Source organism: Lentzea sp. NPDC004789, from assembly GCF_053601075.1.
Map to the genome: position 1 here is coordinate 1 of NZ_JBSGBE010000017.1, position 113121 is coordinate 113121.

Consider the following 113121-nt stretch of genomic DNA (forward strand, 5'->3'; position numbering starts at 1 on the left):
CCACCGGCCGGGCTATCGTCCCCGGCTCCGCCGGTTCGCCGGCCACTGTCTGGGGCCCCCGGGGTGGCTCCGCGACAACGAGTGGGGTCGGCCGGGCCTCTCGTGGGACCCGGCCGACCCCGCGAACTTCGAGGACGAGGACTAACCGCGCAGCACGGACTCGACCTGCGCCAGCTCGTCGGCCGACAGCGGCCCGAACGCCAGCGCGCCCGCGTTCTCCTCGACCTGCTCCACCGTCCGGACGCCCGGGATCGGAACGAGCCGGGGAGAACGCGCCCAGAACCACGCCAGCGCGCCCTGCACCAGCGTCCGGCCGCCTGAGGTCAGCACGTCGCGGACCGCCTCACGGGCCTCGAAGTACTCCGGCGACGGCTTCCCGTCGACGAAGAACCGCAGCCAGGACGGGTTCGTGACGCGCACGTCGTCCGCGGGCAGCACGTCGAACGTCTCCCGCGCGAGCAACCCCATCGCGAGCGGACGGCGGCACAGCACCGTGAAGTCGCCCGCGTACATCTCGGGGTGGTCGAACAGCAGGTTGATGTCGGCCTGCGCCGCGATCCCGTGCTCGCCCTCGCAGAAGAACCGCGCCCGCTCGACGTCGTCCGTGCTCCAGCCGTACGAGCGGATCTTCCCGGCCGCGACCAGCGCCTCGCACTCGTCGCGCAGCAACGCCGCCTCCTCGAACCCGAGGTCGCCGATGTGCAGCTGGTACAGGTCGATCCGGTCGGTGCCCAGTCGCCGCAACGACCCCTCGACGGCGCGGCGCAGGTACTCGACCGATCCCTCGTTCCCGGTCATCCGGCGGGTGGCCGCGTCGAACCCGCAGCCCCACTTGGTCGCGATGACCACCTCGTCACGCACGGACGCAAACGCTTGCCCCACCAGCGTCTCCGCGTGCCCGCAGCCGTAGACGTCCGCCGTGTCGAACAGCGTCACGCCCAGCTCGAACGCCCGCTGCAGGGCCTTCACCGACTGGCCGTCGTCCGCCGGTCCCCACCCGACGGGCGCGCCGTCGGGGCCGGAGAACGGGCCGCCCATGGCCCACGTGCCGAAACCCATCTTGCCCAGATCCGTCATGGGCACCAGCGAACAACCTGGAGCGCGCTCCAGGTCAACCAGCCGCTTCCAGGAAAAAAGAAATTGCTCGCGTCAGCGACCATCAACGCATGCCACTGGAAAACATCGTCGCCTTCGTCGCGGCCTCGTTCCTCATCGCACTGTCGCCAGGACCCGGTACGGCCATGGTCCTGCGACAGTCGGTGCACGGGCGAAAAGCCGCGCTGGCGACGGTGTTCGGCATGGAGGTCGGCGTCGCGTGCTGGGCCGTCGCCGCCGCGCTGGGCCTGAGCGTGCTGCTCACGGCGTCCGAGATCGCCTACCACGGGCTGCGGATCGCCGGCGCGGTCTTCCTGATCTACCTGGGCGTGAAGGCGCTGCTCAGCAAGACCAAGACGGAAAAAGCGCCGCCGCCCGCGAGCCACGCGTTCCGCAGCGGGCTGATCGTGAACCTGGCCAACCCGAAGCTCGGCGTGTTCGCGATCTCGTTCCTACCGCAGTTCGTGCCTGCCGGGGAGGCCGGCCAGGGGGTTCTGCTCTTCCTCGCCATCGGGTGGGTCCTGATCGACACCGTCTGGTACCTGATCATCGTGTCGATCCTGCACACCATCCGCGGCTGGCTGAGCCGCCCGCGGGTTCGCCCGGCGCTCGAGAAGCTGTCGGGCGGCGTGCTGCTGGCGCTCGGAATCCGGCTGGTACTCGACCCGCGTTGAGATCGGGTTGCCCCGGCGCCAGAACAGCTCGGGCAGTCCGGCCAGCTCACCGAGGGTGTGACAGGCGGCCATGGACGCGTAGCCACCGGCCAGCACGTGCGCGCGAATTCGGTCGAGACGGCCGAACTCGATCACCTCACCGGCGATGAGGAACGGCAGCACCAGCTGCCAGGCCTGCACCACCGCGGGCCGGCGCCGGTGGGGTGCGCGCAGGGCCGCGCGGGCGACTCGTAAAAGGTGCTCGTTCGCGCTCATCGTGTACGGGTGCGCCGAGTGGTCCCAGTTCCACCGGCGTTCCTCCGTGACGGCGCACCGCACGCACTCGACCGGCCCGGTGCCCAGTTCGGCACCGCAGCGGGAGCACGCCAGCAGCGTCATCGCCCAGTCCACGCAGGTCCACGGGTACTCGCCGACGTCGGAGGAGACCACCAGCTCGGCCAGTTCCCGGTCGGCGAGCTGCGACGACGTCCGCAGGGCCTCCCAGTCCGCCAGCCAGAACTGGTCGAGCAGCTCGGCGCAGAAACCGCAGTCGGGGTAGCCGCGACCTGCGAGTTCTCCGCAGGAAGGGCATGCCGAGACCACGGCGGGACGCTGACCGCGACGCGCGCCGGGCGGGAACGGCTGGTGATCAGCCACGGGGAAGAGATTAGGGGTAAAGGGCAGCCTTGGCAGCTGCGGCGCGCGCTGACTATGGTCGGGTCTCGACAACTCAACACAACGCGGGAGCTCGCGCCTGAGCGGGCTGAGAGGGTGACTGGCAGTGCTGCCGGTGTCACCGACCGCCTGAACCTGACCGGGTAATGCCGGCGTAGGGAGGAATGTCGTGACGGCACTTGACGACCGTTCGGTCAAGCCCAGTGTGACCACCGGCCCGATCTCGGGCTCGCGCAAGGTGTACCGCGAGGTGTCCCCGGACATCCGCGTGCCCTACCGCAGGGTGGAGCTGACCAACGGCGAGCATGTCGATCTCTACGACACTTCCGGTCCGTATACCGACGACAACGCGACCATCGACGTCCACAGTGGACTTCCCGACCTCAGGTCGGGGTGGCTCGCCGCACGGGAACCGATCAACGGAGCTGTCAGTCAGCTCGCGTACGCGAAGGCCGGGATCATCACCCCGGAGATGCGCTTCATCGCGGCGCGGGAGAACCTCGACGCGGAGCTCGTGCGCGAGGAGGTGGCCATCGGGCGTGCGGTGATTCCGTTGAACCGCAAGCACCCCGAGGCCGAACCGATGATCATCGGCAAGAAGTTCCTCGTGAAGATCAACGCCAACATCGGCAACTCCGCCGTGTCGTCGTCGATCGAGGACGAGGTCGAGAAGATGGTGTGGGCGACCCGCTGGGGTGCCGACACGATCATGGACCTGTCCACCGGCAAGCGGATTCACGAGACGCGCGAGTGGATCCTGCGCAACTCGCCCGTGCCCGTCGGCACGGTGCCGATCTACCAGGCGCTGGAGAAGGTCAACGGCGACCCGGCGGCGCTGTCGTGGGAGGTCTACCGCGACACCGTGATCGAGCAGTGCGAGCAGGGCGTCGACTACATGACCGTGCACGCGGGCGTGCTGCTGCGGTACGTGCCGCTGACGGCCAAGCGCGTCACCGGCATCGTCTCGCGCGGTGGGTCGATCATGGCCGCGTGGTGCCTCGCGCACCACAAGGAGAGCTTCCTCTACACCCACTTCGAGGAGCTCTGCGACATCCTGCGCACCTACGACGTGACGTTCTCGCTGGGTGACGGGCTGCGGCCGGGTTCCATCGCGGACGCCAACGACGAAGCGCAGTTCGCGGAGCTGCGGACCCTGGGCGAGCTCACGCACATCGCCCGCGCCAAGGATGTCCAGGTCATGATCGAGGGCCCCGGCCACGTGCCGATGCACAAGATCGCCGAGAACGTCCGGCTGGAAGAGGAGTGGTGCGGCGAGGCGCCGTTCTACACGCTCGGCCCGCTGGCCACGGACATCGCGCCGGCGTACGACCACATCACCTCCGCGATCGGCGCGGCGCAGATCGGCTGGCTCGGCACCGCGATGCTCTGCTACGTCACGCCGAAGGAGCACCTCGGCCTGCCCAACCGGGACGACGTGAAGACCGGCGTGATCACGTACAAGATCGCGGCGCACTCCGCCGACCTCGCCAAGGGTCACCCCGGTGCCCAGGACTGGGACGACGCGCTGTCGAAGGCGCGCTTCGAGTTCCGCTGGGAGGACCAGTTCAACCTGTCGCTCGACCCGGACACCGCGCGTTCGTTCCACGACGAGACGCTCCCGGCGGAACCGGCGAAGACGGCGCACTTCTGCTCGATGTGCGGGCCGAAGTTCTGCTCCATGAAGATCACGCAGGACGTGCGGCGCTACGCCGAGGAACGCGGACTGTCCACAGTGGAGGCCATTGAGGCGGGCATGGCGGAGAAGTCCGACGAGTTCGCCGGCACGGGCAACAAGGTCTACCTCCCGGTCGTGGAGACTTCGTGACCACGACCCCACCGAGGGTGCTCACCATCGCCGGAAGCGATTCCGGCGGTGGTGCGGGCATCCAGGCCGACCTCCGCACGCTCTTCGCGTGCGGAGTGCACGGCTGCGTCGCGCTGACCGCCGTGACGGTGCAGAACTCGCTGGGAGTCACGGGTGTCGCCGAGATCCCCGCGGAAACCGTTGCGGCGCAGATCATCTCGGTGGCCGAGGACATCGGGCTGCAGGCCGCCAAGACCGGCATGCTGGCGTCGGCGGCGATCATCGAGGCCATCACCCCGGCACTGGACCGCGTCGGCATCGGCCGCTCCGGCAAGACCCCGTTCGTCGTCGACCCCGTGTCGGCGTCGATGCACGGCGACCAGCTGCTGGCCGACTCGGCGCTGGAGGGGTTGCGGGGCCTGCTCTTCCCGCGCGCCACGCTGGTGACGCCGAACCTCGACGAGGTGCGGCTGATCACCGGCATCGAGGTGAAGGACCGCGCGGACCAGCGGGTGGCCGCAGAGGCGTTGCACGCCATGGGACCGCAGTGGGTGCTGGTGAAGGGCGGCCACATGTGGGACGACCCGGAGTGCCTCGACCTGCTGTACGACGGCCGTGAGTTCATCGAGCTGCCCGGACCGCGCTACGACGTCAAGCACACGCACGGCAGCGGTGACACGCTCGCGTCCTCGATCAGCTCCGCGCTGGCCAAGGGCGCGACCGTGCCGGAAGCGGTGCGGTTCGGCAAGGACTTCATCGTGAAGTCCGTTGCCGCGGCCTATCCACTGGGTGCGGGGGTCGGTCCGGTCTCACCGCTGTGGCGGCTCGGCGAGTAGCGGGCTAGTCGTCCAGGCACAGGCAGAAGGGGTGCCCTGCGGGGTCGAACAGCACCCGGACGTGGGGCTGTGGCTGGAACTCCGCCACCGTCGCGCCCAGGGACACCGCCTCGGCGACCGCCGATTCCAGGTCACCGACCTGGAAGTCGAGGTGCATCATCGGCCGCTGCCGCCCGTCGACCGGCGGCCAGACCGGCGCCCGATAGCCGTCCGCGCGCTGGAACACGAAGAACGGACCGTCCGGGGAGGCGGCGACGATCGCGGTGTCCGCCTCCTCGTGCCCGACGTGCCAGCCGAGGAGCTCGGCGTAGAACCTCGCCAGGCCACCGGGGTCGGGCGCCTCGATCGTCGTTCCCCACCACATGCCGGTGGTCCGCGACCTCATGCGCTACTTCGACTCCTCGCCGACGAGCGTCTCCAACGCGTCCAGCGCGTTGACCAGAGCCGACACGTGTTCGGGGGTGAGCTGTTCGATCCGGCGCTGCAGCTCGCGCACCCGCGCGGACCGCACGCCGGACACCATCGTCTCGCCCTCGGGTGTGGGGGTGGCGAGCCAGGCGCGGCCGTCCTGCGGGTCGGGCTCTCGCTTCACGTACCCGGCCTCGACCAGCGCGGCGACGATGCGGGACAACGTCGGCGGCGCCACGCCCTCCTTGGTCGCCAGGTCGCCCAGGCGCATGGGGCCGCACCTGGCCAGCGTGGCGAGCGCGGAGACGGCACCGGGGCCGAGTCCGGGGGAACCGGTGCGTCGCAGCAACCGGGCCAGTCGGCCGATCGCCAGGTACAGGCGCGCGGTCGCGTCCTCGACCTCGGCGTCAATGGGGGCCGTCACGGCTTGTCGTCCTCCTCGGCGGAAATCAGGTAATGGTCAATCATCCCCCAACACGTGAGTACCCAAGGTAGCGACTCAGAGACCCGGCGAAGACGCTTGGGCCCAAAAGCGCTGCGGAATTCGTCCCGCGATTCGCGCAAGACGTCCGCCCTCGACCGCACAACGCATGGCGGCGCCCATGCGTTCCGGGTCCTGGGCGCGCGTGACGGCCGTCGCCAGGAGCACCGCTGAGCAGCCGAGTTCCATCGCCAGTGCGGCGTCCGACGCGGTGCCGATGCCCGCGTCGAGCACGACCGGAACGGTGGCGCGCGAGGTGATCAGCTCGATGTTGTGCGGGTTGCGGATGCCCAGACCCGTGCCGATCGGCGAACCGAGAGGCATCACCGTCGCGCAGCCGATGTCCTGCAGCTTCAACGCCAGCACCGGATCGTCGTTGGTGTAGGGCAGGACCACGAAGCCGTCCCGCACCAACCGCTCGGCCGCGTCCAGCAGCTCGACCGGGTCGGGCAGCAGGGTCTGCTCGTCGTAAACCACTTCGAGCTTCACCCAGTTTGTTTCCAACGCCTCGCGCGCGAGCTGCGCGGTGAGCACGGCCTCGGCGGACGTGCGGCAGCCCGCGGTGTTGGGCAGCACCTCGATTCCCAGGCGCCGCAACAACTCCAGCACACCGGTCTGGCCGGCGGCGTCGACCCGGCGCATGGCCACGGTGGTCAGCTCGGTGCCGGAGGCCACCAGGGCCCGCTCCAGCACGGAGAGGTTCGCGGCACCGCCGGTGCCGGTGATGAGCCTGGACCGGAACTCCCGGCCCGCGATGATCAGCGGATCGTCCACGTCAGCCTCCCTGGACCGCGGTCAGCACCTCGACCACGCCGCCGTCCGGCACGATCGTGGAGTCCCACAACGCCCTGGGCACCACGGCACCGTCCAGTGCCACGGCCACCCCCTTCTCGGGTGCCCCCACCAGCGACACCACCGCGGCGACGGACGTGCCGTCGACCAGGTCCCGAGAAGTGCCGTTGACCTGTGCTTTCACGAACTTCCTCCCTGAAGCAGAGCCACCACGAGGCGTGCGGTGTACGGGGCCAGCAGAAGGCCGTTGCGGTGGTGGCCGGTCGCGGCGATGACGCCGGGCTCCAGCCAGCGCACGACCGGGACGTTGTCCGGGCTGCCCGCGCGGAACCCGACCGCGGCCTCGGTGAGCGCGTACTCGGCGATGCCCGGCAGCACGGTTTCCGCGTCCCGCAACAGGTCCCTCACGCCGGCGACCGACACGTCGGTGTCGAACCCGGCCTCGTACTGCGTCGCACCGACGACCAGACCGTCGGCCCGCGGCACCAGGTACACCGGACGCCCGGAGACGAGGGCGCGGATGGTGTGCCGAGGCGGCGGCAACGCGCCAGGCCGGTGGGTCAGCCGCAGGATCTCGCCCTTGACCGGGCGGATCACGTCCGCGAGCGCCGGGTGCAGCCGGCCGCTCCACGCCCCGGCCGCGATCACCTCGACCTGCCCGTCCACATCGGACCGCACTCCGGCCTCCACGCATGCCTTCCACAGCGCGGAAAGCAGCTCGCGGTTGTCGACGGCGAGGTCACCGGCGGCGAAGACACCACCGCGCACCGCGGGTCCCAGCGACGGTTCGAGAGCGCGGATCTCCCGCGAGGTCAGCAACTCCCCCGCGTGCCGCAGGTCGGCGAGGTCACCGGGCTGGGTGCCGACCGCGAGCGTCCCGGCGGTGAACAACGGGACACCGATCGACTCGGCGAAGGAGGGCCACATCGCCAGCGCCTCGACACCCTGCGCCACCACGGCTTCCTCGCCGGGCCAGGCCTCCGTCAACGGCGCGAGCATGCCGCCCGCGACCCTCGACCCGGCATGCGGCGAACCGTGGTCGAACACGGAGACCGAGTACCCGGCGCGTGCGCACGCCAGTGCGACGGACAGGCCGATGACGCCGCCACCCCGGACGGCCACTTGCACACTGCTCAAGGCATTCACGCTCCCTGCGCCGGCATGACCCGGATCAGGTTCGACGGTCGGAGCGAACCACGCTCCCTCTCAGCCCGGTGTTCTCCAGGCTCCCGTGCGGACCGACACCAACATAACGGTTACCGTGCGAGCGTGCCAGGACTCGACGGAAACCTGATCAGGCAACGACTCGCCGACGCGACGCTCTACCTCTGCACGCCGAACCGGCCCGATCTGGCCGAGTTCGCGGACGCGGCCCTCGCGGGCGGCGTCGACATCATCCAGCTGCGGGACAAGTCACTGGAGGCGAAGCAGGAGATCGCGGCACTGGAGATCCTCGCCGAGGCCTGCGACACCCACGGCAAGCTCCTCGCCGTCAACGACCGCGCGGACATCGCGTACGCGGTGCAGGCCGACGTGCTGCACCTCGGCCAGGACGACCTGCCGGTCTCGTGCGCGCGCCACCTCATCGGCGAGCACCCGGTGATCGGCCGCTCCACGCACGACACCGACCAGATGCGGGCCGCGGCGACCCAGCACGGCGTGGACTACTTCTGCACCGGCCCGTGCTGGCCGACGCCGACCAAGCCGGGACGTCCCGCACCGGGCCTCGACCTCGTGCGCGCCACCAAGGGCGTGCGGCGGCCGTGGTTCGCGATCGGCGGCATCGACCTGCAGAACCTCCACGAGGTGAAGGCCGCGGGAGCCACGCGGGTGGTCGTCGTGCGGGCCATCACAGAGGCCGAGGACCCGCGCAAGGCCGCCGAGTTGTTCAAATCTGAACTTTGTAGTTGAAATTTGAACAAGCTGGCGTACGCTTGAAGACGTGAGCGCACCAGTTCTGTACCTGAGCCACGGGGCACCCCCGCTGGCTGACGACGAGACGTGGACCAGAGAGCTCAAGGACTGGTCCGCCACCCTCCCGCGCCCGGAGGCCGTGCTCATGGTCTCCGCGCACTGGGAGGAGGCGCCGACGACCATCGGCGCGACCACGACCGTGCCGCTGGTCTACGACTTCTGGGGCTTCCCGCAGCGGTACTACGAGGTCACGTACGAGGCTCCGGGAGCGCCCGAGCTCGCCGCCGACGTGCGCAAGCTCCTCGGCGGGCACGTCCAGCAGGACGCCGAGCGCGGGCTCGACCACGGCGCCTACGTGCCGTTGAAGGAGATGTTCCCCGAGGCCGACGTCCCGGTGCTGCAGATGTCGCTGCCCACGCTCGACCCGCGGGAGCTGCACGCGATCGGGCGGAAGCTGGCGCCGTTGCGGGACAAGAACGTCCTGATCGTCGGCAGCGGGTTCATGACGCACAACCTCAGCTGCGTGCGCCTCGACCAGGACCCCGCCTACGAGCCGCCGTCGTGGTCGAAGGAGTTCGACGACTGGGCGCACCAGCAGCTGGCCGCCGGTGACGTGGACGCGTTGCTGGACTTCCAGCAGAAGGCGCCCGCGGCGGGCATCGCGCACCCGCGGACCGAGCACTTCGCTCCGCTGTTCGTGGCGCTCGGCGCGGCGAGCGACGAGAAAGCCCGTACCAGCGTTGAAGGCTTCTGGTACGGGCTCTCGAAACGATCCGTGCAGTTCAGCTAGGTCATCCGGTCACGAGGCGCAGGCCGAAGCGCGACAGGATCGGGTTGACCGGCTGGAAGTACGTGGTGCCGCCGGAGGTGCAGTTGCCGGAACCGCCGGACGTGACGCCCTGGGCCTGGCCGAAGCCGGAGCCCGCCACCCACGAACCGCCGGAGTCACCGGGCTCCGCGCAGACGTTGGTGCGGGTGAGGCCGCGCACCGTGCCCTGGGCGTAGTTCACGGTCTGGTTCTTGGCCTGGACGCTGCCGCAGTGCCAGCCGGTGGTCGAGCCGGAACGGCAGATCTGCGCGCCCACCGCCGCCTCGGAGGAGCCCTTCACGATCACGTTGGTGCCGTTGTAGCGGTTGACCCACGGCCGCGGGGTCCAGTTCGCGTTGGTGCGCACCCACGAGTAGTCGTTGCCGGGGAAGACCGAGCCGGCGAACGTGCCGGCCGCGACGCGGTTGTAGCCGGAGACGGCCGTGCCCGTGGTGCCGCAGTGGCCGGCGGTCACGAAGCCGCCCTGGACGGAGAAGCCGAGCGAGCAGCGCCCGCCGCCCATGTAGATCGCGTCACCGCCGCGCAGGTCGTACAGCGGCGTCGGGCTCTCGGTCACCTCGGCGACCTGGACGGCACCGCTGATGGACTTCGCGGTGGCGAGCCATTGGTCCGTCGCCGCGTCACGGGTGTTCTTGTTGACCTCGACCACGACGCTGTTGGACTTCTCGTCCACGCGCCAGCTGGTGACCGACTGAGGGGCGCTCATGAGGTCGAGCACCGACTTGGTGCCGTTGAGCTGGGTGAGCGAGTTCTTGACGACCTGGACGTCGGCGCCGCTCACGGAGAGTCCCGACTTGGTCACCGCGACGGTCAGCTTGCCGCTCGCCCGGTCGATCCACGCTCCGCCGAACGCGTCGCCCAGGGAGGCCTTCGCGCGTTCGGCGATTTCGCTCGAGGTCTGGTCAGAAGCCAACCGGACGCGTGCCTGGTCAGCGTTCAGGCCCAAATCACGCTGGACCGCTTGGAGCAATTCGGCCGGGTAGCTCTCCGTGTCGGAACCGGTTGGGGCGACTGGTGCGGCAGGGGCGCCAAACGCCGGTACGCTGAGAGCAGTCACGACTCCGGTGGCGAGCAGAACGGCACCGGTTACACGGGCCGCACTCGTGCGGTTCATCAGACGTCTCCCTCACTTTCGGGTGCAGGGGAACCCGAGAGATCGGTTGCAGGGACCTCTCTCGGGGGCTCTAGGGGGACGGGTGGTGGGGCGGCGGCAGGGGTCGCCCCACCCCTCTCCAATCCCCAGTTCTCTCGTTCTGTGCGAGGGCGCCGCGCTCAAGTGGTCCCGCCACGAGCCTCATTGCGCCCTCCTCTCGGTCTCTTTCGGACCGATTCCTTCGCCCGTTCGAGTGACGTTATGGGCCTGTTACCTGTTACGCCCAACCTCGACCGTGGACGAAGTGTGTCACAGCTCACGACAGATCAACTGCGGTGCGTAGCAATTGACAGTTAACTATCGCTCAAAGTAGTGACCTGATCACCGAATGGGGTCGACAGTTGACGGCGGTGCCGAGCTGTCGGTCGGCTGTCGGGATCCTGTCGACGTGGTGGTCGGTCCGGTCGTCGTGGTGCTTTCGGCGGGCGACTGACCGGAGGTGCTCGGAGGGGCCGTCACGGTGATCGTTTCGGTCTTCGTCGTCTCGGTGTGGATCTCGGTGTGGACGGTCGGTTTCGTGGTCGTCGGCCCGGTGTCCGCGGATGTCGGTGTGCCGGTGACCAGTTGGACGCTCGTGGCGGTGAGGACGGTCACCACGAAGACGAGCAGCCCGCCCACCGCGATGACCTGCCAACGCTTTTCGCGTTCCATCGACCGTTGATAGAGCACGCCGCCCACTGTGGTCACCACACTCGCGAGAACCGCGCCGATGATGGTGCCGACGACGTTGAGGCGAAGGCTCAGCACGGCCGCGGTGACGGCGGCGAGCACACTCGCGACGAGCTTGACGGGGGTGATCTTCTCCTTCTCAGCCATGACATCTGTGGGACGTCGGGCACAGTTCACCGGTTGTGCGCCGGTGACGTGCATCATCAACACATGCGCCTGGTGACTCTCGATGACATCCACGCGGCGGCTGCCGCGATCGCACCGCATGTCGTCCGCACTCCGTTGCTGCCGTTCGACTCCGGACTGCTGATCAAGCCGGAGTGCCTGCAGCCCATCGGCGCCTTCAAGCAACGCGGTGCGGTGAACGCCTTGTCCCGCATACCTTCCGAGGCGCGCAGCCGTGGTGTCGTGGCGTACTCGAGCGGTAACCACGCGCAAGCAGTCGCCTACGCCGCCAAGCTTCTGGGCATGCCGGCGGCGATCGTCGTACCGGACAACACACCGCAGCTGAAAATCGACGCGACGCGCGCGCACGGCGCCGAGGTGTTCGTGGTCGGCATCACCGAACGCGAGTCGCGCGCCGCCGAACTGGTCGAGGAGCGCGGTGCCACGCTGATCCCGCCGTTCGACCACCCGGACGTGATCGCCGGCCAGGGCACGATCGGCCTGGAGATCTGCGCGGACCTGCCCGACGTGGCCACGATCCTGGTGCCGGTGAGCGGCGGCGGCCTGATCTCCGGCGTCGCGGCGGCCGTGAAGTCCTTGCGCCCCAACGTCCGCGTGATCGGCGTCGAACCCGAGCTGGCCGGCGACGCCGCCGCCTCGTTCGCCGCGGGCACGCAGGTCCACTGGGACGCGCACGACCGCGCCCGCACCATCGCCGACGGCCTGCGCGCCGAGCCGTCCGAGCTGACGTTCGCGCACATCCGCGAGCACGTCGACGACATCGTCACCGTGACCGAGGACGAAATCCGTGCCGCGGTGCGGGAGATCGCCCGCCGAACGCGGGTCGTGTCGGAACCGAGCGGCGCGGTCCCCGTGGCGGCGTACCTGAACCGGCCCCTGCCCGCCGGTCCGGCCGTCGCCGTCGTGTCGGGCGGCAACATCGAGCCCGCGCTGTTCGCCTCCCTGGTCACCGGATGATCTCGCTCGACGACATCCGCGCCGCGGCAACGGTGATCGCACCGCACGTGGTGCGCACACCGCTGCTGCCGTTCGGCCCGTCCCGCTGGCTCAAGCCGGAGTCGCTGCAACCGATCGGCGCCTTCAAGCTCCGCGGAGCGCTGAACGCGTTGGCACGCCTGGAGAACCGCGCGAACGGCGTGGTCGCCTACTCCAGCGGCAACCACGCCCAGGCCGTCGCGTTCGCGGCCCGCCTGCACGGCGTTCCGGCGGCGATCGTGATGCCGTCCAACACCCCGGAGGTGAAGATCGCGGCCACGCGCGCACTCGGAGCCGAGGTCTTCATCGTCGGCATCACCGAACGCGTCGAACGGGCCGAGGCACTGGTCGCCGAACGCGGTGCGGCGCTCATCCCGCCGTTCGACCACCCGGACGTGATCGCCGGGCAGGGCACGATCGGCCTGGAGATCTGCGCCGACCTGCCCGGCCTGGACGCCGTCGTGGTGCCGATGTCCGGTGGTGGGCTGATCTCCGGCGTGGCGACGGCGGTCAAGGCGTTGCGGCCGGACGTGCGGGTGATCGGCGCGGAACCTGCGCTGGCCGCGGACATCGCGGATTCGCTGAAGGCCGGCGAGCTGGTCCGCTGGGACCCGGTGGCGCGCGCTCGGACGGCCGCCGACGCGTTGAGGGACGAGCCGTCGGAGCTGACGTGGGAGCACATCAGCAAGCTCGTGGACGACGTGATCACGGTGTCGGAGGACGAGATCCTGGCCGCGGTGGCCGACCTGGCCCGGCGGGCGCGCCTGGTGGCCGAACCGAGCGGGGCCGTGGCGGTGGCGGCGCAGGCCAAGTTCGGGCGCGGGGTCGCCGTCGTGTCCGGCGGCAACGTCGATCCGGCGCTGCTTTCGCGCGCTCTCGCGCCCTCTGACTGATCACGTGCGTGAGCGCCGCGACCCGGCGCGGCGGCTGCCTCCGGCGGCACCATCGATCCGGTGCTGCTTCCCGTGCTCTCAAGCCCGACTGGTCACGTGCGCCAGCGCCGCGCCCGGCGCGGCACACGGCTGGCCTCCGGGCCCAGCGGAGCGGCGGCTGTCTCCGGCGGCACCATCGATCCGGCGCGGCTCCCCGCACCCTCAGGCCCTCTGGCCGATCACGTGCGTGAGCGCCGCGACCCGGCGGTAGGGATCGGTGGCGCCGGCCCGTTCCTCGCAGTCCAGCAACGCCGTCAGCGCGGGCTCGCCGGGTACCGCGGCATCGGTCGCCGCGGTGTCGGTGAACACCCGCACGCCGTACCAGGCGCGCACCGTCAGCTCGCGGTCGGCCAGCGAGGCGGTCAGGTCGTCGAGGCGGTCGGCGCGCGCCGTCACGCCGATTCGGTTGTCGTAGGACGAGGTGCCGAAGGCCTTGAGCGTCGTGTCCCAGTCGCCGAGCAGGCCCGGCCGCATCGCCAGCGCGTCGCCGTTGCGGACCAGCAACGACAGCACGCCACCCGGTGCGACCAGCCTCGCCAGGTCGTCCAGCAACGGGTCGGGGTCGGCGAAGTACATCAGCACGCCGTGGCACAGCACCACGTCGAAGCTCTCGGCGCCGAACAGCGAGGCCAGGTTCGCGACGTCGTCCTGGACCGTCCGCACCCGCTCCCGGACTTCGTCGGGCTGGCCGCTCAGGGCTTCGCCGAGCTCCGCCAGCAGCGTCGGTGAGGAGTCCACGCCGGTCACGTGGTGTCCGGCCCGCGCCAGCCGGAGCAGCTGCGTGCCCTGCCCGCATCCCACGTCCAGAACGCGCGACGGAGGCGGCGGCAGATGAGTCGTCAGCTGCCGCGACACCAGTTCCTGGCGGACGACCTGCCGCAGCGTGCCCGAGTTCGCCCGCCACTGCGCCTCGCCCGCCGCGAAACCGGTCACCGGCTCGGTTGACCGACCGAGCGGACGTGCGTGGGCGGTCCTTCCACGCCGCAGTGCAGGCAGTCGCCGGGGTGCGGGTTGTCCGGCTGCTCGTGTTCCGTGGCCAGCACTCGGTTGTCGACGCCCAGCGCGAGCAGGCCGCCCGCGATCGCCGCCACCGCGCACAGCACCAGTGCCATCTGCCAGCCCGACGTCATGACCGCCGGGTTCCGGTAGTCCTCGCCCGTCAGGCCGACGGCGGCCGGCAGCACGGCCATGGCCAGCAGGCTGCCGGTGCGGGCCACGGCGTTGTTCACGCCCGACGCGACGCCCGCGTGGTGGTCGGGCGCGGAGGCGAGCACGGTCGCGGTCACCGGGGCCACGACGGCGGCCAGGCCCAGGCCGAACACGAGCACGCCGGGCAGCACGCCGGTCAGGTAGGTCGAGCCGGGTGCGGCGTTGCGGAGCAGCAGCATGCCGAGGCCGATCACGATCGGGCCCGCCACGAGCTGCCAGCGCGGGCCGTGGCGTTGCGCGATCTTGCCCGAGGTCGACGACGCCAGCAGCATGATGATCGTGATCGGCACGCTGGCCAGGCCGGACGCCGTCGGCGAGTAGCCGAGCGAGATCTGCAGCTGCAGCACCAGCAGCACCATCACGCCGCCGAGTGCCGCGTAGACGAGGAATGTCAGAACGTTGGAAAGCAGGAATGTTCGATTGTTGAACAATTCTACGGGGACCAGCGGGTCGGCGGACCGCTTCTGCAGCACGCCGAACGCCACCATGGCGATCAATCCGAGGATTGTCACAACGTAGGATTGTTCAACAATTCCACCTGTCAACAGGGCGAGACCCACCGCTCCCACCAGCGCCGACAGGTAGTTGGGGTGCCCGGCGGACTCGTCACGGGACTCCGGCACCGACCGCAGCGCCAGCCACACGCAGACGGCGGCGACCGGCAGGTTCACCAGGAACGCGAGCCGCCACGACCACGCCTGCACCAGCAGCCCACCGACCAACGGCCCGATGGCGGTGGCGACCCCGGACAGCCCGGACCACGCGCCGATCGCCCGCGACCGGTCCTCCCGGTTGAACGACGACTGCAGGATCGCCAGCGCACCGGGCGTCAGCAACGCCGCACCCACGCCCTGCAGCACGCGCGCAGCCACGAGCACGGGCACCGACCAAGCGGCACCGCACAGCAGCGAGGTCACGCCGAACCACACGACGCCGATCACGTACACGCGACGCCGGCCGAACCGGTCCCCCAGCGACCCGGCGATCAGGATGAGCGACGCGAGGGCGAGCAGGTAGCCGTTCAGGATCCACTGCAGATCGGTGACCGACGCGGTGAACTCCGCGCCGATCCGGGGCAGCGCCACGTTGACGATCGTCCCGTCGAGCATCGCCATGCCCGAGCCGAGGATCGTCGTGGCCAGCACCGCGCGGGCGCGCGGCGTGCCCCAGGCGATCAAGACGGCCGGTTGAGCGTGGCGACGAACTTGTACCGGTCACCGCGGTACACCGAGCGCACCCATTCGATCGGGTTGCCCTCGGTGTCGAACGAGTGCCGGGACAGCAGCAGCATCGGCAGGCCGATGTCGGCGCCGAGCAGCTCAGCCTCCTCGGGCGAGGCCAGCGCGGTCTCGATCGTCTCCTCGGCGTGCCCCATCTCGACGCCGAAGCGCTCGGACAGCACCTGGTAGAGCGAGGCACCGGGCGCCAGGTAGCGGCGCAGCCCGCGGAACCGGCCCAGAGCCAGGTGCGTGGTCTCGATCGCCATCGGCTCGTTGTCGGCGAGGCGCAGGCGGTGCAGGCGCAGCACCTTGGCACCGGGGCGCACGCCGAGCAGCCGCGCGAGCTCTGCCTCCGCGGGCATCTCGGAGGCCTCGATCAGCTTGGACGACGGCACGCGGCCCTGGGCGCGCATGTCCTCTGTGTACGAAGACAGCTGCAACCTCTGGGCGACCTTGGGTTCGGCCGCGAAGGTGCCCTTGCCCTGCACGCGGAGCAGTCGCCCTTCGACCGTCAGCTCGGCAAGGGCCTGGCGAACGGTCGTCCTGGAGACGTCGAACTCCGCGGCCAGCGACCGTTCCGTGGGGATCGGCGAACCGGGCGGCAGCGCCCTCAACAGGTCGAGCAGGTGCCGCTTGAGACCCCAGTACTTCGGCTCGCGCTGCGCACGCGTCCTGGCGTCCACGCCTGATGCAGGCGTCGTCTCCAGCATGGCCTCCTCCTCGCACTCCATGTCACGCACCACAAGGATGCCTTGTCCGTGTCGTTTCGTGCGTTCGAACCCCCGCCAATCGACACGAAATTGATCGGACGACTCCGCAACGCTTTGGCAACGCGCTTGACAGACGCGGTGACGCAGCACACGCTGTTCCGCATTGGTCTACACCACTTGGGCGTTCCGGCCGAGGGGCCGGGCTTGCTGAAAGGGCGCGACTGTGAAGGGCTGGAGAGGACTCGCTGCCGGTGCCGCCGCACTGGCAGTGGCCGTGTCGGGATGTGGCACGAGCACGAACAGCGGTAGCGGCACGGAGACCAAAGAGATCACCGTGTGGCTCATGGACGGCTCCGCGCCGACGACCCTGACCGACGCTCTGAACAAGGAGTTCGAGAGCGCGAACGGCATCAAGGTCAAGTACGAGGTCCAGAAGTGGACCGGCATCCAGGAGAAGCTGACCACCGCGCTGGCCAGCAGCACGCCGCCCGACGTCATCGAGCTCGGCAACACCCAGACGGCGAGCTTCGCCGACCAGGGCACGCTGATGGACCTCACCGCGGACGCGAGCAAGTTCAACGGCGGCGAGTGGCTGGGCGGCCTGAAGGACTCGCTGACGCTGAACGGCAAGCAGTACGGCGTGCCGTTCTACGCGGCGAACCGCACCGTCATCTACCGCACCGACCTGTTCGAGGCCGCGGGCATCGCGAAGCCGCCGACGTCGCGTGCCGAGTGGATCGACGCGATCAACAAGCTCAAGGCCGCGAACGCGTCCAACCCGGACTTCCAGGCCCTGTACCTGCCCGGTCAGTCCTGGTACTTCCTGCTCTCGCTGCTGTGGGACGAGGGCGGCGACGTCGCCAAGCAGGACGGCGGCAAGTGGACCGGCACGCTCGACACGCCGCAGTCCAAGGCGGGCTTCGAGGCCTACAAGGCGCTCTACGACGCGTCGGCCACCAAGAAGGCCCCAGCTGACATCGACGAGGCGAAGCCCCAGCAGATGGAGGTCTTCGGCACGGGCAACGTCGGCATGATGATCGGTCTGCCGTGGGAGCTCGCCGGTGCGGTCAAGGCCAAGCCGGAGCTGAAGGACAAGACCAGCGCGTTCCCGATCCCGTCGAAGAAGGCCGGCTCGACCGCGCCGGTGTTCCTCGGTGGCTCGAACCTCGCCATCCCGGCCGCCAGCAAGAACGCGGACGCCGCCAAGAAGTACCTGGCGCTGCTGTCGTCGAAGAAGTACCAGGACATGCTCGCCGAGGGCGGCGCGGTGCCCGGCACCTCGAAGGACACCTCGAAGCTCGAGTCCAACGCCGTCGGCAAGGCGCTCGCCGCCTCCGCTCCCAACGGCAAGGTCACCCCGACCACGCCGAAGTGGGCGGCCGTCGAGGCGGGCCAGAACCCGCTGAAGGACGCGCTGACCGCGTACCTCTCCGGCGCCAAGCCGCTGGACCAGGCGACGAAGGACGCGAGCGACGCCGTCACCAAGGCCATGGGTTAGCCCAGCCGAGATGACGGCCGTCAAGACGACCGAAACGGCAGCGCCGGCCGGGGGCACCACCCCGCCGGCGCTGCCGCCTGCCGTGACGGGTGACGCGCGCAAGCGTCGTCGCCGGGGCGGCGCCTTCGACCGGGCGCTGCCCTACCTGCTGCTGGCTCCGGCGCTCATCGCGATCCTCTGGCTGATCGGGTTCCCGGTCGTCTCGGTCCTCGTGACGAGCTTCCGCCGGCTCAACCTCGGTGAACTGGTCCGCGGCGAGATCGTGTGGACCGGCATCGACAACTACGTGACGGTGCTGCAGGACGAGCGGTTCTGGACCGTCACGTTGCGCACGGTCGTTTTCACCGTCGCCGTCGTCGGCGTCTCGGTGGGTGCGGGCCTGCTGATCGCGTTGCTGATGCGGACGCTCACACCGTGGGTGCGGATCCTGCTCCAGGTCACGATGCTGTGCGCGTGGGCGATGCCGATCCTCGCGTCCGCCACCGTCTACATCTGGATGTTCGACCAGAACTACGGAATTCTGAACAAAACGCTGGTGCGGCTCGGTTTCACGCAGTTCAGCGGCCACTCCTGGTTCGGCTCCGGCACCTCGACGCTGTCGGTCGTCGGCCTGCTCATCGTGTGGCAGGCGATCCCGTTCCTGGCGTTCTCCCTCTACGCCGGGCTCGTCGGCATCCCGCGCGACCTCTACGAGGCTGCGGGCATCGACGGCGCTTCTGGCCTGCAGACGTTCCGCGCGGTCACCTGGCCGGAGATCAAGTCGCTGCTGATGATGGTGACGTTCCTGTCGACGCTGTGGGACTTCAAGGTCTTCGCCCAGATCTGGGTGTTCAAGGAGGGCGGCCCGAGCGGCGAGAGCACGACGCTCGCCGTGCTGCAGTACCTGGAGGGCATCGCGAAGAGCCACTTCGGGGTGGCGGCCGCGGTCAGCGTGCTGATGATGATCATCCTCGGCCTGATCACGTTCCAGTACCTGCGCCGGTTGCTGCAGACCGAGGAGGGGAAGATCTGATGCTCAAGAAGTCCGCGGCGAACCTCGCGGGTGTCGCTCTCGCGTTGTTCTTCCTCTTCCCGACGTACTGGATGATCACGTCCGCGTTGAAGCCCAAGGGTTCGGCGATCACGTCGGACTACGACCTCGTGCCGTTGTCCGTGACGTTCTCGAACTTCGTCACGGCGTGGACGAAGCCGGGATTCCTGTCCGCCCTGGGCAACAGCCTCATGGTGACGCTGTCCGCGGTGCTCGCCTCGATCATCGTCGGCATCACCGCGGCGGTGGCCATGTCGCGCTTCCGCTTCCGCGGCCGCAAGGGCTTCGTGCTGCTGATGCTCGTCGCGCAGATGGCGCCGTTCGAGGCGTTGCTGATCCCGATGTTCCTGATGATGCGGGATCTTCAGCTCTACGAACACCTGACGTCGCTGGTGCTCGTGTACTTCGCGGTGACGCTGCCGTTCTGCGCGTGGACGTTGCGCGGCTTCGTGAACGGCATCCCGATCGAGCTCGAAGAAGCCGCCATGGTCGACGGGTGCGGCCGCTGGGGCGCGTTCCAGAAGGTGACGCTGCCGTTGCTGGGGCCGGGTCTCGTGGCCACCTCGGTGTTCGCGTTCATCACGGCGTGGAACGAGTTCCTGTTCGCCAAGGTGCTGATCCGCAGCCAGGACAGGGAAACGCTCCCGGTGTGGCTGTCCGGTTTCCAGACCGCGTTCGGCACCGACTGGGGCGGCGCGATGGCCGCCTCGGTGCTCTTCACCGTGCCGGCCCTGGTCTTCTTCCTGATCGTGCAGCGCAAGATGGTCGCCGGTGTCACCGCCGGTGCCGTGAAGGGATGACACGTGGATCAGTTGGCCGCTGCCGTTCTGCTGCCCGGATTTCACGGAACGACCGCCCCCGACTGGTTGCTGCGGCGGGTCGCCGACGGTCTGGGCGGCGTGGTGCTCTTCGGGCGCAACGTCGTCTCCGACGAACAGGTGACCGCGCTGTGCGGTGAACTGCGTTCGGTGCGCCCGGACGTGGTGATCGGCATCGACGAGGAGGGCGGCGACGTCACGCGGCTGGACGCGGGCCGCGGCTCCGAGGTGCCGGGCAACCACGCCCTGGGCGCGGCGAACGACCTCGACCTCACCAGGTCCGTCGCCGCGTCGATCGGCGCGCGGCTGGCCAAGTGCGGGATCTCGTTGAACCTCGCGCCGTCCGCCGACCTCGTGCTGACCCTGGACGACCCGATCATCGGCGTCCGCGCGTTCGGCTCGGATCCGGTGCTGGCCGCCCGGCACGTCGCCGCGTGGGTCGAGGGCCTGCAGGCCGTGGGCGTTGCCGCGTGCGCCAAGCACTTCCCCGGCCACGGAGCGTCCACAGAGGACTCGCACGAGCAGCTGCCGGTGCTGCCGCGCACCGAGGAGCAACTGCGCGCGGTCGAGCTCGTGCCGTTCCGGGCGGCCGTCAACGCGGGCGTCCGCTCGATCATGACCGGCCACCTCGTCGTGCCCGAGTGGGGCAGCGCGCCGGTAACGTTGAACAAGCACGCGATCGACCTGCTGCGCACCGACCTCGGCTTCACGGGTGCGGTGATCACCGACGGCCTGGACATGAAGGCTGTAGGTGGAGACCTGGCCCACGGCGCGGTCCGCGCGCTGGCCGCCGGGGTCGACGCGCTGTGCCTCGGCGGCATCGCGCTGGACGACAACGACCTGCAGTGGCTGATCGACTCGATCGTCGCCGCCGTGAAGTCCGGCGAGCTCTCCGAGGAACGCCTCGCCCAGGCCGCGGCGCGCTCGCTGGCCCTCGGCCTGCCGCCGTCCACAGTGGACGCACACGACGCCGAGATCGGTCTCACAGCCGCTCGACGCGCGGTCGAGGTGCGTGGCAGGGTCGACGTCGGCACCGACCCGGTCGTCGTCGACCTGGTCGTCGACCCGTCGATCGCGGTCGGCGACGTCCCGTGGGGCCTCGGCCCGTACCTGCGCGAGGTGCTCCCCGGCACCGAGGTGATCGCGGCTCGCGACATCGACGCGGACGAAGTTGCGAAAGCCGCAGGCGACCGGACGATTGTGGTTGTGACCCGAGACGCCCACCGCCACACCGGCGCTCGACAACTGGTAACAAACTTAACTAATCTGGGCCTGGACGTGGTGCACGTGGAAACCGGCGTGCCGGGTCCGGACCTGGGCAGCGTCGCCCGCATCGACACCCACGGCGGTTCTCGGGTGAGCCTCCGGGCCGCGGCCGAGCTGATCCTGAAAGGCACCACATGACCACGCCCCAGCCGGGCCAGCACATGGCCGCGGAGATCGCCGCGCAGCCGTCGATCTTCTCCTCGCTGCACGCATCGCGCGCCGCGATCGCCGAAGTGGCGGCCGTGATCCGCGAGCGGGCCCCGCGCTTCGTGCTCTTCGCCGCCCGCGGCTCCAGCGACCACGCCGCGATCTACGCGAAGTACCTGACCGAGATCCTGCTCCAGCTCCCGGCAGGCCTGGTCTCCGCCTCGACCACGACGTTGTACGGCGCCGAGCCCGACCTCCGGGACGTCCTGCTGATCACGGTCTCCCAGTCGGGCGGCTCCCCCGACCTGCTGGAGGTCACCGCCTCCTACCGCAGGCGCGGCGCGCTGACCGTGGCCGTGACCAACACCGCCTCCTCGCCGCTGGACGCGGCCGCAGAGCTCTCGGTGGACGTCGGCGCGGGCGTGGAGCACGCGGTCGCGGCCACCAAGACCTACTCGGCGACGCTGCTGGCGTTGTACCTGCTGATCGACGCAGTGCGCGGCGGCAACGGGGAGGCGGCGGCGTCTCTGGGCGAACTGGCGCAGGTGACGCTGGACGCCAGCGCGCCGACGGTCGAAGAGGCCGTGCGCCGCTATCGGTTCGTGGACCGCGTTCTCACCACGGGCCGCGGCTACTCCTACGCCACGGCCCTGGAAGCGTCCCTGAAGCTCGCCGAGACGTCCTACCTGGCGGCACGGGCGTACAGCGGCGCGGACCTGCTGCACGGCCCCGTCGCGGCCGTGGACGGGGAGACCGCTGTGCTGGCGATCACGTCGCTGGGCAAGGGCGGCGACTCGCTGCGCGACGCGCTCGACGTCGTGCACCAGCGCGGTGCGGACGTCGTCGCGGTCGGTTCGGCGTCGGGGAAGGTGGGGGCGACCCTGTCGATCCCGATCCCGGAGACGGCGGAGGAAGTGGCCCCCGTCCTGGAGATCCTCCCGGTGCAACGGCTCGCCTACGGCCTGGCGCTGGCTCGCGGCGGCGACCCGGACAGCCCGCGCGGCCTGAACAAGGTCACCCGAACGCTCTAACTTCGACGCCACGCGGGGACCTTTCGTACTGCATGAGAGTACGAAAGGTCCCCGCGTGCGTCAGTGGCCAGCGGTGGCGTAACTCGCTGTAATCGGCTGCTGCGGCTGCTCGGCGTCGAAGACGACCCGGCCGTCGACCCAGACCTTCTTCGGGCGCAGGTCGTCGTCCCACCACACGAGGTCCGCGACGGCACCTGGTGCGAGACGGCCGAGACCAGACTCGCCGATCGCCTCTGCGGGCACGATCGTGGCGGAGGCGAGCGCGTCGGCCACGGGAACACCCACGGACACGATGTTGCGCACGGCGCGGTCGAGCGTCAGCGCCGAGCCGGCGATCGTGCCCTCGGGCGAGCGGGGCACGCCGTCCTCGGTGAGCAGCACGTCCGCCCCGCCGAGCTGGTAGCGGCCGGGCGGCATCCCCGCGGCCGCAACGGCATCGGTGACCAGCGCGACCCGTGCACCGGCGGCGTTGAACACCAGACGGCACACGTCCGGCCCCACGTGCGCGAGGTCGGCGATCAGGCCGAGCGTGAAACGTTCGTCCACAAGGGCCACACCCGGCACGCCCGGTTCGCGGTGTCCCAACGGCCGTTGGGCGTTGAACAGGTGTGTGACCATGCGCGCGCCCGCGTCGGCGGCGGCCCGCGTCTGCTCACCGGTCGCGTCGGAGTGCCCGACGGCGACCAGCACCCCGGCCTCCACCAGCCGCCGCACCGCTTCCAGCCCACCGGGCTGCTCAGGCGCCAGCGTCACCATCCGAAGCGCGCGCCGGAGCGTGTCGTCCTCCAGCAGCGCCGAGATCTCGCCCGGCCCCGGCTCGACCATGAACGACGGATCGTGCACCCCTGCCCGTTTGGGCGACAGGAACGGGCCTTCGAGGTGCACGCCGAGCGGCCGCGCCCCCACGCCGTCCGGCAGGGCCGCCGAGGCCGCCAGCACGGCCCGCGCCTGGCGCAGCACCACGTCCACCGGCGCGGTGATCAACGTGGGCAGGAACCGGGTCACCCCGGTGGACGGCAGGGCTTCGGCGACGGAACGCATCCCGTCGGCGTCCACCTCGGCGAAGTCGACGCCGACGGCGCCGTTCACCTGCACGTCGACCAGACCGGGTGTGAGCAGTCCATCGGAGAGGACCTCCGCGCCGGGTGGTGCTTCACCGGTGGTCACCTCGACGATGCGGCCGTCCCTGATCCGCACCGAGGCAGGACCGACGATCGTGCGACCGAGCAAAGCGCGCGGTGCTGCGACAACGGCGTCCAAGATCCCTCCTTGAATGGTCCAGACCATTATGGCGACAACAGGGGTTCGCGTCACGTATCGTTAGTAGATAACCATCTCACATCCCAATCCGTGAATCACGGCCGTTCGTACCGGGATGCGCCGAAGATGACCAACCGTGGCGCATACTGGTCCTCAGACATCCGAGGTCTACGACGAGTTGAGGGTGCCGTGGCAGTCACTGACGATGCGATCCTGCGCGTCAAGGAGATGATCGTTTCGGGCGAGCTGAAGCCCGGCGACCGCCTCCCGCGTGAGGCTGACCTGGCCGAACGCCTCGGCCTGTCGCGCAACTCCCTGCGCGAGGCCGTGAAGGCGCTGTCACTCGTGCGCGTGCTCGACGTCCGCCAGGGCGACGGCACCTACGTCTCGTCCCTGCGCGCCGACGACCTCCTGGGCGCCCTCTCGTTCGTGCTCGACCTGCACCGCGGCGAAGATTCGGTGCTCGAAGTCCTCCAGGTCCGCCGCATCCTCGAACCGGCCGCCGCCGCCATGGCCGCCCAGCGCATCGACCCGGAAGAGGTCGTCAAGCTGCGGGCGCTGTGCGACGCCGCCGAGTCCGCGAAGTCCGTCGAGGAACTGGTCGAACACGACCTGGACTTCCACCGCGCCATCGCCACCTGCTCCGGCAACGCCTACCTGGCGCAGCTGCTGGACACGCTGGCCGGGCCGACCGTGCGGGTGCGGATCTGGCGCGGCATCACGCAGTCCAACGCGGTGGACCGGACGGTGGCGGAGCACCGGGCGATCGTGGACGCGCTGGCCGCGCACCAGCCGGAGCTCGCTCGGAGCTGGTCGACGGTGCACGTGGCCGGCGTGGAGCAGTGGCTTTCGGACCTGGCCTGATCGGTGTCGTACTTCGACATCCGGGGCTACGAACCGCACTGGCTCGCCGGCCTGTCCCAGATCGCCACCGCGCACGGCCCACGGCTTCAGGCGCTGGCAGGACGCCGGCTGCGGCGCACCTGGCTGCTCTGGGACCTCGACGACGACGAGTGGTTCGCCGACGGCCCGGTCCTGCTGGACTTCGACGGTGAGCAGGTCGAGATCAACCACAGGAAGTTCGACGACCTGTCCATCACCTGGAACACCGTCGACCCGGCCGAACAACAGGCCTGGACCTCGGGCGACTGGGGTCACCCGGACGACTGCCCGATTCGCCTCGGCTGGCGGCACGACGCCCGGCCGGAGACAGTCGCGCTGCAAGGCCAACAGCTCCACTCAGCGGAACTGCTCGTCTACGCCGGAGGAGACATGGCCGATGGCATGGTGGCCGTCAGCTTCGCCTTTCCCGGAGGACGAGTGACCATCTCCAACGGCCTCGACGAGAACAGCCTGGAGTTCGGCGAGCCCGTCCACTACCGCCGAAGCTCAGACCTGGCGTAGGCGACTGAGGGCAAAAAGAAACCCGGCCCACGAGGGACCGGGCGGATATGTGTTCAGTCTAGCACGAACTGTGTCCGATCAAGTTTCACCAACCTGGCGGCCGGGTGTAGCGGCCGACCGGATCAGACAGCTGATTGGCCTGGTAGTCGACCGCGGCCAACGTCCGCCACCAGTGATGACCGGTGCCGACACCCGTACCCGCACTCGTCGACAAAGCACCTGCCGTGTAGCCGTTGCCAGGATTGACCACGCCCACCGGAACCCTCTGCCAGGCGTGCTGGACAGGCAGGCGGAGGTCGCTGTCGTTGCTGATCAGCATCACCGCGTCGACCGCCCCGCTCAGCACGTCCACGAGCAGGTGGGCGGCAACGTTGACGTCAGAGCCCTTTTCCTCGAATGTCGCCACCGATGCCATGAACAGCGCTCCGGCCACAGGTTGCCCCTGAGCCTGCACCTTGATCGGCCACTCCGGATGAGCCAGCACCGGACGGCCTCGATTGCCTTCGGTCGCCAACGGTCGCTTGATCACCTTGCTGATGTAGTTGCCGTACTCGATGTAGTCGACGCTTCCAGCCGCGAGCAGTGCCTTCAGGTAGACGTCCTGGTCCTGCGAACCCGACGCGTTGTGGGCCGAACTGATCCTCGCCGTGCAGTAGATGATTCGCTCGATCTGAGCACCAGGCCAGTTCGACGCCTGTTCGGTCAGCAGGGAGCTCGCGAGCGCTCGCACGTCGAGCCAACGCCAACCCGCAGTACCACGGCCGCAGTGCTTTCGTCCGCCGTAGTAAAGGTTGTAGCCATCCACGTAAACGCCAACTCGCATCCGGCGACCATAACGCGAATCCACATTGGACCCAAACGAGTGAACCTCGGTCAGACCTGGCGTAGCTGCTCCAGCACCGCACGCACGGCAGGCTGACCGTCCGCCCGCTTCCGCACCACCGCCGACACCGTCCGGAAAACCTGCTGCGTCAACGGCCGCAACGCCACCCCGGGCCGCCGCGCCACCGAAGGCACCAACGCCACCCCGAGCCCGGCCTCGACGAGCCCGCACATGACCCCGAAGTCGTCGCAGTAGGCCTGCGCCCGAGGCACGAACCCGGCCGCACCACACGCCCGTTGCGTCAGCTCGTGGCACGAGGCATCGGTGCGCGGCATGATCCACGGCCGGTCCGCCAGCACCGACAGGTCCACGGAGTCCTGCTGCACCAACGGATCTGAGAGCGGCAACGCCACGTTCACCGGTTCCACGAACAACTCGAACGACTCGCAGGACTCGGGCAGCGAGCGCGGCATGATGTTGTACGAGTGGATCACCGCGATGTCGATGTCCCCGCGCCGCAACGCGGGCAGCGACGCCTCCGGTTCCATCTCGTGCACGAAAAGGTCCACATCGGACCCGTGCGCCGACCGCAGCACCTGGATCACGCGCGGCAGCAACGCGGCGACGGACACGAACGCGCCGATGCGCACCACGCCGGACACCGAGGTGCGCAAAGACGCCAAGTCGGCCTCGGCCGCCGCCAGCTGGTCCAGAACCAGCTGCGTGTGGGCGGCCAGCACGTGCCCGGCACGGGTCAGCGCCAACCGGCGCCCGTCGCGTTCGACCAGGGCGACCCCGGCTTCGCGCTCCAGAGCCGCGAGCTGCTGGGACACCGCGGGTGAGGTCACGTGCAGGGCCTCCGCGGCGGCGGTGACCGTGCCGTGGACCGAGAGGGCATGGAGCAAACGCAAGCGGCGTACATCCAACACAAAGCTCAGCTTAACGTTCCGGGCAGAACTTCTAACTGGAACTTTCAGAACGCTCAAGCCACTCTGGAGTCATGTTCGGACGAGTGCTGGTAGCGATGGTCACCCCGTTCACCCCCGACGGTGACCTGGACCTCAAGGGTGCGCAGGAGCTGGCGGCGCACCTCGTCGACAAACAACGCGTGGACGGGCTGGTCGTCAACGGCACGACCGGTGAGGCGCCGACCACGACCGACAGCGAAAAAGCCCAGCTCATCAGGGCTGTCACCGAAGCCGTCGGAGACCGCACCAAGGTTCTCGCGGGCGTCGGCACCAACTCCACCCGCCACACCATCGAGCTCTCGAAGCAGGCCGAGGAGAGCGGCGCGGACGGGCTGCTCGTCGTCACGCCGTACTACAGCAAGCCCACGCAGGAAGGCGTCGAGAACCACTTCCGGCAGGTGGCGAACGCGTCCGGCCTCCCCGCGCTGCTCTACGACATCCCCGGCCGCACCGGCACGGCGATCGCCACCGAGACGCTGATGCGGCTCGCCGAGCACCCGCGGATCGTCGGCGTGAAGGACTGCAAGGTCGACCTGCTCGCGACGGCGAAGGTCATCGCCGAGACCGGGCTGGACTTCTACTCCGGCAACGACGAGCTGATCCTGCCGCTGTACTCGATCGGTGGCGTCGGCACGGTCTCCACGGTCGGCCACGTCGTCGGCAGTGAGATCAGGGCGATGCTCGACGCCTACGACCAGGGTGACAACAAGGAAGCCCTGCGCCGCCACCAGGCCATGCTGCCGGTGATCACCGCGATCATGACCCGCGAGCCCGGTGCCGTCGCGGTCAAGGCCGCGCTCAACCTGCTCGGACTGCCGGCGGGACCGGTGCGCGAACCGCTCGCCGAGGCCACGCCCACCCTCATCGCCGAGCTGCAGGCCCTCTTCACCTAGAGCCCGTACACCCGGCGAGCGGTGCCCGCGAAGATCGCGGCCTGCTCGTCGGGTGACAGCTCCGACACCAGCTCCCGAGCGGCGTCGAGCCACTCACCGTAGGAAGCCGCCAGCAGGCAGACGGGCCAGTCCGAGCCGAACATCAGCCGGTCCGGCCCGAACGCGTCCAGCACGACCTCGAAGTACGGCCGCAACGAGGCAACGGTCCACGACTTCCAGTCGGCCTCGGTGACCAGGCCGGACAGCTTGCAGGTCACGTTCTCGTGCGCCGCCAACGACCGGATCAGCTCGGCCCACTCACCCGGACCGGAAGACCCGATCGCGGGCTTCGAGCAGTGGTCCAGCACGAACCGCACGTTCCCCAACGCCGCCACGGTCCGGCGCGCGGCCGGCAGCTGATGCGGCAACGTCAGCAGCTCGTACACCAGGCCGTGCGCCCCCACGGCCGCGAGCCCGCGCCAGACCTCCTTGCGGCACAACCACTCCGGGTCCGGCTCGCCCTGCACCTGGTGCCGGATCCCGCGCAGCCAAGAGCCGTTGGGGCCATCGGTCAACGACGACAGCGCATCGTCCACCGCGGGCGAGGTCAGATCCGTCCAGCCCACCACGGCCGAGACCACGGACGAAGACGCCGCCACAGCCAGGAACGCCGGCGTCTCCTCCGGCACGCACACCGTCTGCACCAGCACGGAGGCGGACACCTCAGGTGCCGCGAGAACGAAGTCGGGCTCCAGGAACGACCGCCGGATCGCACCCATCGGCGGGTCGGTGATCCAGTCCTGGTCGCGCACCGCCAGGTCCCACAGGTGGTGGTGGGCGTCGACGATCACGGCGTCGGCACCTCCGCGCCCAGCAGGCCCGACGACTTCAGCTCGTCCCACAGCTCCGCGGGGATCGGAGTCGAGAAGTACGCGGCGTTGGCGTTCATCTGCTCGGCCGTGCGCGACCCGATCACCACCGACACCACGGCCGGGTGGCCGAGCGCGAACTGGATCGCCACCTCCGGCAACGTCACGCCGTGCCGCTCGCACACCGCGGCGATCGCCCGAGCCCGCTCCACCAGTTCAGAAGGCGCGTCCTCATAGTTGTACTTCGCATCGGCCGCCACGACGGGCTTCGACAGCAGGCCGGAGTTGAACACCCCGCACGCGACCACCGAGACACCGCGCTCGACGCAGGCGGGCAGGAACGAGGCCAGCGAGGGCTGCTCCAGCAACGTGTACCGCCCGGCCAGCATCACCACGTCGATGTCGGTCTCGCGGACGAACCGCTCCGGCATCTCCCACTGGTTCATGCCGACGCCGATGGCACCGACGACACCTTGCGACCGCAGCTCTTCCAACGCCGGATAGGCCTCGGCGAACGCCACGTCCCAATAGTCGTCCGGGTCGTGGATGTAGACGATCTCCACCCGGTCCGTGTCCAGCCGCTCCAAAGAGGACTCCAGCGACCGCTTGACCCCGTCCGCCGAGTAGTCCCGCACCCGCCGGAAGTGCCGCGGCACCGCGAAACCCTCGTCGTCGAGCCCGGAGCCGTCGAACGGTTCCAGCAGCCGCCCGACCTTGGTGGAGATCACGTACTCGTCGCGGGGACGGCCTGCCAGAGCGACGCCCAACCGCCGCTCCGACAGTCCGAGTCCGTAGTGCGGCGCGGTGTCGAAGTACCGGACACCGGTCTGCCACGCCGCCTCGACCGCACCGAAGGCCTCTTCGTCGGAGACCTCCCGGTACAGGTTGCCGATCGGCGCGGCACCGAAGCCCAGGCGAGAAACAGCGACCTTCACGGCAGCTCCCACAAGTCGCACACCAGGTTCACCCGAGCCTGCCACGGAACGCCCACGAGCTCACTCCTGCTTCTGGCCGGTCGCGAACCGGGTCACGATCAGCGCGAGGATGATCACCGCGCCGTACGAGGCCTTGATGTAGAAGCCGGAGACGCCCTGCAGGCGCAGGATCTGCTCGACCAGGCCGAGCATCAGCACGCCGGACAGCGCACCGAACAGCGTGCCCTTGCCTCCCTGCAGCGAGATGCCGCCGATCACCGCGGCCGCGAAGACCTGGAAGATCATGCCCTCGCCCTGCGTCGCGGCGACCGAGCCCAACCGGCCGGTCATCAGGACGCCCGCGACCACGGCCAGCACGCTGCCGATGATCAGCACGAGCCACACCACGCGGTCCACCCGGATGCCCGCGGCCCGCGCGGCCTCGGAGTTGCCGCCGATCGCGTACAGCGAGCGCCCGGCACGCAGGTACTTCAGCACGAAGATGCCCGCCGCGTAGCAGACGATGCAGATCCACACCGCCGCCGGCAGCCCGAGCCACGTCGTCGATCCCAGGTACAGGAACGAGTCCGGCACGTCGATCAGCGACTTGCCCTCGGTGATCGCGAGCTGCAGGCCGCGCAGCATGGTCAGCATGCCCAGGGTCACCATGAACCCGGACAGCCCGACCTTGAGGATCAAGAACCCGTTCAGCCCACCGATCAGCACGCCGATGAGCAGGCACAACGGCAGCGCCGTCCACGCGGGCAGCCCGACGTCCAGCCCGCCGGACGCCGCCGGGATGATCAACGCCACGGCCAGCGCGGGCGCGAGACCGACCGTCGACTCCAGCGACAGGTCCATCTTGCCGACGATCAGGATCATCGCCTGTCCCAGCACCAGCAACGACAGCTCGCTCTGCTGGGTCAGCACCGCGATCAGGTTGCCGGGCGTGAGGAAGATCGGCGACAGGACCGCCCCGATGACCAGCAGGATGATGATCACCGGAACCAGCGCGAGGTCCTGGTACCGCGCGAACTGGAACTTCTGCTTCCCAGGCGGTGTGGGAACCGGGACCGGCGGAGTCATGGCCTTCGTCATTCGGAGCTCATTCCTTCAATGGCCGCGATGAGTTCCTGGTCGCGCCAGCCACGAGAAAACTCGCGCACAACGCAACCGTGGAACATCACCAGAACACGGTCGCAGACCCGCAGGTCGTCCAGCTCGTCCGACACGACGATCGCCGCCCTGCCCCGGCGCGCCTGCGCGTCGACGACCCCGAGCAGCGACTCCTTGGACTTCACGTCGACACCCGCGGTCGGGTTGATCAGCACCAGCACGGACGGGTCGCCGGCGAGTGCCCGCGCCATCACGACCTTCTGCTGGTTGCCGCCGGACAGGTCGGACACCGGTTGGTCCGGCCCGGCGGCCTTCACGTCGTAGGAGGCGATCGCGGTGGACCCCGCCGACCGTTGCGCCGACGGCCACACGAACGAACCCGCGGTGCTCATCGTCGCGTTCTCCGCGATGGACAGGTCGAGCACGAGCCCCTGGTGGTGCCGATCCCTCGGCACACAGCCGATTCCGGCCTTCAAAGCAGCCGGAACGTCACCTCCGCGCACGACCGAGCCGTTCACCGAGATCGTGCCGGTGGACGGCTTGCGCAGCCCGTAGACGGTCTCGGCGAACTCGTGCTTGCCCGACGACGCACTGCCCGCGAGACCGATGACCTCACCGCGCGTCGCGGACAGCGAGATGTCCGAAAAGGACTCCCCGCTCAACGACGTCACCTTCAGCACCTCTTCGGCGGACGACGGCCGGTCGGCACCGCTGGGCACGTTCAGCCCGCCCGCCTCACCGGTCATCGCCTCGATCAGGTCCGGTTTGGACATCTCGGCGACCGGTGCGGTGACGATGTGCCGCGCGTCGCGGTAGACCGTCACCGTCTGGCAGACCTCGTAGACCTCCTGCAGGTGGTGGGAGATGAACAGGAACGTCACCCCCTTGTCCTGCAACGACCTCATCCGGCCGAACAGCCGCTCGATCGCCGGCCCGTCGAGCTGCGCGGTCGGCTCGTCGAGGATCACGAACCGCGACCCGATCGACAGCGCCCGCGCGATCTCGACCAGCTGCCGCTGCTCGACGGTCAGCGCGGACACCAGCTCGTCCGGCCGGACGGCGACGTCGTAGGTCTCCAGCAACGCGGACGCCTCCGCGCGGAGCTTCTTCCAGCTGATCAGCCCGCCACCGAGGTCCTGCCGGTTGATGAACAGGTTCTCGGCGACCGACAGCTCCGGCACGACCGTCGACTTCTGGTACACGCACGCGACGTGACGCCGCCACGCCGCGCGGTCGGCGACGGGCGGCGCGGGCTCGCCGAAGAAGCCGACCTCGCCCGCGTCCGGCACCTGCATGCCGGTGAGGATCGAGACCAACGTCGACTTGCCCGCGCCGTTGCGACCGACGAGCGCGTGCGACTCACCGGCCCGGATCTCGATGCCCACGTCGTCCAACGCGAGCGTCCGCCCGAACCGCTTCGTCACGCCACGCGCAGTGGCTGCGAATTCACTCATTTGGCGATCTGGTTGCCCCAGAAGGCCTTGTCGTCGACGTTCTCCTTGGTGATCAGCGGTGCCGGGAGCTGGTCCTCCAGGCGGCCGCCGCCGACGTCGACGATGGTGGAGTCGTGGTCGGTCTTGCCGGGCTGGAACGTCTTGCCCTCGACCGCGGCCTTGGCGTAGAAGAGCGCCCACTGCGCGTAGAGGTCGGCCGGCTGCGACACGGTCGCGTCGATCTCGCCCTTGCGGATCGACTCCAGCTCGGACGGGATGCCGTCGTTGGAGACGATGAAGATGTGCTTGGGGTCGGTCGGCGGCACCAGCAGGTTCTTCTGCTTGAGGATCTGCAGCGTCGGCGCGAGGAACACGCCACCGGCCTGCATGTAGATGCCGTTGATGTCCGGGTGCTGGTTGAGCCTGGTCTGCAGGGCCGCGGACGCCTTCGGGCCCTCCCAGTCGGTCGGCTCCTCGAACACCGTGATGCCGGGGTAGTTCTGCTTCATGCAGGCGGCGAACGCCTCGGAGCGGTCGCGGCCGTTGACCGACGACAGCGCACCCTGGAACTCGACGACCTTGCCCTTGCCGCCGAGCTTGTCACCGAGGAACTTGCAGGCCTTCTCGCCGTACGCCTTGTTGTCCGCGCGCACGACCATGTAGGTCTTGCCCTTGTCCGGACGGGTGTCGACGGTGACGACCGGGATCTTCGCCTTGTCCAGCCGGTCCAAAGTGGACGCGATCGCGCCGGTGTCCTGCGGGGCCATGATGATCGCCTTGGCACCCTGCGACTGCAGCGACTGCGCGTTGGCGACGAGGTTCTCCACCTTGTTCTGCGAGTTGGTGGGGTTCAGCAGGTTGACGCCGAGTTCCTTGGCCTTGTCCGGGAAGTACTTGATGTACGAGTTCCAGAAGTCGGAGTCGGCCCGCGGGTGGTCGGCACCGATCGGGCCGACCCCACTGGCACCGGTGCCACTGGCACCACCGCCACAGGCGGTCAGTGTGAGTGCACCTGCGAATGCGAGGCACACCGCGGCGGTGAGGTTGCGACGCTTCATCGTGTCATTTGCCTTTCATGACTGCTTGGGACGCAAGCGCAGGCCGTGCATGCCACCGTCGACAGCGAGGATCGTGCCTGCGGTGGAACCGGAAAGCGGGCTCGCCAGGTAGGCGATCGCACCCGCGACCTCATCGGCGGAGACCAGGCGGCCGTGTGGCTGGCGTGCCTCCAACGCGGCTCGTTCGGCGGCCGGGTCCGGCGCCGAGTCGAGCAGACGGCCCACCCACGGGGTGTCCGCCGTGCCGGGAGCGACCGCGTTGACGCGAATGCCTTCGCGCACGTGGTCGGCGGCCATCGCGAGCGTCAGCGAGTACACCGCGCCCTTGCTGGCCGAGTAGAGAGCGCGCTGCGGGAGCCCGGCCCAGGCAGCGATGGAACAGGTGTTGACGATCGCCGGCGACGGCGACTTCCGCAGGTGTGGCAACGCGGCCCGCGACACGCGCACCATGCCGAGCACGTTGACGTCCAGCACCTTCGACCACTCGTCGTCGGTGTTGGCCGTGACGTCGCCCTGGGCGCCGATGCCCGCGTTGTTCACGACGACGTCGAGGCGCCCGAACCGCTGCACGACCTCGTCGATCGCGGCCTTGACGCTCTCGTCGTCGGACACGTCCGCGCGGATCCCGACCAGCGGGTCCTTGACGTCCGGGTTGAGGTCCAGCGCCGCAACCGCGGCACCGCGCGACGACAGCAGGTTCGCCGTGGCGAGGCCGATGCCGGAGGCACCGCCCGTGACGACGGCGACGAGTCCTTCGAAGTCGGTCACTTCTCGCCCTCCAGTTCCGTCCACACGGGACCTTCCGGGTACAGGTAGTCGGCCAGCGTCTCGTCCTTGAGCTGAGCGGAGAACCCCGGCTCTGCCGGTGCCAGGTACCGGCCGTTGCGCACGACGGCCGGGTCCAGGAAGTGCTCGTGCAGGTGGTCGACCCACTCGATCACCCGGTCGCCGATCTCGCCGGACACCGCGACGTAGTCGAAGAACGACAGGTGCCTGACCAGCTCGCACAGGCCGACGCCACCGGCGTGCGGGCACACCGGGACCTCGAACTTCTTGGCCAGCAAGAGGATCGCGATGTTCTCGTTCACGCCCGCGACCCGGCACGCGTCGAGCTGCAGCACGTCGATCGCACCGGCCTGCAGCAGCTGCTTGAACACCACGCGGTTCTGCACGTGCTCGCCGGTGGCGACCCGGATCGGGGCCAGCGCGTCGGCGATCGCCCGGTGGGCCAGCACGTCGTCCGGCGAGGTCGGCTCCTCGATCCAGTACGGCTGGTACGGCGCCAGTTCGCGCATCCAGCGGACCGCCGTGTCGACGTCCCAGCGCTGGTTCGCGTCCACCGCCACGCGCACGTCGTCGCCGACGACCTCGCGGGCGAGCTTCATCCTGCGCACGTCGTCGTCGAGGCTGCCGCCGACCTTCAGCTTGATCATGTCGAAGCCGTCGGCGAGGGCCTGGCGGGCGAGGCCCGCGAGCTTCTCGTCGGAGTAGCCGAGCCAGCCGGGTGACGTCGTGTAGGCCGGATATCCGTCGCGGGCGATGGTCTCCGCGCGCTCGGCCTTGCCGTGCTCGACCTTGCGCAGAATCTGCAACGCGTCGTCGGGCGTCAGGGCGTCGCTGAGGTACCGGAAGTCGACGAGGCCGACGATCTCCTCCGGCGTCATCTGGGCGAGGAACCGCCAGACCGGCAGCCCGGCACGGCGCGCGGCGAGGTCCCACGCGGCGTTGACGACCGCGCCGATCGCCATGTGCGCGACGCCCTTCTCCGGGCCGAGCCAGCGCAGCTGCGAGTCGCCGATCAGCTCGAAGTACAGCTCCGCCAGCGCCTTCGCGGTCTCCGGCACGTCCTTGCCGACCACGTGCGGCGCCAGCGCCTTGATCGCGGCGGCCTGCACGTCGTTGCCGCGGCCGATGGTGAACGCGAGCCCGTGGCCCTCCGGCCCGTCGTCGGTCCGCAGCACCACGTACGCGGCGCTGTAGTCCGGGTCCGGGTTCATCGCGTCGGAGCCGTCGAGCTCGCGCGAGGTGGGGAACCTGATGTCCAGGACGTCCAGTTCGATGATCTTCGGCATCACGCCTGCCCGAGGATCTGCCGCTGCCTGCCGAGGCCTTCGATCTCCAGCTCGACGACGTCGCCGGCGCGCAGGTACGGCTTGGGCTCCGCCTGGCCGAGCGCCACCCCAGCGGGTGTACCTGTGTTGATGACGTCACCCGGACGAAGGACGAGGAACTGGCTGAGGTAGCGCACGATCTCCGCCACCGGGAAGATCATGTTCTTGGTGGACGAGTTCTGCTTGAGCTCGCCGTTCACCCAGAGCCGCATGTCCAGGCTCTGCGGGTCGGCGATCTCGCCGGCGGGCACGAGGAAGGGGCCGAGCGGGTTGAACGTCTCGCAGTTCTTGCCCTTGTCCCACGTGCCGCCGCGCTCGATCTGGAACTCCCGCTCGGAGACGTCGTGCGAGAGCACGTACGCGCCGACGCACGCCAGAGCGTCCTCATCGGACTCCAGGTAGCGGGCGGTGCGCCCGATGACGACGCCGAGCTCGACCTCCCAGTCGGTCTTCACGGACCGGCGCGGGACGAGCACCTCGTCGTACGGGCCCACGATCGTGTCGGGCGTCTTGAGGAACATGACCGGCTCGGCCGGGATGTCCGCGCCGGTCTCCTCCGCGTGGTCGCGGTAGTTGAGGCCGATGCAGATGATCTTGCCGGGATGCGCGAGCGGCGGACCGACCCGCACTCCCTCGGTGCCGATCGCGGTCAGCTCACCGGCTTCGAGCGCGGCACGGACGCGCGCCACGCCGTCGTTCGCGAGGAACGCCCCGTCGATGTCCGGGGTGATCGGTAGGAGGTCGTATGTCGCCCCGTCATCGGTCCTCACCGCGGGACGTTCGTCACCGACCGGCCCCAGGCGCAAAAACTGCACGGCCGCTCCTCCTCTGGTCACTCCGCTCGAAATACATCGGATGTATAGCCCCGGGAGACCCCGCCCGTCTAGGCCTCAGCGTGAAGTCGTCCGATGACTAGGAGAGGTTGATCATGAAATTGGTGGCCGCATCACTCCTGGCAGGCGCACTGCTCACGCCGTCCGGCCCAACCGAGCCCGTAACCGTTTTCGTGGAGCTGACCTCGACCGCAGCGGTCGACACGGGGTCTGTTTCACAGGCCCGTTCAGCCCGTGACCACACGTCCGCGCAGGCTTCCCGGGTCGTGTCCCGGTCAGGCGGCCGGGAGGTCGCCCGAACGGCCAACGCCGTGCCGGGCGTCGTGCTGTCGGCGGAGAAGTCCCGGCTGTCGGCTTTGGCGCGGATGCCCGAGGTCCGGGCGGTCCACCGGATGGTGCCGAAGCAGCTCTCCAACGCGCACGCCGTCCGTCTCACGAGGACGTCGGAGGCCTGGAAGTCGTTCGGGCGCTTCGGCGACGGCGTGCGAATCGGCGTGATCGACACCGGCATCGACTACCGGCACGCGGACTTCGGCGGCGGCACGTTCCCGAACGCCAAGGTGGTCGGCGGCCACGACTTCGCGGGCGACGCCTACACCGGCTCGGCGGGCTCGGTGCCGGAACCGGACGCCGACCCGCTGGACTGCGAGGGCCACGGCACGCACGTCGCCGGGACCGCGGCCGGGTTCGGGGTGAACGCCGACGGCACGACCTATCGCGGCTCCTACACCTCCGTCGACCTCGACTCGCTGAAGATCGGACCCGGCACCGCGCCGAAGGCGTTGCTCTACGCGCTGAAGGTGTTCGGGTGCGAGGGCAGCACGAACCTGACCGCGCAGGCACTGGACTGGGCGCTCGATCCCAACGGTGACGGCGACTTCGCCGACCGGCTCGACGTGGTGAACCTGTCGCTGGGCAGCGACTTCGGTGCCGCGGACGACCCGGACGCGCTGTTCGTGCGCAAGCTGACGCAGCACGGGGTGGTCGTCGTCGCGGCCGCCGGTAACGGTGGCGACTTCTACGACGTGGCCGGATCGCCTGGCAACTCGGCAGAGGCGATCTCGGTGGCGAACAGCCGGGACTCGTTCTCGCAGCTGGACGGGCTGGAGGCGCTCGGCGGGCAGTGGCCAGGGCAGTACAGCCAGAACTTCAAGGACTCCTTCGACCTCACGCTGCCCGTGGTGCGACTCAAGTCCGATGTGGATGGTTGTCAGCCGATCTCCGAGACGTTGACCGGGAAGATCGTCTGGCTGGAGTGGGACGACAACGACGCCACCCGCGCCTGCGGTTCGGCGGTGCGCACGGACAACGCCTGGAAGGCGGGCGCGGCCGGGGTGCTGCTGCCCACCTCGCTGCCGGTGTTCGCGGCCGGGATCGCCGGCAACGCGCACATCCCGGCGTTCCAGCTGACCGCGGCCGCCGCCACCGCGCTGCACCCCGCTCTGGAGGCCGGGACCTTGACAGCCCACCTGACGTCGGCGTTGAAGCAGGCGGTGCCGTCGATCGAGCCCTCGATCGAGGACACGATCACGCCTTCGTCCTCGCGGTCGCGTTCGTCGATCTCGGTGGCCGCACCGGGCGACACGATCTTCTCCGCCGCGGCCGGCACCGCCTCGGGCGGCGTGTCGATGGGCGGAACGTCGATGGCTTCACCACATGTCGCCGGGATCGCGGCGCTGCTGCGCGAGTCTCATCCACAGTGGACGGTCGCGGAGATCAAGGCCGCGTTGATGAACACCGCTTCCGGCGTGGTGCACAACGCGGACGGCGTTCGCGAGGCGCCGATGCGGGTCGGCGCGGGACGGGTGGACGGCCTCGCCGCGCTGTCGGCAGACGTGCTGGCGCTCGGTGACGCGTCGTTCGGCGCGGTGGAGGTCGGCGGGCCGGTGCTCACCGGGCGGACGATCCGGTTGGTGAACAAGGGGAACGCCGCGGTGCGGCTGAAGGCCCGTTACGAGCCGATCACCTCGGTGCCCGGCGTGTCCTTCCAGGTCACCGCGCCGTACGTGGTCGTGCCGCCCAACGGGTCGGCGCCGGTGACCGTGCAGCTGCGGATCCCGAACCCGGCGGCCCTGCGCAAGTCCCCCGACCCCACCGTTTCGCTCTCCGACGGACGGCAGTTCCTGGCGGAGGCGTCCGGCCTGCTGACGTTCGAGGGCGACCGCTCGCTGCGGGTGCCGGTCTACGCGGCGCCGAAGCCGGTGTCGCGGCTCACGGTGGTGGCCGGCCGGGTCGCGGGCCAGGGCCTCGACCAGCCTGACTACCAGGCGCGCATGACCGTGCTGCAGCTCGGCGCCCGCTCGGACCGCCTGCCCGACTGCGGCCCCGACCTGCAGGACAACTGCGCCGTCAACCGCACGGCCCGCGGCGGCGACCTGCGGTACGTGGGCGCGACGGCGACGCCTGACCTGCTCGCGTTCGGCGTCGCGACCTGGGACACCTGGACCAACCTCGGCAGCAACACCAAGCCAGAGGTGCGGTTCTCGGTGGGCGGCAAGAACTTCGTGACGACGGCCGTGAAGCCGACCAACCCGGACGGCGACGTGACCGCGGACCTCTGGCTGGCCCGCACGGTCGTCGCCGGCACGAAGGACGTCGTGGACGAGCAGCCGTTGAACGGCTACGACGGCTCGGTCGACACCAACGTCTTCGACAGCGACGTCGTGGTGCTGCCGGTGTCGCGGTCGGTGCTGCCCGCCGGCCCGGTGACCTACACCGTCGGCGTCGACGGCCACTACACCGCTCCCGCGGACTCCGACGAACTGGTCGACGTTGCTCCTTCTGCCGTCTTCGACTACGAGGTGACCGTCCCATCACTGTCCACAGTGGTCCATCCGGGTGATCGAGTTCCGGCCGGGTCGCTGGTGTTGTTCCACCACAACGCAAGCGGTAACCGGGCCTTGGTGCGGTGACACCCGGTTGGGCGTGCCCCTGGTGAGCGTCTCTCGGCATACTCGGTCGGTATGGATCTGGTCGTGGGACTCGACGCTGGCGGCACCTCAACCAGGGCACTGGTGCTCGATCTCGACGGCGCCCGCCTGGGTCAGGGCGTGGCGGGCGGCGCGAACCCGAACTCGCACCCGCCGTCGGTCGCCGCCGCCCACATCGGCGAGGCCCTGGCGGAGGCGCTGGACGGCCTGGACTCCCGCAAGGTCCGCTCCGGCGTCCTGGGCATGGCGGGCGCGTCTAAGATGGCCGACCCCGCCGTGCTGGAGCTCTTCCAGCAGGCGTGGGAGAACGCGGGCCTGCACTGCCCGATGCGGGTGATCACCGACTGCGAGGCCGCGTTCGCCACCGGGACCTCCTCCCCCGACGGCACGGTCCTGGTGGCGGGTACCGGTTCCATCGCGGGCCGGATCGAAGACCACCGCATGGTCGGCCGGTCCGGCGGCTACGGCTGGCTGATCGGCGACGACGGTTCGGCGTTCTGGCTGGGCCGCGAGGCCGTCCGGGCCACGCTGCGGCTGCTGGACCTCGACGCACCGCTCGAAGGGCTGGCCACCGCCGTGCTGACGGCCGCGGGCGCACGGTCACGCGGCCAGCTGATCAACGCCGTCAACGCCCAGCCACCGATCAAGCTCGCCCAGTTCGCACCGCTGGTCAGCTCGGCCTACCACCACGGCGACCCGGAAGCGCTGACGATCGTGGCGTCCGCGGCCCGTCTGCTCGCCAACACCGCGTCGGCCGTGCGCGAACCGTCCGACACCTCACCGATCGTGCTGGTGGGCAGCCTGATCAAGACCCCGGTCGGCACCCACCTCAAACAGGAGCTGCTGACGCGCTGCAACGCCCAGGTGATCATGGCGACGGAAGGTGCGGCGGGCGCGGCCTGGCTCGCGGCCGTCGACGTGCTGGGCCCCACGGCGCCGAGGCCCAGCAGGTCATGACGCCAGCAGTCGGTCCGCGTGCCGGATCCGCTGGTGGTAGGCGCGCAGCAACCCGGCGTGCACCGCGTCCACGTGCTCGGCGGCACTCTTGTGCCACACCAGCGTGATGCGGCGGTGCACGGGGTTGCCGATGATCGGCTTGAGCAGCACCCCCGGCAGGTCGTGCACGGAGAAGAACCCGGCCACGGCACCGGTGGACCGCACCAGGTCGGCCGCGGCCGCCGGGTCGACGCCGAAGTGCGCGCACCGCGGGGTGAACCCGACGGCCTCACAGGCCAGCTCCAGGTTCAGCCGCCCGCCGTGGTTCTCGTCCGGCACCACCCACTCCTCGCCGGCGAGCTCGGACAGCAGCACCTCGCTGCGGCCGGACAGCCGGTGCCCCACCGGCACGCCGACCAGCATCCGTTCCGTCGCCACCCCGCGCACGCCCACCGCTTCCGGGAACCGCAACGGGCTGCGCGGGAACTCCACCACCAGGGCCAGGTCGAGCTCACCCGTGCTGACCAGCTCCAGCACCGCGTCGCCGCCGCGTTCGACGTGCGTGGTCTGCGGCAGGCCGGGCAGCATCTCCCGCACCACCGCGACCAGCAGCGCGGTCGGTGAGCCGGCCACCCCGCCGAGCCGGATGCCCGAGTCACCGCGCTCGACCAGCTTGTGCGAGGTCGCCAGCAGGTCGTCGAACCGTTCGAGGAGGTCCTGGGCTCTCAGCACGACGTGCCGGCCGAGTTCGGTCAGCTCGACACCGTCGTTGCGGCGCAGGAACAACGGGCCGCCGAGACTCGCCTCGATCCGCCGCACCTGAGCGGTCAGTCCGGCTTGGGCGATCTTCATCCGGGAGGCGGCCCGGCTGATGCTGCCTGCTTGCGCCACGGTCAGCACCACGTGCAGATGTCTCAGCTCCATTCGCACCGAGGAAGCCTAGGGCAGTGAATGAGCGACAAATACGGCCACGCGGGTGTCACCAGGTGACGCTCCGTGGCGGTTGTAAGCGCGATTGCTCTGTCAGGCCGATAACCCGGGAATTATCGGCACCTCACACCTGCCGCCACGAGAGTGGTCTGCACCACGCTTCTGGTTGACGTCAAACGACCCCAGGAGGTGTGAGTGTCATGAGGAAAGCGTTGCGGCTGCGACGGCTTTCCCGTCCGCACGACGAGAGGTACCTCTTCGTGCCGTTGGACCACAGCGTGTCGGACGGCCCGGTGGTGCCGCAGGACCGGTGGCAGGACCTGATCAGCGCGGTCGTGCTGGGCGGCGCCGACGCCATCATCGTCCACAAAGGACGGGTGCGAACGCTCGACCCCGCCGTGCTCGGCGGCTGTGCGCTGATCATCCACCTGAGCGCCGGCACCGCGCACATGGCCGACAGCAACGCCAAGGTCCTGGTCGGCGAGGTCGACGAGGCGCTGCGGCTCGGGGCCGACGCGGTGAGCGTGCACGTCAACATCGGTTCCGACACGGAGTCGCGCCAGCTGTCCGACCTCGGCACGGTCGCGGCCGCGTGCGACTCGTGGAACGTCCCGCTGGTCGCGATGGTCTACGCGCGCGGACCCCGCGTCAGCGACGCGAAGGACCCCGCTCTGGTCTCGCACGTCGTCAACATCGCGGCGGATCTCGGCGCGGACATCGTCAAGACCAACCTGACCCACCCGGCCGAGGCGATGGCCGAGGTGGTCGCGAGCTGCCCGATCCCCGTGGTCGTCGCGGGCGGTCCAGCCTCCGCCAACAGCCTTCCCGGCCAGGCGCGCGTCGCGATGAGCGCCGGCTGCGCCGGTCTCGCCGTTGGCCGGCGGGTCTTCACCTCGCCGACGCCGATGCAACTGGTCGCAGAACTGACCTCGATCGTGCACGCCCCCACCGACGAAAGCCTCATCCGCGCACTGACCTGCTTGGAGAACCGGTGAAGTTCGCCTGGATCGACCTCAGAACCGTCCCGGAAGCGCACCGGACCGCCGTGGTCGACGCGGCGGTGCACAGCCGGATCGCCGGCGTCGTGGCGGACGACCCCGCGCTGCTGGACGGCCTCCCGCCGACGATCACCCGCGTGCTGCTCGCGTCCGAACCGGTCGACAGCCCGCACCTGGTCACCGTGACGGTGCACGACCAGGACGAGCTCGACGGCCTGTCCGCCGCGTTCGTCCAGGTGAGCGACGACCGCACGCTCAAGCTCGCCTGTGCCGCGGCGCAACGGCTCGGCCACACCGTGGTCGCGTTCACCGACCCGACGAAGATCCCGCTGGAGATCGTGATCGCCGCCGCCGACGGCGCACCCGGCAAGCTCGTGACCGTCGTGGCCGACCTCGTCGAGGCCGCGATCGTGCTGGAGGTCCTCGAACACGGCTCGGACGGCGTGCTGATGGCCCCGCGCGACGCGTCCGACGTCTTCAAACTGGCCCGGCTGCTGGAAACCACGTCCCCGCCGCTGACCCTGACCACCCTCACCGTCGAGGCCCTGACGCACAACGGTCTCGGCGACCGGGTGTGCGTCGACACCGCCTCGCACTTCCGGGAGGACGAGGGCATCCTCGTCGGGTCGTTCTCGTCGGGCTTCGTCCTGTGCTGCAGCGAGACGCATCCGTTGCCCTACATGCCGACCCGCCCGTTCCGGGTCAACGCGGGCGCGCTGCACTCCTACGTGCTCGGCCCGGCGAACCGCACGAACTACCTGTCCGAACTGCGTTCCGGCAGCAAGGTCCTCGCCGTCGACGCCGACGGCCGCACCCGCGAGGTCACCGTCGGCAGGGCCAAGCTCGAATCCCGCCCGATGCTGACGATCACCGCACGCTCGCCGGAGAACGTCGAGGTCAGCCTGATGGTCCAGGACGACTGGCACGTCCGCGTGCTCGGCCCCGGCGGCAAGGTCCTCAACGTGACCGAGCTCCAGCGCGGCGACGAGCTGCTCGGTTACCTCGCGCCGGAGCAACGGCACGTGGGCCTCCCGATCGGCGAGTTCTGCAAGGAGTCATGAAGATGCGCGAGTTCGTCAACGACCTGATGCACCGGCACGGCGACGACGTGCCGATCTTCACGCACGAGAACACGGTGACGCACGGCGATCTGCGCGCCAACGTCTCTGCGCTGACCGCACAGTTCAGCGAAGTGCAGGACGGCAGCACGGTCGCGGTTCAGGTGCCGCCGAGCTTCAGCCAGTTCGAGGCGGTGCTGGCGCTGTGGAGCAGCGGCGCCCAGGTGATCTCGATCGACCACCGGTTGCGGCCCACCGAGGTCGACGTCCTGCGTTCGTTGACCTGTCCCGAGTTCTTCGTGCGGCAGAAGGGAAACCCGGCTGACGGCTTTCAGGAGCGCTACGAGCTGACGATCGAGCCCGCGGGCGGCGCCCCCGCGCCGACCAAGCACCGGCTCGTCCAGTTCAGCTCCGGCTCGACCGGACGGCCGAAGGTGATCGGGCGCAGCACGCAGTCGCTCATGGACGAGGTGGCGCGGTTCGAAGCGTCGGAAGGCATGGTCCGTGGCGGCGAACGTCTGCTGTTGCTCAACTCCCCCGCGCACAGCTTCGGCCTGATCGGTGGTCTGCTGCACTCTCTCGCGGTGGGCGTACACCTCGTGTTCGCAGCAAACCCCTCAGACGCTCTGCGGCAGGCACGCACCCACGAGGTCGACTTCGTCACCGGCCTGCCGTTCCACTTCGACCTGCTGGCCTCCTCACCGGACCGCTCCTGCCTGCGGACGGTCCGCGGCGCGTTCTCCGGCGGCGAGCTGATGCCGCAGGACGTGGCCGACCGGTTCGCCGCCGCCTACGGCTTCCCGGTCGGCGAATGCTTCGGCACCACCGAAACCGGCGCGCTCACCATGGCCGTGGGCGGCACGGTCCGCCCGTCGGTGGGCCCGCCGATGCCGGGTGTCCTGGCACGCGTGCACGACGGACTGGTCGAGGTGCTTCAGGAGGAATCGCCCTATCCGTACGAGGACGACCCGGCGCGCTTCTCCGGCGGCTGGTTCCGCACCGGCGACCGCGGCGAGTTCACCGCCGAGGGCGAACTGCGCCTGCTCGGCCGCGCGGACTCGCTCGTCGTGGTGCGCGGCAACAAGGTCGACCTGACCGAGGTCGAACACGTCCTCAGAGGACACCCGCTGGTGACCGAGGCCGTCGTGGTGGGGCCTTCGGAAATCCAGGCCTACGTGGGCACTTCGAGTTCGGAGCTGACCGCGCAGGCGTTGTCGGCGTGGTGCGCGGAGCGGCTCGCGGAGTTCAAGCTCCCCGCGCACATCCACGTACTCGACGCGCTGCCCAGGACGTCCAGCGGAAAGATCATCCGCAACCCGGACGTGCTGGCCGGCCAAGCGCGATCGTGAGCGTTTCGGCAGCACAACCTCGTGACTGTCGGTAGCTTCCCCCTGACGCACGTGCAAGGGGGCCTGCATGACCGATCCACACCAGCTCATCGAGGACTACGAGCAGCGCACCGCCGCCCTGCTCGAAAGGGCGGAGGAGGCCAAGTCCCAGATCGCCGGCCTGACCGGCGCCGCCACCAGCTCGGACGGCGCCGTCACGGTGAGCGTCAGCGCCGGCGGCGCCCTGCTCAGCCTGTCGTTCGGCGCGAAAGCCGACAACATGCCCAAAGACCGCCTGGCCGCCCTGGTGATGACCACCGCGAAGCGCGCCCAGGCCCAGGCCGTCGGCCAGATCGCCACCATCATGGCCCCGGTCATCGGCGAGAACAGCGACGCGATGCGGTTCGTCCAGTCCCAGATCCCGCGGATCGACGTCCCGGACGAGCCCGGCGACACGCCGCCGCAGCAGTTCGTCGTGAACGAGGAACAGCAGGACGCCGCCGCGACCCAGCCGCCCGTCCAGCGCCCGGCACACCGTCGGGTCGAGGACGACGACACCGACTACGACCAGCGCGACCTCTTCAAGAAAGAAGGTGGCTGGTGATGTCCGGTTTCCAGATCGACCTGCAAGCTCTCGAAGCGCACGAACGCGAGCTGAAAGCCCTCATCGCGGGCCTCCCCGGCGCGGCCGACGCAGCGTCGTCCTACATCGGCAACCCGCAGGCGTGGGGCATCGTCGGCATGTTCTTCGCCGAGATCATGCAGAACTGGACGAACGACGCGAGCGAGTACGTCGACACCGTCAAGAAGGCCGGTGACTCGGTCGTCGAGAGGTTCTCCGGCATGCGCCAGACCTACGCCGACAACGAGGAAGCCATGGCACAGATGTTCGGCAAGCTGCGTGAGGGCCTGGACGGAGTGCAGCCGTGAGCGACGGACCGCAGAACATCGGGGAGCTGAACCCGCTCAACGCGAGCGAGGGCTTCGACCCGGCCAGCCTTGGCGAGTTCTCGAACTTCGACAGCCCGACCCAGGCGTGGGACTCGGCGGGCATCTTCACCAGCTCCGCCAACCTGATCTACGACGGCATCAAGGGCGACTGGACCGCTGTCCTCGGTGACCTGGCCGGTTTCGGCATGGACCTGCTCGGGTTCGTGACGAACCCCCTCGGCAGCCTGCTGTCGGCCGGCATCGGCTGGCTGATCGAACACATCGGTTTCCTCAAGGAGGCGCTCGACCTCCTGGCAGGAGACCCGGACGCGGTCAACGCGATGGCGACGACGTGGAGCAACATCGCCAAGCGCATGCAGGAGACCGCGGACAAGTACTCCAGCACGCTCACCGCGTTGAGCGGCGCGCAGGGCGCCGCGATCGACGGCTACCGCAAGGCCGTGCAGGACTTCTCGAACGTCGTGAAGGGCGGCGCCGGCCACGCCACCTCCGCCGCACAGGCGATGACCGTCGCGGCTTCGGCCGTCGGTGTGGTCCGCGGAGCGGTCCGGGACGCCATCGCGAGCTTCGTCTCGAACGCGATCATCAAGTTCGCGGCGGCGACCGCACTGGCACCGGTCACCTTCGGTGCCTCGGAGGCGGCGTTCATCGCCGACACCGTGGCCGAAGGCGCGATCACCGCGGGCAAGAACGCGAAGAAGATCAGCAAGGTGGTCAAGCAGCTCGAGAAGGTCGCCGACGAGGCCAAGAACTCGCGGAACATGATCAAAGGCACGACCAAGAACCTCGAGAAGACGGTCTCGAAGTACAACAAGGACGCCGTCGACCACGCCAGGAAGGCGTTGAACACGGCGAAGAAGGCCCGGGCGGGCAAGCTCGACGCGAACGACCTCGACAGGCTCAAGGAACTCGGCAAACACGGCGACGAGCTGAAGGCGGCGAAGAGCGAGGCCGCCGAGTCGCTCGCGAACACGCGCAACGCCAACCTCCGCGAGCGTTGGGGCACCGACAGCCCCAGGCTGGACAACGCCACCGACATGCTCGAACACGAGGTCGGCGGCGCGTCGCTCCCGAAAGCCCCCAAGATCATCGCCAACGCGGGCGTGCAGGAGTGGAGCGACCAGTCGCACCGCGAGGCCGACCAGCAGGTCAAGCAGGACGACAAGGACGCGGCCTGGCGCGAGTACTGGGAGCAGCAGCGAGGCAACGCGGGCAAGACCGGTCCTTTCCAGCGCATGGAAGGCGATCTGTGACCGAGTCGTTGGCGCGCAGGGCCGCGGGGTTGCTGCTGATCGCGCTCACCGCGGCCCTCGCGCTGATCGTCGCCGCACAGCTGGCCGCCTGGGAGAACGCGAAGCTGGGAATTCGCGACCTGGTCGTCGGCGGTGTCGTGTTCTGGGCGGTCACGATCGCCGGGCTGTGGTGGCACCGCCGCCGCCCGCCGATGTGGCGGATCTGGGCGCGGTGGGCCGCGTTCCCCGGAGTGTTCATCGCTCTGGTTGAGGGCGTCCAGCTCGCGTTCGACCGCGGCCGGCCGATCGCCCTGGTCGTCGTGGCCGGGCTGGGCGTGGTGTGCTGGGCGCTGGGTGAGGCGGTCGTGCTGGTCACCACCAGGCCCGTCACCCCCGGCCTGCTCGCCTCCGAGCTGGAAATCCCTTTCGCCACCAGGGGTCTCAAGGCCCGGCTGTGCGTGCGGGAGGACCGGCTCGCCCTGGACAGCCTGACGTCCCGGCTGAAGCGGTCGCGCGATGTCGTCGCCGTTCCGTGGACCGCACTGCGGTCGATCGAGCTCGTCGACGTCGACCAGGAGATGGTCTGCCAGGTCGTGATCTTCACCGGGTGGCCGCGAGGTGCGACGCGCGAGTTCGACGTGACGCCCGGTCCCGCACTGCACATCGTCGGCACGGCGCGCGAGCTGCTCGTGCCGGTCACCGAGAAGGTCGGACGAGATGTCCTCCACGCTGTGGAACTGCGGTCCGCCGGCGTGGAGGTCGATGAGGAACCGCTCACGGCAGATCGGTGGCGGTGGAGGAGCGGTACGCGCAAGACCGATGCCCTCAGCGTTGCCGAAGGCCGCTCCGGCGCACACCACCGCACCGACTACCGGCCTTACCTGATGACCGTCGTCGGAGCGTTCTTCTTGATGCCTCTCTTCATGCTGACGGGGACAGTGCTGTCGCTGCTCACCGGTTCGACGAAGTGGCAGAAGCAGTTTCACGTGATCAACGGCGTCATCGACCCGATCTGGGTCGCCACGCTCGGCGTTGCCTCCGTCCTGTTCCTGTTCCTGCTGCACCGCTTGGTGCTCAAGCCCTTCTTCAAGTTCATGGAAGGGCAGAACTTCATCGAGGCGTTCCCCGAGCCGCCCGCGCCCCCGAAGAACACCGGCACAGCGCCTGGATCCGCCAGGAAGAGGAAAAAGCGCTGATCGCGAGCAGCTGGCTCACCTGCTCAGGATGTCCGTGCGGAAGTACGTCAGCATCCGGATCGTTCCTCGATCGGCAGGCAGCAGCAACAACTGCGTCGAGGTCGGCCAGGGAGTCGGCATCCGGGACAGCAAGGCGCCGACCACGCACATCCCCGTGTCGGCAGATGCGTGGTCGGCCTTCCTGAAGCTCACGACCGGCCTGGCCTGAGTGCCGCTAGCGCGGATCCCACATCTTCCACATCACCGCGGCCGAACCCGCGGTTCCCACGATCAGACCCCTGTTGTTGATGGCCAGCGCAACGCCGCTGCCGACGCCGTCCGGGAGACCGAGGTCGAGCGCGTCGCCGTTCCTGGTCCAGCGAGTCGGGCGGTTGAAGAACTGGACCTCGGTGAAGCCGACTGCCACGCCGTCGTCGTTGACACCCTTGGGATAGACCTTGGTCCCGAGCGTGGTCACCGATCCGTCGGCGTTCCAGCGCACGCCGTAGGTCGGCTTCGCCTGGTCGGTGTCCGCGTTGCCGACCACCTCACCGAACCGGTTCACCGCGTAGGCGGTGGACGAGGCGGCGGACGAGGCGTCCGCCAGCTTCGCGAGCATGGTCACGGTGCCGTCGGGATTCCAACGCACCGCCAGGTACGACGCACCGATGCCGAGCACGTGGCCGGACACGTACCCGTTCGACGAAGCTCCTGTGATGGTGGCCGAGGTGGCGCCCTCCGGCATCGTCATCGGGGAGGGCACGCCGTCCTGCGACCAGCGCATCGGGATCGATTTGTTGGCCCTGGTGACGGCGACACCGTAGACCGTGCCGGCGTCGTCGATCGCCAGCCCTTGGGCGCTGCTGTAACCCGACGGCAGGGCGAGCACCGTGTACGTCTCGTCCAGGTTGAACCGGATGGCCCTGTTGCCGACGCGGGAGATGTAGGTCGTACCGGCCATGGCGGAGTAGCTGTTGACCGCTCGCACGTTCGTGCTCGCACCCGCCGGTCCGACGATCTCCCTCGCCGTACCGAAACCGTCGAATTGCACCGCACTCTCAACACCGGCAGCGTTGATGGAGGTTCCCACGATCTGGTTCCCGTAGTTGATCGACACGGGCCGGCTGCTCCTGGCCCCCGGCAGGTGACCGAGATCGGTGATCAGCGTTTCCGCCTGTGCCGGTGCCGTGACGACGGCCGTCGCCAGAAGTGCTGTGGACAGCGCTGAACAGAGTCTGCGACTCATCTTTTGTTCCCCCGGAGATCTTGAGCCAAAGCTGCCACGGTAGTGGGACGCTGATCACGTCACCAGGCTGGAGTTCGCGGCGTTCGGCCCAAATCCGCGGAGATCAGGTCGTCGAGTTCGCCTGCGTTCGAGGGTGCCGGAACCCGGGGTGATCGGCGGGCAACGCCCGCTTCAGCAACCACCCCGACACCAGCACGCAGACGATCTGCAACGGCCACGACAACGCGACCCGCAAACCGGCCAGCCAGAAGATCTGCGCATCAAGCCACAACGGCGTGAAAACAGCGACCCGCAGCACGTACTGACCGACCCAGGCCCAGGACGCCACGGAGTAGGCGCGCAAAAGGGCAGGATCCCGCCGCCACCGAGTCTTCTGCCCCAACAAAGTCCCCACGACGACGCCGAGCAACGGCCAGCGCACCGCGATCGAACCCGCCCACGCCAGGGCCGAGGCCACGTTGGACAGCAGCTGGATGAGGAAGAAGTCCTCGACGCGTCCTGTGTAGAGCGCCACCAGAGCCGCCGCCACCACGAGCAGCACCGACAGCACGACCGCGCGCGGCTTCTCGCCGCGCACGAAGCGGATCACGCCGATCGCCACACCGCACAGCACCGCGGCAACGGCACCCGCGCCGATGGAGTGGCTCCACAGCAGCCAGCCCGCGACGAACGCCAGTGGCGGCAGCGAGGCGTCCACGGCGCCGCTGCGACCCCCGAGCAGTGATGCGAGCGACTCCTGGCGCACGTCCGTCATGGTTCCAGGGTGCCTTAGGCGAACCTAAGTCAGGTAACGGACCCATATCGGGGATTGACCCCGGTGAACCAGGTCACTACCGTCTCCACGAAATCGTCTGGAAAGTTAACAGACAGGAGCGGACCTAATGCGTGCCGGAAGCCCACGACTGCTGCGGGAGATCAACGACCGCGCAGCCATCGAGGCTTTGCTGCGCAACGGGCCGCTGACCAGGTCGGAGTTGGAAGGCCTGATCGGCCTCTCCAAGCCGGCGACCGCACAGCTGCTCACCCGGCTGGAAACCGCCGACACCGTGGTCCGCAACGGGCTGCGCGGCGGCGGACGCGGGCCGCGTGCCCAGCTGTGGTCGGTCAACGGGGCCCTCGCGCACATCGCGGCCATCGACCTCACCCCCGAGACGGTCGACATCGCGATCGCGGACATCTCCGGCACCGTGCTCACCGAGCACAAGGCGCCGATGCCCGCCAAGCACGGTGTGCTGGAGGCGTTCGTGAGCGCGGTCGGCAAGGCGTGCGGGCAGGCAGGCCTGCAGCCCGACCAGCTGCTGCACGTCGTGGTGGGTTGTCCGGGAGCGGTGAACCCCGCGAACGGTGAGCTCGCCTACGCACCTCATCTGCCCGGCTGGAGCGGTTTCGACGTGCCCAGCCGGTTGTCCGAGCAGCTCGCGACGTCGGTGAGCGTCGAGAACGACGTCAACCTCGTCGCGCTGGAGGAGATGGTCGCCGGACGGGCCACCGAGGTGAGCGACTTCGTCGTCATCTGGCCCGCGGACCTCGTCGGTGCCGCCGTCGTGATCAACGGGGTGCTGCTGCGCGGCGCCTCCGGTGGCGCGGGCGAGATCGACGGGCTGATGATCCCCGACCGCGCAGCGGCCGACACCGACACCGACCGCTCCGGCGGCACGTTCGGTGAGCTGCTCAGCAACGCATCGATCTGCAAGCTCGCCAGGGCTCACGGGCTCGCCGCGCGCAACGGCCACGGGGCCGTGCGCAAGGCGCTGGCCGCGGGACCCGCGGGCCGGGAGTTCATGGTCGACCTCGCCAGGCGGATCGCCACGGGCGTGGCCAGCGTCGTCGCGGTGCTCGACCCGGAACTCATCCTCCTGTCCGGCGACATCGCCCAGGCAGGTGGAACCACGCTGAACGATCTCGTTGCCGCGGAACTGCGGCAACTGGTGGTGCCGAGGACACCTGTCCAGCTGGCTCTGGTGACCGGGAAGCCGGTGCGCAGCGGCGCACTGCACTCGGCCCTGGCCGTGGCACGCGAGCAGGTGTTCGGTCTGCCGGCAGCCACCACGGCTCCATTCCGCGGCCCTGTGGTCGCCGGGTCCCCACGTTGATCGAGAAGGAGTGCACATGCGCAAGCACACCCGTGCTGCCTTGCTCTGTGTCGCCGCAGGAATGGCTACAGCGCTGACCCTCACCGCGTGTGCGGCGGGCAAGGGTGGCGGCGCGAGTTCCGACGCCGCAGCTGCTCCTGGCAAGGACGAGAAGCTCACCCTCACGGTCTGGAGCAACTACGCCGACCGCGAGTACGAAGAGGTCACCAAGGCCCTCAAGACGTTCAACAAGAAGTTCCCGAACATCGAGATCAAGCACGAGGGCTCGCAGGACGACGACAAGATCACCGCGGGCATCCGGTCTGGCAACACGCCGGACGTCGCGCTGTCGTTCACCACCGACAACATCGGCCAGTTCTGCTCCTCCGGCGCGTTCCAGCCGCTGAAGCCGTACCTCGACCGCGACAAGGTCGACCTGAACCAGATCTCACCGGCGGTCCGGGACTACACCGAGTACAAGGGCAACCGCTGCGCGATGCCCATGCTCACCGACGTCTACGCCATGTACTACAACACGGACATGCTGTCGGCGGCCGGGATCTCGGCCCCGCCGAAGACGTTGGACGAGCTGTTCGAGGACACCAAGAAGCTGACCAAGAAGGCGCCGAACGGCGACATCGAGGTCGCGGGCTACCTGCCCACCATGGGCTTCTACGCCAACCGCCCCACCATCCTGGCGCCGTCCTTCGGTGCCGAGTGGGCGACGCCGGACGGCAAGTCGGCGCTGTCCACCTCGCCCGGCTTCACCGAGATGATGACGTTCCAGAAGAAGCTCGTGGACTTCTACGGCTACGAGCCGCTGGAGCGCTTCCGCGCCGGTCTCGGCCAGGAGTACTCGGCCGACCACGCGTTCCACCAGGGCAAGATCGCGATCATGATGGACGGCGAGTACCGCACCGCCTTCCTCAAGGCCCAGGCGCCGCAGATCAAGTTCGGCACGGCTCCGTTCCCGACCTGGAAGCCCGCCGACTACGGCACCGCCTTCACCACCGGCACGATCATGGGCATTCCCAAGGGCGCCAAGCACCCCGGCGCCGCGTGGGAGCTGATCAAGCACCTGTCGTTCGACACCGACACGATCGTCGACCTGTCCAACGCCATCAAGAACGTGCCGAGCACCAAGGCCGCGATGGACGACAAGCGCCTCGAGGTGGACGAGCAGTTCAAGACGTTCATCGACCTCGCCAAGAGCGACAAGCTCAAGGGCAACCCGGTCACGCCGATCGGTGACGCGCACATCAAGGCCGTGACCGACTTCGCGGTGGCGTACACCTCGGGCAAGGTCCCGGACCTGGCGGCGGGCCTCAAGGAAGTCGACAAGAACATCGACGACCAGGTCGCCAAGAGCGGCAAGTAGGGGATCTCACGATGACCGCCACGCTCGGCGCCCGTCCCGCCCCCGGCAGGGGGCGGGCACGTGCCCGCCACCGTCTCACCGTGCTCGGGTTCATGGCCCCGGCCATCATCGGCTTCGTCCTGTTCTTCGGTTATCCGCTGGTCGCCACGGTCGTCTTCTCCTTCACGAAGTACGACCTGATCAACGCTCCGGAGTTCACCGGCCTCGACAACTACACGTTCATGTTCAAGGACCCCTTGTTCACCAAGGCGATCCAGAACACGCTGTGGTTCGTCGTGGTGCTGACGTTCGCGCGGACCGTGTTCGCGCTGGGCGTGGCGTCCGTCATCGCACGTCTCAAATCCGGCGTGGGCCTGATCCGCACGCTCTGCTACCTCCCGTCGCTGGCACCGCCGGTGGCCGCGACGCTCGTGTTCTTCATGGTGCTGCGCCCCAACGGCGGCCCGTTCGCCACGGTGCTCGGCTGGTTCGGTCTCGACTCACCGCTGTGGTTCTCCGACCCCTCGTGGGCCAAGCCCGGCATCACCGCGATCATGCTGTGGATCTCCGGTGACCTGATGATCATCATCCTGGCCGCGATCCTCGACGTGCCGCAGGAGCAGTACGAGGCCGCCGAGCTCGACGGCGCCGGCCCGATCCGCCGGTGGTGGCACGTCACGCTGCCGACGATCTCCCCGGTGCTGCTCTTCGGCATCGTGAACTCGGTGATCCTCGCATTGCAGCTGTTCACCCAGGCCGTCGTCGCGGGGTCGGCGGGCTCGGGCTCGGCGGACTCGACGGGATCGACGAAGTACCTCGGGTTCCCGGACAACTCGACGCTGACGTTCCCGGTTTACCTGTACACGCAAGGCTTCCGGTACTTCGACATGGGCTACGCCGCCGCGATGGCGACCGTCCTGTTCGTCATCTCGTTCGCCGTGACGATCGTGCTGGTGCAGCGGATGCGCAAGGGCTCCGCCGCTGAGGAAGGGGGCCCGGGAGCATGACCGCCACGCTCACCAAGCCACCGGTGGACGTCTCCACCGAGCCGGAACAGCCGAAGAAACCCCGTGACACCAGGGGAATCCTCACCTGGGTCGCCACGCACGCGATCGGTCTCGTCCTGGGCCTGATGTTCGCGACACCCGTGCTGTTCGTGTTCCTCACCGCGGTGATGTCGGACAACCAGGCGTTCACCTCGGACCTGTGGCCGAGGGAATGGCACTGGGGAAACTTCATCGAGGTCTTCGACAAGGCCCCGCTGTTCCAGTACCTGTTCAACAGCCTCACGTACTCGCTGCTCGCGACCGCGGGCATGCTGCTCTCGTCGATCCCGGCGGCCTACGCGCTCGCGAAGCTCAAGTGGCGCGGGCGGAACGTGGCCTTCCTGCTGGTGATCGGCGCGATGATGCTGCCACCGCAGGTCGTCGCCGTGCCGCTGTACGACACGTGGTCGTCGCTCGGCCTGACCGGCACGCTGGTGCCGTTGATCGCCCCGTACTTCCTGTTCGACGCGTTCAGCATCTTCCTGCTGCGCCAGTTCATGCTGACCATCCCTCAGTCCTATGTGGACGCGGCGAGGGTGGACGGCTGCTCGGAGTTCCAGGCACTGGTGCGGATCATCGTGCCGATGGCCAAGCCCGGCATCGCCGCCACGGCGCTGTTCTGCTTCCTCTTCACCTGGAACGACTACTTCGGCCCGTTGCTCTACACCGGTGAGGTGAAGGAGCAGTGGACGTTGTCGCTGGCACTGGCGACGTTCAAGGGCATGCACATCGTGCAGTGGAACTCAGCAATGGCGGTGACGTTCCTGACGATGATCCCGGCGATCATCCTGTTCATCTTCGCCCAGAAGTCCTTCGTCAAGGGCATCACGTTCACTGGAGTCAAGGGATGAAACTCACCGTCGTCGGTGGCGGGTCCACCTACACACCGGAGCTGATCGACGGCATTGCGGGCCGTCGCACCAGCCTCGCGGTGGACGAGATCGTCCTCGTCGACCCGGACGAGCACCGTCTGTCGATCATCGGCCCGTTCTGCCAGCGGCTGCTGCAACACGCCGGGCACCCGGCGAAGGTGCGCACCACCACGTCGCTGGAACAGGGTGTCGAGGGCGCGGCGGCGGTGCTGCTCCAGCTGCGGGTGGGCGGCCAGGCGGCCCGTGCTTCCGACGAGACGTTCCCGCTGACCTGCGGGTGCGTCGGCCAGGAGACGACCGGCGCGGGTGGCCTCGCCAAGGCCCTGCGGACCGTGCCGGTCGTCCTGGACATCGCGGACAAGGTCCGCTCGATCGCCGGTGAGAACACCTGGATCGTGAACTTCACCAACCCGGTCGGCATCGTGACGCGAGCCCTGCTGCAGCACGGTCACAAGGCGATCGGCCTGTGCAACGTGGCGATCACGTTCCAGCGCTGGACCTCCGGCCTGCTGGGCGTCGATCCGTCCACTGTGGAGCTGGAGCACGTCGGCCTGAACCACCTGACGTGGGAACGCGGCGTGCACGTGGACGGCGTGGACCGCCTGCCGGAGCTCCTCTCCCAGCACGCGGAGGGCCTCGCCGAGCACATCGGCATCGACGCCGCCCTCATGCAGCGCCTGAACATGGTTCCCTCGTACTACCTGAACTACTTCTACAACCACGACGTCGTCGTGAAGAAGCAGCTCAAGGAACCGCCGCGGGCCGAAGTCGTGGCCACGGTGGAGAAGGAGCTGCTGGACATCTACGCCGATCCGTCGGTCGTGACGAAGCCGGAGCAGCTCTCGCAGCGCGGTGGCGCCTACTACTCCGAGGCCGCGGTGCAGCTCGTGCACGCGCTGACCGGTGGTGCCGGTGCGGAGAAGCACGTCGTGAACGTCCAGAACAACGGCACCCTGCCGTTCCTGCCGGACGACGCCGTCATCGAAGTGTCGTCCACAGTGGACGCGAAGGGCGGTTCCCCGCTACCCGTGCGCCCGGTCGAGCCCACCATCTCGGGCCTGATCTCGCACGTGACCGCCTACGAGTACCTGGCCCTGGAGGCCGCGATCCACGGCGGCCGCGACCGAGTGGCCAACGCACTGCTCGCCCACCCGTTGATCGGCCAGCACGCCATCGCGGACCGGCTGGCCGACGAGCTGATCGCGCAGAACCGCGACCTGCTGCCGTGGGTGAAGGGAGCCTGACACCGATGACGGACCGGGTGCTCGCGATCGACGGCGGGAACAGCAAGACCGCGGTGCTGCTGGTCGACGCGGACGGCAGGGTGCTGGCGCAGGTGCGCGGCCCCGGCGCGCCGCCGCAGACCGTCGGCATGAAGCGCGGACTCGACGTGTTCGAGGGACTGGCACGTGAGGCCGCGGCTTTGGCGGGACTGTCCCCTGACGAGCCGATCGCCTCGCACACCTCCGCCTACCTCGCGGGAGCAGATCTCCCCCGCGAGGAGGAGGACCTGACGCGAGCGATCTCCGAGCGAGGCTGGTCCACCACGACCTTCGTGGGCAACGACACCTTCGCCCTGCTCCGCGCCGGCACGGCCGCGGCCGGCGGCGTGGCGGTCGTCTGCGGCGCGGGCATCAACGCGGTGGGCGTGGCCAGGGACGGCCGCACCCACCGGTTCCCCGCACTGGGCGCCATCTCCGGCGACTGGGGCGGCGGCGGTCAGCTCGGCAACGACGCCCTGTGGCACGCGGTCCGCGCGGAGGACGGCCGAGGCCGGCCGACCGAGCTCCTCCCGGCCCTCCTCGCGCACTACGACGAAACGTCCATCCTCAAAGTGGTCGAGAAGATCCACTTCGAGGAGATCGAGCTGGACCCGCACGCCCTGTGCCCCCTCGTCTTCGAGGTGGCGGCCCGCGGTGACGCCGTGGCCCTGGCCCAGATCGACCGCCTGATCGAGGAGATCGTCCTCCTCGCCACCGTCTCGATGCGCAAGCTCGACCTGATGAACGAGCCCGTGGACGTGGTGCTGGGCGGCGGTGTCCTGACCAACACCGGCGACGTGGTGGTCGGCCCGGTGCGTCAGCAGATCACCGAAGCCGCCCCGCTGGCCCAGGTGCGGGTGGTGGACGTCCCGCCCGTGGTGGGCGCCGCCCTGCTGGGCCTGGACCACATCGGAGCCTCGCCGAGCGCGGAGCTGAGGCTGCGCTCGGCCTACGACGAACACCTCCCCACAGCCGCACTGGGCATAGCAGCCGGCGGCTGACCAGACCCCGTCTCAGGGGGTAGATCGGCGGCGGCGCCCCCTGAGACGGTCCCAAGCCCACTGCTCGGGGCAGATCGGCGGCGGCGTCCCGAGCAGTGGTCCCACCCCTTTCCGAGGGGGAGCTGATCGGCGGCGGCGCTTCCCTTCGGAAAGGTCCCACGCCCCCGCAGCGACGTAACGCGCCACGTCGCCGCGGGGGTTCTCCACGTCCTGCGCCCTTACGGGTCCGGCGTCTCGGAGGACGAACTGACCAACGGCTCCGAAGACAGGCCGGGCAGCGAAACCGAGGGCACCGCGGTGGTCTCCACAACACTGGCGCGCGGCTCCGCGCTCTCCGGCGTCACCACCGGGTTCGAATGCGGCGGCGGCGTGACGACCACCCGAACGCCGGAAGCCCGCCCCGGCACCACCCGCACCGCGGACGAGGACGTGGCCGGCACCGGATCCGGCGCGAACTCCATGGGCGGCTGATCCCCGCCCTCCTGGGCCACGTCGGGTTCCGCGCCAGGACCGGGCAGGGGAACCGGTACGACTCCGGCGGACATGGCCACTCCGGCCAGCACTCCGACCGTGACCAGCGCGACACCAAGCGAAACAGTAGGCAGCGGCACCCGAGAACGCACGCACCAGAAGCTAGCGACCGACCGAGACAAATCGCCCGCGATCACCCCGGACGAGCCTCAAGCTTCGCTCGATCGAGTGGTAAAAGAATCGTCACCCACAGCGACAAAACCTACGATCGCGTAACCGACGGTGGCGTAACCACCGGTTGGTTGTGCATGCTGAGCGGTCGCCCGCGATCGGGAGCCGCGGGCACAGCGGTGCAAGGACCGAAGTCGCGCGATGAGGGGGATGTTGTGCTGCTGCGATGGAACAGTCTCGTGTCCCTGGGGGACAGCTTCACCGAGGGCATGGACGACCCGGGCCCGGGAGACACCTACGTCGGCTGGGCGGACCGGCTGGCCGGGATGATCGCCCAGCAGGCGCCTGAGTTCAGGTACGCCAACCTCGCGATCCGGGGCAAGATGCTGCAGGAGATCATCGACGAGCAGGTGCCGCTGGCGATCTCCCTCAAACCGGACCTCGTCACGTTCTGCGGTGGCGGCAACGACATCATGGTCCCCAACAGCGACCCGGACGCGCTGGCCGAGGTCTACGAGGTGGCGGTGGCCGACCTCAGGGCGGCCGGCTGCGACGTGGTCATCTTCACCGGCTTCGACACGCGGTCGACGCCGCTGCTCAGGAGCCTGCGGGGCAAGATCGCGATCTACAACTCGCACCTGTGGTCGATCGCCGAGCGCTACCACTGCCGCATGGTCGACCTCTGGTCGATGCACGTCCTGCACGACCGCCGAGCCTGGAGCGAAGACCGGCTGCACCTCTCTCCCGAGGGCCACCAACGGGTTGCGCTCAAGGCGGCCGAGGTGCTGGGGCTGATGGACGACCACTCGTGGAGCGCGCCGTGGCCCGTCCTGGAGCAGGCGGACTGGGTGACGCAGCGGAAAGCGGACCTGAAGTGGGCGCGCGAGCACGTCGTGCCGTGGATCGGCCGGCAGCTGCGGGGCGAGTCGATGGGCGACGGCCTGGCGCCGAAGCGGCCGCAGCTCCTGCCGGTGGCCCGCTGCACCGGGGAGAACTACCAGTAGCACGAAGCGGCCCGACCGGCACTCTCCCCCGAATGCCGGTCGAGCCTCTTCACCGCAGGCGCGCCTTACCCCCTCGGTAATCCCCCAATCGGCGGCCTGCACCTCCAACATCCCATTTTTTGGGACCAGACGACTAAACGCCCGCTAAACCTCGGAGGACAGCGAGTCCAAAGCGGCCCGCACCTCGACCGCGCGAGCCGAGTTGACCTGCGCGTACAGGCGCAGCGCCTCCGTCAATTCCGCCGCGGCAGCAACCCATTCCGCCCGCCGGAGCAGCACGCCGCCGAGCACGTGCCGGCCGAAGCCCTCCAGGTACGTCACCTCGGCGACGGCGGCCAGGTCGACCACCTGGCGCGCCAACGACTCCGCCTCGTCCAGCGAACCGGCCTCCAGGTGCAGCTCCGCCAGGTTCACCAGACCGCGGATCAACGCCACCTGGTCGCCGGAGCGCCGGTACACCTCGACGGCGTGCGCTTGGTGCTGCAGGGCGACGTCGATCCGCCCGCGCGCCTGTTCGACCTGTGCCACGTTGTTCAGCCCGTGGCCTTCGCCGACGACGTCACCGGACTGCTTCGCGAGCTGCACCGACTCCCAGAAGTGCAGCAGCGCCTCGTCGTGCTGCTCCAGCCGGAACAGCACGTCGGCGAGCTGGGCGAGGGTCAGCACCAGGTACTGGCGCTCGCCCAGCTCGGTCGCGAGCCGGTGCGCGCGGCGAGCGTCCGGCAGCAGGACGGGTCGTCCCAGCCGGGCGTTCGTCGTGTAGGCCGTGTCCAGCATCAGGATCTGGCCGAGGCGGCTCCCCGTCACCTCGGCCGCGGCCAGGCCGAACCCGACCAGCGCGACCCACTCCCCGGTGAGCGCGCGCACGGTCGCGTACGGGTGCAACAGCCGAACGAGCTGCCACACCTGGTCGTGCAGACCCGCTTCGGCGACCGCGTGCACGACCGCCACCACGTTCGGCCACTCCCGGTCGAACCAGGCGACCGGGTCGCCGAACGCCGGCAGGGCCGTGAAACCGTTGTCCCCCAACGCGAAGTCGAGGCCGTCGCGCGCCGGCCGGATGGCGCGGCGGACGTGGTCGCAGGCGACGAGGTAGTAGTTCACCAGGCGCCGCAACGAGTCCAGGTCCGGCCGGCCGGCTCCGCGCACGTACAGGCGCACCAGCTCGTGCATCGTGAACCCGTCCGGCCACGGTTCGACCAGCAGGTTCACCTCCACCAGCTGGGCCAGCCTGGCCCGCGCGGACTCGACCCGGATCCGGGTCAGGGCGGCGACGGCGTGCGACGACATGAACCGGCCGGGCGCGAGTCCGACGGACTTGAAGACGTCGCCCAGCTCGGACGGCAGGTCGCGGGTCGACAGGTCCAGTGCCCGCGACACCCCCACGCCTGCCTCAGGTAGGTCCAAGCCACGCAGCCGGTGCCCGTCGTCGGCGAGCTCCCCCACCAGCTCCTCGACCGTCCACTCCGGACTGATCACGAGCTTCGCCGCGGCCACCCGCAACGCCAGCGGCAGCCCACCGCACAGCTCGGCGAGCTTGCGCGCCGCCACCGGGTCTTCGGCCGACAACGGCTTGCCCAGCACGTCGTCCACCAGCTCACGCGCGGCGTCGTCGTCCAACGGCCCGAGCTTGCGCACCCGAGCGCTGTTGGTGACGACCAGCCGCTCCATGTGCGAACGCGACGTCACCAGCACCACCGAACCGGACCCCGGCGGCAGCAGCGGTTGCACCTGCTCGAAGCCCGTCGCGTCGTCCAGCACCACCAGCACGCGGCGGCGGTTCAGCAACGACCGGTAGAGCCCGACGCGGTCCTCCAGCGCGACCGGCACGCCGTCCGCGGGCACGCCCAGCGCCACCAGGAACCTGGCCAGCACCTCGCCCGGCTCGGTGTCGCCCAGCGACGCGAACAGCACTCCGTGCGGGAACATCTCGGCGTTCTCGTGCCCCCACGTGATCGCGAGCGCGCTCTTGCCCACCCCCGGCGGGCCGGTCAGCACCGCGACGCAGGTCCCCAGCAGGTTCCTGGCCGCGCACACGTCGTCCAGCCACGCCCTGTCATCGTCCCGGCCGAACAACCGCGACGCCGAAGCCGGCAGCAACGCCGGTGCCACGATCCCCGCACGTGGCGCGACCGGCCGCGACTCGACCGGGCTGATCAGGCTCAGCGCGGGGTCGTCGCGCAGCACCTGTTCCTGCAGCAACCGCAGCTCAGGCCCGGGATCGATGCCCAGCTCCTCGCTCGCGCGCCGCTGGAACCGTTGGTAGGCCTCAAGAGCGTCGGCCCGCTGACCGGACCGGTAGAGCGCCCGCATGCTGTGCGCCACCAGGCGTTCGCGGTACGGGTACTCGGTGCACAGCCCGCGCAGCTCGCCCACCAGCTCCAGGTGGCGGCCCAGTTCGAGCTCGGCGTCGATGCGTTCCTCCAACGCCGACAGCCGCAGCTCCTCCAGGTCGGAGGTCATCGGGTCACCCGGCACGTCCGCGAGCACGGGGCCGCGCCACAGCCCCAGGGCCTCGCGCAGCAGGCCCGCCCTGATGGCGGCGGGCTTGCCGCGGGCGGACGCCACGAGCTGCCGGGCGCGGTGCAGGTCGAGGCGCCACGGGTCCACGGTCAGCTGGTACCCGGTCGGGGTGGTGCGGATGGTCGCGGAGCCCGACGGGTCGGCCTCCTCCAGCACCTTGCGCAACCGGGAGACGTAGCCGTGCACGATCGTCCGTGCCGTGGCCGGCGGCGAGTCCGTCCACAGCGCGTCGACGATCTGGTCGATCGAGACGGGTCGGTTCGCCTCGACGACCAGCATGGCCAGCAGTCCCCGCATGCCACGGCGGCCCAGCTGGATGAGCCGTCCGTCCGCGAGCACCTGGAGTGGACCGAGCACGCCGAACTCGAGTCCGGTTTTGCTCCGCATGCCCCTCCCTCACGCCCGCTGACCTTGTCACTTCAACAGGTGTCCTGGCCGGGGTGCCAGATACAAGTACGGTTCAAGTTCGCGGGACGCTACTGTTCATCTGTGCCGCGAGATCGGAACTCCGTGGTTGACCGCGGCGCCGGGTGCCTCCTCGGCGGCGCTCTCGGTGATGCGCTCGGCGCACCTGTGCAGTACCTCGGCTGGGCGGACATCCAGCGCGAACACGGCACGGAAGGTGTGCTCGCACCGCCGAAGCCCGCACTGGTCACCGACGACACCCAGCTGACGCTCTTCACCGCCGACGGGTACCTGCGCGCCTGGGTGCGCGGGAAACGCACCGGCGAGTGGGAGCCGTCGGAGATGGTGTGGCACAGCTACCGGCGCTGGTTGGTCACCCAGCAGCAACCGGCCCCGGAACGGGGTGCGGTGGGCCTGCTCGCAGACGAACGGCTGTACGAGAGCCGCTCGCCGGGCCTGACGTGCCTGCGCGCGCTCGCGGCGGAAACGCCGTCCACCCCGGAGAACCCGCACAACGAGTCGTCCGGCTGCAACGGCGTCACGCGCACCGCGCCCGCCGGGTTCGCGCCGTCCGCCTCGATCGCCTACGACCTGGGCTGCCGGTTCGCGGCGCTCACCCACGGCGGCACCGGCGGCTGGGTGTCCGGCGGCGCGCTGGCGTTGCTGATCCACCTGCTCGCCGTGAAGGGCAGGCCGCTGCGCGAGGCGATCGACCAGGTCATCGGCCGCGTGCTCCGCGACGACACGTACACGGCGACGGTGCTGACGCGCGCCGTGGTGCTGGCGGAGGAGCACGACGGCGAGTCGTCCGTGCGCGTCGACCGGCTCGGCAGCGGCTGGACCGGCCCCGAGGCGCTGGCGATCGCGGTCTACACCGTGCTGACGCATCCGAAGCCGGTGCAGTTCGTCGACGCGATGCGCGCGGCCGCCAACCACTCCGGCGGCAGTGACGCCACCGCGGCGTTGACCGGCAACGTGCTCGGCGCGTTGCACGGCACTGATGCGCTGCCGCGCGACTGGCTGAGCGGGCTGGAGCTCGTGGACGTGCTGGACACGATGGGCCGCGACCTGGGCTGCTCCGCGGTGAACCTGGAGTTCGACGAGAACCGCTACGCCTGAGCGGCCGTCCAACACAGAAAGAGCCTGCCGGTGCGCGCTCCCGAATTCGCGCGCCGGCAGGCTCTTCCGCACGAGTAGTTGGTCGACAGCAGGCCGGGACTTGCCCCGAGCGCGAGCTCCGATCCAGCTCTTGATCAACGAAATCCGTGCCCCGGAGTCAAGCTCCGTTGGGCGGGCATGTTAACAGATGTGTACCGGAAGTCCAGGGCTGCGGAAGACGCGACGATCTTCGTCGACGATGAAGATCTCGCAGTCCTCCTGCGCCGCCGCCCAGTCGATCCCCTCCTTGCCCAGCGCAAACGCCGCTGTGGCAGTGGTATCGGCGATCGCGAGGTCCTCGGCGAAAATCGTGACCGACAGGATTCCGGTGGCGGGCCGACCGGTACGGCCGTCCAGGATGTGCTGCCCGCGTTCGTACAACGCTGACGTGGCAACGGCTCCGTCGCGCACACCGAGCACGACGCACAGCTGGTCGGCGAGATCGGGATGCCGAACGCCCACGCGCCAAGGCTTTCCCGGCTCCGGCTCGCCGGCGGTCACGACGTCGCCGCCGGCGTTGAGGCAGAACGCCGACGCCCCGCCCTCGCGCAGGAGGTCGGCGGCGCGCTGGACGGCCCAGCCCTTCACCACCGCGCACGGGTCGAGCCCGCGGCCCGGCACCTGCGCCGTGAACGCCCCGCCCGTGGACTCCTCGTACCAGTCGCACAACGAGAGCACCTCGACCAGATCCGGGGTGAGCTCTTCCCTGGTGAGCTCACCCCGGTCCAACCGGGACACCTCGCTGTCCGGCTTGAAGGGCGAGAACCGCTCGTCCGCCTCCCGCAGCCAGGCGAACGCCCGGTCGGCCAGAGCGTCGTCACCGTCACGCAGGTCCACCGAGATCGGCAGGCCCATGATCTGCTCGACGCGCCGCACCGACATGCCTACTGCGCCCCGTCGAGCGCGGCCTGGAGCGACTGCCGGTAGCCCTGCGACGTCGCGGTCGCGCCGGACACCGTGTCGATGTCCGCGCTCTGCGCCTTGAGCGCCTCCTGCTTCAGGATCGGCAGCGCCATCCTGGTCGGCTCGCTGTTGGGGGCCCGCAACGCCTTCACGTCGGTGATCTTCTTGCCCTGCAACGTGATCTGCACCTGGACCGTGCCCTCGGAGGTGTTCACCGCCGGGCCGGCCACGGTTCTGGTCTGGGCCTGCTGCTGGGTCTGCTGCTGGGGCTTCTGCTGCTGGGCGGCCGGCGCGGAACCGGACGTCTTCGGCGCGGGCGTGGTGGTCTGCGCCTGCTGCTGGGTCTCCGGAGCGGCGGCTGCCTCGTTGATCTCGCCCTCGTGCGCGGGGCCCGGCGAGTACAGCCAGACCGGCACGAGACCGGCCACGCTCAGCGCCAGTACGGGAATCGCCCTCTTCACGTCGTCGAACCCTCTCAGTCGGCCAGCGCGAAGCGCTCGGCGTGGACCTGGTTGCCGGGCACTCCCAGCTCGGAAAGGCTGCGCACCACGGCGTCGGTCATGCCGTTGGGGCCGCAGATGAACACGTCGCGGTCCTGCACGTCCGGCACCAGCGCGGCGATGTTCTCCGGCCCGAGCAGCGGACCGTTCGCGGTGATGGTCTTCGACGAACCGCTGACGAGGCGCAGCACCGCGCCCTTGGCCCGCGCCAGTCCTTCGAGCTCGCGCAGCAGCACGGCCTCCCGCGGGTCGGTGACCCGGTACAGCACCACGACGTGCCCCTGGATCTCCTCCAGCAGCGCGCGGATCGGCGTGACACCGACACCGCCCGCGACGAGCAGCGCGTTCGGCTTGGTCTGGTGCATGGTCGTGAAGGCGCCGTACGGCCCCTCGGCGAACACGCGGGTGCCGACTTTGACGTTGCGGATGTCGGCGCTGCCGGAGCCCAGCGCCTTCGCGGTGAGCCGCAGGTACTTGCCGTTCGGCGCCGCGGACAGAGAGAACGGGTTGGCCTGCCACCAGCGGTCCTTGGTGAGGAAGCGCCACAGGAAGAACTGGCCGGCCTTGGCACCCAGCCGGTCCAGGTCCTTGCCCTCGATGTAGACCGAGACGACGTTGTGCGCCTCCGGCACCACCGCGGCGACCCGGAACTGGTGCCGCTGGTTGCGCCAGAACGGGAGCACCAACCGTCCGATCACGACGGAGGAGATCGCGAACGCCCAGAGCCCCCACCAGTAGCCGGTGGCCAGCGCGGACTTGCGGAACGTGCTGCCGACCGCGACCTGGTGCGTGAACGCGAGGAAGATCGCGATGTAGGTGTACAGGTGGATGAAGTGCCACGTCTCGTAAGCCAGCTTGCGCCGTGCGAACCGGGCCGAGACGACACCTACGACCATGATGATCGTCCACGCCACCAGCGCGCGGAGGATGCCTTCGAGCTCGGTGGCCTGCCTGATGATCTCGGCGATCGGGCCGTCGGCGCCGGCGTTGCCGAACGCGATGAAGGTCAGGTGACCGATCAGCATCCAGAAGATCGTGAAGCCGACCCAGCGGTGCCACGAGGTGAGCTTGTCCATGCCGAGCCTGCGGTCGAGCCACGGCAGCCGTGCGACCAGCAGCAGCTGGAACGCCATGGCGAGCGCGCCGTACAGACCGGTCAGCCGGCCGAAGTTGACCAGCTTGTTCGACCCGACGCCGGCCGCGTTGAACAGGTAGGTCACGAACGCCGCGTTGGCCAGCAGGAACACGTAGAGGCCGGCTTTGGCCAGCACCTTGTGCGGCGTCGCACGGCCGGCCGCAGCCGGTCGCACGGGTTGCTGCAGGGTGGTCGTCACGGCGGGCTCCTCGGTCGGCGGTCTCGTTCGTCCTGTCGCGATCCTGGGCTCCGCAGCTGTGGCCCCGCTTTGCCCGGGCTGTCGACTTCCTGTCGATCGGGCGGGTGGAGCACCAGGTGACGCACCATGAGCACGTGGACAAGGGGAACTCGGTTCGATTGCTCGTCGTCGACGACGAGCCGCACATCGCTGACCTGGTCGCGACGGTCGCCCGGTACGAGGGCTGGCAGGCCGCGACCGCGCTCAACGGTGAGGACGCCTTGAGAGAGGCCGCCGAGTTCCAGCCGGACATCGTCGTGCTCGACCTCATGCTGCCTGACCTGGACGGATTCACCGTCCTCGATCGAATGCGCGCGGCCGGCGCGATGGTGCCGGTGGTGTTCCTGACCGCCCGCGACGGCACCGCCGACCGTGTGGCGGGACTCACCCGCGGCGGCGACGACTACCTGGTCAAACCGTTCTCCGTCGAGGAGCTGATGGCCCGGTTGCGGGCCGTGCTGCGCCGCTCGACCGGTCCGTCGTGGAAGCGCTCGGTGCTGAAGGTCGCCGACCTCGTGATGGACGAGGACACGCGCGAGGTCCGCCGCGGCGGCAAGCTCGTGACGCTGACGCCGACCGAGTACGAGCTGCTGCGGTACCTGATGCGCCGCTCACCGGCCGTGCTGACGAAGGCGCAGATCCTCGACCACGTGTGGGAGTACGACTTCGGCGGCCGGTCCAACGTGGTCGAACTGGTCATCTCCCACCTGCGCCGCAAGCTCGACGACGGCCGCGAGCCGTTGATCCACACCGTGCGCGGCGTGGGGTACGTGCTCCGCCGAGCCGCGGAATGAGAGGGCGGCAACTGCGCCTCGGCACGCGGCTCGCACTCGGGCTCGGCGCGCTGGCGCTCGCGGTGTTCGCGACCGTCGGCGCGGTCATGGTCACCTCGATGCGGACGTTCCTCGACAAGCGGCTCGACGACCAGATAGCGATCAGCCAGACCAGCGCGGCCCAGGAGGTCGAGTACGACGAGACGATCACCAAGCTGCCACCCGACTGGTTCGCCGTCGTCTACAAGATGCAGAACGGTGTGCTGCGCGCTCTGCCCGGCGACCAGCAGCCCGCCGACCGGGCGAAGTTCGACGCGCTCGCGAAGAGGTCGCTGACCGGCGACAACCTCGACCTCGCCTACCTGGACGGCAAGGGCAAGTTCCGGCTGCGCGCGTGCCCGATCAAGGAGAACGAGCTCGTGCTGGTCAGCGCCGCGCCGCTGGCCGACACCGACAGCACGATGTCCCAGCTGATCACGGTCAGCGTGCTCGGGTTCCTGGCCGCGCTGGTCACCCTGGTCGTGGGCGGCCAGACCCTGCTGCGCAGAGGCCTGCGGCCGCTGTCGGACATGGCCGACACCGCGCACCACATCTCCTCGCACGACCTGACCGACTCGGCCGACCTCACCGTGCGCGTGGACGGCAACGGCGGCGGCGTCGAGGTCGACGAGCTGCGCGAGGCGTTCAACAAGATGCTCGCGCACATCGACTCCTCGCTGGCCGCCCGCACGGCCGCGGAGCAACGGCTGCGGCGGTTCATCGCCGACGCCTCGCACGAGCTGCGCACGCCGTTGACGTCGTTGCGCGGCTACGCGGACCTCTTCCGGTACGCGGCGGCCAACGAGCCCGGCGAACGCGAGCAGCACCTGGAGAAGCTGCGGTCGGAGGCGTCACGGATGAGCGTGCTGCTCGACGACCTGTTGTTGCTGGCACGCCTGGACTCCGCCGAGTCCGAACCGCCGCTGCGGCCGGAGGAGCTGGACCTGGCGGTGATCGCCGAGGCGGCCGCCGACGCGTTCCGCGCGGCCCGCCCGTCGCACTCGTTGGAGGTCGACGCGGACACGGTGTCCATGCGCGCGGACGCGACCCGGTTGCGACAGGTGCTCGACAACCTGCTGACCAACGCGGCCGTGCACACCCCGGCGGGCACCGCGGTGTCGTTGCAGGTAACCGCGGAAGACGGCGAGGCGGTGATCAAGGTGAGCGACACCGGTCCCGGCATCCCGGAGGCCGACCAGGCGCGGATCTTCGACCGGTTCTACCGCGTCGACAACTCGCGCACCCGCCAGCGCGGCGGCAGCGGCCTCGGCCTCGCGGTCGTGCAGTCGCTGGTGCAGGCACACGGCGGCACCATCACCCTCACCAGCGCCCCCGGCTCCACCACCTTCACCATCCGCCTCCCCCGCCGCCTGCTGTCCTGACCGCACGCGGGGCCCTCCCGTACTCCAGGAGAGTACGAAAGCTCCCCGCGTGCACTCCGCTACTCGGCCTGCGAGCTCGTCGCCCACAGGTCGATGCCCGACTCGACGGCGTGCTTGTCGATCTCGGCGAGCTCGTCGTCGGTCAACGGCGGCGCCTGCAGCGCCGCGAGGTTCTGCTCCAGCTGCGCGACCGACGACGCACCGATCAACGCCGACGTCACGCGCGGGTCGCGGATCGTCCACGTCAGCGCGAGCTGGGCGAGCGACTGCCCGCGCGAGGCCGCGACCTCGTTCAGCGCCCGGATCCGGCCGAGGTTCTGCTCGCTCAGCAGGTCCGTCGACAGCGACTTGTTCTGCGCCGCACGCGAGTCCGCCGGCACGCCGTTGAGGTAGCGGTCGGTCAGCATGCCCTGCGCGAGCGGCGAGAACGCGATGCAGCCCGCGCCGACCTCCTCCAGCGTGTCCAGCAGCTCCGGCTCGATCCAGCGGTTGAGCATCGAGTAGCTCGGCTGGTGGATCAGCAGCGGCACCCCGGCGGACCTGAGCAGCTCGGCCGCCTCGCGGGTCTTGGCCGGCGAGTACGACGAGATGCCGACGTAGAGCGCCTTGCCCTGCTGCACCGCGCTGACCAGCGCGCCCATCGTCTCCTCGAGCGGCGTCTCCGGGTCGAACCGGTGCGAGTAGAAGATGTCGACGTAGTCGAGGCCCATCCGGGTCAGCGACTGGTCGAGCGAGCTCAGCAGGTACTTGCGGCTGCCCCACTCCCCGTACGGCCCCGGCCACATGTCGTAGCCGGCCTTCGTGGAAATGACGAGCTCGTCCCGGTAAGGCCTGAGATCATCGGAGAGGATCTGCCCGAACGTGATCTCCGCCGAACCGTACGGCGGGCCGTAGTTGTTGGCGAGGTCGAAGTGCGTGACACCGAGGTCGAACGCTCGCCGTGCGATGCCGCGGCCCAGCTCGTACGGCCGGTCGCCGCCGAAGTTGTGCCACAGGCCGAGCGAGATGGCAGGCAGCTTGAGACCGCTGCGACCCGTCCGCCGGTACGTCATCTGGTCGTAGCGCGCGCTATCCGCGAGGTAGGACATGGTGCACACGATGTCACGTCCTAGTGAGACAGAGCGGGAGCTGCGCCGTGCCGCCGAGGCCGGTGAGGTGCTCGATCTTTCGCGCCGCGGAGACAACACCCTCCCCGCGACGGTGATCCGCGACCTGCTGCGGTCGGACGACATCGACCCGCAGGGGCTCATGGTGATCGGCGCACGGGTCACCGGCGAGCTCAACCTCGACTTCATCCGGTCGGCGAGGCCGCTTCTGCTGGAGAGCTGCCTGTTCGAAGCGCCCATGTCGCTCTTCCACGCCGAACTGCCGGGCCTGTCGCTCGACGAGTCGACGATGCCGGGCATCACCGCGGAGGGCCTGAAAACCGGCTACCTCACCTTGCGAGCGGCCCGCTGCACCGGGCCGCTCGACCTCCAGAACGCGCGCATCGACGGCTCGCTGCTGCTCTCCGGTGCCACCGCGATGCCGCTGCACGGCTCCGGCCTGCACGTGAGCCGCGACGTCGAGGCCAAGAGGTTGTTCGCTCGCCACGTGTTGCTCGACAGGTGCGACATCGGCGGCGACGTGAACCTGACCGAGGCGGCGATCGTCAGCGAGTCGGGCGTGGCCTTCCTGGCCACCAACGCGAAGATCGGCGGTGACCTCCTGCTCGACAGAGCCGTCGTCAAGGCCGGGGGCGCGGCGGTGGTGCTGATGGGCGCCACCAGCCACTGCCTGGACATGAACGGAACGGTGCTGCGCAGCGCCGATGACTGGGCGCTGTGCCTCGACGCCGCGCACTTCACGAACGAGGTGCGGCTCAAGAACGGCTTCAACGCCCGGACGCACGGCGACATCGACGCGGTCAGCATGATCGACACGCGCATCGGCGCCGGGCTCATCCTCGACGGTTCGGTGCGCAGTCACGGCGGCCAGGCCCTGGTGCTGCACCGGACGGCGATCGGCGCGAGCATCACGATCACCGACACCGAGATCGAGGCGACCGAGCGCCGCGCCGCGGTCGACCTCTCGGACACGGTGGTGCAGGGCGATTTCGACCTCAGGCGGAGCCGGTTGATCAACCACGGCGTTGGCGAGGAGCTCGATCTCACCGGCACGAAAGTGGGCAAGATCCTCCTCATCCGCGAGTGGCAGCTGATGGAGGCCGAGGACTTCGCCGTGACCCTCGACGGCCTGACCTACCCGAACCCACCGGTGGACACCGACGTGTGGCTCAGGATGCTGCGCGATCACACGTACCAGTACGAAGCCCAGCCGTACCAGCAACTCGCCGCCGTCCATCGCGCCGCCGGTCACGAGCACACCGCCCGCAAGGTCCTCATCGCGCAACAGAAAGACCTCGGCCGCCGCGGCGACCCCGGCAACAAGCTCTGGCACCGCTTTCTCGGCGTGACGCTGGCCTACGGCTACAAGCCCTCCAGAGCGGTCGCCGGACTGCTGATCACCTTCGTGCTCTCGCTCTGTCTCGTGTGGACAGCGAATGCCCATAACGGCCTGACACCGGCCAAGGACCGCCCAGCGGACTCCTGTTCACCCGTGAACAGAATCAGTCTTGCGGCGGATCTCGCCATCCCGCTCGTGAAACTCGGCGGCACACCGAGATGCGAACTGGCGAACGGCCCAGCCGGGCAGTGGGCGACCGGAGCAGGCTGGGTCGTGCAGATCCTGGGCTGGTCGTTCGCCACGCTGAGCGTCGCGGGCTTCACCGGACTCGTGCGCAGGAGCTGACGCCGAAACGAGACGAGGGCCCGCCCACCTGGGCGAACCCCGCGTCGGAGAAGAGCCGGCGAGGGGAATCGAACCCCTAACCTTTCGCTTACAAGGCGAGTGCTCTGCCAATTGAGCTACGCCGGCCTGGCTCGTGTTCGCGAACATCGTAAGCGCCCGTTGCGGGAGCTACCTGCGGCGAACGGTCTGCTCTCAGTGTGATCGGATTGCTCCGGTCGGAGGCTGACCAACCAACTGAGTGGATCAAAGCGCCGGACAGGTCGCCTTGACCAGGTCAGGAGGGTAACCAACGGACAGTGATCATGTCCTCCTTTTCGGGTCGCCCGATCGGAGGTGGCAGACGCCACAGCAACAGTCGAAGGACTCCTCACGATCACACGACGGAGGTGCGCGAGATTTCCCCGAACAGCCTGCACGGCCCCTCTCTGCCCGATGACACCACCGTTCACCTGGTACTCGATCTCGCACTGAAGATCGGCGAGGTCCAGATGGCCAGCGGGGCCGGTGCCGCGGACGTGACAGCCACGATTCTCTCGGTCACGGAGAGCTATGGACTTCCGCACACGGAAGTCGACGTGATCTACACCTCCATCAGCGTCTCGTGCCACCGGGGAACGGACGCGCCACCGATCACCGCGGTGCGGGTGGTCCGGCAGCGCAGCCTCGACTACACCCGCCTCGCGGCCGTCGAACACCTCGTGCGCCACCTCGGGCCGATCGAGGCCGCGCACGCGCAGCTGGAGGACATCACCAACGCCAAGCACCCGTACCCGCGCTGGGTCGCCACCGTCGCCTGGGCCGGGATGGCCGCGGCCGTCGCGTTCCTCGTCGGCGGCGGGTGGGAGCTCGCGATCACCGCTGCCGTCGTGACCGCCGTGATCGACCGGGTCGGCCGGATCCTCAACCGCCGGGCGCTGCCGTTCTTCTTCCAGCAACTCGTCGGCGGTGCGCTCGCGACAGGTGCGGCGCTCACCGTGTTCGCCACGGGGTTGCTGCCCAACGTCCGGCCGAGCCTGCTGGTCGCCGTCGGCATCGTCGTGCTGTTGTCCGGGCTCGCGCTGGTGAGCACCGTGCAGGACGCGATCTCCGGCTACAACGTCACCGCCGCCGGCCGCACCGTCGAGACCGTGCTGCTCAGCGCCGGGCTGATCGCGGGCGTCGCGATCGCGATCCGCACCGCCGTCCACTTCGGACTGCAGATCAAGCTCACCGACCCGCTGCCGCCGCTGATCTCCGCGGTGCCGATGCAGTTCGCGGCCGGCGCGGCGACGAGTGCGTTCTTCGCGCTCGCCTGCTACGCCCAGCCCCGTGCGCTCGTCGCCGCCGCCATCTCCGGCGCGATCGGCACGGCCTCCTACGGGCTCTTCACGAGCCTCGGCGCGGACGCGCTGCTCGGGTCGGCCGTGGCGGCCGCGATCACCGGGTTCGGTGGCGCCACGATGACCCGCCGGCTGCGCATCCCGACGCTGGTCGTCGTGCAGGCGGGCGTGGTGCCGCTGCTGCCCGGCTGGACCACTTACCGGGGGCTGTTCCTGCTCACCGCCGAGGGCGATCCGGCCGGTTTGAGCACTTTGGTGTTCGCGAGTGGTATTGCTCTCGCTCTGGCCGGAGGGGTGGTCTTCGGCGAGTACCTGGCCCAGCCCGTGCGCACCGGACTGGGCCGTTTGGAGCGCAAGTTCGCAGGTCCGCGCATGTCCGGCCCGCTCAAACCCACCAAGCGTCGGTTGGAGTGAACGTTGCTGTGACGGGGGTTACACGACACGCCTCGGACACGTGCTCGCACTAGCCTCGGAAATGTGAGCATGGACATTGGCGAGAACGGGGCGGAGTTCGTAGTCGTGGCCAACCGGCTCCCGGTTGACCTGGAGCGTTTGCCCGACGGCACAGAACGGTGGAAGCACAGCCCCGGCGGGTTGGTGAGCGCACTCGAACCATTCCTCCGCTCCCACAGCGGAGCCTGGGTCGGCTGGCCGGGCGTGGCCGACGCCGAGGTGGCGCCGTTCGAGGACGACGGACTGCTGCTGCACCCCGTCCAGCTGTCCGCCAAAGAGGTCGAGGACTACTACGAGGGCTTCTCCAACGGCACGCTCTGGCCGCTCTACCACGACGTCGTGGCGCAGCCCGCGTTCCACCGGCACTGGTGGAACACCTACGTCCGGGTCAACCAGCGGTTCGCCGACGCGACCGCGAAGATCGCCGCACAGGGCGCGACCGTGTGGGTGCAGGACTACCAGCTGCAGCTCGTCCCGGCGATGCTGCGCGAGCAGCGGCCCGACCTGAAGATCGGCTTCTTCCTGCACATCCCGTTCCCGCCGGTCGAGCTGTTCATGCAGCTCCCGTGGCGCACGGAGATCATCCGCGGCCTGCTCGGCGCCGACCTGGTGGGCTTCCACCGGCCCGGCGGCGCGCAGAACTTCCTCTGGCTGGCCCGCCGCCTCGTCGGCCTGGAGCCGAGCCGCGGCACGGTCGGTGTCCGCACCCGGCCGGGTGTCGTGCAGGTCGGCGACCGGACCGTGCGCGTCGGCGCGTTCCCGATCTCGATCGACAGCGCCGGTCTCGACGCGCTGGCGCGGAAGAAGGAGACGCAGGCCCGCGCGAAGCAGATTCGAGCGGATCTCGGCAACCCGAAGCGCATCCTGCTGGGCGTGGACCGCCTCGACTACACGAAGGGCATCGACGTCCGGATCAAGGCTCTGTACGAGCTGATCGCGGACGGTCGCGTGGACCCGGAGGACGTCGCGATGGTCCAGCTCGCCACTCCCAGCCGGGAGCGGGTCGACCACTACGTGACGATGCGCAGGGACATCGAGCAGTCGGTCGGCCGGATCAACGGCGAGTTCGGGCGGGTCGGCAAACCGGTGGTGCACTACCTCCACCAGTCGGTCAACCGCGAGGAACTGGTCGCGTTCATGAGCGCGGCGGACGTCATGGTCGTGACGCCGGTTCGGGACGGGATGAACCTGGTCTGCAAGGAGTACGTGGCCTGCCGATATGATCTTGGTGGAGCTCTGGTGCTCAGCGAGTTCGCCGGCGCTGCCGCAGAACTGACCAGCGCGTTCCTGGTGAACCCCCATGATCTGGACGGTGTCAAGAACGCTCTGCAGGCCGCCCTCGACATCGATCCTGCTGAAGGCCGCCGTAGGATGCGCGCGCTGCGCCGCCAAGTCCTCACCCACGACGTTGACCGATGGGCGAGGTCGTTCCTGGAGGCGTTGGGCACGCAGACCTCGGTCTGAATCCTTTCAGATCCCACTGACCCATCGAGTGCTCCAGGAGGGGCGTTGACCGCCGAGGCCCTCCCCGCCGAACTGCGCCGAGCCATCGTGCAACTGGCCAGGACCCCGCGACTGCTGGTCGCCAGCGACTACGACGGAACACTCGCGCCGATCGTGGCTGACCCGGAGCAGGCTCGCCCGCTTCCGGAGTCGGTGAACGCGCTGCGTTCACTCGCGAGCCTGCACGAGACCACCTCAGCAGTGATCTCCGGTCGCGCGCTGCGCGACCTCGCCACCCTGTCCCGCCTACCCGGCGAGGTCCACCTCGTCGGCTCCCACGGCTCGGAGTTCGACGTCGGCTTCGTCCACGCGTTGGACGCGAACGCCAAGGCGCTGCTGCGCCGCATCGAAGCCGAGCTGGAACAGATCGTCGACGGCCACGAGGGCGTGCACCTCGAGGTCAAGCCCGCCTCGATCGCGGTGCACGTGCGCCGCGCCGAGGCGTCCGTCGGCGAGAGCGTGCTCGACGCCGTCCGCTCCGGTCCGTGCACCTGGGAAGGTGTGCAGGTCACCGAGGGCAAGGCCGTCATCGAGCTCGCGGTCGTCGAGACCAACAAGGGCCACGCCCTCGACATCCTGCGGCACCAGGTCGGCGCCACCGCGGCGATCTTCCTGGGCGACGACGTGACGGACGAGAAGGCGTTCGCGCGCCTGTCCGGCCCGGACGTCGGCATCCGCGTCGGTGCCGGGGAATCGCTCGCCGAGCACTACGTCAAGGACCCCGCCGACGTCGCCACCGTGCTCGCGTTCCTGCTGGAGGAGCGCCGGGCGTGGCTGCACGGCGACCAGGCGGTGCCGATCGAGCGCCTCACGATGCTCGCGAACGAGCGTTCGGTCGCGCTGGTCACGCCGGACGCCAAGGTCAACTGGCTGTGCCACCCCGAGCCGGACTCGGCGGCGATCTTCGCCGACCTGCTGGGCGGTCCCGCCGCGGGCCACTTCTCGATCAAGCCGGAGCACGGGTCGCTGCCGCTGGGCCAGCGCTACCTGCCGGGCACGATGATCGTGGAGACCCGCTGGTCGCGGCTCCTCGTGACGGACTACCTGGAGCACGACCTCGCCTCGCACCGCACGGACCTCGTGCGGCGAATTTCCGGTTCGACCAACGCGGTGATCACGTTCGCGCCGCGGCCGGAGTTCGGCCAGGTGCCGGTGCGGTTCATCCGCGAACGCGACGGCCTGCGCGTGGTCGGCACCTCGGACCCGATGGTGCTGCGCTCGCCGGGCGTGGACTGGGAGATCACCTCCGACGGCCTGCAGGAGACCGCCCGCGCGGTCGTCCGCCCCCGCGAGGGTGCGCCGGTGCTGCTGGAACTGCGCTGCGGCACCGACGACATCTCCGAGCACGCGCTCGCCGAGTCCGTGCGGCGCGACCGCGCGGCCGGCTACTGGTCGGACTGGGCGGCGGGGCTGAAGCTCCCGAGGGTGCAGACCGACCTGGTGCTGCGCTCGGCGCTGACGTTGCGCGGCCTGGTGCACAAGGACTCCGGCTCGATCATGGCCGCGGCTACCACGTCGCTGCCGGAGGAGCTCGGCGGTGTCCGCAACTGGGACTACCGCTACTGCTGGCTGCGTGACGGCGCGATGACCGCCGCCGCGCTCGTGTCGGTGGGCTCCTTCGCGGAGGCCGACGGCTTCCTGGCGTGGCTGCACGGCGTCCTGGAGACCATTCCCGGCCCGGAGCGCCTGCACCCGCTGTACACGCTGCAGGGCACGCAGCTCGGTGCCGAGGCCGTGATCGACACGCTGCCGGGTTACGCGGGCTCGCGTCCGGTGCGCGTCGGCAACCTCGCGAACCAGCAGGTGCAGCTCGACGTGTTCGGCCCGGTCGTCGACCTGGTCGTGCAGCTGGCCACCGCCCGCGGTTCGCTGTCGGACCAGGACTGGAAGATGGTCCAGGCGATGGCGGAGGCCGTCTCGCGTCGCTGGCACGAGCCCGACCACGGCATCTGGGAGGAGCGGCACGCGCCGCGCCACCACGTGTACTCGAAGGTCATGTGCTGGCTGACCATCGACCGCGCGATCAAGCTCGGCGAGCAGTTCGGCCGCGCGCTGGACCCGTCCTGGGTGCCGTTGCGCGACACGATCGCCACGGACGTGCTGAAGAACGGCTGGAACGACGAGGTCCAGTCGTTCACCACCGCCTACGACGGCGACGACCTGGACGCCGCGTCGCTGTTCGTCGGACTCTCGGGCCTGATCGACCCGACCGACGAGCGCTTCCAGTCCACCGTCACCGCCATCGAGGCGGAGCTGCGGTCCGGCTGCACCGTCTACCGCTACCACCGCGACGACGGCCTGCCGGGCGACGAGGGCGGCTTCCACCTGTGCGCCGCGTGGATGATCGAGGCCTACCTGCTCACCGGCCGCCGCACGGAGGCCGAGGAGCTGTTCGGGCAGATCGTCGCGGCCGCGGGTCCCACGGGCCTGCTGCCCGAGGAGTACGACCCGGTCGCCGAGCGCTCGCTGGGCAACCACCCGCAGGCGTACTCGCACCTGGGCCTGATCCGCTGCGCCCAGCTGCTCTCGCAGTGATCTGACCGCACGCGGGGACCTTTCGTACTCTCCGACAGTACGAAAGGTCCCCGCGTGCATCTCGACTACGGGCGCGGCGGCACTCGCTCGATGATCGTCGCTCTGCCCGGCGAGCTGCCCACCAGCGTGATCATGTCGCCGCGGATCAGGTGCGCCCACGCCGGCGGCACGAACGGCCGCAACCGGGCCGTGGCGCGCTCACCAGGCCCCAGCACCGGCTTGGTCTCGATCCACAACGCGGCCAGGCGCTGGTGCTTGCCCGTCACGTCCCACATCGGACGCTCTCCCCTGGCCCGCAGCGGTTCCGCGTCACGCCCGAGCACCAGCTCGACCCTGAGCACGCCCTGGATCGACTCGACGCACCGCCACTGGAACCAGGCCCCGTCCGCGTCCAGCTGCACGGCGGCCTCGGCGAGCAGCGCCCAGTAGCGCGGCGTCTGCCAGGTGTGGCCGTCGAACTCCCCGAGCAGGTCGAGCACCAGCTCCCACTCCTCGTGGTCGAGGTGGTCGAGCACGTCCTCGCTCTGCACCTCCGCCGGCACCATGCCCGCCGCGAACCGCAACAACTCGCCGATCTCGCGGTCGTGTCTCCCCAACACCCGCCTATTCGATCACGGTGGCTCAGTCGTCCTCGCCCTTGGTGCTGCGACGCCGGTTCAGGCCCAGCACGTCCAGCGCCGACACCAGGTCGTTCGCCACGAGCGCCCGCACGCCCTCGGGCAGCGGCCCGTGGTCCGGCGGCACCAGCGCCTTCTTGAACCCCAGCCGCGCCGCCTCCGTGAGCCGCTTGCCGACGCCGTTGACGCGCCTGATCTCGCCGGCCAGCCCGACCTCGCCGAGCACCACCAGGTCGGCAGGCAGCGCGATCTCCCGCTCGGCCGAGGCCACCGCGAGCACCACCGCTAGGTCCGCGGCGGGCTCGACCAGCCGCATGCCGCCGACGGTCGCGGTGAAGACGTCCTTCTGGAACAGGTTGACCTTGCCGCGCTTCTCCAGCACCGCCAGCGCCATCGAGATCCGCGCGGAGTCGAGCCCGCTGACCGCGCGGCGGGGCGCCGGCAGGTTCGTCTTGGCGACGAGGGCCTGCACCTCGCCGAGCATCGGCCGCTTGCCCTCGACGATCACCGTGACGCAGGTGCCCTCGACGGCCTTCTCGCGGCGCGTGAGGAACAACCCCGACGGGTCCGGCACGCCGATGATGCCGTCGTCGCGCAGCTCGAAGCAGCCCACCTCGTCGGCCGCGCCGTAGCGGTTCTTGATGCCGCGCAACAACCTCAGGCTGGAGTGCCGGTCGCCCTCGAACTGCAGCACGACGTCGACGAGGTGCTCCAGGACCCGGGGCCCGGCGACGGATCCGTCCTTGGTGACGTGCCCGACCAGCACGACCGGCAGACCCCGCTCCTTGGCCATCGCGATGAGCCCGGACGCGACGGTGCGCACCTGCGTGACGCCACCCGGCACGCCCTCGACGCTCACCGTGGACATGGTCTGCACCGAGTCGACGATCAGCATCGACGGCTTCACCTGGTCGACCTGCCCGAGCAACGCGCTGAGCTCGCTCTCGGCCGCCAGGTACATCTCGGGGTGCAGGTTGCCGGTGCGCTCCGCGCGCAGCCGCACCTGCCCCGCGGACTCCTCACCCGTGACGTAGAGGCAGCGCCCGTGCGACTCGGCCCACCGGTGCGCGGTCTCCAGCAGCAACGTCGACTTGCCGACACCAGGCTCGCCCGCCAGCAGCACCACCGCGCCCGGTACCAGGCCGCCGCCCAGCACCCGGTCGAACTCCCCGACCCCCGTCGAAAGCGCCCGCGCCGACTCGATGTCGACCTCGCCGATCGGCCGCGCCGCCGACGTGGGCGCGCCCGCCACGACGCGGGTCACCGACGCGGTGCCGCGTTCCTCGATGCTGCCCCACGCCTGACATTCGGGGCAGCGGCCGAACCACTTCGCCACCTCGTGCCCGCACTCGGCACACCGGAAGATCGGCCGCGCTGTCTTCGCCACACGCCGAACGTTAGAGCAAGGGTCTGACAGTCCTGGGACAGGTCGCGCCCGCCGCAAGCGAAAACGCCGCCCCCTCACCAGGAGGGAGCGGCGCCTTCATGCATCTCGCGAGTTCGTGTCGGTCGTCCGGTCGCCCCTTCGGGTCAACCGCCGAAGGCGACTCGGGCCGAAGCGGTGGCCGGATGACCGGCTTTCCGACGAACTCGCCGCCGTCTGCGGAGCAGCGGCCAAAAGCTCAGTGGCCCGAGGGCTCGTGGTTCTCGCTCGTGCGCTTGTGCTCCGACGGCGCGATCGGCACCTCGAGCGTGACCGTGCCGGCCTTCTCGAAGACGAACGTGACCTTGACGGTCTGCGCGGCCACGATGTCACGCTTGATCTTCTTCAGCGTGCAGCGGACGTGCAGCACCTCGAGGTCGTTCGGGATCGCGGACGCGCTCGGGTACGCCGAGGACGAGCCCGACGGCTTGCCGGACGACGGCGACACCGAACCGGACGACGACGGCGACACCGAACCCGACGTCGGCGCGACCGACGAGGACGACGGCGCACCGGAGGTCGGCGACACCGACGAAGAGGGCGCGCCCGTCGAGGACGGCGCGGACGAGGAGGACGACGGCGCGGAGGTCTTCGTCGGCGCCTTCGAGGGGTCGTACTCGGCCTGCAGGGCGTAGCGGGACGGGATCTCCTTGCCGCCCACGACCTCGGCCTCGCCCTCGGCGGCCTCCGACTTGATCGACAGCAGCTTGTCGGTGTTCTCACCCGTGTTGGCGATGACGAACGTCAACGGCACGTCGTCACCCTCGTGGTAGCGGTTGCCGTCCGGCGGGAACGCCAGCATGACGTTGCGCACCGCGATCGGGCCCGCGTTTCCGCTCGCACCGTCGACGGCGGCGACCTGGGTGTCGGTCTGGGTGATCTGACCGGCGCTGCAGCCGACCGCCACCAGGCCGAGGCCCGCGGCCAGCGCTGCCGTCACGATCATCCGGCGAGACACTCCTGAGTTCACGGCTCCAGCGTCCTTCCTAGGGAACAACCACCAGGCAAGGAGCCTAACCGGGGGCCCGAAAGCCGACTCGACGTGGTGCCGTTCGATCTTGACAACCCCGTACGTTGCACGCGAACAGGTGGTTTGTCAACCCCCCGCATGGCCCTGACCAGCACTAACGGATCATCGCGCGGCGTTCGCGGCCTTGCCGGACGTGTTAGGATGGAGGAAGCGAAAGGGGCAGAGGACACATGGTTTTCAAGGTCGGAGAGACCGTCGTCTACCCGCACCACGGTGCCGCTCTCATCGAAGCAATCGAGACCCGCGTGATCAAGGGCGAGGAGAAGAAGTACCTCGTTCTCAAGGTGGCGCAGGGCGACCTCACCGTTCGGGTTCCCGCTGACAACGCCGAGATCGTGGGCGTTCGTGACGTTGTCGGCCAGGAAGGGCTCGACCGGGTCTTCGAGGTCTTGCGCGCTCCTCACACCGAGGAGCCGACCAACTGGTCTCGGCGGTACAAGGCCAACCTTGAGAAGCTCGCCTCCGGCGACGTGAACAAGGTTGCGGAAGTGGTGCGCGACCTCTGGCGGCGCGAGAAGGATCGCGGGTTGTCCGCCGGCGAGAAGCGGATGCTGGCGAAGGCGCGGCAGATACTGGTCAGCGAGCTGGCGCTGGCCGAGGGTACGGACGAGGACAAGGCCGAGGTTCTTCTCGACGAAGTTCTCGCCACAGCGTCGTAATACAAACAAATCACACTGAGCATCGGATAACGCCGCAAGATGAGTGTTGTCGCGCTCGTTCCTGCGGCAGGGCGGGGTGAGCGTCTGGGCTACGGGATGCCCAAGGCGCTCGTGCCGGTCAACGGGGTACCGCTCCTGACCCGCGCCGTTCGTGGTCTGTTCGCGTCAGGCCAGGTTCAGCACGTCGTCATCGCCGCTCCACCGTCCGATGTGGATCTCGTGCACACCGCAACCGCCTCGCTGGCCCCGGCCGGCGGGGCGGTGCACGTGCTTTCAGGGGGCGCCGAACGCACCGACTCGGTGCGCCTCGCCCTCGACCACGCGCTCCGCGTGATTCCGGACACCTCGATCGTGCTCGTGCACGACGCCGCCCGTGCGTTCACCCCTCCCGAGGTCATCGCCGACGTCGTGGCCGCGGTGCGCAACGGGCACGACGCCGTCATCCCGGTTCTGCCGGTGGCCGACACGATCAAGCAGGTGGACGAGGTCGGAGTAGTCGTCTCCACACCTGACCGGGCCGTTCTGCGGGTCGTGCAGACCCCGCAGGGTTTCCGCGCCGAGACTCTCAAAGCCGCCTATCGCTCCGGTATCGCCGCGACTGACGACGCTGGTCTCGTGGAGAAGAACGGTGGCAAGGTCCACACGGTTCCCGGCCACGCGCACGCCATGAAGATCACCACCCCGTTCGACCTCGCGGTCGCGGAAGCACTGTTCGCTGGAGGAAGCGCGTGAGGATCGGCCAGGGCGTCGACGTCCACCCGATCGAGGCAGGTCGTGAGTGCTGGATCGCCGGACTGCTGTGGGAGGGCGTCGACGGTTGCGCGGGTCACTCCGACGGCGACGTCGCCTCGCACGCGCTGTGCGACGCGCTGCTCTCCGCCGCGGGCCTCGGTGACCTGGGCGCGGTCTTCGGCACGTCCGATCCGCGCTGGTCAGGCGCACACGGAGTGGTCCTTCTCACGGAGGTGCGCCGGCTCGTCGAGGAGGCCGGCTTCCGTGTGGGAAACGCCACAGTCCAGGTGATCGGCAACCAGCCGCGCATCGGCCAGCGCCGCGACGAGGCCCAGAAAACGCTCTCCGACGCCGTCGGCGGCCCGGTCTCGGTCGCGGGCACCACCACGGACGGTCTGGGGCTCACCGGACGCAACGAGGGCATCGCGGCCATCGCCACGGCGTTGCTGATGCCCGCCGGCGCCTAGTCCGGCAGCTTGATGACGGCCGTGCCGCCGTCGAGGTCGATCCGGGTGCGCGGCGGTGCCGCGTCACCCTCCTCGTCCCGCCGCTGCCGCTCTTCCTTGCGGTACTCGAGCTCGTCGCGCTTGGCGCCCTCGAACGTCGCACCCAGTTCGTCGAAGCTGATCGTCGCGAGCGGCGTGCCGCCCCTCTTGCGCCGGGCCACCCACTCGACCACGGCCAGCGCGAACAGGATCGTCACCACACCCGGTAACGACATCGCCCAGATCATCCCCAGTTCCACGTCCTGTACAACTCCCGGCGCAGGAGTGTGGTTCCCGCCACTAACATCAGCGCGGTGCCGAAGTACGACGTTTGCCTTTCCTTCGCCGGCGAAGACCGCCCCTACGTCGAAGAGGTGGCCCAGCACCTCAAGGAGCTGGGCCTGCGCTACTTCTACGACAACGACCTGCAGCACGAGCTCTGGGGCGAGGAGCTCACCGAGTACCTGGACAAGGTCTACCGCGAGGACTCGCGCTTCTGCGTGATGTTCGTGTCGCGGCACTACGTGCAGAAGAACTGGACGATCCACGAGCGCCGGTCCGCGCTGGCCCGCGGCCTGATGGACCCGCATCAGCCGTACGTCCTGCCCGCCAGGTTCGACGACACCGAGGTGCCCGGCGTCCGTCCCAGCCTCGGCTACCTCGCGCTGAAGAACACCACCCCGCGTCAGCTCGCGGAGATGATCGCGAAGAAGGTCGGCGTCGAGATCGGGCCGCCGGAAGCGGGCTGGGAGTACCGGATGTTCGCGGACCTGGTGCGTCAGGGCATGCGCAACCTCGAAGAGGAGAAGCTCAACCACGAGATGGGCTTCGCGGACAACCAGCGCACGTTCAGCACGGACACCGAGTCGCTCGACTACTACACCGCCCGCACCCGCAAGTTCGACGAGATCGTCAACGCCGCCGCGGACGTGCTCTCACCGCAGAAGCAGCAGTGGGCGTTCGGCCCGGCCGGGCAGGCGGGCAACGCGGAGAAGATCCGTCTCCTCGCGACGAAGTTCACGAAGATCTACGCGGATCTGCTCGGCTGGGCCGCGGACCTGCGGGGCACCACGACCCCGGACCGCCACCGCGCGCTCTACGCGGCCACCGCGCAGCTCGCCGACGAGCCGTTGCGGCAGATCGAGGAGTTCGTCGAGCACTTCGCCACGGCGGCCCAGCGAGGTGCCGGCGACCTGACGCTGACCATCGACTACGACCCGTCGCAGGTCGAGGCCGAGCTCAAAAAGGTCCAGACCACCTAGCCCCGGAGAACGTAGAGTCGGGGGCGTGACGACCCACGCCGCGCTCTTCGACTTCTCCGGCACGCTCTTCCGGCTCGAGCACCCAGAGCTCGAGTCCAACGGTGACCTGATGCGTGCGCTCACCGCCCCCGTCGGGATCGCCGACGGCATGGACCCCGAGTTGGTCGACGCGTGGCACCGCCGCGACCTCGACCCGGACGTCCACCGCTGGGTGCACGTGCGGGTGCTCAACGACGCCCTCGTGCCGAACGCCGAGGCGCTCTACGACCAGCTGCTGCACCCCGACTCGTGGCAGCCCTACCCGGACACCAGGGCCGCGCTGGAGCACCTCGCCGACGTCCCGGTCGCGGTCGTCAGCAACATCGGCTGGGACATCCGCGCGGTCTTCGAGCGGCACGGCCTCACCCACCTCGTGGACGAGTTCGTCCTCTCCTACGAGGAGGGCGTGATCAAGCCGGACCCGAAGATCTTCACCACCGCGTGCGAACGGCTCGGCGTCGATCCCCGCAACGCCGTGATGGTCGGCGACAGCGCGGAGGCCGACGGCGGCGCGGAGGCCCTCGGTTGCTCCTTCCGGCTCGTCAACCCGGTTCCGACGAGTGACCGCCCGAGTGCTCTTTTGGATGTGGCCCGTACCATTCCCGTGTGAGCCTCCACATCTACGACACGGCGAGCCGGAGCATGCGGGAGTTCCACCCGCAGGTCAACGGAACGGCGTCGATCTACGTGTGTGGGGCGACCGTGCAGGGCATCCCGCACATCGGCCACGTCCGCAGCGGCCTGAACTTCGACGTCCTGCGTCGTTGGCTGGCGCGCGACGGTGCCGACGTGACGCTGGTCCGCAACGTCACCGACATCGACGACAAGATCCTCACCAAGGCCGCCGAGCACGACCGGCCGTGGTGGGAGTGGGCGTACACGCACGAGCGCGCCTTCGAGGACGCCTACGACGCGCTGGGCTGCCTGCCGCCGTCGTACGCGCCGCGCGCCACCGGGCACGTCACGCAGATGGTCGAGCTGATGCAGCGGCTGATCGACAAGGGCCACGCCTACGACGTCGACGGCGACGTCTACTTCGACGTGCGCTCGTTCCCCGAGTACGGCGCGCTGTCCGGGCGCAAGCTCGACGAGCAGCAGCAGGGCGAGACCGATGTCCGCGGCAAGCGCGACCCGCGCGACTTCACGTTGTGGAAGGCCGCGAAGCCCGGCGAGCCGTCCTGGCCGACGCCGTGGGGCAACGGCAGGCCCGGCTGGCACCTGGAGTGCTCGGCGATGGCCACGACGTACCTCGGCAGCACGTTCGACATCCACGGCGGCGGGCTCGACCTGATCTTCCCGCACCACGAGAACGAGCAGGCCCAGTCGCGCGCGGCCGGTGACGGCTTCGCGAACTACTGGATGCACAACTACTGGGTCACGATGTCCGGCGAGAAGATGGCCAAGTCGCTGGGCAACACCGTGTCCATCCCCGCGATGCTCGACAAGGTCCGCGCGCAGGAGCTGCGGTACTACCTGGTGGCGCCGCACTACCGCTCGCACATCGAGTACTCGGAGGCGGCGCTGCAGGAGGCGGTGACGTCCTACGGGCGCGTCGAGTCGTTCCTGCGCCGCACCGTCGAGCGGGTCGGCCCGGTCGAGCTGCGCGGTGAGATGTGCCCCGACTTCGTCGTCGCGATGGACAACGACCTGAACACCCCCCAGGCCGTGGCCGCGCTGCACAACAAGGTGCGGCAGGGGAACACGGCGCTCGCCGACGGCGACCACGACGCGGCCCGTGAAGCCGCCGAGTGCGTCCGCCGCATGGCCGACATCCTCGGCGTCGACCCGTTGTCGCCGAAGTGGAACGACGTCTCGGCTGCCGACCTCGGCATGCGACAGGCGTTGACCACGCTCGTGGATCGGCTGCTCGTCGAGCGCCAGGAAGCCCGCAAGAGCAGGGACTTCGCGCGTGCTGACGCGTTGCGCGACTCGCTGCTGGACGCGGGCATCGCCGTCGAGGACACCCCCGACGGTCCGCAGTGGACTTTGAAGGACGACTGACTTCCGTGGCTGGCAACTCCAAGCGCAAGGGCGCGATGCGCAATCCGGGCTCGAAGAAGGGCGCGGTCGTCGGCTCCGGCGGGCAGAAGTCCAAGGGGCTGCAGGGCAAGGGCCCGACCCCCAAGGCGTCGGACCGCCCGAACCACCCCGCGTACAAGCGGGCCAAGGCCGTCGCGAAGACCGAGGCGGTCAAGCAGCAGCGGCGCCAGAAGACCGAGAAGGCCCAGGCCGAGACCGTGGCGGGCCGCAACCCCGTCGTGGAGTGCCTGCGCGCGGGCACGCCGGCGACGGCGCTGTACGTGGCGCTGGGCATCGACGCGGACGACCGCGTGGCCGAGGCCGTGCGCCTGGCCGCCGACCGGGGCATCTCCGTGCTGGAGGTGGCCCGCGGCGAACTCGACCGGATCACCGGCGGGGCGATGCACCAGGGCCTCGGCCTGCAGGTGCCGCCGTTCGACTACGCCACGCCGAACGAGCTGCTCGAACTCGCCCAGCGCGCCGGCGAGCCGCCGTTGCTGGTGGCGCTGGACGGCGTGACGGACCCGCGCAACCTCGGTGCCGTCGTGCGGTCGGCCGCCGCGTTCGGTGCCCACGGCGTGGTGCTGCCGCAGCGGCGCAGCGCGTCGATGACGGCGGTCGCCTGGCGGACCAGCGCGGGCACGGCGGCCAAGCTGCCGATCGCGATGGCCACGAACCTCACCCGCACGCTGCGTGACTGGGCGGAGGCCGGCCTGATGATCGTCGGGCTGGACGCCGACGGCGACGTGGACGTCGACGGTCTGGACCTCGCGACCGGCCCGCTGGTCGTCGTGGTGGGCTCGGAGGGCCGCGGCCTCGGCCGTCTGGTGAAGGAGACCTGCGACCAGACCGTGTCGATCCCGATGGCCTCCGGCGTCGAGTCGCTCAACGCGTCCGTCGCGGCCGGTGTCGTGCTGGCCGAGGTCGCCCGGCGCCGCCGGATCGCGGCCAAGGCCTGACGATATCGGCTAGTTCGTGACGCTAACGGCGTCCATTCGCCGACGTTAGTGATCGTTTTCCTGTCCGCTGAACCGGTTTCGCCCAGCGGGCGGGGAAACGCCGATCTACCCTCTTGCCAAGGGCTTGCGGGTGACTGCCATGACAAACGGCGTGGCCCATTCCGCGGCACTCCCGAGCGCGGGTACGTTCTCCCGTGTTCGCCAATTGCCAGTTCTACAGGCAGGAGTCGGAGCGGGTTGGACCGGTTGGCCGAGCACCCCACACCCGTTTGGCACCGGTTGACACGGGGCGTGACCATTTGGGGTCCAATCAGGCGAATCCCAGGTCAACTGTGAAGAAGATCAGCCCCGCGTTTCGCTATTGTAACTACTTTAGGTAACTGGCCTGCTCCGTTTAGGTACACACTGTGGTAGGACAGACGTTGAACGGTCAGGCAGCTTCTACCGTGATTGTCGATAGAAATTGATTACCACCGGCGGGGGCGACGTGACTCGGCGTAGAGCGAATCAGGACGTGCTGATTCGCCGCGCGCGTGGCGCGGTGCTCCGAGGACCCGCATGACGACCCGCGGCGCTCTCCGCGAGCTCGTCGGTTTGCGTGAGTTCCGCGCCATGTGGATCGGTTCGACCGCTTCGACCGCCGGTGACCAACTCGCCGCCGTCGCATTGTCACTGCTCGTATTCGAGCGAACACATTCCGCAGCGTGGACGGCCCTCACCTGGTCGTTGACGCTCTTCCCACCCCTGATTTCGGGCCCGTTGCTCGGCTGGGTCGCCGACCGGTTCCCGCGACGCACGGTAATGGTGACGACGGCCTGGCTGCAGGCGGTGCTCATGGCCGCGATGGCCATTCCGGGCATGCCGCTCTGGGCCATGATCGTGCTGCTCGTGGTGGTCCTGGCGATCTCGTCGCCGTACCTCGCGGCCCAGGAGGCGAGCCTCCCGCACGTTCTCCCGCCACGCCGTTACGACGACGGCGTGGCGCTCTTCGGCACGTCCGTCGACATAGCTCAGATGGCGGGCCTCGCCGCCGCCGGCTTCCTGGTCGCCCGCACGAACCCCGGCGTGGCACTCATGATCAACGCCGGCACGTTCGCTCTGCTGGCGATCTTGGTGCAGGTGTCGGTGAAGCACCGTCCGGCCGCGGACCCGCTGGGCCGCAAGAAGAAGGACGACGAGCCGCGCGGCGCGCTGACGTTGATGGTGGCCGAGCCGCGGTTGCGGACCCTGCTGGGCGTCCGGCTGCTCGCGGGCCTCGCGATGGTCCCGGAAGGTCTCGCGGTCCCCCTCGCGGCAAGCCTGAACGCGGTGTGGGCGGTGGGCTTGATCCTCGCAATTGAACCCGCGGCGAACGTGCTGGGCGTGGCGCTGTTGTTCCGTCTCGTGCGAGATCCGGCAAAACGTGAACGGTTGATCGGTCCTCTTGCGATCCTGTCACTGGCACCATTGATCATGTTCGCGCTCAGGCCGAACCTGACGTGGACGATCGTTTTACTGGTGATTGCCGGTATCGGGGGCGCTTATCACACACCGGCTCGTTCGGCGTGGATGCGGCTGCTGCCCGATGAGTACCGAGGAAGGGCTTATGGCATTGGGCGCGCTGCGTTGCGCTCGAGCCAGGGCGGAGGAATGGCGCTGGCCGGTGTCGTCGCCCATTCGATCGGCTCGGTGACGGCCACGATCGCGGGAGCGGGAGGTGTCGGGCTGCTGCTGGCGACGCAAGCCACCATCGCCTGGCGACGCGCACGCGGTCGCAACGACACGAAGGCGGTGGCAATCTGAAACAGAACGGTCACCAATAGCGATATCCGTACCAGGGGCACCTGATGATCTAGAGGTGCGATTGAAGTCGGGTCGCGAAGAGAGAGGCGGCGTCAGAAGTCACGGTTGCACATGGAAGGCACCTCCTCGTTGCAACGAGCGGCAGCGCGGTAGGTCTACGACCTGGTCAGCGGCGGCTTTGCTCATGATGTGCCATGAGCGTAGGGGGTCGTGGTGAAGAACAGTTTGACTGATCGCAGGCGATCGCGGGCACTCGGCTTGACTCCGATTCGCAACTGGGACCTTTGGACCGTTGCGCCTAGTGCGATCGCGTACTTTTTCGTGCTCGAAGCGGCCGTGATCGTAGCCTCCATTTGGCTCCTCACGAAGCTCACGTCCGTCTCGACCTCGGACTGGCTCCGCTTCGGCGCGCTCATCGCCGCGATCACAATTCACCTGACCGTGGTACGCAGAGCGGAAGAGGCCCGCCGCAACGAGGCCTCCGGCCCCCACATCGACCTCACCTCGGTGTGGACCTTCGCCGCAGCCGTAGCTCTTCCGGGTGGTCTTGCCGTGATCGCCACGATCTGGATGCGCATCCTGATCCAGCCGATCGCCCGCCGCCAGCCGTACCGCTTCGTCTTCGGCACCGCCTCGATGCTCGCCTCGACCCTGCTCTCCTGGGCGCTGGTCCACCTTTCGGGTGTATCTCTCGCAGCGACCGGCAACGTCCCGACCGACCTGGGCCTGGTCCTGGTCCTCGCCATCACCGCCGTCCTCTACTGGTTCGTGCAGGTGATGACCGTCGCGGTCGCCTTCAAGATCGTCACCCCGAACTCGAAGGTCCTGGACTTCCTCGGCTCCAAGATCGACAACATGCTGGAGATGAGCACCCTCGGCGCCGGCGCCATGCTCGGCATGCTCATGACCTCCCACTGGGTGGGCCCGCTGCTCCTGGTAGTGCCGGTGATCCTCGTGAACGCCCTGCTCTCCCGCGCAGGCGAACGCCGAGCCCACCTGGAACGCCTGCTGCGCGAACAGGAACAGCTCCACCAACGCCTCGCCGCAGACGCCCACACCGACTACCGAACGGGCCTGCTGAACACCAACGGCCTGGCCGAATACGCAGGCCGCCTGGCCGAACGCTGCCGAATCGACGGCGAACCGATGACCGTCCTGGTCATCGACCTGGACCACTTCAAGCGCATCAACGACACCTGGGGCCACCCGGCCGGCAACGCGGTCCTGGCCGAAGTGGGCCGAATCCTGCGCGAAAAGCTCCGCCCGGGCGACGTGGCGGGCCGCGACGGCGGCGAGGAGTTCGTAGTAGCCCTGAAGGACACCCCGGTGGCCCAGGGCGTGACCATCGCCGAACGCATCCGCGAGGCCATCGGCAACCTGGCCGTCCCGACCACCGACAAGCACCGCAACGTGGTCACCCTCTACGGCCGCGAAACCCAGCCCCAGGAACCAGAAGGCGAATCCCTGCAGGCGATCTCGGCCTCGATCGGCGTGGCGGTGATCCCGGACAACGGCCCGGACATGGCCACCGCCCAGCACTCCGCAGACGCCGCGCTCTACAAGGCCAAGGAAAACGGCCGCAACCAGGTCCGCGTGGCAGGCCTGGACATCCCGCCGCGCCTGATGCCGGCCCCACGCCAGGACGACATCACCAAGCCGATCACGTCCCGCACCGCCTGACGCCACGCTGCCGCAGGGGTCCCCTTGAGTTTCGGCTCCCCCGCGACCAAACGTACCGAGCGGGTCTGACACTGAGCAAAACCACGCACGCACGCACCTCAACCGCGCGCTGATCATCCGCGAAGGCGAAGCCGAGCCGTCTTTCCACACGAACCCGGTGGGGTGGTCCCGTCACACCGCGACCAAACCAAGCAACCGGCGTGCCATCTACCCGCGTGCGGCGCTGGCCGGTCGTTGATCAGATTGGCGGGGTCCGGGGCGCAGCCCCGAAAGCCCAACGCAAGCCGACCACCCGCGTCACCCCAACGCCATCCGCGCATACGCCCGAACATCGGCGTCAGAGTCCCCCAGCGCCCTCTTCAACGCCAAAACAACCCCAGCATCCTCACCCCACCGCCCCAAAGCCCGAACCGCAGCCTTCCGAACGTCCAAATTGGAATCCGACAACAGCCCGACCACCACCTCCGACTCCCCAGCAGCCCAAGCCACCCCGACCCGAACCTCCCAAGCCGGATCCGAAACCAGCTCCCCAGCCCGAGCCACCAACCCGGCAGGCCACCCGATCCGAGGCGCAGCCTCCAACGCCGCCGCCCGCACCAGCGAATCCGAATCCCGGCTCAACGCGACCAGCACGTCGACATCCCGAATCCCCCGAGCGACCTGCACCCGAACCTCACGAGCAGGATCCGCGGCCGCCGAAGCCAACAGCCCGTCCTCCCCCAAAGCCACCAGCCCGCGAACCGCAGCCAACCGAACCTCGACATCCTCAGACGAAAGCCCAGCCGCATAAACCGAGGCCGTACCGAGCTTCAACGCCCACAACACCTCCAGAGCCACCGCCCGAGCCGGCGACAACTCCAGCGCCTCCCGCAAAGCATCAGAGGCCGGCACGACCTCGACCAACTCCCGCAGCCCGGCCGCGGCGACGTCCCGAACCCCGTCGTCAGCCATGGCCCGCACCAACGCGAACTCGAACCCCGCAGGCACAACCTCGGTCAACACCGAAACCGCCGCCCGCCGCACGGTCACGTCCGCATCCAGGAGATACGGCTCCAACACCTCCAACGAAGGCTGAGCCTCGACCAACCCCAGAACCTCAAGCACCCGCGCAGACTCCACCGCCACCGCATCGGCAACCGACTCGACCGCAGAAGCAGCAACCGAAGCCGACCGCACCCCGAGGAACTCAACCGACCCGGCCCGATGCGGCACCCCGTCCACCGGCACCACATAAGGCGAAACCGGCCGCTTGATGAACTCCATCTCCCCGCGCGCGTTCTTCCGCAGGTTCAGGTGATGGAACCACCGCGAATCGTCACGCTCCGGAAGATCCACGCGCGAGTGGTACAGCCCCCACCGCGACTCGTCGCGCATCAACGACGAGGCCGCCGCCATCTCCGCGCAGTCCCGGATGAACGAAACCTCCACGCACCGCATCAGTTCGTGCGGCGACCGCGCCCCCATCTCGGCGATCTCCGCCGACATCCGGTCGAAGGCCTCCAGCGCCAACGACAGTTTCGTCGCGGTCTTGGGCGGAGCGACGTAGTCGTTCACGAACCGGCGCAGCTTGTACTCGACCTGAGGCTGCGGCGGCCCGTCCGGCTGCCGAGAATGCCGGTAGATCAACTCCGACGCCTCCGCCACCTGATTGGCGGGCAACGGCAATCCGGGCACGAAGTGCGAGGAAGCGTGCGCCCCGGCCAAATCACCGAACACGAACGCGCCGATCATGTAGTTGTGCGGCACGCAAGCGAGATCGCCGGCCGCGTACAGGCCGGGCACGGTCGTCAGGCCGTTCTCGTCCACCCAGACGCCGGAAGCGGAGTGCCCACCGCACAAGCCGATCTCCGAGATGTGCATCTCGATGTCGTGCGTCCGGTAGTCGTGCCCGCGTCCACTGTGGAAAGTCCCGCGGGAGGGCCGCTCGGTCGAGTGGAGGATCCCCTCCAACGCCGAGATCGACTCCTCCGGCAGGTGCGTGGTCTTCAGGTAGATCGGCCCGCGGGCGGACGCGATCTCCGAGGCGACCTCGGCCATCATCTGCCCGGACCAGTAGTCGCAGTCGACGAACCGCTCCCCCAGCGCGTTGACCTGGTACGCCCCGAAAGGATTGCCCACGTACGCGCAAGCGGGCCCGTTGTAGTCCTTGATCAGCGGGTTGATCTGGAAGCACTCGATCCCGGACAGCTCGGCCCCGGCGTGGTACGCCATCGAGTAGCCGTCACCGGCGTTGGTCGGGTTCTCGTAAGTCCCGTACAGGTAGCCGGAAGCCGGCAGTCCGAGCCGCCCGGAAGCACCGGTGGCCAGCACCACGGCACCGGCGGACACGGTCACGAACTCGCCGGTGCGCGTGTTGAAGCCGGCCGCGCCGACGGCACGTCCTTCGGACACCAGCACCCGCACCGGCATCACCCGGTTCTCGATGCGCAGGCGCTCGCGCAGCCGCCGTTCGCGCATCACCCGGTACAGGACCTTCTTGACGTCCTTGCCCTCGGGCATCGGCAGCACGTAGGAACCGGACCGGTGCACCTGGCGGACGTTGTACTCGCCGAACGAGTCCTTCTCGAACTTCACGCCGTAACGCTCAAGCCGTTGCACCATCTCGAAGCCACGCGTCGCGGTCTGCATGATCGTGCGCTGGTCGACGATCCCGTCGTTGGCGCGGGTGATCTCGGCGACGTAGTCCTCCGGGCGGGCCTTGCCGGGGATGACGGCGTTGTTGACACCGTCCATGCCCATGGCCAACGCGCCGGAGTGGCGCACGTGCGCCTTCTCCAGCAGCAGCACGGACCGTCCGGCCTCGGCCGCGGTGATCGCGGCCATCGAACCGGCGGTGCCGCCGCCGATGACCAGCACGTCGCAGGACAGCTCAACAGTCATGCCTTCACCGCCGCCAGGATCGCGTCGCGCCGGCGTTCGACCTCGCCGGCGCCGAGGACGACCACGCGGTCGCCCAGCAGCACGGCCTCGTCGACGTCGTGCGTGACGAACAGGGTTGTGGTGCCGGACAGCACCTCGGTCACCAGTTGTTGCATCGACGAACGCGTCTGGGCGTCCAATGCGCCGAACGGCTCGTCCATCAGCACGACGGACGGCTGCTGGGCCAGCGTCCGCGCCAGCTGCACGCGTTGACGCATGCCGCCCGACAGCTCCCGCGGCAGGTAGCCCTCGAAGCCCGCCAGTCCGACGCGGTCCAGCCACTCCATCGCTCGGGCACGCCGGAGCGAGCGCGGAACCCCTTGCAGGGCAAGCGGAAGCTCCACGTTGCGCAGAGCAGTGCGCCACGGCAGCAGGCCGTCCTCCTGGAACACCAGCGCCCGGTCGCGCGACGGCCCGCGCACGGCCACGCCGTCCACGGAAATGGCGCCGGAAAAGGGAATCAGGCCCGCCACCGCCCGCAGCAGGGTCGACTTGCCGCAGCCCGAAGGCCCCGCGACCACCACGAACTCGCCGGACGAGACGGCCAGGGAGAAGTCGGCCAACACCGCGGACCGGCCGTAGCCGACGGTCAGTGAACGCACGCTCAGGCTCATCGCAGGGCCTCCCGCGGCAACCACCGCGTGACGCGGCGACCGAGCAGTTCGACAGCGGCGGAGGTCAGGTAGCCGAGCAGGCCGATGGTGACCATGCCGACGATCACGCCGGGGTAGTCGACGACCGTGTAGGCCTGCCAGGTGCGGTAGCCGATGCCGAACTGGCCGGAGATCATCTCGGCCGAGATCACGCAGATCCACGCCACGCCCATGCCGACCGACAGGCCGCCGAACACGCCGGGCAACGTGCCGGGCAGCACCACGCGGAACAGCACCTGCCACCGCGAGCCGCCCATCGTGCGGACCGCGTCCTCCCAGATCGTCGGCAGCGCGCGCACGGCGTGCCGCGTCGAGACCAGGATCGGGAAGAACGCCGCGATGAAGGTGATGAACACGATCCCCTGCTCATCGGTCGGGAACAGCAGGATCGCGATCGGCACCAGCGCGATCGCCGGGATCGGCCGGACGACCTCCAACGGCGGCCGCAGCACGTCGCCGAGCCACGCCGAGCGCGCGATCACCACGCCCAGCGCGATGCCCAGGACCGCGGCCAGCAGGAAGCCCGTCATGATCCGCGCCAGGCTGTTGCCCAGGTCGTGGTAGTACTCCGCGGCGCCGACCTGCACCGCGAACCGCCGGGCCACCTCGACGACCGTCGGCAGCTGGTCGAACCGCAGCCACGCCCGCACGTTCGACGCCGTCAGCACCTGCCACAGCACCAGGCCGGCCGCCAGCGAACCGATCCGCAACACCCAGCGCATCACTTGCCCGCCAAGGAGAGCGCCTGCTGGAACGTCAGGACGGCACCGCGTTTCGCGGCGGCGGCCTCGGTCGTGAACGGCAGCAGGTCCGCGCCGGACCGCACCCAGAACGCGTGGTCGGCGAACCACCGCGTGCCCGTCTCGGTGTCCGGCACGTACCCGGCGCGCAGCTTCTGGCCGCTGGAGTTCACCAGCTTCAGCAACGCCGTCGGTGAAGCCACGGCCTGCGGCGCGGCACCCTCGAACCACGCCTCGCTCGCGACCTTCGGGTCACCGCCGAGCGACGCCGGGTTCGTCAGGTCCTCGGTCGACGCCACGACGTCCTTCAACGGCCTGTCGTCGATGAACCTGTCCACGTCGAGCTCGTCGATGTTGCCGATCGACTTGAGGAACGGCACATCGTCCTGCAAAGCCTTGCGCAGCACCGACTTGAGCGACAGGTCGAACGTCGCGATGCCGTTCGGCCCGTTGTAGAGGTACACGACCTCGACGGGCAGGGACGTCGCCCGAGCGACGATCTCCGCCGCTTCAAGAGGCTTCTCGTGCAAGAACTTCGTCGCGTCGAGCTGCGCCCGCAGGAACTCGCGCAACACCTCGGGCTGTTGTTGCGCAAAGGGATTGCGCACCACGGTCCCGTGCAACGTCGGCAGGTTCAGCGCCGCACCGTCGTACAGCAGCTTGGCCTGGTTCGCGAACACCAGCGCACCTGGCCACGCCACGAACTGCGCCAACGCCGCGACGTTCCCGGACTGCAGCGCCGAGGCGCCCACCGACGGCTGCTGGTTCTCCACGGTCACCTTGGTGTCGCCCAACGCGCGCACCAGCGTCCCGTGGCCGGCGGACCCGACGCTCGCCGACACCTTCTGCCCGGCCAGGTCCGCCAGCGTGCGAGCGGACGAGCTGGGCGGCACCACGACCATGTTCAGCGCGCCGCGGGCGTTGTACCCGGTCACCGCGACCATCCGGGTGCCCTCGTCGCCCTGCTTCTGCGTGCGCGAACCGTTGATCAGCAACGGGAAGTCGCCCATCGACCCGATGTCGATCTTCCCCGCGATCATCTGCGCGGTGATCGGCGCGCCGGTGTCGTAGTCCTGCCACGTCACCTTGTAGGTCTTGCCGGTCTTCTTGCCGAGCTCGGCCAGCCGCTGCTCGAAGAAGCCCTTGTCCTTCAGCAACGTCCCGGCGGTGACCGTGTTGATGGTCTTCGACTGGTAGCCGATCACCACCGGGACCTCCGCACCCGAAGCCGCCTCGCCCGTGCCGCACGCGGCGAGCAGAAGAACAGAGGCCAGCAAATAGCGCTTCACGAATCTTCCTCTCACCGCAGGAGGTAGGGCATGTTGATGGTCACGGCGCCCGTTGGGCAGCGAGCTGCACAAGGACCGCAGTACCAGCATTCGTCGACGTGCATGTAGGCCTTGCCGGACTCCGGGTTGATGGCCAGCGAGTCGAGCGGGCACATGTCAACGCACAGCCGACAGCCGTCAATGCACTTGGATTCATCGATGGTCACCGGTACGTCGGCACGGTTGTTGACCAGAGCCATGACTCAACTCCAGGTGAATGTGTTGGGAAATGTTCAGCGACAGATTTCGGCGCGCATGGTGAGGCGATCGCCGCGCATGCGGATGAACTCCAGATCGACCGGCCGCCCGGTCGCGAAATGACTCAGCCGTTCCACGACCATCAGCGCCGCCCCGCGCGGCACCTCCAGCACGGTCGCGGAGTGCAGGTCGGCGTTGACCGCTTCGAGCGCCACCGACGCCGTCCCGAGCCGCTGCCCGGACGTCTGCTCGATCAACGAGAAGATGTCGCGGTGGACGAGGTCCTGGTCCAGCAGCGGTTCGCCGACGTCCAGCGCGAGATAGGTGAGGTCCAGCGACAACGGCAGCCCGTTCAGCCGCCGCAACCGCTCGACGTAGACCACCGAGGAGTCGGACGGGAGCTGCAACCGTTGCGCGACAACGGAAGGCGCCCGGATCACGGTCGCCGCCCGCACGTCGTTGGTGATCTGCCCGTGTTCGTGCAGGGTTTCCGCGAGGCCCATCAACTGGTTCAGCCCGTGTTCGACCTTGTCCGCCACGACCACCGTGCCGACGCCGGGCACGCGGTCGATGAGGCCTTCTTCGCGCAGCAGTTCCAACGCCTCGCGAATGCTGTTGCGCGACACGGAGAACTCGGCGGCGAGAAAGCGTTCGTCGGGCAGCACGCCGTTGGGAAAGGCACGGCGCACCACCTGCTGACGGATTACGTCGGCGGCCTGCCGCGCCCGGTCGGCGCGCAACCGCCGCTCGGATCGCGGGCTGCTGCTCATGGCCCACAGCATGGACGGAGAAAGAGGATCAGTTTGTTACGGGCGTGTTACGCCACCTGGTCAGCGCGCCAAGCAGGGAAAAGACCGCAGCTACGCCAGTCCATCAGGTGGAACGGCGCTGAACGGCCCCAATACCTCGGCATACGAGGTATATCACGAAGCTCACCGCCGTGACGAGAGCGGAAACCGGAAGCCCTGGTTGCAGCGACAGAAGAATGCCGCCGACCGCCGCCGTCTCCGCGAAAACGACGGAAAGAAGGGTCGCGCGCAAAGGTGAGGCGGTGATGCGCATGGCGGCCGCGGCCGGCGTGATCATCAACGCCAGCACCAGCAGCGCGCCGACGACCTGCACGCTCAGCGCGGTCGCGACACCGACCAGCACCGCGAACACGATGGACAGCGAGCGCACCGGAACGCCGCGCGAGATCGCCACGTCCGGATCGACCGAGGCGAAGAACAGCGGCCGGTAGATGAACGCGAGCACGGCCAGCACCGCGATCGCCGACACCACCAGCAGCTTCAGGTCCGTCGAGTCGACGCCGACGATCTGCCCGGTCAGCAGCCCGAACTTGTTCTTCGAACGTCCTTTGTAGAGCGACAGCATGAGGATGCCCATGCCGAGCCCGAACGCCAGGATCGCGCCGATCACCGAGTCGCGGTCGCTCTCCCGCCGCGACAGCACGCCGAGGAGCACGGCGGCGATGATCGACCCTGCCAGCGCGCCGTAGCCGACGCCGATGCCGAGCAGCAGGGCCGCCGCGCCACCGGTGAACGCGAGCTCGCTCGTGCCGTGCACCGCGAACGCCATCTTGCGGGTGACGATGAACGGGCCGAGCACGCCGGCGACGAGACCGAGCACCGCGGCCGCGATCAACGCGGTCTGCACGAAGTCGATCTCCAGCAGGTCGAAGATCGTCACGACGCGGCCTCCGCCGTGAGGTGGTGGGTCTGCTCCTCGCAGGCGCCCGCGCCGACGACGAGGATCTGGTCGCGCACGCGCACCACCTCGACCGGCGTCCGGTACAGCTCGGACAGGGTGCGGGAGTTCATGACCTCTTCCGGCGTGCCGACGCGGAACCTGCCGCCCACCAGGTACAGCACCCGGTCCACCAGCGGCAGCACCGGGTTGAGCTCGTGCGTCACGAACAGCACGGCGGTGCCGGCCTCCCGCCGCCGCTTGTCGATCAGCTCGCTGACCACCCGCTGGTTCGCGAGGTCCAGCGACAGCAGCGGTTCGTCGCAGAGCATCACCGCCGGGTCGCCGACGAGCGCCTGCGCGACGCGCAACCGCTGCTGCTCGCCACCGGACAGCAGGCCGATCGGCTCGTCCGCGTACCGCGTGGCGCCGACGGCCTCGATGGCCGCGTCGACCCGGATCCTGCGCTCCCGGCGGTGGCGCAGGCCGAGGCCCCAGCGGTAGCCGTCGAGGCCGAGACCGACGAGGTCGCGGCCGCGCAACGTCATCGACTGGTCGAGCGCTCGCTGCTGCGGGATGTAGCCGACGGCCTCCTTGCCACCGGCGACCGTCACCGTGCCCGACGACAGCGGCTGCAACCCGAGCAGCACCCTCATCAGGCTGGTCTTGCCCGACCCGTTCGGACCGAGGACCGCGAGGAACTCACCGGGCTCGACGTCGAGGTCGAGCCCGTCCCACAGCACTCGGTCGGCGTAGGACAGCCGGGCACCGCGCAGCGAGATCGCGGTCATGCCTTCAGCGCCTGCGAAAGCGCGTTCACCTGCTTGCTCATCCAGTCAAGGTAGCCGGTCGCACCTTCGGGCAGGGTCTCGGTGACCGCGACGACCGGCACGCCCGCCGTCTTGGCCTTCTCGACGAGCTGCTTGGTGACCTGGTTCTCGGTCTGGGTGTTGTCGACCAGCACGTTGGCCTGCTTGCCCTCGACCAGCTGGTTGATCGACGCCAGTGCGGCGGCCGGCACGTCCGACTCCTCCTCGACGGCCTTGCTGAACGCCTCGGGGGTCACGTCCTCGGCACCGGTCGAGTCGAGCAGGTAGTGGGCGATCGGCTCGGTGGCGACGACCTTCTTGCCCTTGCCGATGCCGTCGACCTTCTTCTCCAGCTCCTCCAGCTTGGCGGTGAACTGCTGGGTGTTGCTCTCGAAGGCCGTCTTCTTGTCCGGCTTGACGGCGCCCAGCTCGTTCGCGGCCGCCTCGGCCACCGCGCGCACGGTCTCGAAGTCGTACCAGACGTGCTCGTTGTCGTCCTTGTCGTGCTTGCGCAGCGGGAACGCCTCGATCTTCTTCTGGGCGTCGCCGGTGATCAGCTTGGCGAAGAAGTCGTCGTAGCCGCCGCCGTTGAACACGACCAGCTTGGCGTCCTTGACCAGCGCGGCGTCCGCGGGCTTGCTCTCGTACGAGTGCGGGTCCGCGCTCGGGTCGTCCAGCAGCGCCTTGACGTCGACCTCGTCACCACCGACCGCCTTGAGCACGCTGCCCCAGACGTTGGTGGACGCGACGATCTTGATCTTGCCGCCGTCCGCCGAGGGCGTGCTCGTCGTACCGCAGGCAGCAAGGCTCACGACCGCAAGTGCGCCCACCAGGAGGTTGCGGAGAGTCATCACACGTACCTCGATCAGGTAATGGAAACCGTTGTCGAGTTCAGTTTAGAACACGAAAAAGCCCCCGGCGGTCACGCCGGGGGCTTTCAGGTGTGACTCACGCCTCCAGGCGCTCGCCCGACTCGGGGTGGAACAGGTGAATCTCGCTGTGGTCGCGGACGGCGACCTTGACGTGCTGGCCCAGGGTCGGCGGCGTGCGGCCGTCGACGCGGACCACGAAGCGCTGCGACGAGTCGCCGATCTTCACGGCACCGTGCACGAGCGCGTCGGCACCGAGCTCCTCGACCAGCTCGACGACCATCTCCATGCCCTCTTCACCCGACGGCACGATGCCGAGCGCCTCCGGGCGGATGCCGAAGGTGACCTCGTCCAGGCCACCGGCCGCGTCCAGCGCGGCACGGGACAGCGGCACGATGATGCCGTCGAGCTTCGCGCCCTCGGACGTGATCGGCACGGTCTTGAGGTTCATGGCCGGCGAACCGATGAACCCGGCGACGAACGCGTTGGCCGGGCGGTCGTACAGCGCGCGAGGCGTGTCGCACTGCTGCAGCAGACCGTCCTTGAGCACCGCCACGCGGTGACCCATCGTCATGGCCTCGACCTGGTCGTGCGTGACGTAGATCGTCGTGGTGCCGAGCCGCTGCTGCAGCGCCGCGATGTTCGCGCGGGTCTCGACGCGCAGCTTCGCGTCCAGGTTGGACAGCGGCTCGTCCATGAGGAACACGCTGGGCTCACGCACGATGGCGCGCCCCATGGCGACACGCTGCCGCTGACCACCGGACAGCGCCTTCGGCTTGCGGTCCAGGTACTTGGTCAGGTCGAGCATCTTGGCGGCCTCGTCGACCTTGGCCTTGATCTCGGTCTTGTTGACACCGCGCAGCTTGAGCGCGAAACCCATGTTCTCCGCGACCGTCATGTGCGGGTAGAGCGCGTACGACTGGAACACCATGGCGATGTCCCGGCCCTTCGGCGGCACGTTCGTGACGTCCTTGCCACCGATGTGGATGGCGCCCTCGTCGACGTCCTCGAGGCCCGCGAGCATGCGCAGCGCGGTCGACTTGCCGGAACCGGACGGACCGACCAGCACCAGGAACTCGCCGTCGCTCACCTCGAGAGAGAGCTCGTCGACGGCACGGACCGGCGGGTTGCCGGAGAAGACCCGCGACGCCTTGACGTAGGACACCTCAGCCATGTGACGCACCTTTCACCCTTGTCTGGGCGCGACGTTAGGCATTGCAAGCGCTTACGGGAACAGACGTAAGCGCTTACGTTTCAGAAGGCCTCCGCGTTGCGGGCCGCCCAGTCGGCGAACCGGGTGGCCGCGCGTCCCGTCACCTGCTCCACACGGCCGCTGACCTGCTGCTCCTCCGGCGTCGGCGAACCGAGAATGGTCAGCGTCCCGTCCACCACGGGCGGCGGCATGAACTGCAGCATCTGCTCGCGAGCCTCCTCAACGGACAGCTCGACGAACGGCAGCGAAAGCACCTCCGCCCGTTGCCGCGGGGTCATCGCCTCCGGGCCGGTCAACACGTACGTCCGCCCCTCGTGACCTCCCTGCAGCGCCACCGCCGCCACGGCGGCGATGTCCGCGGGATCGACGAACGGCAGCGCCACGTCCGCGAACGGCGCCGCGGCCACCCCGCCGGCCCACGCGTAGGCGTTGGTGAAGAACCCGCTCGGCCGCAGGATCGTCCACTCCAGACTCGACTGCCGCACGGCCTCCTCGAACGACGCCAGCCGCGAGTGCGGAATCATGCCCGGCCGCGTCCCGGCGCCCTGCGACGACAGCAGCACGACCCGCCGCACCCCACCGGCCTTGGCCACGTCCAGCAGGGCGGCGATGTCCGTGTCCGGTCCGAGCAGATCACCGCCGAACAGCAGGAACAACGCCTCAGCGCCGTCCAGCACCGGTTCCAGCGAAGCGGGACGCGTCAGGTCCACCTCCGGCCGCGACACCCCACGAGCCTTGTCCCCCAACAACTCCATCAGCGGGCGTCCCACGTTGCCGGTAGCCCCGGTCACCACGATCACGAGCTTCTCCTCAGTCGTTGCTTCGGTATCCCGAGGAAAGCTAACATCGTGAAGTTAGTAGGTACCTAGAGGAAAGTGACTATCCATGGAGCCGGAGCTGGCCTGCCCGATCGCCCCGGTCGTCGACCTGGTCTTCAGCCGCTGGACGACACCGATCCTCTGGACGCTGAACGAATACGGCCGCCAACGGTTCGTGGAGCTGGAACGCAGGATCGGCACCATCACGCCGAAAGTGCTCACGCAACGGTTGCGGCAACTGGAGAGAGACGGCCTGATCACCAGGACCTACCACCCGGAGGTTCCTCCACGGGTGGAGTACGAGATCAGCGAGCTGGGGCGCAGCCTCGCGCCGATCTTCCACAACCTCGCCGAGTGGTCGAAGCGCAACCTGGCCGAGGTGGACCGGGCCAGGCTGCGCTACGACGGGAACTAGCCCTTCACGGCACCGGACGACAGCCCGGTCACCAGGAATCGCTGCACCAGGTAGAACACGATCACGGCGGGGATGGCGACCAGGATGGACGCCGCCGCGAGGTGACCCCACTCGGTCCGGTTCTGCTGCACGAACACCTGCAGGCCGACCGCGAGCGTCTTCGAGTCGTCCGCCGCCGACAGGAACGCGGACGCGAACGCCACCTCGCCCCACGCCGTCAGGAACGCGTAGAACGACGTGACCGCCAGGCCCGGCTTGGCCAGCGGCATGACCAGCCGCCAGAACACGCCGAACGGCGACAGCCCGTCCACGCGGCCGGCTTCGTCGATGTCCGTCGGGATCGTGTCGAAGTAGCCCTTGAGCATGTAGGTGCAGAACGGCACCGCGGTCGTGCAGTACACGAGCACGAGGCCGATCGACGTTCCCTGCAGCCCCAACGCGATGAGGATGTTGTACAGCGGCACGATCAGCACCGCGAACGGGAACATCTGCACGACGAGGAACGACATCAGCAGCGATCGCTTGCCGGGGAACCGGAAGCGCGACGCCGCGTAGCCCGTCGTCGCGGACAGGAACACCGCGATGACCGTCGTCAGCAGCGCGATCAGCACCGAGTTGCCGAACCAGGTCAGGAACGCGCCCTTCTCGCCGCCCAGGATCCGCGTGTAGTTGTCCAAAGAGGACTCGTTGAACAGCTTCGGCGTGGTCTCCACCGCGCGGGCGTCCGGCTTGAAGGACGTGACGAGCACCCAGAAGACCGGGAACACCGCGATCACGGACGCGACGATCAACGCCGCGTGCAGGCCGACCGAGGCCAGGACCGAGCGGTCGCTGCGCTTCAGACGCTTGTCCGAAGCGCGCACCACCTGCAATGAGGAAGCGTCGAGCGTCATCACCACACCTCGCCTTGCTTGCGCAGCGCACGGCGGTAGACCGTGGCGAAGACCAACAACACGGAGAGGATGAGCACGCCGTAGGTCGACGCGACCGCGTAGTCACGTGAGGCGCCGGAGAAGAAGCGCTCGAACGCGTACGTGACGAGGATGCGGGTGTTCGGGTTCGGACCGGCGATCAGGTAGATCACCGGGAACATGTTGAACGTCCAGATGATGCCCAGCAGGACCACCGTCGACGACACCGAGCGCAGGCCCGGCAGCGTCACGTGGCGGAACCGCTGCCACGGCGTGGCGCCGTCCATCTCGGCGGCCTCGTACAGGTCACCGGGGATCGACTGCAGGCCGCCGAGCAGCGCGACCATCATGAACGGCACGCCCAGCCAGACGTTGACGACGATCACCGCGAACAGCGCCCAGTCGGACTGTCCCAGCCACACCGGGTCGGGCAGGCCTGCCGCGCGCAGCAGCTGGTTGATGATGCCGTACTGCGCGTTGAACATGTACTTCCACGCGAACGCGCTGATGAACGCGGGCACCGCCCACGGCAGGATCAGCAGGACGCGGTAGAGCGTGCGGCCCTTGACCTCGCGGTTGAGCAGCAGCGCCAGCCCGAGGCCGATCGTGTAGTGGAAGAACACGCACCCGAAGGTCCAGATCAGCGTCCGGACCAGCGTGCTCCAGAAAGCTCCGTACGAGGAGTCGCCGGACAGCACGTTCAGGTAGTTCTTGAAACCAACGCCCACGTACGTCGCCGGCCGGTCGAGCACCGGGTTCGCGATGTTGGCCTCGTTGATGTTGGTGAAGGTGAAGAACACGCCCTGGGCGAGCGGGTAGAGCACCAACACTGCGATGACCACCACGACCGGCAGGACCATCGCGTACGCGTACCAGTGCCGTTCCAAGAACCGGCGCACCGATCTCTCCCCTCCGACTAAGGGGTGGCCGGAGGCCCGGCCACCCCGGTCAGGAATCAGCCGATCGAGTACTCGGGAACGACGGTGTCCTTGTAGGCCTTGGCGACCTCGTCGAGCGCCGCCTTGGCCTCCTTCTTGCCGGCGAGGACGTCGGCGTAGGCGATCTTCAGCGGGTCGAACAGCTGGCCGCCCTCCGGGATCCACGGACGGGCGTGCGCGGCCTTGGCGACCGGCTCGAACGCGGACACGACGGCGTTGGCCTTCACGTCGGCGTTGGAGTACGCGGACTTGCGGGTCGGCAGCAGGCCGAGCTCCTTCGCGACCTGGGCCTGCGACTCGGCCGAGCTCATGCACTGGATGAACTTGACCGACGACTGCTTGGCCTTGGTGCCCTGGCGGATCACGTAGTCGTGGCCGCCGACGGGGGCGCTGCCCTTGCCCGCGCTGTCACCGGGAACCGGCGCGATGCCGAGGTTCGCCTTGTCGGTGAACGCGGTGCCCTTGAGGTAGTCGGCGACGGCCCACGGACCGTTGATGACCATCGCGGCGTCACCGGACGAGAACGCGGCCTGCATGTTCGCGTAGGAGTTCGTCGGGTCGAGCGCGGTCGTCGCGGCCTTGGCGTCGAGCAGGCCCTTGGCGGTCTGCAGCGCCTTCACGTTCTGGTCCGAGTTGACCACGATCTTCTTCGCGCCCGCGTCGACCAGGTCGCCGCCCGCGCCGTAGATGAACGGCAGCGCGTAGTAGGCGTCGTTGTTGAGGAAGAACGACTTCTCGCCGCCCAGCTTGGCGGCCGCGGCCTTGACCTCGTCCCACGTCTTCGGCGGCTCGACGCCGGCGTCGGCGAGCTTCTTCTTGTTGTAGAGCAGCGCGAGCGAGTCGGTGACCTGCGGGACGCCGTACGACTTGCCCTCGTACTTCGTCGAGCCCAGCGGGACCTCGAGGAAGTCGCTCGTGTCCTTGGCGAGGTCGGTGTCGCTCAGGTCGGCGACGAGGCCGTTCTTCGCGAGCTGCGCGACCCAGGCGACCTCGGAGCGGAAGACGTCCGGGCCCTGACCGCCCTGCGCGGCGGTCTTGTAGTTGTTGAGCGCCTGGTCGAACGCGACGGTCTCGGTCTTGACCTTGTAACCGCCCTTCGAGGCGCAGTCGTTCGCGATCTTGGTGAACACGGGGCTCTCGTTGGGGCCGCTGGTGTCCCAGAAGGTCACTTCGCCCGAGTCGGATCCGCTGCTGCTCGATCCACCGCCACCACAGGCGGTGAGCACGAGGGCGACACCCGTCGCCATGGCGGTCACGAGGGTTGTCCGTCGCATCGTTGCTGCCGTTCCCTCCAGCTGGGCCTCATCTCCCAGCGAGATGAGGGTGTTGCAAGGTTTTGCGAGAATGTTGCGGGCGATTTCACTACCCGAACCATGGTCAGGTCAAGATGTCGACCGTAACCAAGCCGTAACGACACCGTCTTGCAAACGCGCGTTGCAAAATTTTTCTAAGCGCGGCAAGCTTGCGCCGAACCGAGGTGACCAGGGAGGCAACGTGTCCGGACTGTCCGAGATCGCCAGGGCAGCCGGGGTGTCCATCTCGACCGTCAGCCGTGTGCTCAACAGGCGCGCAGGTGTGAACGAGGAGACTCGGCAGCGGGTGCTGTCGGTGCTCGCGGAGATGCCCTACACCCCGCGCGGCCTCGGTGCGCTGCAACGCACCGGCGTGATCGGCCTGCTCGTGCCGGAGCTCTCGAACCCGGTGTTCCCCGCGTTCGCCGAGGCGCTGGAGACGCGGGCCGCCCGCCTCGGCTACTCATCGCTGCTGTGCAACACCCGCAGCGGCGCGCCGATGGGCGAGGAGGAGTACGTGCGGATGCTCCTGGCCCGCGGGGTCGAGGGCATGGTGTTCGTGTCACCGGAGATCACCAACGTCGAGGTGCCGCTCGGTCAGGCGCCGCAGCCGAGCTACTACGCGAAGCTCCTCGCGGACGGCGTCCACATGGTCTTCCTGAACGGTGCCACGCCCGCGCTGGACGTGCCCGACGTGACGGTGGACGAGCAGCTCGCGGGCTACACGGCCACCAAGCACCTGATCGAACTGGGGCACGCGCGGATCGGGTTCGTCTCGGGTCCGGCGCGCTCTCTGCCCTCACGGTTGAAGCGCGCCGGCTGGGCCGCGGCTCTTGAGGAGAACCACCTGCCGGCGGGCTCGGAGTACGTCGCGCACGGGCCGTTCAGCGCGGAGGGTGGTGGCGTGGCGGTGGGACAGCTGCTCGACACGGTCCGGCCGACCGCGGTGATCTGCTCGTCCGACCACATGGCGTTGGGCGTCATGCGCGAGGCACACCAACGAGGGATTTCCGTGCCGGACGAACTGTCCGTCGTGGGATTCGACGACATTCCTCTGGCCGCCTATTCATCACCCGCTCTGACGACGCTGGCGCAGCCGATCGACGAGATGGCGGCGGCGGCGATCGACGAGCTCGTGCTGCGCCTGGACCCGGATCGCCGCAGGCAGGGCACCGACAACTACACGCGCGTGTTCCGGCCGCGGCTGGTCGTGCGGGAGTCGACGGCCCCGCCCAAGTGAGACTCCAGGTGGTCTGGACCATATTCTGAACAAGGCAGATGGGTCAACCAGCGGTGATGCGTCATTTGAGGGACACAGGTCACCCTCGCTTCACGAATTGGTTCTGAACCGTTACGGTCCTTTCATGGCGCGGTCGATGCATGTGCGACGTCCGGCGACGCTGGCCTCTCTGGCCGCTGAGCTGGGCGTTTCCCGGACAACGGTGTCCAACGCGTACAACCGGCCCGACCAGCTCTCGCCCGAGCTGCGTCGGCGGGTGTTGGACACGGCCCGAAGGCTGGGTTATCCCGGCCCGGATCCTGTGGCGCGCTCGTTGCGCACGCGCAAGGCCGGTGCGGTGGGCCTGTTGCTCACCGAGAACCTCTCCTACGCGTTCCGCGACCCGGCCGCGATCGGCTTCCTGGAGGGCCTCGCGCTGGCGTGCGAGGACGCCGGAACGGGCTTGCTGCTCGTCCCGGCCAACCCCGAACGGGAGGACGTCGCGTCCGTCCACCGCGCCGGCGTCGACGGCTTCGTCGTCTACTCCGTGCCGGACGACGACCCGCACCTCGCCGCGGTGCTGGAGCGCCCCGTCCCCACGGTCGTCTGCGACCAGCCCGACCTCGGCACCGTCGACCGGGTCGGCATCGACGACCGCGGCGCGATGTACGAGCTCGCCAAGCACCTGATCTCGTTGGGGCACCGGCGGATCGGCGTCGTGTGCATGCGCCTCGCGCGCGACCGCAACGACGGTTTCGTGACCCCTGAACGCCAGCACGCCGCGCACTTCCACGTGCAGCGCAACCGCCTGTCCGGCCTGGCCGAGGCGTTCAGCGAGGCCGGCGTCGACTGGTCCCAGGTCCCGGTGGTCGAGCGCTTCGACCACAACATGGCCTCCGGCGCGTCCGGTGCCGCCCAGGTCCTCGACCGCGACCCGCAGGTCACCGCGTTGATCTGCACCTCGGACGTGCTGGCGCTCGGCGCGCTCACCGAGGCCGCCCGGCGCGGTCTGCGCGTGCCGCACGACATCACCGTGACCGGGTTCGACGGCATCCGCGCCGGCGAGGAGGCCGGGCTCACCACGGTGCGCCAGCCGGTGCTGGAGAAGGGCCGCGCGGCGGGCAAGCTGCTGCTCGACACGAACGAGCGGTCGCGGCCGCGGTCGGTCAACCTCGCGACCGAGCTGATCATCGGCAAGACGTCGGGGGCGCCGCGCGGTGGTGCCGAGGAGCGCTGGTTCGGGCCGTGAGGCTCAGTACTCCAGCCTGAAGACCACGGGTGAGCTGGCCTTTCCGGCCAGCTTCGCCACCAGCAGGTAGTCACCGGGCCCGACGCGGGTGTGCGCACCGCACCCCGGCTGCGAGGTCGAGCCCGCCCACTTCGTGCCGTAGTTGAAGACCTCCTTCGGCTGCATGACCCGCACCTCGGACCCCGCCGTCGCCAGGCAGTGGTTGCTCGACCACAGCTGCGTCGCGCCGTCCGCGGTCAGCACGACCAGCTCGCGGTGCTGGCGGCCGATGTCCTTGATGCACGGCACCGGGCCGTTGTTCGCCACGTCCATCGACAGTTCCGGCTGGTCACCGATGGTGTAAAAGGGCTTGTTCGTCTTCGCCACGACCCCGATCACGTCGTCCGCGCACGGCTGCGGCGGTCCGGGAGGCGGGGGCGGCGGCGCGGGCGACGTCGAGGACGGCGGCGGTGGCGGCGTCGTCGAGGAGGACGACGCGGCCGGCGACTCGGACAGGCTCGGCGGCGGGTCCGAGGACGACGCCGCGGCCGCGTTGGTGGGCAGTGCGGGCTGCTCGTCGGACGAGAACAGGCCGACGATCCAGATCAGGAGCAGGAGTGTGACGAGCGCGGCACCGATCGCGGCGATGCGGCGGCGCCAGTACACCGCGGGCGGCAACGGTCCTGTGGGCTCGATCACGGCCCGAACGTAGCCGGACCAGGTGGAATCCAGTGGTAGGCGAGCATCGCTCGATCGGTTGAACGTGACATTGACCGGAAACCCCTTGTGAACGGGTGCTAACACCGGTTCCAATCGATGCCGCGAGGTCCGCCGGTAGGCCATGGAGGGTGTCATGACCGCGATCGACGAACTGCTCAAGCGGAACTACGAGCTCGGGAACGTGGTTCCCGGAGACCGTTCGTCCCCCAAGCCGTCTCTGCAGGTGGCGATTCTGACCTGCATGGACTCGCGCATCCGGGTGTTCGAGATCTTCGGGTTGAAGCAGGGTGAGGCGCACGTGCTGCGCAACGCGGGCGGGGTCGTCACCGACGACATGATCCGCTCGCTGGCGCTGAGCCAGCGCAAGCTCGGCACCCGTGAGGTGCTGCTCGTGCACCACACGAACTGCGGCCTCGAGATGGTGACCGAGGACGACTTCAAGGACGAGCTGGAGGCCGACACCGGCCTGCGCCCGACCTGGGCCGTCGAGGCGTTCAAGGTGGTCGAGCAGAGCGTGCGCGGGTCGATGGCCCGGCTGCGCCGCAGCCCGTTCATCCCGCACACGGACAAGATCCGCGGCTTCGTCTACGACGTGCACACCGGCGAACTCCGCGAGGTCGACGCCGTGGACACCGCCGCCGCCTGAGCTTTCCGCACGCGGGGACCTTTCGTACTGCACGAGAGTACGAAAGGTCCCCGCGTGCGTTTGCGAGAATGGCGCGCGATGAATCACGAGTTGCTGCTGGGCTGGTGGGACACCGCCGCCCGCGACCTGCCGTGGCGCCGTCCCGACTGCACCGCCTGGGGTGTGCTGGTCAGCGAGATCATGCTGCAGCAGACGCCGGTGGCCCGCGTCGAACCGATCTGGCACGAGTGGCTCGCGAAGTGGCCGGTGCCGTCGGCGATGGCGGCGGCGTCGCAGGGTGAAGTGCTGCGGATGTGGGGCAAGCTCGGCTACCCGAGGCGCGCGCTGCGGTTGCACGAGGCCGCCACGGCCATCGCTCGCGATCACGACGACGTGGTGCCATCGGACGTGGAGACGCTGGAGTCGTTGCCGGGCATCGGCAGCTACACGGCCCGTGCGGTGGCCACGTTCGCGTACGGGCAGAAGTGCGCTGTCGTCGACACGAACGTCCGGCGCGTCGTCGCACGCGCGGTGCACGGTGCGGGCGATGCGGGTCCGCCGTCGACCAAGCGCGATCTCCGTGACGTCGAGGCGATCCTGCCCGAGAGCCAGGAGGACGCGGCGGTGTTCTCCGCGGCGTTGATGGAGCTCGGCGCGTTGATCTGCACGGCCAAGAACCAGAAGTGTGCCGACTGCCCGTTGTACGACGTGTGTGCGTGGCAGCTCGCCGGACGACCTGCCTATGCAGGGCCGGAGAAGAAGGTCCAGAAGTTCGCCGGTACCGACCGGCAGGTGCGCGGCAAGCTGCTGGACGTGCTGCGCGGCGCACCGGGTCCGGTGCCCAAGGCGCAGCTCGACATCGTCTGGCACGACGTGACGCAGCGGGAGAAGTGCCTTGCCTCCTTGTTGACCGATGGACTTGTTGAACAATCCCACGACGGCCTCTTCCACCTGCCGGGCGAGGGGATCGTTGAACAATCCGACGACGGCCTCTCCCACCTGCCCGGCGAGAGGATCGTTGAACAATCCGACGACGAGCTCTTTCACCTGCCCGGCGAGAGGATCGTTGAACAATCCCACGACGGCCTCTTCCCCGTGCCCAGCGCGGGGATTGTTGAACGATCCGACGAGGGGACAAGCTGATGCACGCCCTGGTCGCCTTCTTCGACGCAGACGCGGAACGTAGAATCGTCGGATTGTTGAACGATCTGGGTGTTGAACAATCCTACGCACCCCACCTGACCTACGCCGCCGCGAGCACCATCGGCCCCAAGGTCCGCAAGGAACTGCGCGAGGACCTCGAACGGCTGTGGATGCCAGACCTCTGGCTGCACACCCTCGGGACGTTCTCGACCTCGGAGAACGTGCTGATGCTCGGCGCCGTCGTCGACACCGAGCTGCTCGCGGTCCACTCGGCCATCCACGACGTGCTGGCGAGCAAGGTCAAGAACCCGAGCGCCTACTACCTGCCGGGCAACTGGGTGCCGCACTGCACGCTCGTGCACGACGTCGACGACGACGCGATGAAGGCGGCGTTCGCGAAGGTGTTCCCGGTCGAGCCGATCCGCGCGAAGGTCCGCGAAGTGTCGATCGTCGACACTCAGACCGGCGAGATCGACGTGCTCAAGAAGGCCTCCACGGCACCCCGGTAGACCCACGGCGCGGTGGCGTGCACGACGTGGCCCGCCTCCGGCACGTACAGGTACCGACCGTTCGACCGGCGTGCGGCCTCCTCCATCTGGTTCGGCAGCTGGCCGCCCCGACCTGCCTCGATCACCAGTGAGGGGCACTTCACCCGGTCGATGAAGTCCCAGTACGCCCGCGTGCCCCAATGGCCGGCGATCTCGTACAGGTCGTCCATCGACGCGATCAGGTGCCAGCCGTCCTCGCGTTCCTCGAAGTACTCGGCGAACACCGGCGCGCCGAAGAACGTGGTCACGTGCGCGACCGACTGGAACGGCACCGGCCACGCGTCGAAGAACCACTTCCACTCGTCGACCGTTCTACCCCTGTTGTCCGGAGCGAAGTCCTCCACCACAATCGCCCGGACCAGGTCGGGGCGGGTGGCCGCGAGGCACCAGGCGTGCAGTCCGCCCATGGAGTGCCCGATCACCACGGCGGGCCCGAGGCCGAGCTCCTCGATGGCGGCAGCGGCATCGGCGACGAAGTCCTCGGTGCGGAAGGGTCCGCGCTGCGGGTTGCGGCCGTGTCCGCGCTGGTCGATGCCCACGACCCGGCCGAAAGGTGTGAGCCACTGCGCGACCGGCCACCAGGCGGTGGCCCTGCTCATCAGGCCGTGCAGCAGCAGTACTCCCTGACCCGTTCCGCCGAACTCCACCACCGACACAGGAATGATTAACGCATGAAGGCCCGTCCGTACCTGATCGCCCTGGTGTTGATCGTGCTCGTCGCCGGGCTGCTCGTCGTGTTCCGCACACCGGGCAACGACCCCGCGCAGCAACGTCAGGAGACGTCACCGCAGGCAGCCGTGGAGGCCGGTGCGGGTGCGGGCGACGCGTACTACCCCACGGACGGCAACAGCGGCTACGACGTCACGCTCTACGACCTGGCGATCACCTACGACCCGACGTCGAAGCAGCTCGACGGCGTCGCCTCGGTCACCGCGACCGCCACCGAAGACCTCTCACGCTTCAACCTCGACCTGGAGGGCCTCAAGGTCAGCGACGTGAAGGTCGGCGGCCGGGCGGCGAAATTCGCGCAGGAGGGCGACCACGAGCTGGTGATCACGCCGTCCGCGCCGATCGCGAAGGGCAAGCCGTTCACCGCCGTCGTCACCTACGCCGGCAAGCCCACGACGATCAACGACGCCTCGCTGGGCCGCAGCGGCTGGCAGATCTCGACCACCGGCGGCGCCTTCGCCGCGGGTGAACCGCACTCCGCGACGACGTGGTTCCCCGCCAACGACACCCCGCGCGACAAGGCCGCGCTCAAGCTCGCGGCCCGCGTGCCGGACGGCTGGACGGCGGTGTCCAACGGCCTCGAAGGCCCGGTGACGCGCGACGGCGGCTGGACGACGTTCAACTGGTCGGAGGAGACCCCGATCGCGACCTACCTGGCCACGGTGGCGATCGACAAGTTCGAGATCGTGCGCGGCAAGCTGCCGAGCGGTGCCCCGATCCTCGACGCGTACGCGCCCGGCACGGCCGGCTCCAAGAAGCCGATCCAGGGACGGCTGCCGGAGATCCTCGGCTACCTGGAGACGAAGTTCGGCCCGTACCCGCAGCGCGCGGCCGGCAGCATCTGGGTGGCCGACCAGATCGGGTTCTCGCTGGAGACCCAGACCCGGCCGACCTACGCGTCATGGGCGGACCTGGAGACGGTCGTGCACGAGAACGCGCACCAGTGGTTCGGCGACTCCGTGACCATCGAGAACTGGGCGGACATCTGCCTGAACGAGTGCCTGGCGTCGTACTCGCAGTGGCTGTGGCTGGAGAAGGACGGCACCAACCTCGACCAGCGTTACCGCGACCGCGTCCAGGAACTGCGCACGCGGGCGTCGTTCTGGGCGCCGAAGCTCTACGACATGGGCAAGGGCAACGAGTTCCGGGGCGTCTACGACAAGGGCATCCTGGCGATGCACGCGCTGCGCAAGCAGGTCGGCGACGACGTGTTCTTCAAGGCCCTGCGGTCGTGGACGGCCGAGCACCGCGACGGCAACGCCTCGTGGCCGGACTTCGAGAACCACTTCAAGCAGGCCTCCGGGCAGCAGCTGGACGGGTTCTTCGCCGCCTGGTTCCGCGGCTCGGGCATCCCGGAAGATCAGTACCTGCTGCCCGTCGGTGTGCGCCGCTAGAGTCGGTGTCATGGCAGTCGTGAAGATCAACGCGATCAAGGTCCCCGAGGGCGCCGGCCCCGAGCTGGAGAAGCGCTTCGCCGCGCGGCTCGGCGCGGTCGACGGCCAGCCGGGCTTCCTCGGCTTCGAGCTCCTGCGCCCGGTCGCGGGCGAGGACCGCTACTTCGTCGTGACGCACTGGGAGAGCCACGAGGACTTCGTGGCGTGGCGCGACGGCCAGGCCGGCCGGGAGGCGCACTCCGGTGAGCGCGCGAAGCCCGTGTCGACCGGTGCGGACCTGCTGGAGTTCGAGGTCGTGCTGGGGAGCAAGCCTCAGCAGTGATCGACGAGGCCTACGACAGGGCCGCCGAGCTGATCGCCGGCGCGGACGCGGTGCTCGTCTGCGCCGGTGCCGGCATCGGGGTCGACTCCGGTCTGCCGGACTTCCGCGGCACCGAGGGCTTCTGGCGGGCCTATCCGCCGTACCAGCGCCTCGGGCTGAAGTTCGAGGAGATCGCCGACCCGGTGCACTTCGTCGACGATCCCGCGCTGGCGTGGGGTTTCTACGGTCACCGGCTCGGGCTCTACCGCGCGACCGTGCCGCACGAGGGTTTCGCGGTCCTGCGCTCGTGGGGTGCCCGCGTGTTCACGTCCAATGTGGACGGCCAGTTCCAGAAGGCGGGGTTCACCGACGTCGCCGAGGTCCACGGTTCGATCCACCACGTCCAGTGCGTGGAACCGTGCACCGACGAGATCTGGGAGTGCTCGTTCGACGTCTCCGTCGACCCGGATTCGATGCGCGCGGTGGGCGAGCTGCCGTCGTGCCCGTCGTGCGGCGGCCTGGCCCGGCCCAACATCCTGATGTTCGGCGACTGGGGCTGGGTGCCGCACCGCAGCCAGGCGCAACTCGACGCGCTGAACGAGTGGCGGCGGGCGCAGCGGAACCTCGTCGTGATCGAGATCGGTGCCGGTACCGCGGTGCCGACCGTGCGCCGCCAAGCCGAGCTCGCCAGTGCCGCCACGGGCTCGCTGATCCGGATCAACGTCCGCGAACCCGAGATCCGGCACGGTCGCGGCGTCTCGCTGCCGGTCGGCGCGCTGGAAGCGCTCAGAACTTTGGCACGACGAACTGCGTGACGACGGCCCGGTGATCGCTGCCGGGCAGGTCGAACACGTCCAGCGTGTCGACCGGGCAGCGCGTGTCGACCAGCACGTGGTCGATGGTGACCGGCGGCGGCCAGATCCCGGCGTGGCTCGGCCACGTGTGGATCAGGCCCTTGCCGACCTGGTCGGCGGCGTCCACGTAGCCCTTGTTGAGCAGCCGCCTGATGCCGACGTGGTCGAGCGTCGCGTTGAAGTCGCCCGCGAGCACCCTGATCGCGCCGGTGGAGTCGGGGGCGGGCAGGCCGGCCAGCTCGCGTTGCCACGCCTCCGGGCCTTCCGGCACGACCGGTGGCAACGGGTGCACCGAGACGACCTCGATGTCCTTGCCCGGCAGGTCGACGAGCGCCCCTGCCTGCTGCAACGTGCCCGGCGGCGTGAGATCGCGGCGCGTGAGCGGGTACTTCGAGGCGATGCCGCTGCCGGACCCGCCCGGTTCGTCGAGGAAGACCCGGTTGGGCAGCACCTGGTCGAGACCGGCCCGTTCCAGGTCGCGCACCATCTCCGGCGTCAGCTCCTGCATGGTCAGGAGGTCGGCGTCGCGCGCCTTGACCTCGCGGACGAGCGCCTCGGCGTCGGCCATGCCGACGAGCAGGTTCGCGGTCATCAGCCGCACCTGCTGGCCGACGCCGTTCGGCCGCGAGTCGGGGAACGCCCGCGGCACCACGTTCGCCACCAGCACGATCGCCACGAAGGTCATCGTCAGCCCGACGACCCACCTTCTGCGGAACAACGCCAACAGCCCGATGAGCAGCCCTGCGACGGTGATGTACGGGGTCAACGACGTCGCGGCGATCATCTGCCGGGTGCCGTCGATGCCGAGCAGCCTGATCAGTGCCGCCATGACGAACGCCATCGCGCACACGACCAGCAGGAACGTGGCGAACCCGCTCTTGGGCGGCTTCACCTCGGTGGTGACCACGTCCTGCAGTCTCGCCGAGTGCTCGTCAGTCTCCGGTGTGGTGCCCACGTTGGAAGGACGGTCGGCCGCGACGTCCCGTTGCGTCGCGAAAATTGTCAGACCCCTCCGCCATGCTGAGGCCATGGGAGCCAAGGACTGGATGCTCTTCTACGCGTCCGACGACGTCAGCAAGGTCTTGCGCGCAGCGCCGAAGATCGACCGCGAGGCCACCGCCGCCCTGGTCGAGCAGCTCTACCCGGCGCACGACATCCGCCCGATCGCCGACGGCGATCTCTACTCGGCCAACCCG

At 69.1% G+C, this 113121-nt stretch carries 110 protein-coding genes, 1 tRNA gene, 1 pseudogene and 2 riboswitches (1 of these 114 only partly in view); of the genes and pseudogenes, 59 read left to right on the plus strand and 53 right to left on the minus strand.

Features of this window, described 5'->3' with window-relative positions; all coding sequences use genetic code 11:
• Window positions 1-141: 141 nt before the first annotated feature.
• Window positions 142-1077, minus strand: coding sequence for an aldo/keto reductase (locus ACWEIJ_RS32180; protein ID WP_449841005.1), 936 nt, complete (start codon window positions 1075-1077; stop codon window positions 142-144).
• Window positions 1078-1166: 89 nt separating this feature from the next.
• Between ACWEIJ_RS32180 and ACWEIJ_RS32185 the strand changes: the two genes are divergently transcribed.
• The 4 genes from ACWEIJ_RS32185 to thiD all read left to right on the plus strand — a co-directional run bounded on the left by ACWEIJ_RS32185 (window position 1167) and on the right by thiD (window position 5063).
• A complete protein-coding gene (locus tag ACWEIJ_RS32185) occupies window positions 1167-1769 on the plus strand; it encodes a LysE family translocator (RefSeq protein ID WP_449841006.1) in 603 nt (200 codons plus the stop codon).
• A gap of 145 nt (window positions 1770-1914) precedes the next feature.
• Window positions 1915-2307 (plus strand): hypothetical protein, encoded by a 393-nt coding sequence (locus tag ACWEIJ_RS32190; protein ID WP_449841007.1) that lies wholly within the window; start codon window positions 1915-1917, stop codon window positions 2305-2307.
• Window positions 2308-2478: 171 nt separating this feature from the next.
• Window positions 2479-2603: riboswitch (TPP riboswitch) on the plus strand.
• A complete protein-coding gene (gene thiC / locus ACWEIJ_RS32195; RefSeq protein ID WP_449841008.1) occupies window positions 2593-4248 on the plus strand; it encodes a phosphomethylpyrimidine synthase ThiC in 1656 nt (551 codons plus the stop codon). Its footprint overlaps the riboswitch before it by 11 nt.
• The gene (thiD, locus tag ACWEIJ_RS32200) at window positions 4245-5063 is read left to right on the plus strand and encodes a bifunctional hydroxymethylpyrimidine kinase/phosphomethylpyrimidine kinase (protein WP_449841009.1); all 819 of its coding nucleotides are present in this window, start codon (window positions 4245-4247) and stop codon (window positions 5061-5063) included. Before thiC ends, thiD begins: the two co-directional genes overlap by 4 nt.
• Before the next feature lie 4 nt (window positions 5064-5067).
• Here the strand turns inward: thiD and ACWEIJ_RS32205 are convergent, their stop codons facing one another.
• The 5 genes from ACWEIJ_RS32205 to ACWEIJ_RS32225 form a co-directional block, all read right to left on the minus strand.
• A complete protein-coding gene (locus ACWEIJ_RS32205; protein ID WP_449841010.1) occupies window positions 5068-5448 on the minus strand; it encodes a VOC family protein in 381 nt (126 codons plus the stop codon).
• Between the two features lie 3 nt (window positions 5449-5451).
• Window positions 5452-5895: a MarR family winged helix-turn-helix transcriptional regulator gene (locus ACWEIJ_RS32210; protein WP_237048146.1), complete on the minus strand. Its 444-nt coding sequence runs from the start codon at window positions 5893-5895 to the stop codon at window positions 5452-5454.
• A gap of 75 nt (window positions 5896-5970) precedes the next feature.
• Window positions 5971-6726, minus strand: a complete 756-nt coding sequence (gene thiG, locus ACWEIJ_RS32215) for a thiazole synthase (RefSeq protein WP_449841011.1) — start codon at window positions 6724-6726, stop codon at window positions 5971-5973.
• A 1-nt stretch (window position 6727) separates the two neighbouring features.
• Window positions 6728-6928: a sulfur carrier protein ThiS gene (thiS, locus tag ACWEIJ_RS32220; RefSeq protein WP_355433562.1), complete on the minus strand. Its 201-nt coding sequence runs from the start codon at window positions 6926-6928 to the stop codon at window positions 6728-6730.
• Window positions 6925-7881, minus strand: coding sequence for an FAD-dependent oxidoreductase (locus ACWEIJ_RS32225; protein ID WP_449841012.1), 957 nt, complete (start codon window positions 7879-7881; stop codon window positions 6925-6927). The genes thiS and ACWEIJ_RS32225 overlap by 4 nt, the downstream gene beginning before the upstream one ends.
• Window positions 7876-7987: riboswitch (TPP riboswitch) on the minus strand. It overlaps the preceding gene by 6 nt.
• A gap of 26 nt (window positions 7988-8013) precedes the next feature.
• Between ACWEIJ_RS32225 and thiE the strand changes: the two genes are divergently transcribed.
• Together thiE and ACWEIJ_RS32235 are read left to right on the plus strand one after the other, a co-directional pair.
• The gene (gene thiE, locus ACWEIJ_RS32230; RefSeq protein ID WP_449841013.1) at window positions 8014-8655 is read left to right on the plus strand and encodes a thiamine phosphate synthase; all 642 of its coding nucleotides are present in this window, start codon (window positions 8014-8016) and stop codon (window positions 8653-8655) included.
• 31 nt (window positions 8656-8686) lie between these two features.
• Complete coding sequence (locus ACWEIJ_RS32235) at window positions 8687-9448, plus strand: dioxygenase family protein (protein WP_449841014.1); 762 nt, start codon at window positions 8687-8689, stop codon at window positions 9446-9448.
• A 1-nt stretch (window position 9449) separates the two neighbouring features.
• Here ACWEIJ_RS32235 and ACWEIJ_RS32240 read toward each other — a convergent pair whose 3' ends face one another.
• Both ACWEIJ_RS32240 and ACWEIJ_RS32245 read right to left on the minus strand, forming a co-directional pair.
• The gene (locus ACWEIJ_RS32240; RefSeq protein WP_449841015.1) at window positions 9450-10601 is read right to left on the minus strand and encodes a S1 family peptidase; all 1152 of its coding nucleotides are present in this window, start codon (window positions 10599-10601) and stop codon (window positions 9450-9452) included.
• 360 nt (window positions 10602-10961) lie between these two features.
• Window positions 10962-11456 carry a hypothetical protein gene (locus tag ACWEIJ_RS32245; protein WP_449841016.1) on the minus strand — a complete coding sequence of 165 codons (495 nt, stop codon included), beginning with the start codon at window positions 11454-11456 and terminating at the stop codon, window positions 10962-10964.
• Window positions 11457-11519: 63 nt separating this feature from the next.
• Here ACWEIJ_RS32245 and ACWEIJ_RS32250 point away from each other — a divergent pair, with 63 nt between their 5' ends.
• Window positions 11520-12452: a threonine ammonia-lyase gene (locus tag ACWEIJ_RS32250; protein ID WP_449841017.1), complete on the plus strand. Its 933-nt coding sequence runs from the start codon at window positions 11520-11522 to the stop codon at window positions 12450-12452.
• Complete coding sequence (locus tag ACWEIJ_RS32255) at window positions 12449-13363, plus strand: threonine ammonia-lyase (RefSeq protein WP_449841018.1); 915 nt, start codon at window positions 12449-12451, stop codon at window positions 13361-13363. Before ACWEIJ_RS32250 ends, ACWEIJ_RS32255 begins: the two co-directional genes overlap by 4 nt.
• A 201-nt stretch (window positions 13364-13564) precedes the next feature.
• Here ACWEIJ_RS32255 and ACWEIJ_RS32260 read toward each other — a convergent pair whose 3' ends face one another.
• The 3 genes from ACWEIJ_RS32260 to ACWEIJ_RS32270 are packed head-to-tail and all read right to left on the minus strand — an operon-like array spanning window position 13565 to window position 16541.
• On the minus strand, window positions 13565-14335 hold the full coding sequence (locus ACWEIJ_RS32260) for a class I SAM-dependent methyltransferase (protein ID WP_449841019.1): 771 nt from the start codon (window positions 14333-14335) through the stop codon (window positions 13565-13567).
• Complete coding sequence (locus ACWEIJ_RS32265; RefSeq protein ID WP_449841197.1) at window positions 14332-15726, minus strand: MFS transporter; 1395 nt, start codon at window positions 15724-15726, stop codon at window positions 14332-14334. Before ACWEIJ_RS32265 ends, ACWEIJ_RS32260 begins: the two co-directional genes overlap by 4 nt.
• 59 nt (window positions 15727-15785) lie before the next feature.
• Complete coding sequence (locus ACWEIJ_RS32270) at window positions 15786-16541, minus strand: GntR family transcriptional regulator (RefSeq protein ID WP_030470948.1); 756 nt, start codon at window positions 16539-16541, stop codon at window positions 15786-15788.
• A gap of 223 nt (window positions 16542-16764) precedes the next feature.
• On the opposite strand from ACWEIJ_RS32270, the gene ACWEIJ_RS32275 reads away from it, so the two are divergent.
• The 5 genes from ACWEIJ_RS32275 to ACWEIJ_RS32295 are packed head-to-tail and all read left to right on the plus strand — an operon-like array spanning window position 16765 to window position 22331.
• Window positions 16765-18039 carry a sugar ABC transporter substrate-binding protein gene (locus ACWEIJ_RS32275; protein ID WP_449841020.1) on the plus strand — a complete coding sequence of 425 codons (1275 nt, stop codon included), beginning with the start codon at window positions 16765-16767 and terminating at the stop codon, window positions 18037-18039.
• A 10-nt stretch (window positions 18040-18049) separates the two neighbouring features.
• The gene (locus tag ACWEIJ_RS32280; protein WP_449841021.1) at window positions 18050-19051 is read left to right on the plus strand and encodes a carbohydrate ABC transporter permease; all 1002 of its coding nucleotides are present in this window, start codon (window positions 18050-18052) and stop codon (window positions 19049-19051) included.
• A complete protein-coding gene (locus ACWEIJ_RS32285) occupies window positions 19051-19869 on the plus strand; it encodes a carbohydrate ABC transporter permease (protein WP_449841022.1) in 819 nt (272 codons plus the stop codon). Before ACWEIJ_RS32280 ends, ACWEIJ_RS32285 begins: the two co-directional genes overlap by 1 nt.
• Window positions 19870-19872: 3 nt before the next feature.
• The gene (locus ACWEIJ_RS32290) at window positions 19873-21291 is read left to right on the plus strand and encodes a glycoside hydrolase family 3 protein (RefSeq protein WP_449841023.1); all 1419 of its coding nucleotides are present in this window, start codon (window positions 19873-19875) and stop codon (window positions 21289-21291) included.
• Window positions 21288-22331 (plus strand): SIS domain-containing protein, encoded by a 1044-nt coding sequence (locus ACWEIJ_RS32295; RefSeq protein ID WP_449841024.1) that lies wholly within the window; start codon window positions 21288-21290, stop codon window positions 22329-22331. Before ACWEIJ_RS32290 ends, ACWEIJ_RS32295 begins: the two co-directional genes overlap by 4 nt.
• A 60-nt stretch (window positions 22332-22391) precedes the next feature.
• On the opposite strand, the gene nagA is transcribed toward ACWEIJ_RS32295, so the two are convergent.
• The gene (gene nagA / locus ACWEIJ_RS32300; protein WP_449841025.1) at window positions 22392-23591 is read right to left on the minus strand and encodes an N-acetylglucosamine-6-phosphate deacetylase; all 1200 of its coding nucleotides are present in this window, start codon (window positions 23589-23591) and stop codon (window positions 22392-22394) included.
• 189 nt (window positions 23592-23780) lie between these two features.
• Between nagA and ACWEIJ_RS32305 the strand changes: the two genes are divergently transcribed.
• On the plus strand, window positions 23781-24455 hold the full coding sequence (locus tag ACWEIJ_RS32305) for a FadR/GntR family transcriptional regulator (protein ID WP_449841026.1): 675 nt from the start codon (window positions 23781-23783) through the stop codon (window positions 24453-24455).
• 3 nt (window positions 24456-24458) lie between these two features.
• Complete coding sequence (locus ACWEIJ_RS32310; RefSeq protein ID WP_449841027.1) at window positions 24459-24995, plus strand: hypothetical protein; 537 nt, start codon at window positions 24459-24461, stop codon at window positions 24993-24995.
• An 85-nt stretch (window positions 24996-25080) separates the two neighbouring features.
• Here ACWEIJ_RS32310 and ACWEIJ_RS32315 read toward each other — a convergent pair whose 3' ends face one another.
• Window positions 25081-25818, minus strand: a complete 738-nt coding sequence (locus ACWEIJ_RS32315; RefSeq protein WP_449841028.1) for an NYN domain-containing protein — start codon at window positions 25816-25818, stop codon at window positions 25081-25083.
• 50 nt (window positions 25819-25868) lie between these two features.
• Window positions 25869-26729, minus strand: coding sequence for a LysR family transcriptional regulator (locus ACWEIJ_RS32320; protein WP_449841029.1), 861 nt, complete (start codon window positions 26727-26729; stop codon window positions 25869-25871).
• An 89-nt stretch (window positions 26730-26818) separates the two neighbouring features.
• Here ACWEIJ_RS32320 and dapA point away from each other — a divergent pair, with 89 nt between their 5' ends.
• Window positions 26819-27679 carry a 4-hydroxy-tetrahydrodipicolinate synthase gene (gene dapA, locus ACWEIJ_RS32325; RefSeq protein WP_449841030.1) on the plus strand — a complete coding sequence of 287 codons (861 nt, stop codon included), beginning with the start codon at window positions 26819-26821 and terminating at the stop codon, window positions 27677-27679.
• Here the strand turns inward: dapA and ACWEIJ_RS32330 are convergent.
• Genes ACWEIJ_RS32330 through ACWEIJ_RS32365 form a run of 8 tightly spaced genes read right to left on the minus strand, consistent with a single transcriptional unit; the run spans window position 27676 to window position 35974 of the window.
• Window positions 27676-28509 carry an amidohydrolase family protein gene (locus tag ACWEIJ_RS32330; RefSeq protein ID WP_449841031.1) on the minus strand — a complete coding sequence of 278 codons (834 nt, stop codon included), beginning with the start codon at window positions 28507-28509 and terminating at the stop codon, window positions 27676-27678. The two genes, dapA and ACWEIJ_RS32330, sit on opposite strands and share 4 nt — an antisense overlap.
• Entirely contained in the window at window positions 28506-29462 is a 957-nt protein-coding gene (locus ACWEIJ_RS32335) for an aldo/keto reductase (protein WP_449841032.1), read from the minus strand. The genes ACWEIJ_RS32330 and ACWEIJ_RS32335 overlap by 4 nt, the downstream gene beginning before the upstream one ends.
• 60 nt (window positions 29463-29522) lie before the next feature.
• Window positions 29523-30539, minus strand: coding sequence for an ABC transporter permease (locus ACWEIJ_RS32340; RefSeq protein ID WP_449841033.1), 1017 nt, complete (start codon window positions 30537-30539; stop codon window positions 29523-29525).
• Window positions 30536-32011, minus strand: a complete 1476-nt coding sequence (locus tag ACWEIJ_RS32345; protein ID WP_449841034.1) for a sugar ABC transporter ATP-binding protein — start codon at window positions 32009-32011, stop codon at window positions 30536-30538. Before ACWEIJ_RS32345 ends, ACWEIJ_RS32340 begins: the two co-directional genes overlap by 4 nt.
• A complete protein-coding gene (locus tag ACWEIJ_RS32350) occupies window positions 32008-33048 on the minus strand; it encodes a sugar ABC transporter substrate-binding protein (RefSeq protein WP_449841035.1) in 1041 nt (346 codons plus the stop codon). Before ACWEIJ_RS32350 ends, ACWEIJ_RS32345 begins: the two co-directional genes overlap by 4 nt.
• A gap of 15 nt (window positions 33049-33063) precedes the next feature.
• A complete protein-coding gene (locus ACWEIJ_RS32355) occupies window positions 33064-33816 on the minus strand; it encodes an SDR family NAD(P)-dependent oxidoreductase (protein ID WP_449841036.1) in 753 nt (250 codons plus the stop codon).
• Window positions 33813-35120: an enolase C-terminal domain-like protein gene (locus tag ACWEIJ_RS32360; protein WP_449841037.1), complete on the minus strand. Its 1308-nt coding sequence runs from the start codon at window positions 35118-35120 to the stop codon at window positions 33813-33815. Before ACWEIJ_RS32360 ends, ACWEIJ_RS32355 begins: the two co-directional genes overlap by 4 nt.
• Entirely contained in the window at window positions 35120-35974 is an 855-nt protein-coding gene (locus ACWEIJ_RS32365) for a fumarylacetoacetate hydrolase family protein (RefSeq protein WP_449841038.1), read from the minus strand. The genes ACWEIJ_RS32360 and ACWEIJ_RS32365 overlap by 1 nt, the downstream gene beginning before the upstream one ends.
• 284 nt (window positions 35975-36258) lie before the next feature.
• On the opposite strand from ACWEIJ_RS32365, the gene ACWEIJ_RS32370 reads away from it, so the two are divergent.
• Together ACWEIJ_RS32370 and ACWEIJ_RS32375 are read left to right on the plus strand one after the other, a co-directional pair.
• A complete protein-coding gene (locus tag ACWEIJ_RS32370; RefSeq protein ID WP_449841039.1) occupies window positions 36259-38904 on the plus strand; it encodes a S8 family serine peptidase in 2646 nt (881 codons plus the stop codon).
• Between the two features lie 51 nt (window positions 38905-38955).
• Window positions 38956-39879 carry an N-acetylglucosamine kinase gene (locus ACWEIJ_RS32375; RefSeq protein WP_449841040.1) on the plus strand — a complete coding sequence of 308 codons (924 nt, stop codon included), beginning with the start codon at window positions 38956-38958 and terminating at the stop codon, window positions 39877-39879.
• Here ACWEIJ_RS32375 and ACWEIJ_RS32380 read toward each other — a convergent pair.
• The gene (locus ACWEIJ_RS32380; protein ID WP_449841198.1) at window positions 39874-40782 is read right to left on the minus strand and encodes a LysR family transcriptional regulator; all 909 of its coding nucleotides are present in this window, start codon (window positions 40780-40782) and stop codon (window positions 39874-39876) included. The two genes, ACWEIJ_RS32375 and ACWEIJ_RS32380, sit on opposite strands and share 6 nt — an antisense overlap.
• A gap of 206 nt (window positions 40783-40988) precedes the next feature.
• On the opposite strand from ACWEIJ_RS32380, the gene ACWEIJ_RS32385 reads away from it, so the two are divergent.
• From ACWEIJ_RS32385 to ACWEIJ_RS32420, 8 genes are all read left to right on the plus strand, one after another.
• Window positions 40989-41783 carry a 2-amino-3,7-dideoxy-D-threo-hept-6-ulosonate synthase gene (locus ACWEIJ_RS32385; RefSeq protein ID WP_449841041.1) on the plus strand — a complete coding sequence of 265 codons (795 nt, stop codon included), beginning with the start codon at window positions 40989-40991 and terminating at the stop codon, window positions 41781-41783.
• On the plus strand, window positions 41780-42847 hold the full coding sequence (locus ACWEIJ_RS32390; RefSeq protein WP_449841042.1) for a 3-dehydroquinate synthase II family protein: 1068 nt from the start codon (window positions 41780-41782) through the stop codon (window positions 42845-42847). Before ACWEIJ_RS32385 ends, ACWEIJ_RS32390 begins: the two co-directional genes overlap by 4 nt.
• Window positions 42844-44193 carry a class I adenylate-forming enzyme family protein gene (locus ACWEIJ_RS32395; protein WP_449841043.1) on the plus strand — a complete coding sequence of 450 codons (1350 nt, stop codon included), beginning with the start codon at window positions 42844-42846 and terminating at the stop codon, window positions 44191-44193. Before ACWEIJ_RS32390 ends, ACWEIJ_RS32395 begins: the two co-directional genes overlap by 4 nt.
• Before the next feature lie 67 nt (window positions 44194-44260).
• Window positions 44261-44776 (plus strand): YbaB/EbfC family nucleoid-associated protein, encoded by a 516-nt coding sequence (locus ACWEIJ_RS32400; protein WP_449841044.1) that lies wholly within the window; start codon window positions 44261-44263, stop codon window positions 44774-44776.
• Window positions 44776-45102 (plus strand): hypothetical protein, encoded by a 327-nt coding sequence (locus tag ACWEIJ_RS32405; protein ID WP_449841045.1) that lies wholly within the window; start codon window positions 44776-44778, stop codon window positions 45100-45102. Before ACWEIJ_RS32400 ends, ACWEIJ_RS32405 begins: the two co-directional genes overlap by 1 nt.
• The gene (locus tag ACWEIJ_RS32410) at window positions 45099-46376 is read left to right on the plus strand and encodes a hypothetical protein (RefSeq protein ID WP_449841046.1); all 1278 of its coding nucleotides are present in this window, start codon (window positions 45099-45101) and stop codon (window positions 46374-46376) included. Before ACWEIJ_RS32405 ends, ACWEIJ_RS32410 begins: the two co-directional genes overlap by 4 nt.
• Window positions 46373-47551, plus strand: a complete 1179-nt coding sequence (locus tag ACWEIJ_RS32415) for a hypothetical protein (protein WP_449841047.1) — start codon at window positions 46373-46375, stop codon at window positions 47549-47551. Before ACWEIJ_RS32410 ends, ACWEIJ_RS32415 begins: the two co-directional genes overlap by 4 nt.
• A gap of 28 nt (window positions 47552-47579) precedes the next feature.
• Complete coding sequence (locus ACWEIJ_RS32420) at window positions 47580-47759, plus strand: DUF397 domain-containing protein (RefSeq protein WP_449841048.1); 180 nt, start codon at window positions 47580-47582, stop codon at window positions 47757-47759.
• A gap of 6 nt (window positions 47760-47765) precedes the next feature.
• Here ACWEIJ_RS32420 and ACWEIJ_RS32425 read toward each other — a convergent pair whose 3' ends face one another.
• Complete coding sequence (locus tag ACWEIJ_RS32425) at window positions 47766-48776, minus strand: hypothetical protein (protein ID WP_449841049.1); 1011 nt, start codon at window positions 48774-48776, stop codon at window positions 47766-47768.
• A gap of 103 nt (window positions 48777-48879) precedes the next feature.
• On the minus strand, window positions 48880-49530 hold the full coding sequence (locus tag ACWEIJ_RS32430; protein ID WP_449841050.1) for a DUF3159 domain-containing protein: 651 nt from the start codon (window positions 49528-49530) through the stop codon (window positions 48880-48882).
• A gap of 127 nt (window positions 49531-49657) precedes the next feature.
• Here ACWEIJ_RS32430 and ACWEIJ_RS32435 point away from each other — a divergent pair, with 127 nt between their 5' ends.
• Genes ACWEIJ_RS32435 through ACWEIJ_RS32460 form a run of 6 tightly spaced genes read left to right on the plus strand, consistent with a single transcriptional unit; the run spans window position 49658 to window position 56386 of the window.
• Window positions 49658-50869 (plus strand): ROK family protein, encoded by a 1212-nt coding sequence (locus tag ACWEIJ_RS32435; RefSeq protein ID WP_449841051.1) that lies wholly within the window; start codon window positions 49658-49660, stop codon window positions 50867-50869.
• Window positions 50870-50885: 16 nt separating this feature from the next.
• Window positions 50886-52226 (plus strand): ABC transporter substrate-binding protein, encoded by a 1341-nt coding sequence (locus ACWEIJ_RS32440; protein ID WP_449841052.1) that lies wholly within the window; start codon window positions 50886-50888, stop codon window positions 52224-52226.
• An 11-nt stretch (window positions 52227-52237) separates the two neighbouring features.
• A complete protein-coding gene (locus ACWEIJ_RS32445) occupies window positions 52238-53212 on the plus strand; it encodes a carbohydrate ABC transporter permease (protein ID WP_449841053.1) in 975 nt (324 codons plus the stop codon).
• Complete coding sequence (locus ACWEIJ_RS32450; RefSeq protein ID WP_449841054.1) at window positions 53209-54102, plus strand: carbohydrate ABC transporter permease; 894 nt, start codon at window positions 53209-53211, stop codon at window positions 54100-54102. Before ACWEIJ_RS32445 ends, ACWEIJ_RS32450 begins: the two co-directional genes overlap by 4 nt.
• Window positions 54099-55367 carry a 6-phospho-beta-glucosidase gene (locus ACWEIJ_RS32455; protein WP_449841055.1) on the plus strand — a complete coding sequence of 423 codons (1269 nt, stop codon included), beginning with the start codon at window positions 54099-54101 and terminating at the stop codon, window positions 55365-55367. Before ACWEIJ_RS32450 ends, ACWEIJ_RS32455 begins: the two co-directional genes overlap by 4 nt.
• 5 nt (window positions 55368-55372) lie before the next feature.
• The gene (locus tag ACWEIJ_RS32460; RefSeq protein WP_449841056.1) at window positions 55373-56386 is read left to right on the plus strand and encodes an N-acetylglucosamine kinase; all 1014 of its coding nucleotides are present in this window, start codon (window positions 55373-55375) and stop codon (window positions 56384-56386) included.
• 218 nt (window positions 56387-56604) lie between these two features.
• Here the strand turns inward: ACWEIJ_RS32460 and ACWEIJ_RS32465 are convergent, their stop codons facing one another.
• The gene (locus ACWEIJ_RS32465) at window positions 56605-57009 is read right to left on the minus strand and encodes a hypothetical protein (RefSeq protein WP_449841057.1); all 405 of its coding nucleotides are present in this window, start codon (window positions 57007-57009) and stop codon (window positions 56605-56607) included.
• Between the two features lie 258 nt (window positions 57010-57267).
• On the opposite strand from ACWEIJ_RS32465, the gene ACWEIJ_RS32470 reads away from it, so the two are divergent.
• Complete coding sequence (locus tag ACWEIJ_RS32470; RefSeq protein ID WP_449841058.1) at window positions 57268-58032, plus strand: SGNH/GDSL hydrolase family protein; 765 nt, start codon at window positions 57268-57270, stop codon at window positions 58030-58032.
• A 144-nt stretch (window positions 58033-58176) separates the two neighbouring features.
• On the opposite strand, the gene ACWEIJ_RS32475 is transcribed toward ACWEIJ_RS32470, so the two are convergent.
• On the minus strand, window positions 58177-60942 hold the full coding sequence (locus ACWEIJ_RS32475) for a BTAD domain-containing putative transcriptional regulator (RefSeq protein WP_449841059.1): 2766 nt from the start codon (window positions 60940-60942) through the stop codon (window positions 58177-58179).
• 102 nt (window positions 60943-61044) lie between these two features.
• Between ACWEIJ_RS32475 and ACWEIJ_RS32480 the strand changes: the two genes are divergently transcribed.
• Window positions 61045-62079 (plus strand): ADP-ribosylglycohydrolase family protein, encoded by a 1035-nt coding sequence (locus ACWEIJ_RS32480; protein ID WP_449841060.1) that lies wholly within the window; start codon window positions 61045-61047, stop codon window positions 62077-62079.
• Between the two features lie 180 nt (window positions 62080-62259).
• Here ACWEIJ_RS32480 and ACWEIJ_RS32485 read toward each other — a convergent pair whose 3' ends face one another.
• Genes ACWEIJ_RS32485 through ACWEIJ_RS32495 form a run of 3 tightly spaced genes read right to left on the minus strand, consistent with a single transcriptional unit; the run spans window position 62260 to window position 64855 of the window.
• Complete coding sequence (locus tag ACWEIJ_RS32485) at window positions 62260-63000, minus strand: FAD:protein FMN transferase (RefSeq protein WP_449841061.1); 741 nt, start codon at window positions 62998-63000, stop codon at window positions 62260-62262.
• A gap of 2 nt (window positions 63001-63002) precedes the next feature.
• Window positions 63003-63482: an FMN-binding protein gene (locus ACWEIJ_RS32490; protein WP_449841062.1), complete on the minus strand. Its 480-nt coding sequence runs from the start codon at window positions 63480-63482 to the stop codon at window positions 63003-63005.
• A 14-nt stretch (window positions 63483-63496) separates the two neighbouring features.
• Window positions 63497-64855 (minus strand): ferredoxin reductase family protein, encoded by a 1359-nt coding sequence (locus ACWEIJ_RS32495; RefSeq protein WP_449841063.1) that lies wholly within the window; start codon window positions 64853-64855, stop codon window positions 63497-63499.
• 116 nt (window positions 64856-64971) lie between these two features.
• Between ACWEIJ_RS32495 and ACWEIJ_RS32500 the strand changes: the two genes are divergently transcribed.
• Entirely contained in the window at window positions 64972-65688 is a 717-nt protein-coding gene (locus ACWEIJ_RS32500; RefSeq protein WP_449841064.1) for a response regulator transcription factor, read from the plus strand.
• Window positions 65685-67088, plus strand: a complete 1404-nt coding sequence (locus ACWEIJ_RS32505; RefSeq protein WP_449841065.1) for a sensor histidine kinase — start codon at window positions 65685-65687, stop codon at window positions 67086-67088. Before ACWEIJ_RS32500 ends, ACWEIJ_RS32505 begins: the two co-directional genes overlap by 4 nt.
• A 59-nt stretch (window positions 67089-67147) precedes the next feature.
• Here ACWEIJ_RS32505 and mgrA read toward each other — a convergent pair whose 3' ends face one another.
• Entirely contained in the window at window positions 67148-68176 is a 1029-nt protein-coding gene (gene mgrA / locus ACWEIJ_RS32510; RefSeq protein ID WP_449841066.1) for an L-glyceraldehyde 3-phosphate reductase, read from the minus strand.
• Here mgrA and ACWEIJ_RS32515 point away from each other — a divergent pair.
• The gene (locus tag ACWEIJ_RS32515; RefSeq protein ID WP_449841067.1) at window positions 68175-69878 is read left to right on the plus strand and encodes a hypothetical protein; all 1704 of its coding nucleotides are present in this window, start codon (window positions 68175-68177) and stop codon (window positions 69876-69878) included. The genes mgrA and ACWEIJ_RS32515 overlap by 2 nt on opposite strands.
• Window positions 69879-69931: 53 nt before the next feature.
• On the opposite strand, the gene ACWEIJ_RS32520 is transcribed toward ACWEIJ_RS32515, so the two are convergent.
• A tRNA-Thr gene (locus ACWEIJ_RS32520) sits at window positions 69932-70004 on the minus strand.
• Window positions 70005-70264: 260 nt separating this feature from the next.
• Between ACWEIJ_RS32520 and ACWEIJ_RS32525 the strand changes: the two genes are divergently transcribed.
• The 3 genes from ACWEIJ_RS32525 (at window position 70265) to otsB (ending at window position 75688) form a co-directional block, all read left to right on the plus strand.
• On the plus strand, window positions 70265-71611 hold the full coding sequence (locus ACWEIJ_RS32525) for a threonine/serine ThrE exporter family protein (protein WP_449841068.1): 1347 nt from the start codon (window positions 70265-70267) through the stop codon (window positions 71609-71611).
• A gap of 69 nt (window positions 71612-71680) precedes the next feature.
• Complete coding sequence (locus ACWEIJ_RS32530; RefSeq protein WP_449841199.1) at window positions 71681-73114, plus strand: alpha,alpha-trehalose-phosphate synthase (UDP-forming); 1434 nt, start codon at window positions 71681-71683, stop codon at window positions 73112-73114.
• Window positions 73115-73159: 45 nt separating this feature from the next.
• The gene (gene otsB, locus ACWEIJ_RS32535; protein ID WP_449841069.1) at window positions 73160-75688 is read left to right on the plus strand and encodes a trehalose-phosphatase; all 2529 of its coding nucleotides are present in this window, start codon (window positions 73160-73162) and stop codon (window positions 75686-75688) included.
• 65 nt (window positions 75689-75753) lie between these two features.
• Here otsB and ACWEIJ_RS32540 read toward each other — a convergent pair whose 3' ends face one another.
• The 3 genes from ACWEIJ_RS32540 to ACWEIJ_RS32550 form a co-directional block, all read right to left on the minus strand.
• Window positions 75754-76287 (minus strand): hypothetical protein, encoded by a 534-nt coding sequence (locus tag ACWEIJ_RS32540; protein WP_449841070.1) that lies wholly within the window; start codon window positions 76285-76287, stop codon window positions 75754-75756.
• 22 nt (window positions 76288-76309) lie between these two features.
• On the minus strand, window positions 76310-77692 hold the full coding sequence (gene radA / locus ACWEIJ_RS32545) for a DNA repair protein RadA (protein WP_449841071.1): 1383 nt from the start codon (window positions 77690-77692) through the stop codon (window positions 76310-76312).
• Window positions 77693-77927: 235 nt separating this feature from the next.
• On the minus strand, window positions 77928-78674 hold the full coding sequence (locus ACWEIJ_RS32550; protein ID WP_449841072.1) for a hypothetical protein: 747 nt from the start codon (window positions 78672-78674) through the stop codon (window positions 77928-77930).
• Window positions 78675-78928: 254 nt separating this feature from the next.
• On the opposite strand from ACWEIJ_RS32550, the gene ACWEIJ_RS32555 reads away from it, so the two are divergent.
• The 3 genes from ACWEIJ_RS32555 to ispF are packed head-to-tail and all read left to right on the plus strand — an operon-like array spanning window position 78929 to window position 80616.
• The gene (locus tag ACWEIJ_RS32555; protein ID WP_065915127.1) at window positions 78929-79417 is read left to right on the plus strand and encodes a CarD family transcriptional regulator; all 489 of its coding nucleotides are present in this window, start codon (window positions 78929-78931) and stop codon (window positions 79415-79417) included.
• A 39-nt stretch (window positions 79418-79456) separates the two neighbouring features.
• A complete protein-coding gene (gene ispD, locus ACWEIJ_RS32560; RefSeq protein ID WP_449841073.1) occupies window positions 79457-80149 on the plus strand; it encodes a 2-C-methyl-D-erythritol 4-phosphate cytidylyltransferase in 693 nt (230 codons plus the stop codon).
• Window positions 80146-80616 carry a 2-C-methyl-D-erythritol 2,4-cyclodiphosphate synthase gene (gene ispF, locus ACWEIJ_RS32565; protein ID WP_449841074.1) on the plus strand — a complete coding sequence of 157 codons (471 nt, stop codon included), beginning with the start codon at window positions 80146-80148 and terminating at the stop codon, window positions 80614-80616. The genes ispD and ispF overlap by 4 nt, the downstream gene beginning before the upstream one ends.
• Here ispF and ACWEIJ_RS32570 read toward each other — a convergent pair.
• Window positions 80613-80894 (minus strand): DUF6191 domain-containing protein, encoded by a 282-nt coding sequence (locus tag ACWEIJ_RS32570; protein ID WP_449841075.1) that lies wholly within the window; start codon window positions 80892-80894, stop codon window positions 80613-80615. The genes ispF and ACWEIJ_RS32570 overlap by 4 nt on opposite strands.
• Window positions 80895-80948: 54 nt before the next feature.
• Here ACWEIJ_RS32570 and ACWEIJ_RS32575 point away from each other — a divergent pair, with 54 nt between their 5' ends.
• The 6 genes from ACWEIJ_RS32575 to ACWEIJ_RS32600 all read left to right on the plus strand — a co-directional run bounded on the left by ACWEIJ_RS32575 (window position 80949) and on the right by ACWEIJ_RS32600 (window position 88375).
• The gene (locus ACWEIJ_RS32575) at window positions 80949-81896 is read left to right on the plus strand and encodes a toll/interleukin-1 receptor domain-containing protein (RefSeq protein WP_449841076.1); all 948 of its coding nucleotides are present in this window, start codon (window positions 80949-80951) and stop codon (window positions 81894-81896) included.
• 25 nt (window positions 81897-81921) lie between these two features.
• Window positions 81922-82545 (plus strand): HAD family hydrolase, encoded by a 624-nt coding sequence (locus tag ACWEIJ_RS32580; protein WP_449841077.1) that lies wholly within the window; start codon window positions 81922-81924, stop codon window positions 82543-82545.
• Window positions 82542-83936, plus strand: coding sequence for a cysteine--tRNA ligase (gene cysS, locus ACWEIJ_RS32585; RefSeq protein WP_449841078.1), 1395 nt, complete (start codon window positions 82542-82544; stop codon window positions 83934-83936). The genes ACWEIJ_RS32580 and cysS overlap by 4 nt, the downstream gene beginning before the upstream one ends.
• A 5-nt stretch (window positions 83937-83941) precedes the next feature.
• Complete coding sequence (rlmB, locus tag ACWEIJ_RS32590) at window positions 83942-84913, plus strand: 23S rRNA (guanosine(2251)-2'-O)-methyltransferase RlmB (RefSeq protein ID WP_449841079.1); 972 nt, start codon at window positions 83942-83944, stop codon at window positions 84911-84913.
• A 558-nt stretch (window positions 84914-85471) separates the two neighbouring features.
• Complete coding sequence (locus ACWEIJ_RS32595; RefSeq protein ID WP_449841080.1) at window positions 85472-86695, plus strand: MFS transporter; 1224 nt, start codon at window positions 85472-85474, stop codon at window positions 86693-86695.
• 441 nt (window positions 86696-87136) lie between these two features.
• The gene (locus tag ACWEIJ_RS32600; protein ID WP_449841081.1) at window positions 87137-88375 is read left to right on the plus strand and encodes a GGDEF domain-containing protein; all 1239 of its coding nucleotides are present in this window, start codon (window positions 87137-87139) and stop codon (window positions 88373-88375) included.
• A 297-nt stretch (window positions 88376-88672) separates the two neighbouring features.
• Here ACWEIJ_RS32600 and ACWEIJ_RS32605 read toward each other — a convergent pair whose 3' ends face one another.
• The 11 genes from ACWEIJ_RS32605 to ACWEIJ_RS32655 all read right to left on the minus strand — a co-directional run bounded on the left by ACWEIJ_RS32605 (window position 88673) and on the right by ACWEIJ_RS32655 (window position 99590).
• Window positions 88673-91255 carry a fumarate reductase/succinate dehydrogenase flavoprotein subunit gene (locus ACWEIJ_RS32605; RefSeq protein WP_449841082.1) on the minus strand — a complete coding sequence of 861 codons (2583 nt, stop codon included), beginning with the start codon at window positions 91253-91255 and terminating at the stop codon, window positions 88673-88675.
• A complete protein-coding gene (locus ACWEIJ_RS32610; RefSeq protein ID WP_449841083.1) occupies window positions 91252-91896 on the minus strand; it encodes an ABC transporter ATP-binding protein in 645 nt (214 codons plus the stop codon). The genes ACWEIJ_RS32605 and ACWEIJ_RS32610 overlap by 4 nt, the downstream gene beginning before the upstream one ends.
• 8 nt (window positions 91897-91904) lie before the next feature.
• Entirely contained in the window at window positions 91905-92669 is a 765-nt protein-coding gene (locus ACWEIJ_RS32615; protein WP_449841084.1) for an ABC transporter permease, read from the minus strand.
• Window positions 92669-93976: an ABC transporter substrate-binding protein gene (locus tag ACWEIJ_RS32620; protein ID WP_449841085.1), complete on the minus strand. Its 1308-nt coding sequence runs from the start codon at window positions 93974-93976 to the stop codon at window positions 92669-92671. The genes ACWEIJ_RS32615 and ACWEIJ_RS32620 overlap by 1 nt, the downstream gene beginning before the upstream one ends.
• A gap of 11 nt (window positions 93977-93987) precedes the next feature.
• Complete coding sequence (locus ACWEIJ_RS32625) at window positions 93988-94215, minus strand: 4Fe-4S dicluster domain-containing protein (RefSeq protein WP_449841086.1); 228 nt, start codon at window positions 94213-94215, stop codon at window positions 93988-93990.
• Window positions 94216-94248: 33 nt separating this feature from the next.
• Window positions 94249-94983, minus strand: coding sequence for a GntR family transcriptional regulator (locus ACWEIJ_RS32630; RefSeq protein ID WP_449841087.1), 735 nt, complete (start codon window positions 94981-94983; stop codon window positions 94249-94251).
• A gap of 103 nt (window positions 94984-95086) precedes the next feature.
• Window positions 95087-95902: a metal ABC transporter permease gene (locus tag ACWEIJ_RS32635; protein ID WP_449841088.1), complete on the minus strand. Its 816-nt coding sequence runs from the start codon at window positions 95900-95902 to the stop codon at window positions 95087-95089.
• The gene (locus tag ACWEIJ_RS32640) at window positions 95899-96690 is read right to left on the minus strand and encodes a metal ABC transporter ATP-binding protein (protein WP_449841089.1); all 792 of its coding nucleotides are present in this window, start codon (window positions 96688-96690) and stop codon (window positions 95899-95901) included. The genes ACWEIJ_RS32635 and ACWEIJ_RS32640 overlap by 4 nt, the downstream gene beginning before the upstream one ends.
• Window positions 96687-97559 (minus strand): metal ABC transporter solute-binding protein, Zn/Mn family, encoded by an 873-nt coding sequence (locus tag ACWEIJ_RS32645; protein WP_449841090.1) that lies wholly within the window; start codon window positions 97557-97559, stop codon window positions 96687-96689. The genes ACWEIJ_RS32640 and ACWEIJ_RS32645 overlap by 4 nt, the downstream gene beginning before the upstream one ends.
• Window positions 97560-97656: 97 nt before the next feature.
• On the minus strand, window positions 97657-98751 hold the full coding sequence (locus tag ACWEIJ_RS32650; RefSeq protein ID WP_449841091.1) for an ABC transporter ATP-binding protein: 1095 nt from the start codon (window positions 98749-98751) through the stop codon (window positions 97657-97659).
• 80 nt (window positions 98752-98831) lie between these two features.
• On the minus strand, window positions 98832-99590 hold the full coding sequence (locus ACWEIJ_RS32655; protein WP_449841092.1) for an SDR family oxidoreductase: 759 nt from the start codon (window positions 99588-99590) through the stop codon (window positions 98832-98834).
• Window positions 99591-99675: 85 nt separating this feature from the next.
• On the opposite strand from ACWEIJ_RS32655, the gene ACWEIJ_RS32660 reads away from it, so the two are divergent.
• Window positions 99676-100023: a winged helix-turn-helix transcriptional regulator gene (locus tag ACWEIJ_RS32660; protein WP_449841093.1), complete on the plus strand. Its 348-nt coding sequence runs from the start codon at window positions 99676-99678 to the stop codon at window positions 100021-100023.
• Here the strand turns inward: ACWEIJ_RS32660 and ACWEIJ_RS32665 are convergent.
• The 3 genes from ACWEIJ_RS32665 to ACWEIJ_RS32675 all read right to left on the minus strand — a co-directional run bounded on the left by ACWEIJ_RS32665 (window position 100020) and on the right by ACWEIJ_RS32675 (window position 103146).
• Complete coding sequence (locus tag ACWEIJ_RS32665) at window positions 100020-100916, minus strand: sugar ABC transporter permease (protein WP_449841094.1); 897 nt, start codon at window positions 100914-100916, stop codon at window positions 100020-100022. The two genes, ACWEIJ_RS32660 and ACWEIJ_RS32665, sit on opposite strands and share 4 nt — an antisense overlap.
• Complete coding sequence (locus ACWEIJ_RS32670) at window positions 100916-101794, minus strand: carbohydrate ABC transporter permease (protein ID WP_449841200.1); 879 nt, start codon at window positions 101792-101794, stop codon at window positions 100916-100918. Before ACWEIJ_RS32670 ends, ACWEIJ_RS32665 begins: the two co-directional genes overlap by 1 nt.
• A 95-nt stretch (window positions 101795-101889) precedes the next feature.
• Window positions 101890-103146, minus strand: a complete 1257-nt coding sequence (locus tag ACWEIJ_RS32675; protein WP_449841095.1) for an extracellular solute-binding protein — start codon at window positions 103144-103146, stop codon at window positions 101890-101892.
• 220 nt (window positions 103147-103366) lie between these two features.
• On the opposite strand from ACWEIJ_RS32675, the gene ACWEIJ_RS32680 reads away from it, so the two are divergent.
• Both ACWEIJ_RS32680 and ACWEIJ_RS32685 read left to right on the plus strand, forming a co-directional pair.
• Window positions 103367-104404, plus strand: coding sequence for a LacI family DNA-binding transcriptional regulator (locus ACWEIJ_RS32680; RefSeq protein WP_449841096.1), 1038 nt, complete (start codon window positions 103367-103369; stop codon window positions 104402-104404).
• 124 nt (window positions 104405-104528) lie between these two features.
• Entirely contained in the window at window positions 104529-105632 is a 1104-nt protein-coding gene (locus ACWEIJ_RS32685) for a LacI family DNA-binding transcriptional regulator (RefSeq protein WP_449841097.1), read from the plus strand.
• A gap of 3 nt (window positions 105633-105635) precedes the next feature.
• On the opposite strand, the gene ACWEIJ_RS32690 is transcribed toward ACWEIJ_RS32685, so the two are convergent.
• A complete protein-coding gene (locus ACWEIJ_RS32690) occupies window positions 105636-106310 on the minus strand; it encodes a hypothetical protein (protein WP_449841098.1) in 675 nt (224 codons plus the stop codon).
• Between the two features lie 154 nt (window positions 106311-106464).
• Between ACWEIJ_RS32690 and ACWEIJ_RS32695 the strand changes: the two genes are divergently transcribed.
• From ACWEIJ_RS32695 to ACWEIJ_RS32705, 3 genes and pseudogenes are all read left to right on the plus strand, one after another.
• Window positions 106465-106977: a beta-class carbonic anhydrase gene (locus ACWEIJ_RS32695; RefSeq protein ID WP_449841099.1), complete on the plus strand. Its 513-nt coding sequence runs from the start codon at window positions 106465-106467 to the stop codon at window positions 106975-106977.
• A 78-nt stretch (window positions 106978-107055) separates the two neighbouring features.
• Window positions 107056-107919: pseudogene (locus ACWEIJ_RS32700) on the plus strand (A/G-specific adenine glycosylase); the annotation flags it as partial.
• A 233-nt stretch (window positions 107920-108152) separates the two neighbouring features.
• Entirely contained in the window at window positions 108153-108608 is a 456-nt protein-coding gene (locus ACWEIJ_RS32705) for a 2'-5' RNA ligase family protein (RefSeq protein WP_449841100.1), read from the plus strand.
• Here the strand turns inward: ACWEIJ_RS32705 and ACWEIJ_RS32710 are convergent.
• Window positions 108557-109303 (minus strand): alpha/beta fold hydrolase, encoded by a 747-nt coding sequence (locus tag ACWEIJ_RS32710; RefSeq protein ID WP_449841101.1) that lies wholly within the window; start codon window positions 109301-109303, stop codon window positions 108557-108559. The genes ACWEIJ_RS32705 and ACWEIJ_RS32710 overlap by 52 nt on opposite strands.
• Window positions 109304-109318: 15 nt before the next feature.
• Here ACWEIJ_RS32710 and ACWEIJ_RS32715 point away from each other — a divergent pair, with 15 nt between their 5' ends.
• Genes ACWEIJ_RS32715 through ACWEIJ_RS32725 form a run of 3 tightly spaced genes read left to right on the plus strand, consistent with a single transcriptional unit; the run spans window position 109319 to window position 111886 of the window.
• Complete coding sequence (locus ACWEIJ_RS32715) at window positions 109319-110770, plus strand: M1 family metallopeptidase (RefSeq protein WP_449841102.1); 1452 nt, start codon at window positions 109319-109321, stop codon at window positions 110768-110770.
• A gap of 10 nt (window positions 110771-110780) precedes the next feature.
• Entirely contained in the window at window positions 110781-111092 is a 312-nt protein-coding gene (locus ACWEIJ_RS32720; RefSeq protein WP_449841103.1) for an antibiotic biosynthesis monooxygenase family protein, read from the plus strand.
• Entirely contained in the window at window positions 111092-111886 is a 795-nt protein-coding gene (locus tag ACWEIJ_RS32725) for an SIR2 family NAD-dependent protein deacylase (protein ID WP_449841201.1), read from the plus strand. The genes ACWEIJ_RS32720 and ACWEIJ_RS32725 overlap by 1 nt, the downstream gene beginning before the upstream one ends.
• Here the strand turns inward: ACWEIJ_RS32725 and ACWEIJ_RS32730 are convergent.
• Window positions 111858-112832: an endonuclease/exonuclease/phosphatase family protein gene (locus ACWEIJ_RS32730; protein WP_449841104.1), complete on the minus strand. Its 975-nt coding sequence runs from the start codon at window positions 112830-112832 to the stop codon at window positions 111858-111860. The two genes, ACWEIJ_RS32725 and ACWEIJ_RS32730, sit on opposite strands and share 29 nt — an antisense overlap.
• Before the next feature lie 121 nt (window positions 112833-112953).
• Here ACWEIJ_RS32730 and ACWEIJ_RS32735 point away from each other — a divergent pair, with 121 nt between their 5' ends.
• On the plus strand, window positions 112954-113121 hold the 5' portion of the coding sequence (locus ACWEIJ_RS32735) for a DUF6928 family protein (RefSeq protein WP_449841105.1). Its footprint extends 465 nt past the window's final position; 168 of the gene's 633 nt are visible here — the first part of the coding sequence; it begins with the start codon at window positions 112954-112956; its stop codon lies beyond the right edge, outside the window.

Bases quoted from the DNA above. Each gene is read 5' to 3' on its own strand.
- ACWEIJ_RS32180 (WP_449841005.1), bottom strand. From the start codon at position 1,077: ATGACGGATCTGGGCAAGATGGGTTTCGGCACGTGGGCCATGGGCGGC.
- ACWEIJ_RS32185 (WP_449841006.1), top strand. From the start codon at position 1,167: ATGCCACTGGAAAACATCGTCGCCTTCGTCGCGGCCTCGTTCCTCATC.
- ACWEIJ_RS32190 (WP_449841007.1), top strand. From the start codon at position 1,915: ATGAGGAACGGCAGCACCAGCTGCCAGGCCTGCACCACCGCGGGCCGG.
- ACWEIJ_RS32205 (WP_449841010.1), bottom strand. From the start codon at position 5,448: ATGAGGTCGCGGACCACCGGCATGTGGTGGGGAACGACGATCGAGGCG.
- ACWEIJ_RS32240 (WP_449841015.1), bottom strand. From the start codon at position 10,601: ATGAACCGCACGAGTGCGGCCCGTGTAACCGGTGCCGTTCTGCTCGCC.
- ACWEIJ_RS32245 (WP_449841016.1), bottom strand. From the start codon at position 11,456: ATGGCTGAGAAGGAGAAGATCACCCCCGTCAAGCTCGTCGCGAGTGTG.
- ACWEIJ_RS32250 (WP_449841017.1), top strand. From the start codon at position 11,520: ATGCGCCTGGTGACTCTCGATGACATCCACGCGGCGGCTGCCGCGATC.
- ACWEIJ_RS32255 (WP_449841018.1), top strand. From the start codon at position 12,449: ATGATCTCGCTCGACGACATCCGCGCCGCGGCAACGGTGATCGCACCG.
- ACWEIJ_RS32265 (WP_449841197.1), bottom strand. From the start codon at position 15,726: ATGGCGATGCTCGACGGGACGATCGTCAACGTGGCGCTGCCCCGGATC.
- ACWEIJ_RS32270 (WP_030470948.1), bottom strand. From the start codon at position 16,541: ATGCTGGAGACGACGCCTGCATCAGGCGTGGACGCCAGGACGCGTGCG.
- ACWEIJ_RS32280 (WP_449841021.1), top strand. From the start codon at position 18,050: ATGACGGCCGTCAAGACGACCGAAACGGCAGCGCCGGCCGGGGGCACC.
- ACWEIJ_RS32285 (WP_449841022.1), top strand. From the start codon at position 19,051: ATGCTCAAGAAGTCCGCGGCGAACCTCGCGGGTGTCGCTCTCGCGTTG.
- ACWEIJ_RS32295 (WP_449841024.1), top strand. From the start codon at position 21,288: ATGACCACGCCCCAGCCGGGCCAGCACATGGCCGCGGAGATCGCCGCG.
- ACWEIJ_RS32315 (WP_449841028.1), bottom strand. From the start codon at position 25,818: ATGCGAGTTGGCGTTTACGTGGATGGCTACAACCTTTACTACGGCGGA.
- dapA (WP_449841030.1), top strand. From the start codon at position 26,819: ATGTTCGGACGAGTGCTGGTAGCGATGGTCACCCCGTTCACCCCCGAC.
- ACWEIJ_RS32340 (WP_449841033.1), bottom strand. From the start codon at position 30,539: ATGACGAAGGCCATGACTCCGCCGGTCCCGGTTCCCACACCGCCTGGG.
- ACWEIJ_RS32345 (WP_449841034.1), bottom strand. From the start codon at position 32,011: ATGAGTGAATTCGCAGCCACTGCGCGTGGCGTGACGAAGCGGTTCGGG.
- ACWEIJ_RS32350 (WP_449841035.1), bottom strand. From the start codon at position 33,048: ATGAAGCGTCGCAACCTCACCGCCGCGGTGTGCCTCGCATTCGCAGGT.
- ACWEIJ_RS32360 (WP_449841037.1), bottom strand. From the start codon at position 35,120: ATGCCGAAGATCATCGAACTGGACGTCCTGGACATCAGGTTCCCCACC.
- ACWEIJ_RS32375 (WP_449841040.1), top strand. From the start codon at position 38,956: ATGGATCTGGTCGTGGGACTCGACGCTGGCGGCACCTCAACCAGGGCA.
- ACWEIJ_RS32380 (WP_449841198.1), bottom strand. From the start codon at position 40,782: ATGGAGCTGAGACATCTGCACGTGGTGCTGACCGTGGCGCAAGCAGGC.
- ACWEIJ_RS32385 (WP_449841041.1), top strand. From the start codon at position 40,989: ATGAGGAAAGCGTTGCGGCTGCGACGGCTTTCCCGTCCGCACGACGAG.
- ACWEIJ_RS32395 (WP_449841043.1), top strand. From the start codon at position 42,844: ATGAAGATGCGCGAGTTCGTCAACGACCTGATGCACCGGCACGGCGAC.
- ACWEIJ_RS32400 (WP_449841044.1), top strand. From the start codon at position 44,261: ATGACCGATCCACACCAGCTCATCGAGGACTACGAGCAGCGCACCGCC.
- ACWEIJ_RS32405 (WP_449841045.1), top strand. From the start codon at position 44,776: ATGTCCGGTTTCCAGATCGACCTGCAAGCTCTCGAAGCGCACGAACGC.
- ACWEIJ_RS32420 (WP_449841048.1), top strand. From the start codon at position 47,580: ATGTCCGTGCGGAAGTACGTCAGCATCCGGATCGTTCCTCGATCGGCA.
- ACWEIJ_RS32425 (WP_449841049.1), bottom strand. From the start codon at position 48,776: ATGAGTCGCAGACTCTGTTCAGCGCTGTCCACAGCACTTCTGGCGACG.
- ACWEIJ_RS32430 (WP_449841050.1), bottom strand. From the start codon at position 49,530: ATGACGGACGTGCGCCAGGAGTCGCTCGCATCACTGCTCGGGGGTCGC.
- ACWEIJ_RS32435 (WP_449841051.1), top strand. From the start codon at position 49,658: ATGCGTGCCGGAAGCCCACGACTGCTGCGGGAGATCAACGACCGCGCA.
- ACWEIJ_RS32440 (WP_449841052.1), top strand. From the start codon at position 50,886: ATGCGCAAGCACACCCGTGCTGCCTTGCTCTGTGTCGCCGCAGGAATG.
- ACWEIJ_RS32445 (WP_449841053.1), top strand. From the start codon at position 52,238: ATGACCGCCACGCTCGGCGCCCGTCCCGCCCCCGGCAGGGGGCGGGCA.
- ACWEIJ_RS32450 (WP_449841054.1), top strand. From the start codon at position 53,209: ATGACCGCCACGCTCACCAAGCCACCGGTGGACGTCTCCACCGAGCCG.
- ACWEIJ_RS32455 (WP_449841055.1), top strand. From the start codon at position 54,099: ATGAAACTCACCGTCGTCGGTGGCGGGTCCACCTACACACCGGAGCTG.
- ACWEIJ_RS32460 (WP_449841056.1), top strand. From the start codon at position 55,373: ATGACGGACCGGGTGCTCGCGATCGACGGCGGGAACAGCAAGACCGCG.
- ACWEIJ_RS32475 (WP_449841059.1), bottom strand. From the start codon at position 60,942: ATGCGGAGCAAAACCGGACTCGAGTTCGGCGTGCTCGGTCCACTCCAG.
- ACWEIJ_RS32485 (WP_449841061.1), bottom strand. From the start codon at position 63,000: ATGTCGGTGCGGCGCGTCGAGCAGATCATGGGCCTGCCGATCTCGGTG.
- ACWEIJ_RS32505 (WP_449841065.1), top strand. From the start codon at position 65,685: ATGAGAGGGCGGCAACTGCGCCTCGGCACGCGGCTCGCACTCGGGCTC.
- ACWEIJ_RS32515 (WP_449841067.1), top strand. From the start codon at position 68,175: ATGGTGCACACGATGTCACGTCCTAGTGAGACAGAGCGGGAGCTGCGC.
- mgrA (WP_449841066.1), bottom strand. From the start codon at position 68,176: ATGTCCTACCTCGCGGATAGCGCGCGCTACGACCAGATGACGTACCGG.
- ACWEIJ_RS32530 (WP_449841199.1), top strand. From the start codon at position 71,681: ATGGACATTGGCGAGAACGGGGCGGAGTTCGTAGTCGTGGCCAACCGG.
- ACWEIJ_RS32550 (WP_449841072.1), bottom strand. From the start codon at position 78,674: ATGATCGTGACGGCAGCGCTGGCCGCGGGCCTCGGCCTGGTGGCGGTC.
- ACWEIJ_RS32555 (WP_065915127.1), top strand. From the start codon at position 78,929: ATGGTTTTCAAGGTCGGAGAGACCGTCGTCTACCCGCACCACGGTGCC.
- ispD (WP_449841073.1), top strand. From the start codon at position 79,457: ATGAGTGTTGTCGCGCTCGTTCCTGCGGCAGGGCGGGGTGAGCGTCTG.
- ACWEIJ_RS32595 (WP_449841080.1), top strand. From the start codon at position 85,472: ATGACGACCCGCGGCGCTCTCCGCGAGCTCGTCGGTTTGCGTGAGTTC.
- ACWEIJ_RS32605 (WP_449841082.1), bottom strand. From the start codon at position 91,255: ATGACTGTTGAGCTGTCCTGCGACGTGCTGGTCATCGGCGGCGGCACC.
- ACWEIJ_RS32615 (WP_449841084.1), bottom strand. From the start codon at position 92,669: ATGCGCTGGGTGTTGCGGATCGGTTCGCTGGCGGCCGGCCTGGTGCTG.
- ACWEIJ_RS32625 (WP_449841086.1), bottom strand. From the start codon at position 94,215: ATGGCTCTGGTCAACAACCGTGCCGACGTACCGGTGACCATCGATGAA.
- ACWEIJ_RS32630 (WP_449841087.1), bottom strand. From the start codon at position 94,983: ATGAGCAGCAGCCCGCGATCCGAGCGGCGGTTGCGCGCCGACCGGGCG.
- ACWEIJ_RS32640 (WP_449841089.1), bottom strand. From the start codon at position 96,690: ATGACCGCGATCTCGCTGCGCGGTGCCCGGCTGTCCTACGCCGACCGA.
- ACWEIJ_RS32645 (WP_449841090.1), bottom strand. From the start codon at position 97,559: ATGACTCTCCGCAACCTCCTGGTGGGCGCACTTGCGGTCGTGAGCCTT.
- ACWEIJ_RS32650 (WP_449841091.1), bottom strand. From the start codon at position 98,751: ATGGCTGAGGTGTCCTACGTCAAGGCGTCGCGGGTCTTCTCCGGCAAC.
- ACWEIJ_RS32660 (WP_449841093.1), top strand. From the start codon at position 99,676: ATGGAGCCGGAGCTGGCCTGCCCGATCGCCCCGGTCGTCGACCTGGTC.
- ACWEIJ_RS32665 (WP_449841094.1), bottom strand. From the start codon at position 100,916: ATGACGCTCGACGCTTCCTCATTGCAGGTGGTGCGCGCTTCGGACAAG.
- ACWEIJ_RS32670 (WP_449841200.1), bottom strand. From the start codon at position 101,794: ATGGTCCTGCCGGTCGTGGTGGTCATCGCAGTGTTGGTGCTCTACCCG.
- ACWEIJ_RS32675 (WP_449841095.1), bottom strand. From the start codon at position 103,146: ATGCGACGGACAACCCTCGTGACCGCCATGGCGACGGGTGTCGCCCTC.
- ACWEIJ_RS32685 (WP_449841097.1), top strand. From the start codon at position 104,529: ATGGCGCGGTCGATGCATGTGCGACGTCCGGCGACGCTGGCCTCTCTG.
- ACWEIJ_RS32695 (WP_449841099.1), top strand. From the start codon at position 106,465: ATGACCGCGATCGACGAACTGCTCAAGCGGAACTACGAGCTCGGGAAC.
- ACWEIJ_RS32715 (WP_449841102.1), top strand. From the start codon at position 109,319: ATGAAGGCCCGTCCGTACCTGATCGCCCTGGTGTTGATCGTGCTCGTC.
- ACWEIJ_RS32720 (WP_449841103.1), top strand. From the start codon at position 110,781: ATGGCAGTCGTGAAGATCAACGCGATCAAGGTCCCCGAGGGCGCCGGC.